The sequence below is a fragment of the Neokomagataea anthophila genome (genome assembly GCF_018122595.1).
Classification (GTDB): Bacteria; Pseudomonadota; Alphaproteobacteria; order Acetobacterales; family Acetobacteraceae; genus Gluconobacter; species Gluconobacter anthophilus.
Window position 1 is genome coordinate 1 of record NZ_JAGRQH010000004.1, and the last position, 115343, is coordinate 115343.

Annotated in this window: 98 protein-coding genes, 1 tRNA gene and 2 pseudogenes (1 of these 101 running past the window's edge); 47 read left to right on the forward strand and 54 right to left on the reverse strand. The window is 53.2% G+C overall.

Annotated elements, in window-relative coordinates; translation table 11 throughout:
- The coding region (locus KB213_RS07205) for a hypothetical protein (RefSeq protein WP_211681718.1) at positions 1 to 238 on the forward strand (238 nt) is incomplete at its 5' end.
- Positions 239 to 290: 52 nt separating this feature from the next.
- On the opposite strand, the gene clpB is transcribed toward KB213_RS07205, so the two are convergent.
- The gene (clpB, locus tag KB213_RS07210; protein WP_211681720.1) at positions 291 to 2888 is read right to left on the reverse strand and encodes an ATP-dependent chaperone ClpB; all 2598 of its coding nucleotides are present in this window, start codon (positions 2886 to 2888) and stop codon (positions 291 to 293) included.
- Between the two features lie 89 nt (positions 2889 to 2977).
- On the reverse strand, positions 2978 to 4057 hold the full coding sequence (locus tag KB213_RS07215; protein ID WP_211681722.1) for an aldo/keto reductase: 1080 nt from the start codon (positions 4055 to 4057) through the stop codon (positions 2978 to 2980).
- A 170-nt stretch (positions 4058 to 4227) separates the two neighbouring features.
- On the opposite strand from KB213_RS07215, the gene KB213_RS07220 reads away from it, so the two are divergent.
- Entirely contained in the window at positions 4228 to 5142 is a 915-nt protein-coding gene (locus KB213_RS07220) for a hypothetical protein (RefSeq protein ID WP_211681724.1), read from the forward strand.
- Positions 5143 to 5248: 106 nt separating this feature from the next.
- On the forward strand, positions 5249 to 6685 hold the full coding sequence (locus KB213_RS07225; protein ID WP_211681725.1) for a DUF2252 domain-containing protein: 1437 nt from the start codon (positions 5249 to 5251) through the stop codon (positions 6683 to 6685).
- Positions 6686 to 6765: 80 nt separating this feature from the next.
- Here KB213_RS07225 and KB213_RS07230 read toward each other — a convergent pair whose 3' ends face one another.
- The 5 genes from KB213_RS07230 to KB213_RS07250 form a co-directional block, all read right to left on the reverse strand.
- Positions 6766 to 8100, reverse strand: coding sequence for a histidine kinase dimerization/phospho-acceptor domain-containing protein (locus KB213_RS07230; protein WP_211681727.1), 1335 nt, complete (start codon positions 8098 to 8100; stop codon positions 6766 to 6768).
- Complete coding sequence (locus KB213_RS07235; RefSeq protein ID WP_211681729.1) at positions 8097 to 8768, reverse strand: response regulator; 672 nt, start codon at positions 8766 to 8768, stop codon at positions 8097 to 8099. Before KB213_RS07235 ends, KB213_RS07230 begins: the two co-directional genes overlap by 4 nt.
- 232 nt (positions 8769 to 9000) lie before the next feature.
- Positions 9001 to 12057, reverse strand: a complete 3057-nt coding sequence (locus tag KB213_RS07240; protein ID WP_211681730.1) for an efflux RND transporter permease subunit — start codon at positions 12055 to 12057, stop codon at positions 9001 to 9003.
- A gap of 2 nt (positions 12058 to 12059) precedes the next feature.
- Positions 12060 to 13232: an efflux RND transporter periplasmic adaptor subunit gene (locus KB213_RS07245; RefSeq protein WP_211681732.1), complete on the reverse strand. Its 1173-nt coding sequence runs from the start codon at positions 13230 to 13232 to the stop codon at positions 12060 to 12062.
- Complete coding sequence (locus KB213_RS07250) at positions 13229 to 14491, reverse strand: TolC family protein (RefSeq protein ID WP_211681734.1); 1263 nt, start codon at positions 14489 to 14491, stop codon at positions 13229 to 13231. Before KB213_RS07250 ends, KB213_RS07245 begins: the two co-directional genes overlap by 4 nt.
- 140 nt (positions 14492 to 14631) lie before the next feature.
- On the opposite strand from KB213_RS07250, the gene KB213_RS07255 reads away from it, so the two are divergent.
- The 10 genes from KB213_RS07255 to hflX all read left to right on the forward strand — a co-directional run bounded on the left by KB213_RS07255 (position 14632) and on the right by hflX (position 27622).
- Positions 14632 to 16365 carry a DUF885 domain-containing protein gene (locus KB213_RS07255; protein WP_211681735.1) on the forward strand — a complete coding sequence of 578 codons (1734 nt, stop codon included), beginning with the start codon at positions 14632 to 14634 and terminating at the stop codon, positions 16363 to 16365.
- 23 nt (positions 16366 to 16388) lie between these two features.
- Positions 16389 to 17729: an anthranilate synthase component I family protein gene (locus KB213_RS07260; RefSeq protein ID WP_346266682.1), complete on the forward strand. Its 1341-nt coding sequence runs from the start codon at positions 16389 to 16391 to the stop codon at positions 17727 to 17729.
- Positions 17726 to 18526 carry an aminotransferase class IV gene (locus KB213_RS07265; protein ID WP_211681737.1) on the forward strand — a complete coding sequence of 267 codons (801 nt, stop codon included), beginning with the start codon at positions 17726 to 17728 and terminating at the stop codon, positions 18524 to 18526. The genes KB213_RS07260 and KB213_RS07265 overlap by 4 nt, the downstream gene beginning before the upstream one ends.
- A 148-nt stretch (positions 18527 to 18674) precedes the next feature.
- A complete protein-coding gene (locus KB213_RS07270; protein ID WP_211681739.1) occupies positions 18675 to 20336 on the forward strand; it encodes an EAL domain-containing protein in 1662 nt (553 codons plus the stop codon).
- 41 nt (positions 20337 to 20377) lie between these two features.
- On the forward strand, positions 20378 to 21478 hold the full coding sequence (gene dusB / locus KB213_RS07275; RefSeq protein ID WP_211681742.1) for a tRNA dihydrouridine synthase DusB: 1101 nt from the start codon (positions 20378 to 20380) through the stop codon (positions 21476 to 21478).
- 31 nt (positions 21479 to 21509) lie between these two features.
- Positions 21510 to 22256, forward strand: coding sequence for a helix-turn-helix domain-containing protein (locus tag KB213_RS07280; RefSeq protein WP_346266683.1), 747 nt, complete (start codon positions 21510 to 21512; stop codon positions 22254 to 22256).
- On the forward strand, positions 22253 to 24637 hold the full coding sequence (locus KB213_RS07285; protein WP_346266684.1) for a sensor histidine kinase NtrY-like: 2385 nt from the start codon (positions 22253 to 22255) through the stop codon (positions 24635 to 24637). Before KB213_RS07280 ends, KB213_RS07285 begins: the two co-directional genes overlap by 4 nt.
- 9 nt (positions 24638 to 24646) lie before the next feature.
- Positions 24647 to 26047 carry a nitrogen assimilation response regulator NtrX gene (gene ntrX / locus KB213_RS07290; protein WP_211681744.1) on the forward strand — a complete coding sequence of 467 codons (1401 nt, stop codon included), beginning with the start codon at positions 24647 to 24649 and terminating at the stop codon, positions 26045 to 26047.
- A gap of 28 nt (positions 26048 to 26075) precedes the next feature.
- On the forward strand, positions 26076 to 26318 hold the full coding sequence (hfq, locus tag KB213_RS07295) for an RNA chaperone Hfq (protein WP_068171747.1): 243 nt from the start codon (positions 26076 to 26078) through the stop codon (positions 26316 to 26318).
- A complete protein-coding gene (gene hflX / locus KB213_RS07300; RefSeq protein WP_068171744.1) occupies positions 26315 to 27622 on the forward strand; it encodes a GTPase HflX in 1308 nt (435 codons plus the stop codon). Before hfq ends, hflX begins: the two co-directional genes overlap by 4 nt.
- Before the next feature lie 55 nt (positions 27623 to 27677).
- On the opposite strand, the gene KB213_RS07305 is transcribed toward hflX, so the two are convergent.
- On the reverse strand, positions 27678 to 27893 hold the full coding sequence (locus KB213_RS07305) for a helix-turn-helix domain-containing protein (protein ID WP_211681746.1): 216 nt from the start codon (positions 27891 to 27893) through the stop codon (positions 27678 to 27680).
- 125 nt (positions 27894 to 28018) lie between these two features.
- Here KB213_RS07305 and KB213_RS07310 point away from each other — a divergent pair, with 125 nt between their 5' ends.
- Positions 28019 to 29089 (forward strand): quinone-dependent dihydroorotate dehydrogenase, encoded by a 1071-nt coding sequence (locus KB213_RS07310; RefSeq protein WP_211681748.1) that lies wholly within the window; start codon positions 28019 to 28021, stop codon positions 29087 to 29089.
- Positions 29090 to 29144: 55 nt separating this feature from the next.
- Here the strand turns inward: KB213_RS07310 and KB213_RS07315 are convergent, their stop codons facing one another.
- Together KB213_RS07315 and KB213_RS07320 are read right to left on the reverse strand one after the other, a co-directional pair.
- Positions 29145 to 29372: a hypothetical protein gene (locus KB213_RS07315; RefSeq protein ID WP_211681749.1), complete on the reverse strand. Its 228-nt coding sequence runs from the start codon at positions 29370 to 29372 to the stop codon at positions 29145 to 29147.
- 6 nt (positions 29373 to 29378) lie between these two features.
- Complete coding sequence (locus KB213_RS07320; protein ID WP_211681751.1) at positions 29379 to 30077, reverse strand: histidine phosphatase family protein; 699 nt, start codon at positions 30075 to 30077, stop codon at positions 29379 to 29381.
- 294 nt (positions 30078 to 30371) lie between these two features.
- Between KB213_RS07320 and rfbB the strand changes: the two genes are divergently transcribed.
- The 6 genes from rfbB to KB213_RS07350 all read left to right on the forward strand — a co-directional run bounded on the left by rfbB (position 30372) and on the right by KB213_RS07350 (position 35175).
- A complete protein-coding gene (rfbB, locus tag KB213_RS07325; RefSeq protein ID WP_211681753.1) occupies positions 30372 to 31427 on the forward strand; it encodes a dTDP-glucose 4,6-dehydratase in 1056 nt (351 codons plus the stop codon).
- The gene (gene rfbA / locus KB213_RS07330; protein WP_211681755.1) at positions 31424 to 32320 is read left to right on the forward strand and encodes a glucose-1-phosphate thymidylyltransferase RfbA; all 897 of its coding nucleotides are present in this window, start codon (positions 31424 to 31426) and stop codon (positions 32318 to 32320) included. The genes rfbB and rfbA overlap by 4 nt, the downstream gene beginning before the upstream one ends.
- Positions 32321 to 32445: 125 nt before the next feature.
- A complete protein-coding gene (gene rfbC, locus KB213_RS07335) occupies positions 32446 to 33009 on the forward strand; it encodes a dTDP-4-dehydrorhamnose 3,5-epimerase (RefSeq protein WP_211682002.1) in 564 nt (187 codons plus the stop codon).
- A gap of 8 nt (positions 33010 to 33017) precedes the next feature.
- A complete protein-coding gene (rfbD, locus tag KB213_RS07340; RefSeq protein ID WP_211681757.1) occupies positions 33018 to 33902 on the forward strand; it encodes a dTDP-4-dehydrorhamnose reductase in 885 nt (294 codons plus the stop codon).
- A 60-nt stretch (positions 33903 to 33962) separates the two neighbouring features.
- The gene (locus KB213_RS07345) at positions 33963 to 34952 is read left to right on the forward strand and encodes a glycosyltransferase (RefSeq protein WP_211681758.1); all 990 of its coding nucleotides are present in this window, start codon (positions 33963 to 33965) and stop codon (positions 34950 to 34952) included.
- Positions 34953 to 35028: 76 nt separating this feature from the next.
- Positions 35029 to 35175 (forward strand): hypothetical protein, encoded by a 147-nt coding sequence (locus KB213_RS07350; protein ID WP_211681761.1) that lies wholly within the window; start codon positions 35029 to 35031, stop codon positions 35173 to 35175.
- Here the strand turns inward: KB213_RS07350 and KB213_RS07355 are convergent.
- The 4 genes from KB213_RS07355 to KB213_RS07370 all read right to left on the reverse strand — a co-directional run bounded on the left by KB213_RS07355 (position 35172) and on the right by KB213_RS07370 (position 38454).
- Complete coding sequence (locus KB213_RS07355; RefSeq protein ID WP_211681763.1) at positions 35172 to 36032, reverse strand: aminoglycoside phosphotransferase family protein; 861 nt, start codon at positions 36030 to 36032, stop codon at positions 35172 to 35174. The genes KB213_RS07350 and KB213_RS07355 overlap by 4 nt on opposite strands.
- A 128-nt stretch (positions 36033 to 36160) precedes the next feature.
- Positions 36161 to 36979 (reverse strand): metal ABC transporter permease, encoded by an 819-nt coding sequence (locus tag KB213_RS07360; protein ID WP_211681765.1) that lies wholly within the window; start codon positions 36977 to 36979, stop codon positions 36161 to 36163.
- Positions 36966 to 37682 carry a metal ABC transporter ATP-binding protein gene (locus KB213_RS07365; protein WP_211681767.1) on the reverse strand — a complete coding sequence of 239 codons (717 nt, stop codon included), beginning with the start codon at positions 37680 to 37682 and terminating at the stop codon, positions 36966 to 36968. The genes KB213_RS07360 and KB213_RS07365 overlap by 14 nt, the downstream gene beginning before the upstream one ends.
- Positions 37666 to 38454, reverse strand: a complete 789-nt coding sequence (locus KB213_RS07370; protein WP_211681769.1) for a metal ABC transporter solute-binding protein, Zn/Mn family — start codon at positions 38452 to 38454, stop codon at positions 37666 to 37668. Before KB213_RS07370 ends, KB213_RS07365 begins: the two co-directional genes overlap by 17 nt.
- 246 nt (positions 38455 to 38700) lie before the next feature.
- Here KB213_RS07370 and KB213_RS07375 point away from each other — a divergent pair, with 246 nt between their 5' ends.
- The gene (locus KB213_RS07375; RefSeq protein ID WP_211681771.1) at positions 38701 to 39186 is read left to right on the forward strand and encodes an aminoacyl-tRNA deacylase; all 486 of its coding nucleotides are present in this window, start codon (positions 38701 to 38703) and stop codon (positions 39184 to 39186) included.
- On the opposite strand, the gene KB213_RS07380 is transcribed toward KB213_RS07375, so the two are convergent.
- From KB213_RS07380 to tauD, 6 genes are all read right to left on the reverse strand, one after another.
- The gene (locus KB213_RS07380; protein ID WP_211681774.1) at positions 39183 to 39593 is read right to left on the reverse strand and encodes a MarR family winged helix-turn-helix transcriptional regulator; all 411 of its coding nucleotides are present in this window, start codon (positions 39591 to 39593) and stop codon (positions 39183 to 39185) included. The two genes, KB213_RS07375 and KB213_RS07380, sit on opposite strands and share 4 nt — an antisense overlap.
- Positions 39594 to 39645: 52 nt before the next feature.
- Entirely contained in the window at positions 39646 to 41196 is a 1551-nt protein-coding gene (locus tag KB213_RS07385) for a TolC family protein (protein WP_211681776.1), read from the reverse strand.
- A gap of 34 nt (positions 41197 to 41230) precedes the next feature.
- The gene (locus KB213_RS07390) at positions 41231 to 43444 is read right to left on the reverse strand and encodes an FUSC family protein (protein ID WP_211681777.1); all 2214 of its coding nucleotides are present in this window, start codon (positions 43442 to 43444) and stop codon (positions 41231 to 41233) included.
- Positions 43441 to 44466, reverse strand: a complete 1026-nt coding sequence (gene mdtN, locus KB213_RS07395; protein WP_211681779.1) for a multidrug transporter subunit MdtN — start codon at positions 44464 to 44466, stop codon at positions 43441 to 43443. Before mdtN ends, KB213_RS07390 begins: the two co-directional genes overlap by 4 nt.
- Before the next feature lie 8 nt (positions 44467 to 44474).
- Complete coding sequence (locus KB213_RS07400) at positions 44475 to 44768, reverse strand: YtcA family lipoprotein (RefSeq protein ID WP_211681781.1); 294 nt, start codon at positions 44766 to 44768, stop codon at positions 44475 to 44477.
- A 345-nt stretch (positions 44769 to 45113) separates the two neighbouring features.
- On the reverse strand, positions 45114 to 46046 hold the full coding sequence (gene tauD, locus KB213_RS07405; RefSeq protein ID WP_211681783.1) for a taurine dioxygenase: 933 nt from the start codon (positions 46044 to 46046) through the stop codon (positions 45114 to 45116).
- Between the two features lie 119 nt (positions 46047 to 46165).
- Here tauD and KB213_RS07410 point away from each other — a divergent pair, with 119 nt between their 5' ends.
- Together KB213_RS07410 and KB213_RS07415 are read left to right on the forward strand one after the other, a co-directional pair.
- Positions 46166 to 48595, forward strand: a complete 2430-nt coding sequence (locus tag KB213_RS07410) for a TonB-dependent receptor (RefSeq protein ID WP_211681785.1) — start codon at positions 46166 to 46168, stop codon at positions 48593 to 48595.
- A 176-nt stretch (positions 48596 to 48771) separates the two neighbouring features.
- Entirely contained in the window at positions 48772 to 51021 is a 2250-nt protein-coding gene (locus tag KB213_RS07415; protein ID WP_211681787.1) for a TonB-dependent receptor, read from the forward strand.
- Positions 51022 to 51306: 285 nt separating this feature from the next.
- Here the strand turns inward: KB213_RS07415 and KB213_RS07420 are convergent.
- The 5 genes from KB213_RS07420 to KB213_RS07440 all read right to left on the reverse strand — a co-directional run bounded on the left by KB213_RS07420 (position 51307) and on the right by KB213_RS07440 (position 55288).
- A tRNA-Ala gene (locus KB213_RS07420) sits at positions 51307 to 51382 on the reverse strand.
- Between the two features lie 112 nt (positions 51383 to 51494).
- Positions 51495 to 52097, reverse strand: coding sequence for a Maf family protein (locus KB213_RS07425; RefSeq protein ID WP_211681789.1), 603 nt, complete (start codon positions 52095 to 52097; stop codon positions 51495 to 51497).
- A 42-nt stretch (positions 52098 to 52139) separates the two neighbouring features.
- The gene (locus KB213_RS07430; RefSeq protein ID WP_211681791.1) at positions 52140 to 52595 is read right to left on the reverse strand and encodes a hypothetical protein; all 456 of its coding nucleotides are present in this window, start codon (positions 52593 to 52595) and stop codon (positions 52140 to 52142) included.
- On the reverse strand, positions 52592 to 53794 hold the full coding sequence (locus tag KB213_RS07435; RefSeq protein WP_211681793.1) for a nicotinate phosphoribosyltransferase: 1203 nt from the start codon (positions 53792 to 53794) through the stop codon (positions 52592 to 52594). The genes KB213_RS07430 and KB213_RS07435 overlap by 4 nt, the downstream gene beginning before the upstream one ends.
- A 111-nt stretch (positions 53795 to 53905) precedes the next feature.
- Positions 53906 to 55288: a class II 3-deoxy-7-phosphoheptulonate synthase gene (locus KB213_RS07440; protein WP_211681795.1), complete on the reverse strand. Its 1383-nt coding sequence runs from the start codon at positions 55286 to 55288 to the stop codon at positions 53906 to 53908.
- 438 nt (positions 55289 to 55726) lie between these two features.
- Between KB213_RS07440 and KB213_RS07445 the strand changes: the two genes are divergently transcribed.
- Complete coding sequence (locus KB213_RS07445; RefSeq protein ID WP_211681797.1) at positions 55727 to 56134, forward strand: hypothetical protein; 408 nt, start codon at positions 55727 to 55729, stop codon at positions 56132 to 56134.
- Between the two features lie 56 nt (positions 56135 to 56190).
- On the opposite strand, the gene KB213_RS07450 is transcribed toward KB213_RS07445, so the two are convergent.
- From KB213_RS07450 to KB213_RS07460, 3 genes are all read right to left on the reverse strand, one after another.
- Positions 56191 to 56799 carry a YceI family protein gene (locus KB213_RS07450; RefSeq protein ID WP_211681799.1) on the reverse strand — a complete coding sequence of 203 codons (609 nt, stop codon included), beginning with the start codon at positions 56797 to 56799 and terminating at the stop codon, positions 56191 to 56193.
- Between the two features lie 216 nt (positions 56800 to 57015).
- The gene (gene gorA, locus KB213_RS07455) at positions 57016 to 58407 is read right to left on the reverse strand and encodes a glutathione-disulfide reductase (protein ID WP_211681801.1); all 1392 of its coding nucleotides are present in this window, start codon (positions 58405 to 58407) and stop codon (positions 57016 to 57018) included.
- 70 nt (positions 58408 to 58477) lie between these two features.
- On the reverse strand, positions 58478 to 59365 hold the full coding sequence (locus KB213_RS07460) for a ferredoxin--NADP reductase (protein ID WP_068171673.1): 888 nt from the start codon (positions 59363 to 59365) through the stop codon (positions 58478 to 58480).
- A gap of 204 nt (positions 59366 to 59569) precedes the next feature.
- Here KB213_RS07460 and KB213_RS07465 point away from each other — a divergent pair, with 204 nt between their 5' ends.
- Positions 59570 to 62038: a helicase-related protein gene (locus KB213_RS07465; protein ID WP_249110353.1), complete on the forward strand. Its 2469-nt coding sequence runs from the start codon at positions 59570 to 59572 to the stop codon at positions 62036 to 62038.
- Between the two features lie 12 nt (positions 62039 to 62050).
- Entirely contained in the window at positions 62051 to 62245 is a 195-nt protein-coding gene (locus KB213_RS07470) for a DUF1737 domain-containing protein (protein ID WP_211681803.1), read from the forward strand.
- 31 nt (positions 62246 to 62276) lie between these two features.
- Here KB213_RS07470 and KB213_RS07475 read toward each other — a convergent pair whose 3' ends face one another.
- A complete protein-coding gene (locus tag KB213_RS07475; protein WP_211681805.1) occupies positions 62277 to 62669 on the reverse strand; it encodes a helix-turn-helix domain-containing protein in 393 nt (130 codons plus the stop codon).
- A 735-nt stretch (positions 62670 to 63404) separates the two neighbouring features.
- Between KB213_RS07475 and KB213_RS07480 the strand changes: the two are divergent.
- Together KB213_RS07480 and KB213_RS07485 are read left to right on the forward strand one after the other, a co-directional pair.
- Positions 63405 to 63933, forward strand: a pseudogene (locus KB213_RS07480) (IS6 family transposase); the annotation flags it as partial.
- A 60-nt stretch (positions 63934 to 63993) separates the two neighbouring features.
- Positions 63994 to 65150: pseudogene (locus KB213_RS07485) on the forward strand (IS3 family transposase).
- An 18-nt stretch (positions 65151 to 65168) separates the two neighbouring features.
- Here KB213_RS07485 and KB213_RS07490 read toward each other — a convergent pair.
- From KB213_RS07490 to tsaE, 10 genes are all read right to left on the reverse strand, one after another.
- Positions 65169 to 67274, reverse strand: a complete 2106-nt coding sequence (locus KB213_RS07490; protein WP_211681807.1) for a glycosyltransferase family 2 protein — start codon at positions 67272 to 67274, stop codon at positions 65169 to 65171.
- Positions 67261 to 67500: a hypothetical protein gene (locus KB213_RS07495; protein WP_211681809.1), complete on the reverse strand. Its 240-nt coding sequence runs from the start codon at positions 67498 to 67500 to the stop codon at positions 67261 to 67263. Before KB213_RS07495 ends, KB213_RS07490 begins: the two co-directional genes overlap by 14 nt.
- Before the next feature lie 28 nt (positions 67501 to 67528).
- Positions 67529 to 68629 carry a polysaccharide biosynthesis/export family protein gene (locus tag KB213_RS07500; protein WP_211681811.1) on the reverse strand — a complete coding sequence of 367 codons (1101 nt, stop codon included), beginning with the start codon at positions 68627 to 68629 and terminating at the stop codon, positions 67529 to 67531.
- Between the two features lie 21 nt (positions 68630 to 68650).
- Positions 68651 to 69691 carry a hypothetical protein gene (locus KB213_RS07505; protein ID WP_211681813.1) on the reverse strand — a complete coding sequence of 347 codons (1041 nt, stop codon included), beginning with the start codon at positions 69689 to 69691 and terminating at the stop codon, positions 68651 to 68653.
- Positions 69692 to 70098: 407 nt separating this feature from the next.
- Positions 70099 to 70791, reverse strand: coding sequence for a GcrA family cell cycle regulator (locus KB213_RS07510; protein WP_211681816.1), 693 nt, complete (start codon positions 70789 to 70791; stop codon positions 70099 to 70101).
- Positions 70792 to 70947: 156 nt separating this feature from the next.
- Positions 70948 to 72165 (reverse strand): ribonuclease D, encoded by a 1218-nt coding sequence (gene rnd / locus KB213_RS07515; RefSeq protein WP_211681817.1) that lies wholly within the window; start codon positions 72163 to 72165, stop codon positions 70948 to 70950.
- Between the two features lie 101 nt (positions 72166 to 72266).
- Positions 72267 to 72593 (reverse strand): thioredoxin TrxA, encoded by a 327-nt coding sequence (gene trxA / locus KB213_RS07520; RefSeq protein ID WP_068171654.1) that lies wholly within the window; start codon positions 72591 to 72593, stop codon positions 72267 to 72269.
- 63 nt (positions 72594 to 72656) lie between these two features.
- Positions 72657 to 76277 (reverse strand): double-strand break repair helicase AddA, encoded by a 3621-nt coding sequence (gene addA, locus KB213_RS07525; RefSeq protein WP_249110355.1) that lies wholly within the window; start codon positions 76275 to 76277, stop codon positions 72657 to 72659.
- Complete coding sequence (addB, locus tag KB213_RS07530; RefSeq protein ID WP_211681819.1) at positions 76274 to 79414, reverse strand: double-strand break repair protein AddB; 3141 nt, start codon at positions 79412 to 79414, stop codon at positions 76274 to 76276. The genes addA and addB overlap by 4 nt, the downstream gene beginning before the upstream one ends.
- Before the next feature lie 5 nt (positions 79415 to 79419).
- Positions 79420 to 79869 carry a tRNA (adenosine(37)-N6)-threonylcarbamoyltransferase complex ATPase subunit type 1 TsaE gene (gene tsaE, locus KB213_RS07535; RefSeq protein WP_211681821.1) on the reverse strand — a complete coding sequence of 150 codons (450 nt, stop codon included), beginning with the start codon at positions 79867 to 79869 and terminating at the stop codon, positions 79420 to 79422.
- Positions 79870 to 80028: 159 nt separating this feature from the next.
- Here tsaE and KB213_RS07540 point away from each other — a divergent pair, with 159 nt between their 5' ends.
- On the forward strand, positions 80029 to 80493 hold the full coding sequence (locus tag KB213_RS07540; RefSeq protein ID WP_068171644.1) for a DUF2147 domain-containing protein: 465 nt from the start codon (positions 80029 to 80031) through the stop codon (positions 80491 to 80493).
- 107 nt (positions 80494 to 80600) lie between these two features.
- Here the strand turns inward: KB213_RS07540 and KB213_RS07545 are convergent, their stop codons facing one another.
- Entirely contained in the window at positions 80601 to 81686 is a 1086-nt protein-coding gene (locus KB213_RS07545; RefSeq protein WP_211681823.1) for a glycosyltransferase family 4 protein, read from the reverse strand.
- 45 nt (positions 81687 to 81731) lie between these two features.
- Between KB213_RS07545 and KB213_RS07550 the strand changes: the two genes are divergently transcribed.
- Positions 81732 to 82754, forward strand: coding sequence for an NAD(P)/FAD-dependent oxidoreductase (locus KB213_RS07550; RefSeq protein ID WP_211682008.1), 1023 nt, complete (start codon positions 81732 to 81734; stop codon positions 82752 to 82754).
- A 204-nt stretch (positions 82755 to 82958) separates the two neighbouring features.
- Positions 82959 to 84212 (forward strand): D-amino acid dehydrogenase, encoded by a 1254-nt coding sequence (locus KB213_RS07555; protein ID WP_211681826.1) that lies wholly within the window; start codon positions 82959 to 82961, stop codon positions 84210 to 84212.
- Positions 84213 to 84257: 45 nt separating this feature from the next.
- On the opposite strand, the gene KB213_RS07560 is transcribed toward KB213_RS07555, so the two are convergent.
- The 5 genes from KB213_RS07560 to KB213_RS07580 form a co-directional block, all read right to left on the reverse strand.
- On the reverse strand, positions 84258 to 85148 hold the full coding sequence (locus tag KB213_RS07560) for a hypothetical protein (RefSeq protein WP_211681828.1): 891 nt from the start codon (positions 85146 to 85148) through the stop codon (positions 84258 to 84260).
- Between the two features lie 600 nt (positions 85149 to 85748).
- Positions 85749 to 86102 carry a DUF3147 family protein gene (locus tag KB213_RS07565; protein WP_211681830.1) on the reverse strand — a complete coding sequence of 118 codons (354 nt, stop codon included), beginning with the start codon at positions 86100 to 86102 and terminating at the stop codon, positions 85749 to 85751.
- A 102-nt stretch (positions 86103 to 86204) separates the two neighbouring features.
- Positions 86205 to 87845: a chaperonin GroEL gene (groL, locus tag KB213_RS07570; RefSeq protein ID WP_068171631.1), complete on the reverse strand. Its 1641-nt coding sequence runs from the start codon at positions 87843 to 87845 to the stop codon at positions 86205 to 86207.
- Positions 87846 to 87897: 52 nt separating this feature from the next.
- Entirely contained in the window at positions 87898 to 88188 is a 291-nt protein-coding gene (locus KB213_RS07575) for a co-chaperone GroES (protein WP_068171628.1), read from the reverse strand.
- Positions 88189 to 88316: 128 nt separating this feature from the next.
- A complete protein-coding gene (locus KB213_RS07580; protein ID WP_211681832.1) occupies positions 88317 to 88511 on the reverse strand; it encodes a DUF4169 family protein in 195 nt (64 codons plus the stop codon).
- Positions 88512 to 88617: 106 nt separating this feature from the next.
- On the opposite strand from KB213_RS07580, the gene KB213_RS07585 reads away from it, so the two are divergent.
- Positions 88618 to 89358: an SDR family oxidoreductase gene (locus tag KB213_RS07585; RefSeq protein WP_211681834.1), complete on the forward strand. Its 741-nt coding sequence runs from the start codon at positions 88618 to 88620 to the stop codon at positions 89356 to 89358.
- Positions 89359 to 89412: 54 nt separating this feature from the next.
- Here the strand turns inward: KB213_RS07585 and KB213_RS07590 are convergent, their stop codons facing one another.
- Positions 89413 to 90291 (reverse strand): S-methyl-5'-thioadenosine phosphorylase, encoded by an 879-nt coding sequence (locus tag KB213_RS07590; RefSeq protein ID WP_211681836.1) that lies wholly within the window; start codon positions 90289 to 90291, stop codon positions 89413 to 89415.
- Positions 90292 to 90550: 259 nt separating this feature from the next.
- On the opposite strand from KB213_RS07590, the gene hemF reads away from it, so the two are divergent.
- On the forward strand, positions 90551 to 91468 hold the full coding sequence (gene hemF / locus KB213_RS07595; protein WP_211681839.1) for an oxygen-dependent coproporphyrinogen oxidase: 918 nt from the start codon (positions 90551 to 90553) through the stop codon (positions 91466 to 91468).
- 17 nt (positions 91469 to 91485) lie between these two features.
- On the forward strand, positions 91486 to 92598 hold the full coding sequence (locus tag KB213_RS07600; RefSeq protein ID WP_211681841.1) for a hypothetical protein: 1113 nt from the start codon (positions 91486 to 91488) through the stop codon (positions 92596 to 92598).
- A gap of 140 nt (positions 92599 to 92738) precedes the next feature.
- Here KB213_RS07600 and KB213_RS07605 read toward each other — a convergent pair whose 3' ends face one another.
- From KB213_RS07605 to KB213_RS07625, 5 genes are all read right to left on the reverse strand, one after another.
- A complete protein-coding gene (locus KB213_RS07605) occupies positions 92739 to 93437 on the reverse strand; it encodes a Smr/MutS family protein (protein ID WP_249110356.1) in 699 nt (232 codons plus the stop codon).
- Positions 93438 to 93578: 141 nt separating this feature from the next.
- Positions 93579 to 95048: a cytochrome c peroxidase gene (locus tag KB213_RS07610; RefSeq protein WP_211681843.1), complete on the reverse strand. Its 1470-nt coding sequence runs from the start codon at positions 95046 to 95048 to the stop codon at positions 93579 to 93581.
- A 97-nt stretch (positions 95049 to 95145) separates the two neighbouring features.
- Positions 95146 to 96000 carry a DNA-methyltransferase gene (locus KB213_RS07615; RefSeq protein WP_211681845.1) on the reverse strand — a complete coding sequence of 285 codons (855 nt, stop codon included), beginning with the start codon at positions 95998 to 96000 and terminating at the stop codon, positions 95146 to 95148.
- Complete coding sequence (mltA, locus tag KB213_RS07620) at positions 95997 to 97223, reverse strand: murein transglycosylase A (RefSeq protein WP_249110371.1); 1227 nt, start codon at positions 97221 to 97223, stop codon at positions 95997 to 95999. Before mltA ends, KB213_RS07615 begins: the two co-directional genes overlap by 4 nt.
- Positions 97183 to 97932 (reverse strand): Tim44/TimA family putative adaptor protein, encoded by a 750-nt coding sequence (locus KB213_RS07625; RefSeq protein ID WP_211681847.1) that lies wholly within the window; start codon positions 97930 to 97932, stop codon positions 97183 to 97185. Before KB213_RS07625 ends, mltA begins: the two co-directional genes overlap by 41 nt.
- Before the next feature lie 202 nt (positions 97933 to 98134).
- On the opposite strand from KB213_RS07625, the gene secB reads away from it, so the two are divergent.
- Positions 98135 to 98662, forward strand: a complete 528-nt coding sequence (gene secB / locus KB213_RS07630; RefSeq protein WP_211681849.1) for a protein-export chaperone SecB — start codon at positions 98135 to 98137, stop codon at positions 98660 to 98662.
- Between the two features lie 18 nt (positions 98663 to 98680).
- Here the strand turns inward: secB and KB213_RS07635 are convergent, their stop codons facing one another.
- Together KB213_RS07635 and hemC are read right to left on the reverse strand one after the other, a co-directional pair.
- Complete coding sequence (locus KB213_RS07635; protein ID WP_346266688.1) at positions 98681 to 99370, reverse strand: uroporphyrinogen-III synthase; 690 nt, start codon at positions 99368 to 99370, stop codon at positions 98681 to 98683.
- 2 nt (positions 99371 to 99372) lie between these two features.
- Positions 99373 to 100422 (reverse strand): hydroxymethylbilane synthase, encoded by a 1050-nt coding sequence (gene hemC / locus KB213_RS07640; protein WP_211681853.1) that lies wholly within the window; start codon positions 100420 to 100422, stop codon positions 99373 to 99375.
- 65 nt (positions 100423 to 100487) lie between these two features.
- Between hemC and tsaD the strand changes: the two genes are divergently transcribed.
- The 7 genes from tsaD to KB213_RS07675 are packed head-to-tail and all read left to right on the forward strand — an operon-like array spanning position 100488 to position 107261.
- The gene (tsaD, locus tag KB213_RS07645; protein WP_249110357.1) at positions 100488 to 101579 is read left to right on the forward strand and encodes a tRNA (adenosine(37)-N6)-threonylcarbamoyltransferase complex transferase subunit TsaD; all 1092 of its coding nucleotides are present in this window, start codon (positions 100488 to 100490) and stop codon (positions 101577 to 101579) included.
- Positions 101572 to 103230, forward strand: a complete 1659-nt coding sequence (locus tag KB213_RS07650) for a right-handed parallel beta-helix repeat-containing protein (protein ID WP_211681855.1) — start codon at positions 101572 to 101574, stop codon at positions 103228 to 103230. The genes tsaD and KB213_RS07650 overlap by 8 nt, the downstream gene beginning before the upstream one ends.
- Before the next feature lie 48 nt (positions 103231 to 103278).
- Positions 103279 to 104103, forward strand: coding sequence for a 23S rRNA (adenine(2030)-N(6))-methyltransferase RlmJ (locus tag KB213_RS07655; protein ID WP_211681857.1), 825 nt, complete (start codon positions 103279 to 103281; stop codon positions 104101 to 104103).
- Between the two features lie 2 nt (positions 104104 to 104105).
- Positions 104106 to 105098 carry an NAD(P)H-dependent glycerol-3-phosphate dehydrogenase gene (locus KB213_RS07660; RefSeq protein ID WP_211681859.1) on the forward strand — a complete coding sequence of 331 codons (993 nt, stop codon included), beginning with the start codon at positions 104106 to 104108 and terminating at the stop codon, positions 105096 to 105098.
- Between the two features lie 54 nt (positions 105099 to 105152).
- The gene (locus KB213_RS07665) at positions 105153 to 105839 is read left to right on the forward strand and encodes a TylF/MycF/NovP-related O-methyltransferase (RefSeq protein ID WP_211681861.1); all 687 of its coding nucleotides are present in this window, start codon (positions 105153 to 105155) and stop codon (positions 105837 to 105839) included.
- A gap of 25 nt (positions 105840 to 105864) precedes the next feature.
- Complete coding sequence (locus KB213_RS07670; protein WP_211681863.1) at positions 105865 to 106290, forward strand: NUDIX hydrolase; 426 nt, start codon at positions 105865 to 105867, stop codon at positions 106288 to 106290.
- A gap of 56 nt (positions 106291 to 106346) precedes the next feature.
- Complete coding sequence (locus KB213_RS07675; protein WP_211681865.1) at positions 106347 to 107261, forward strand: dihydrodipicolinate synthase family protein; 915 nt, start codon at positions 106347 to 106349, stop codon at positions 107259 to 107261.
- A gap of 157 nt (positions 107262 to 107418) precedes the next feature.
- Here KB213_RS07675 and KB213_RS07680 read toward each other — a convergent pair whose 3' ends face one another.
- On the reverse strand, positions 107419 to 108642 hold the full coding sequence (locus KB213_RS07680; RefSeq protein ID WP_346266685.1) for a NupC/NupG family nucleoside CNT transporter: 1224 nt from the start codon (positions 108640 to 108642) through the stop codon (positions 107419 to 107421).
- Positions 108643 to 108765: 123 nt separating this feature from the next.
- Between KB213_RS07680 and KB213_RS07685 the strand changes: the two genes are divergently transcribed.
- From KB213_RS07685 to KB213_RS07705, 5 genes are all read left to right on the forward strand, one after another.
- Positions 108766 to 109272, forward strand: coding sequence for a glutathione peroxidase (locus tag KB213_RS07685; protein WP_211681867.1), 507 nt, complete (start codon positions 108766 to 108768; stop codon positions 109270 to 109272).
- 80 nt (positions 109273 to 109352) lie between these two features.
- Positions 109353 to 109601 carry a hypothetical protein gene (locus tag KB213_RS07690; RefSeq protein WP_211681869.1) on the forward strand — a complete coding sequence of 83 codons (249 nt, stop codon included), beginning with the start codon at positions 109353 to 109355 and terminating at the stop codon, positions 109599 to 109601.
- Positions 109602 to 109662: 61 nt separating this feature from the next.
- Positions 109663 to 111222, forward strand: coding sequence for a murein biosynthesis integral membrane protein MurJ (gene murJ / locus KB213_RS07695; protein ID WP_211681871.1), 1560 nt, complete (start codon positions 109663 to 109665; stop codon positions 111220 to 111222).
- Positions 111223 to 111351: 129 nt separating this feature from the next.
- Entirely contained in the window at positions 111352 to 113958 is a 2607-nt protein-coding gene (gene mutS / locus KB213_RS07700) for a DNA mismatch repair protein MutS (protein WP_211681873.1), read from the forward strand.
- Positions 113955 to 115343, forward strand: the 5' end (the start) of a protein-coding gene (locus KB213_RS07705) for a [protein-PII] uridylyltransferase (RefSeq protein ID WP_282958319.1). Its footprint extends 1527 nt past the window's final position; 1389 of the gene's 2916 nt are visible here — the first part of the coding sequence; the start codon lies at positions 113955 to 113957; its stop codon lies beyond the right edge, outside the window. Before mutS ends, KB213_RS07705 begins: the two co-directional genes overlap by 4 nt.

Sequence of the window (115343 nt, forward strand, 5' to 3'; positions counted from 1 at the left end):
AAACGCCGCCAACATATCCCTTCCAATTCATCAATCTTCAATTGTCAAAGAACTCATCTTTACCGCCGCTCAGCACCCCAAGAAAGGCACCACCGCGTCGGTGAAGGCGCTTATAAGCACATCACACATCACTGTCAAACAACCGTCACACAACACATACACACACCAAAAACCCAATCAAAACCTCAATACAAAAACTTTATCCCCAAAATACATTCGCAAAACGAAACAAAAATAACCAAAAAAAATACAAAAAAACCGGGCTTTGCCCGGTTCCTTTGCCTCACGGGTCAACCGCTAATGGAAACCCCATCAAGCGTCAGCCCCTTCTCATCCGCAGAAACGGCGAGAGTATCACCATCGTGAATTTTGCCTTCCAACAAAAGACCCGCCAATGGGTTCTGCAAACTACGCTGAATAACCCGCTTCAATGGCCGCGCACCATAAACAGGGTCATAACCAGCCTCAGCCAACCACTCCGTACCTTTCTCATCCAAAGTGAGATTAACCTTCCGATCTTCCAGTAGCTTCCGCAGTCGCTCCAACTGGATATCGACAATCCGGCCCATATCCACACGCTGCAAACGCGAGAACAGAATGATTTCATCCAAACGGTTCAAGAATTCCGGACGGAAATGCGCCCGCACAACCTGCATCACCTGATCTTGCACAGCTTCTGGTGTTTCACCATCCGACTGATTAGCCAAAACATCAGAGCCCAAATTGCTTGTCAGCACGATGATGGTATTACGGAAATCCACCACTCGCCCCTGACCATCCGTCAGACGCCCATCATCCAGCACTTGAAGTAGGATATTGAAAATATCCTCATGCGCCTTCTCAACCTCGTCAAACAGAATGACCTGATAAGGGCGACGGCGCACCGCTTCGGTCAGCACACCACCTTCATCATAACCAACATAGCCCGGAGGAGCACCGATCAAGCGTGATACAGCATGCTTCTCCATGAACTCACTCATGTCGATCCGCAGCAACGCACGCTCATCATCGAACAAGAACTGCGCCAAAGCCTTGGTCAATTCCGTCTTACCAACACCCGTAGGGCCTAAGAAGAGGAACGAACCAATAGGGCGGTTCGGGTCTTGCAAGCCTGCACGCGCGCGTCGCACAGCGTTAGAAACGGCCACCAAAGCCTGCTCTTGCCCGACAACACGATCACGCAACACGCTTTCCATGCGCAGCAGCTTCGCACGCTCGCCTTCAAGCATCCGGTCCACCGGCACACCCGTCCAGCGCGACACAACCGACGCAATACCCTGATCCGTCACGCTATCCGCAAAAAGCCCTTGCTTTGAAGCAACAGCTTCTTCCTGCTGCGCCTTCGCAATCTCAGCTTCCAGCTTAGGAATAGCGCTGTACATCAGTTCAGACGCACGGCCCAAATCCCCCTTACGCTGCGCAATCTCAACATCAGAACGTGCCACATCCAATTGCTCTTTAAGCTTCTGAATAGCGTTCACACGGTCTTTTTCCGCATGCCAAGACGCACTCATTGCGTCCGACCGCTCTTCCAGATCCGCCAATTCTGCTTCCAGAACCTCCAAGCGCTGCTTAGATGCCGCATCTTCTTCTTTACGGATCGCCTCACGCTCAATTTTCAGCTGGATAATCCGACGATCCAACTCATCCAAAGCTTCCGGCTTGCTATCAATCTGCATACGCAAACGGCTTGACGCCTCATCGATCAGATCAATCGCTTTATCCGGCAAGAAACGGTCCGTGATGTAGCGGTTCGACAATGTCGCGGCCGCAACCAGCGCATTATCCGTAATCCGCACACCATGGTGCAGCTCATACTTTTCTTTAATACCGCGCAGAATTGAGATCGTATCCGCCACCGTTGGTTCACCAACGAACACCGGCTGAAAACGACGGGCCAAAGCCGCATCTTTCTCAATATACTTACGATACTCATCCAGCGTTGTCGCACCCACGCAATGCAGCGTTCCACGCGCCAATTCTGGCTTAATCAAGTTCGACGCATCCATCGCACCGTCAGAGCGCCCAGCCCCAACCAGCGTATGCATCTCATCAATAAAGAGAATGATCTCTCCCTCAGCCGTCTCAATTTCTTTGAGCACCGCTTTCAGGCGTTCTTCAAACTCACCCCGATATTTAGCGCCCGCGACCAATGCGCCCATATCCAAAGACATGAGCTTCTTATTGCGCAAAGCTTCTGGCACATCGCCATTCACAATACGCTGCGCCAAACCTTCAACAATGGCCGTTTTACCAACACCCGGTTCACCAATCAGCACAGGGTTGTTCTTGCTACGCCGTGCCAAAACCTGAATAGCCCGACGAATTTCTTCATCACGCCCAATCACCGGGTCCAACTTGCCCGCTTGCGCAACAGCCGTCACATCACGCGCATATTTTTTCAGCGCATCAAACGTGCTTTCAGCAGAAGCACTATCAACCGTCCGGCCCTTCCGAATTTGCGCAACAGCACTTTCCAAAGCCTTCGCCGTAGCTTTCCCTTCGGCCAAAGCTTTACCTGCAGGCGTGGAGCTACCAGCAATCGCAACCAACAAACGGTCTTGTGCTACAAAACTATCGCCCGAAGCCGTCGCGGCTGACTGCGCGGTATCAAGCACACGCACGAGATCAGATGTCGTTTGCGGCTGACCTGCACCACCACCCTGCACCTTTGGCAACTTCGCCAAAGCAGCGTCATTGGCCGTCTGTACAACTTTCGGATCACCACCCGCAGCACGGATAAGTCCAGAAGCGGCCCCCTGCTCATCATCCAATAACGCCTTAAGCAAATGCTCCGGCGTTAATTGCTGATGGTAATCACGCAGCGCAATCGTTGACGCTGCCTGTAAAAAACCCTGACTACGTTCGGTAAATTTTTGAATATCCATGGTACTTAACCCTTTCATGCCCCTCTCAAAGGCGACATTCCGTATTCAACCGCCCCCGAAGGCAGCGGCTGTACAGAAGATGTAAGTGTTCACTTTGTCTTTTCAAGAGCCTGACGTGCACGTTGCGCCGGTCCATGCAGCACTAAATCCGCAGGTGATAAACGCTCAAACGCAGCGCGCTGCTGATGCCAATAGGGATAAATCAACGCTGGCGCACTCACACGCTCCAACGCCTCAACTTGCGCATCTGTCAAACGCAAATCAACAGCCGCCAAATTATCCAAAAGCTGGCTTTCTTTACGCGCCCCCAGAACCACCGACGTCACACCAGCACGCCCCAACAGCCACGCCAGCGCAACACGCGCAGCAGAAACACCATGCTCCTCCCCAACGCGCACCAAGACTTCAATCGTATCGTACAATTTTTCACTATCGCGCACTTCAGGCTCGCTCCAGCCTTCCACACGCCGCGTATCTTCTGGGGCAGCCTGATTACGGCGAAACTTCCCCGATAAAAGCCCACACGCCAACGGACTCCAAACCTGCACACCCAACCCTTGATCAACCGCCAAAGGCAGAAGTTCATATTCCGCATCCCGCGCTTCCAGCGAATAATAAACTTGCTGGCTCACGGGTGCGATCAAACGGTCCCGCTCTGCCACCGACAACAGCTTCATCGCTTGCCAGCCAGAGAAGTTGGAAATCCCCGCATAACGGATCTTCCCCTGCTGTCTGAGCGTCTGAAGCGCTTCTAGCGTCTCATCAACGGGCGTCAGCCCATCCCATTCATGCAAGTAATACAAATCAATATGATCTCGGCCCAAACGCCGTAAACTATCCTCACAGGCATTTAAGATATGATGCCGAGACAAGCCCTGCTCATTAGGCCCCTCCCCTGTCGGGAAGCGCACCTTACTCGTCACCAACAATTCGCGGCTGCGACCCTGTAAAGCTTTCCCCAAAATCTCTTCGGCCACACCCGCAGAATAGGCATCCGCCGTATCAAACATGTTCACACCATGCTCAACACATAGATCCACCATACGCGCGGCTGCGGAAACATCCGTGTTCCCCGTGGAAGCAAAGCCCCCCTGCCCCCCAAACGTCACAGATCCAAAATTAAAGGCTGAAACCCGCAACCCTGAACGTCCAAGCTGACGATACTGCATGACAAACGTACTCCCCTGTCACCGCGTGGCTCCTCTCACTACGCCACAAACACCTGACAAGTTCACGCCCAGATCTCTACACGCCGCATATTGTGAAGTTCCCTCCCCCCTTCGACAGATGCTGCACTCTGTTTTATGCTCACCATTCCTGCCATTGACCGGGGGCTTCAATGCGCCGCTTTTTACCTCTTCTGTTACCAATCGCACTCTCTGGCTGCTTTGACATACCACACCCATTTTCCAATCCGGGTGACCAAGCCAAATATCTTGCCGCAACAAACCTGCCCCCGTCCCGGTTAGATATTCCTGCCCCCAACCTTGCAGGTCTTACCAGCACCTCATCCACTATCCTTGCTCATGAGCTCGCCACAGCCATGGTCAGCCAATCAGTGCCTGCCATTGCTCAAACACCCCGCCCCGGTGACTGGTGGGTCCAAATCACGGCAATCCCACAAGGCGGTAATATCATTCCGCATTATACCCTCATGACACCAAAGGGAGAGGCGCGGGCGGAACGTGAGGGCACTCCCATCAGCGCCGCAAACTGGACGCAAAACGACCCCCTTCTGATGAAAACAATGGCAACTGAAGCCGCCCCCGCCATCACAGACCTGCTCACCGGCATCCAAGCCTCTCTCATGGCGCAAGATCCAAATAGCCTCATGCACCGCCCCGCCAAAACATGCTTTGAAGGCGTGCAGGGTGCACCTGGCGATGGGAACGTCGCCCTTGGGCGTGCCTTCTACTCCGCCTTCCCTAACAATACGGATACAATCCAAACAGATTGTTCAAAAGTCGATTTCATTATTCGCGGCGTTGCCAAACTCACCGCGCTCAAAGCACCACCATCAACAGAACAAATCGAAATCGCATGGCGCGTACGCACCCCTAAAGGCGAAGAACTCGGCGCTGCGACACAGCTCCATGCTGTTCCGGCTCATTCGCTTGATGGCGCTTGGGGCGACACTGCCATCGCTGCAGCATCAGAAGCGGCCGATGCCGTACATACCATCATCACAAACTACTCAGGCCGCACACACACACCGCTACCCAGCACCAATCCCCCCCCACCCAAGGGCTCATAAAGAACTTTTCTTAACACCAACCGCTTGTCATACATCGGCATCGCCTTCAGGCTACTCATAATAAGCCGATGTGTTTGGCTCCTTTTTTACTGCATGAGGTATCTCAATGTCCGAACAACCCCCTGTAAAAGACGCCACATCCTCCCTCAAAACCCGTACCGAAAGCCATAATAAGGGCGTCAATCTCCGCAAACGCCTCCCACGCTCCGCACAAGCCGAATGGCGCGCCCCCGAAGGCCGCCGCTCCGCTGTTGAGATCTTGGCTGAACAAGGCGAAAACCGCATCGCAGAACTCGTTCCCGTTCGCTACGAACGGATGCGCGTTTCTCCCTTCACCTTCTTGCGCGGCGCAGCAGCCGTCATGGCCGCAGACTTAGCCAACACCCCAAGCGCTGGCCCGCGCGTTCAGTCCTGTGGTGACTGCCACTTGGCCAATTTCGGCACCTATGCCTCGCCAGAAGGCGTGCCCGTTTTTGACATCAATGACTTTGACGAAACACTCGAAGCCCCCTTCGAATGGGACGTGAAACGCCTTGGCGCATCCCTGATCCTCGCCGGTGAAGATGGCGGCCTCTCCCCCAAAGCATCCCGTGCTCTCGCTGAAAACATGACGCTCAGCTATGCCCAGCACATGACGCGCTTGGCGGATAAAAGCCCGCTCGAAGTCTGGGCAGACCGCATTGATTTCCGGGACGCTATCGCTGACTTTGACGATAAAAAAGTTCGTGCCCGCGCAGAGAAGCTCTTGTCTCAACGCCTCAGTGCCGCCAAAGGCTATTTCGGCCTTATCCTCGGTGATGAAGGCGCGCCAAAGCTGAAAGAAAAACCCCCTCTGGTCATGCGCATTCCGGGCCGCGAAGACATTATTCGCAAAGCCTTTGACCGCTACCTGAAATCACAGCCACCAGAACGCGCCATCCTCCTGCGCCGCTACGCGCTGAAGGACGTCATGTTCAAAGTCGTCGGCGTCGGCAGTGTCGGGACGTTCTGCGCTATCGGCCTATTCGCAACGCCAGATGGCGAATACCTGCTGCTGCAAATTAAGGAAGCACAAACCTCCGTTCTCGCACCATTCGCTGGCGCATCCCCGTTCAAGAACCAAGGCGAACGCGTCGTCACCGGTCAGCGCGTCATGCAGGCCGTCACAGACGTCTTCTTGGGCTGGACACACACCAAGGCAGACCCAACAACAGACGCACCAGACCTCACCGGCAGCGGTCGCCAGTTCTATGTACGCCGCCTGAAAGATGGCCGCTTGGCCGATATCGGTGCCGATGTCGCACAAGAAGGCTTAGCCGATTACGCCAAACTCTGCGGCCGCACTCTCGCACGTGCCCATGCTCGCTCCGGCGATGTCAGCCAGATCGCAGGTTATCTCGGCAAGGGCAAAGCCTTCGCAGATGCCATTACAACCTTCTCTGAAGCATACGCGGCACAAACACACGCAGATTGGGAATTGTTCACCGCAGCACTCGATAGCGGCGCCCTCAAAGGCCCCGCCACCGACAGCACAGCAGCAGACGATAAACCAGCCAGCGCATAAACATTCTGGCCTTTTAAAACGTGATGGTGCCGCCACAGCGGCACCATCACACCACTGTTAAACATAACGATACACAACAATCAGCGCTGAAACTGCACACACACGCGCACTGGCTCCGCCGTATGCAGCGTGGGAGGGCGGAAATCCACCTCTGCATGCATCTGACGCGCTACTCCCATCACAATCGCCAGCCCGAGGCCACTCCCCTCGACATCACTCACACCACGTACAAAGGGCCGTGTGAGTTGCTCAAAGCATGGGATTTCTGCACCCTCATACGCATTTTCAACGGTCAATAAGGCCTGAATACCTACTCTAATCAGCACATCTGATCCGGTGGGACTATAATGCAGGGCATTTTCAAAAATATTGCGCACCAAAATACCAGCCGCATCAATATCCCCTTGCGCCATCACACGCTCAGGCACATCCCCCGCGAAGATCAACCTCTCACGCTCCGGCATTCCCATCCGAATTAATGACACTAGGGCAACGAGGTCAAACACCCCACTGCTAAACGCCACCCCAGATGAGACACGAGAGAACTGTAATAGCTTATCCGTTGTCCGGCCAATACGCCGCGCCTGCTGCACCAAACCCGCTACACTCTCCGCATGTTCCGTTCCCTCAACCCCCAACTGCAACAACTGCGCTTGCGCTAAAAGAGAGGCAATCGGGTTGCGCAATTCATGCGCTGCATTGGCAGCAAAAGCCCTTTCCGTCGCAAGAGCCATCGTCAAACGCTCCAATAACGAATTCACAGCACTATGAATAACGGCGAGTTCCGGCGGCAACGCCAAGGGACGTACAGGCGTCAAATTCCGCCCACCACGCGCGGCAATCTCACTTTGCAGCACAGCCATGGGACGCAATGAGCGCCGCACAATCAGCCGCACCATCAACCAAATCACCGGAAACAACACCAAAAGCGGCGCAATCGAAAAAGCCACCGCCCGCGCAACCGCTTCTGAACGATGAAACGCTGGCTCACCCACCAAAATCACATACCGCCCAGAGAGCGATAACGTCACATACACCCGAAACCCAGCGCTATCATACAGCCCATTAGACAATGCCACATCAAAACACGTCTCCGGCGCATTTTGTGAGCGCACCAAAACCCGCCGATCCAATGTCACAATCTGATAGGCTAAAGTACGTTGCCCTGCATGGGCCAACCACGCTACCTCAGGCGCTTTCCCCGTAGGCTTCCCACCAGCATGAACATCCAAACGCTCATAGGTTGAAACTACAAATTCGAGCCGCTCAGCCACTTCCTGCAAGGAATTATCCAGCCGTTCCGTCACCTCAAAATGAGTAAAAGACCCAAGCCATAACCCCAATAACAATAACCCAATGGACACACCGCCCATCACACCCGCAACAATACGCGAAGCTAAACGCCGCTGCTTCATACTGTTTTACCATCCATCGATAAAACATACCCACGCCCACGCACCGTACGAATGCGCTCCGCACCAATCTTTTTGCGTATACGACTCACATAAACTTCAATCGCATTGCTCTCTATCGCTTCACCCAACGTATAGAGCGCATCCTCTATCTGCTCACGTGAGCATACAGCCCCCGGCCGCCGCGCCATCAACTCCAAAACAGCCCATTCCCGCGCCGTCAAAACGACCTCTTCTGCACCACGCAGCACCTGAGAACGCCCTAAATCAATCTGGACCTCTCCCACGGCCAGCATCGTCTCCGGCAACGCCACATACCGGCGCGCTACCGCATCCACCCGGGCCATCAGTTCATCCAAATCAAACGGTTTGACAATGTAATCATCCGCCCCATCCGATAGCCCTGCAATACGATCACTCACCTGATCAAAGGCCGTTGTAATCAAAACAGCGGTCGGCCACCCCTGCGCCCGAATTTCGCGCAGGAGCTCTCGCCCATGGCCATCTCTCAGACCCAAATCCAATAAAACAAAATCATACCGCGCCACATGCAACGCCGCACGCGCATCCGCCAACGTGGTAAACCAATCGGTCACATGCCCCGCCCGTTGCACGCGCGCCTTCACGGCTGAGCCGAGCCCCTTCTCATCTTCCACGATCAGAATACGCACCGTCTCTTCCTTTACCCAGCATCACCGAAACACAGCGCACCATATTATCCCGGCGCACATGTTCATTAACATCCGAGGCACCAACCTCAACCGCCGTCAACACACGTAAAATGCCCCTCGAAACGCTCTATTAAGAGTGAGGAGCATATTCTTTCCAGCGTCTATACAACCCTTCATCCCAAGGGCCGTCAGCATACCAAGCCCCCAACCGCCAGAACGCCACCTCTCCGCGTCACTCTTTCCGCCCGAAGAACAGCGCATACACACTCGGCAAAACCAAAAGAGTCAGCAAAGTCGACGAAATCAATCCACCAATCACGACACTCGCCAAAGGCCGCTCAACTTCCGCGCCAGCCCCTCCCGAAAAGGCCATTGGGAAAAATCCTAGAGTCGCAACCAAGGCCGTCGCCATAACAGGGCGAAAGCGTGACCGTGCAGCGGCGAAAGCAGCCTCCGATGCCAGCATACCCGCCCGGCGATACACACCAATCTGACTAACCAGAACAACACCATTCAAAATGGCCACGCCAAACAAAGCAATAAACCCAATGCCTGCCGCAATACTAAACGGCAAACCCCGCAAGGCGAGCATAAGCACCCCACCCGTGGCTGCCGCCGGCAAATTTCCGAACACCAACGCCGCAGCCCCCGGAGATCCCAGCGCAACCACCAACAAAACATAAATCAACGCCAGTGCAATCGGCACCACCACACCCAGGCGATGCATGGCAGAGTCCAAATTCCGAAACTGCCCTGCCCAACTCACTCGGTAACCATGTGGCAGAACCACATCACGCCCCACCGCCTGCTGCGCGTCATGCACAAACGAAGCCACATCTCGTCCACGTACATTCGCTTGCACAATCACACGACGGCTCAACCCATCATGGTCAATCCGCGGCGGACCATCCACAGCTTGAATCTGCGCGACTTCACCCAGCAAGACCCAACCTTGCCCATCCGCGCGCCGCACCTGCAAACGAGCAATTTTTTCCGGCGTTTCCGTTGCACTACTCACAAACTGCGCCTGCGTAGGGATAATTGCCCCCCTCACAGTCACCGGCTTACCAATATGCCCACCAACAGCTTCGACCTCTGCCAAAATATCCGAAACAGCAACCCCAAGCCGAGACGCTGCATCCCGGTTCACATCAATACGCAGGAACGACACATCTCCATCCCCTTGCACCGCCACATCCGCGGCACCCGGTACATGCTTCAACACCCCCGCAGTCTGAGCAGCTAAACGCGCGATTACTGCCAAATCATCGCCATAAATCGAGATCGCTACTTGGCTCCGCACGCCAGCCAACAGATCATCCATCCGCATCTGAATAGGCTGAGACCATGAATAATCCGCATCCGGCAAATCATGCAGAAGCGCCGCATTCATAGCCCGTACCAAACCCTCTTGTGTTTGACCGGAACGCCACTGATCACGTGGTTTTAAGAAAATAAAACTATCCGTCTCAGAAGTCCCCATAGGGTCCGTCGGAATAGCGGATGTACCCGTATTACTCACGACCGTCTGTACTTCTGGAAAACGTCGAAAAATCTTTTCTTGCTGCGTCACACCTTGCAGCACCGTTGCTAAAGATGCACTCGGCAAACGCATAGACGTAACAATCAAAGCACCTTCTTCTAACTGCGGAACAAACTCACCACCCAGACGAGACGCCACCGCCGCCGAGAGCATCAACATGCCTAAAACTACAACCAATACGAACCGGACCCGCTGGCCACTCCAAACCAAAGCCCGTTCATAATAACGGCGTAGCACCGCAATCAGCCGCGTTTCACGTTCTTCCGGACTACGGCGCAGCATCAACGCCGCCACAACCGGCATCCCAATCAACCCGTACAATAAGGACACCACCAGCGCCATGATGACGGTCTGCGCCATCGGGCGAAACATTTTCCCTTCAATACCTTGCAGCGTCAGAATAGGCAGATACACCATAATAATAACGGTAATCGCAAAGATCACAGGCCGCGCAACAAGGCGTACCGTTTCAACGGCTAGCCCCGGCAGTGCTGCCGGGTCACGGTTCTCTTTCCGCTCCACCATCAGGTGCTCCACAATCACCAGAGCACCATCCACAATCATGCCAAAATCAATCGCCCCAAGGCTCAGCAAATTGGCCGAAACTCCAAAAAAGCGCATCCCCACCATTGCACAGACCAACGACACCGGAATAACGCTGACAATCGCCAGTGACGCCCGCCAATCCCCCAACACTACGAGCAGAACACCAAAAACCAAGGCCGCACCGAACGCCAAATTCTCTTTGATGGTTCCTAATGTCTGCCCCGTTAACGTAGCGCGACTATAAAATGGATCGAGTATTACACCCGGCGGCAAAGCCTGCTGTATGCCCGGCAGCGCCTCCCGAATAGCCGCCAAAGTCGCGTTCGAGCTGGCACCAATTTGCATCAGCACAACACCATTAACGATTTCACCTTTACCATCACGCGTTACGGCTCCCAGACGGGTCCGCGCTGCATTTGAAATCTCCCCAAGGTCACGCAAATGCACCACATGCCCAGCGCCCCCCATCTTCACAGGGATAGACCCAAACACATCAAGGCTCGTCACCAAAGCACGCCCTACCACCACTTGGCTCTCTGCTTGCCGAGCAATCCACCCACCACCAGACGCAGCATTATTCGCCTCTAGGGCCTGATCAACCTCCGCCACCGTGACATTAAACGCCCGCAAACGCTCAGGCCGCAACGCAATATTAAACGTCTCCTCCGCCCCGCCATTCACATTCACATCCGCCACACCCGGCACTAAACGCAGCATAGGCGCCACCGTCCACGTCATCATGCGGTTCAGTGCCATAGGGGAATATCCATCCCCTCTAATCTCGATTTGCATGATTTCACTCATGCCCGTCGCACGCGGACCAATATGAATTTCTGCCCCCGGCAACGTAATAGCCGAACGCAAACCAGACATACGCTCCACAACCCGCGCCCGGTCCAAATCAATATCCGTGCCATCCGCAAATTGCAGATAAACCGCACTCACCCCCGTGCGTGAGACAGACCGCACATCTTCCAAGCCCGGAATACCCGTGAATGCCGCTTCCACAGGTACGGTTACCAATGTCTCAATTTCTTCCGTCGCTAGGCCCGGCACCGTCACAGACACCATCACTTGCTGCGGTGAAATATCCGGCACAGGTTCCACCGGCAGCCCCGGTATCAACACCGTTCCCGCCACCAGAAGTGCAACGACAAAACCCAAAACCAAAAAACGATTTTTTTGTAAAATGCCCAACATATTTAGTTCTCACCACCGTCGGACATGGCCAAAAGCGCCTTCAATGCAAGACTTCCTTGCGCCATCACAGGCTCGCCAGCGGCCAGCGAACCCGTCACCACAGCACCATCTGCCGTTTGCAACGCCACATGCACCACACGCGGTTCAAACTGCTCCGCCCCACGCTGCACAAACACAATATCATGCCCGAATACATGCTGTATTGCCGCTAAAGGAACACGCAGCCCCGTTGCTTTACGCGTCGTATCTAATGCCGCGTCTAACATCAGGCCCGGCGGCATATTTTTCCCTTCGCCCGCAGGGAACTCCCCAATCACACGTACCAACCCCGTCTGGGGATCAGCCATCTGATCAATCGTGGTCAAACGCGCATCTATAAAACGCGCCTCTGGCCGTCCAGCAGGACGAACCCGCATACGACCACCAATAACCAACTGCTCCGCATCATCCGGCAGTACATCTGCCGTGACCCACGCAGATGATGTATCCACCAAATCAATGGCCACCGTGTTGGAATCAATATCCATCGCCGTTCCAACATGAACAGCCCGCACCACTGCATCCATTGGGGCAATCAGTACTGAGCTTTCCTCATGCTCAATCCGTTCAGAAACCGAGTTAAACTCTTCTTTCAAACGATGTTCCAACATCCCTAAAGACGCTTCCCGCGCTGTCACCAAATCACGCGCTTCAAACATCGCTGCCCGTCGCCGATCAACCTCTCCTTGCGCGAGAGCCGCTCCTGCCAACACCACACCACGCCGATAGGCCGCGCTCGCTTCCGCCAATGACGCCCGCGCAGCATCAAGCCCGACCTGAGCCTGCTTCAAATCTAACGACAAACCATGCAAGGAGTGGTCCACATAACGCAGCAAAATCTGCCCACGCTGCACACGCTGCCCCGGCGTCACCAACACAGCATCTACCTTACCCTCCCCCCTCGGGCGTAAGGCAGTCTCATGCGCCACATTCACATCCACACGCGCCAAAGCAGAGACACTCTCAACAAGGCTTCCTGCCGTCACAGGGACAAAGACAGCCCCTTCAGCCTGCTGAGCATCGCGTGACATGCTGAGCCTTTTCAACGCATCAGCCGCATCAATGCGGCCACCCAACATCACGCCCAAAGCCGCACAAACCGCCATAATAGAATATCCAAAAATACGACGGCTCATGGCGTTTCTCCACCTGAAATCATCAGGCGCACAATCGCGCCATGCCAAGAAATTTCTGCATTTTTCAAGGCCAAGCACGCACCCAACGCCCCTTGCCTTGCCCGCAAGACCTCAACCAGCGCACTTTCTCCAACGCGCCAAGCTCGCGTGATCTGCTCCGCACGGTCTGACTGCGCGGCACATTGCGCACGCGTTGTACTCACCACCGCTAAAGACGTCTGTAAGCGCGTCAACGTATGGGTGTATTCATCTTCCACAATACGCCGGGCCTGCTCATGATCACGCGCTGCATTCGCCTGCACTCGCACTTGTTGCATCAAACGCGGCGTGTATTGCGCTGAACTCGGCAATTGCACCGTCGCCTGCACACCAACCGAGGTATCCCACAACGCTTCAAATTGCTTCTGACGGATCACCTGCACGCCTGCCGTTGGCGTTGGCATCCAAGAATGCCGCACAACATCCAGCGCTGCCCCAGATGCTTTTTCTACCGCATCCGCATAAATCACGCGGGGATCACGCTCAACAATCAACTGGCTTTGTAGTCGCCCAAGCCGAGCAAGATCGCGCCCATCAATCTGTTCAATGTCTGGCACTTGGCGCGTCCCCGTTAAACGCAGCATATCCGCCTGATACCCGGTCAGATTTTCAGCGATTTCAGCTTGCTGCTGATGCAACTGCCCGACAAAACCAAGCAACGCATCATGCTCTGTGCGCGGCTCTTCACCCACGCGCAAACGCCGCGCCGATTGCTCTAACAGCGCCTCCGCCGCCTGCGCCTCCTCTTGCACAACGACCGCCTGCTTCTGGGCAATAGCGGCTCCAACCGTCACATCCAAAAGCTGCATAGCCTGCGCCATACGCTCCATATCGCTATTAGCCCGCGCCACGCCCGCATCCGCCAAAGCACGCCGCTCCGTTGCACGCCCTTGTCCCGGCAACCAAAAGGGCATGGAGAACTGCCCCTGATAGGTCGTATACCCTTGGCTGCTGCCGATAAAATGATCATCTGTATATTGCGCGTTCACCACCATCCCCGCAGGGAACCACGCATGTGCCGCATGTGCCTCTGATAAGGACGAACGCTCTGCCGTATGTAATGCTATCTGTGCAGGGTCCCGCTCCCAAGCAGACCGTACCGCATCATGAAAAGACCACTCCCCCGCCCAAGCCACGCCAGACTGAAACACCGCCAAAAGAACGACAGCACCAAACACCGTTTGTTTGGTACATCGGTTGATTAATTCATGCTTCAGCATCGCTCTGCCCTACATTACTGCATCACTTTAGAGAGGCCCTTTACGCCCCAAAGCTGACAGCAACCTGAACGTGCCAAAGACGAGTGCTCCTCATAGGATAAAAATTGCCGCCCGCCTCACCATGTCGTAACGTGTGCAATATGAAAAAAGCGACCTCATCCCTTCGCCACGCCCTCCTCTTCGGAGCCGCCATAACCTGCGGTGCCCTTGCTGCTTCTTCAGCGCATGCACAAGACGCAGAAACGCGCCTCAGCGCACTCGAAACAGCGCATTTCCACGCTGAATGGGCCGCCAGCCCAGTCGGTGCCACAGCCCTAGGCATCCACAGCGCCGATGGCGCCCTCGACGATATGTCGACCAAGGCCATCGCCGCGCAAACAGCACGCTTGCACCAAGAACAAACAGCACTTCAAACATTAGACGTTTCATCCCTGCCCCAACGCCGCCGCGATGACCGAGACATCCTACTCTCCAGCATCAGCGAAGAACTTCTCGCTAATGAGCGTATTCAAGGGTTCAAACATAACCCAGACACATATATTTCCTTCGCAACCGAAGCACTCTACAGCCTCATCGAACGGGACTTTGCTCCCGCCGAAGAGCGCATGAAAGATGCTATCTCCCGTGAACGGCAAATCCCCGCCATGCTCGCCACAGGGCAACAGCAACTCACAACCGTCCCCGCCATCTTCCTCGAAGTCTCCAAAGAAGACCTCGATGGCGCCATTAGCTTCGTCAAAGACACCATTCCTGACGCCTTTGCCTCCGTCAAAGATGCCGCACTACAAGCCCAACTCCGCACCACCACCGCGCAAACCCTGAAAGCGCTGAATGCTTTCAAAAAGACCCTCAACCACACCAAGCCCCACGGCAGCTTCGCTCTTGGCGCTGATACTTTCCGCGCCATGCTCGCCGCAGATATGGTGGATGAACCGATTGATCACATCATTGCCGCAGGCCGTGCACAATTGGCCAAAGATCAAACCGCCTTTGACGCAGTCGCCCACAGCATTGACCCTACACACCCCGAAAATGCCTTAGCCGAAAACCGGAAAGACCATGTCGGCGCAGACGGTCTGATCACCCTCATTCGTGATCAATTAAAAGACGCCCAAAGCTACGTCCTCACCCACCAACTAATCACGCTGCCATCCAACAGCCTACCACTTGTCACGGAAACACCTCCGTTCCAGCGTTCACTCATCACAGCCGCCACAGAATGGCCCGGCGCCTTTGAAACAAAAGCGACAACATCATTTTATTACATCACGCCAGTAGACCCAAAATGGAACGCCAAGCAGGTTCAAACCTTCTTGGAAGATTCCAACACGCCAACCATCCTCAATATCACCGTCCATGAAGCCATGCCGGGTCACTTCGTGCAGGGCCTCTATCTGCGCGCAAACCCACAATGGAGCCTGACACGTAAAGGCGCACAATCTTACGCGACAACCGAGGGCTGGGCACATTACACCGAGCAAATGATGGTAGAACAAGGCTTCCATCAACAAGACCAGCATCTACACCTCGCCCAACTCCAAGATGCTCTTTTGCGTGATTGCCGTCTTCTGGCCTCTTTTGGTATGCATACCCAAGGCATGACGCTGCAACAGGCAACAGACCTCATGGTCCATTCCTGCCACCAATCGCCTATGATGGGATATAAAGAAGCCCGCCGCGGCACAGCTGACCCAGGATATTACTCGTACCTCTTGGGTAAATTGATGATTTTACACCTGCGGGATGACCTCAAGACGGAACAAGGCCAAAATTTCTCTCTCCGTGCTTTCCACGATGCACTGCTAGGCTCCGGCCTTGTCCCCCTCAAGATTATTCGCCGGGAACTCACCGGCAAGGATGCGCCCCTCCTCTGACACAGTCCTCCTCTTTTCCAACCGTGGCCTCAGAGGCCACGGACCCACTCATTCAAGAACTCCCGTGGTGTGACCCCGCACAAGCACTCTCCCTCCTACAGGGAGAAACTTGGGGCACCATGCTCGATAGTGGTGGAGACGATACAAACGACCGTGCTCGCTGGTCATGGCTCTGCCTTTCCCCCAGTGACACACTGACCACAAACGGCATACAAACCGAACATAACGGGCGCATCGTCACTGACGATGTATGGACAATGCTCCATCACATGCAGCGTCCCCCCAGCCCTGCTGAACGCCTGCTGCAAGCCCAAACACATATACCCTTTACCGGTGGTACTATCGGTTTAGCATCCTATGATGCCGGCTTACGCCTTGAAGGCCTACGCAGCCGACACGAGCAGCGCGCTCCAGAAGTTATGGCCGCGCGCTATAATAATATCCTTGCATTTGACCGCCACACACAACGCTGCTGGTGGATTAGCCACAACAACACGGCTCCCCCCCACATTCCTACCGTAGCCGTCCAGCCCTCCTCACCCAATCTTACCTTCAGGGCTGATTTCAGCCGAGATGAATGGATAGAAGCCGTTCAAACGATGCGCCGCCATATCGGCCAAGGCGATATTTTTCAGGCAAATCTGACCACCCGATACACCGCGAACATCACATCATCTTTTGATGAAATCGGTGCTTATATCCATTTGCGCCAATTATCCCCCGCGCCTTTTGGGGCTTATTTCAAATCCCCTCCCTTGTCGCTGCTGAGCGCTTCAGTCGAACGCTTCTTATCCCTCTCAGCATCAGGGAAGGTCGAAACACGCCCCATCAAAGGCACCGCTCCAGCCACCGGCAATATCACTCACACGATAGAACAACTCAAAAATGATACGAAAGAGAATGCCGAAAACCTAATGATCACAGACCTCATGCGCCATGATCTTGGGCGCATCTGCACATTAGGCTCAATTGACGTCCCTCAACTTTGTAATGTCGAACGCTTTTCGCACGTCCTACACCTCGTCTCGAGCGTCACCGGACAACTGCCTCCCCATCACAGCGCCCTCGACCTCCTGCGTACCACACTCCCTCCCGGCTCTGTCACCGGCGCCCCGAAACATAAAGCCCTACAACTCATTGATCAGGTCGAGCGCTCCTCTCGTGGCGCCTATTGCGGTACACTCTTTCGCATCGGTCATGATGGCAGCATGGACAGCTCTGTTATCATCCGCAGCGCGGAGCGCAGTGCTGGCCAACTCACTATCGGTGCAGGCGGCGGCATCACATGGCCCTCTGACCCCGCTAAAGAATATGACGAAACCACCCTCAAAGCTGCGGCATTGCTGCGGAGCTTCAACGCATGAGTGATTATGTCTGGCTTAATGATGCACTAATCCGCACAGAAGACGCACATATTGCCCCAACAGATCGCGGCTTCCTCCTCGCAGATGGGCTCTTTGAAACCCTGCGCGTCACACGGGGTAGCCTACCACATTTTGACCTCCATATGCAGCGCTTCACCAATGGATGCCAGACACTTCGTCTCCCCATACCGGACCTCTTATTCTTAAGGCGAGCCTGCGCATGCGTGTTAGAAAGCAATCAACATCTTGAAGGCTCCCTTCGAATTACATTCACCCGAGGCCCCGGCCCCCGTGGCCTCGCACCGCCAAGCATACTGCACCCAACCCTACTCATCACCAGCGCACCGCGCCCTCAGACCTCTCCCACCGAAATCACCGTGCAAGTGAGTCGCTATACTCGCCCTCCTTGCTCTCCACTTTCCGCCGTGAAATCACTCTCTTATCTACCCGCTATTATGGCTCGTACTGAAGCTCAAGAAGCAGGCTACGATGATGCTCTCATGCGTTGCCCATACGGACAGCACTTAGCCTCCGGCACAGCCAGCACACTGGTAATCGCTCAGGACAACAAGCTATACACACCCCCGATTCATAGTGGCGCCCTACCAGGAACATCACGCGCTAGAATAATCAAAAGTGGAATCTGCGAAGAAAAAGATATCACCATTCAAAATTATAATAATTTTACCTCAGCGCACCTCATAACATGCCTAAATATAATAAATATTAATCAAATAAACTTTACAAATAACGATAAAATAAAACAAATTATTTATGATATTTTATTTGACCTATAATTTAACCGCAAATTAACGATCGATATTATTTTTACCAGAAAAGAGAATTTTATTCTCATATGAGAACTTGTATGGTAAAAAATAAAATTCAACACATCGATTGATAAAAGGCCATTATCTTTTGGGAACTAGTCATTTCACCCAGACTATGCTCACCCTCTTCGATACTGACTACGCTCAACTCATTTTGTGCGCGCTAGATCATACCGCTGGCGTAATCATTATAGACTCACATAAAAATACACTTCTATTCAACAATAAGTTCATTGAAATAAGTCAATACGATAAAAATAAAAAAAATGATCTTATCGATAATATAACGCAACTCATTAACAGTGACGAAATATGGCACGGAGAATTATGTTATAATAAAAACAGTGGCATCCCATCATGGGTAGACCTCACAATAGTTCCTCACTTTAATAAAGCAAAAAATACCACTTATTACATCAGTATCTGCTTTGATATCAGCACGCAGAAGATGACAGAAGAGCACCTTCGCGCCAATAAAAATATGCTACAAAAAGCCTTAACGATTGACCCCTTAACCGGCATATCAAATCGAATAGCATTTTCAAACCACGTTAAAAGCATACCTAAAAAAGAAAAAAGTAATCTTTTAGTATGTATCTACATGATAGATATAGATTCATTTAAGATCGCCAATGATACACTAGGCCATAAAGCTGGCGACAAACTCTTAAAAGAAATATCTCAAAAATTACATAATGCACAAAACGATCACACCCTCGTCGCCCGCATGGGGGGTGATGAATTTGCCATTATCACAACAGGATCATCCGAGAATTATTTTAAAGAAAAAGTAAATCGTACAATTCAATCACTTAATTTTTTATTTTCATTTAATGGAATAGTGCACCATACGACCGCAAGCATTGGCTACGCTATCTCCAACATAAATGACAAAGATATATACAACACCTTATACTCGGCCGATATCGCTCTATACCATGCAAAATCAATGGGCGGAAACTGTGCTTATGCTTATAATTCAGAGTTAAAGCATCAACATGACAATAAAATACGCCTTCGATCCGCTATATTAAATAATTTACAAAAAAATGAATTTCTCATACAATATCAACCGATAATCGAAATGAATTCGAATAATATTGTTTCCACGAGCACCAGTTTACAATGCCTGTCTCCTCACGGAGATTGGTCCATTGATAATTTAGATAATATTGTTGATAATATACACATTGACCGAGCATTGTCGCAAACATCATTCACTGAAATACTTAAAGAAATACAAAAAATACAAAAATACCCCATCAATTTCTCTCTAAAAATTCCAAGCAAAAATATCATTCATGCCCAATTATTATCAAATACCATTGAAAAAATAACAAAACACTCCATTCCACCTGAAAGAGTAATTTTAGAAATTGATAACAATATCATCAATAATACAAAAAATAACGCTATTCAGCGCGACCTTGCTGAACTTCGCAAAATGGGTATTAAAATTATTCTCAGCGGCTTTGGCAAAGAAAAGACCTACCTTATGCCGTTACGAGATATTGAGTATGACTATACTAAAATTGATTTCTCTCTCATCCAGACACTGCACTCTTCAACAATCAACCGCACAATCACCAAAAGCCTCATCGACATCACCCATGCCATGGGCAAAAAAACTATCGCAGAAGGCGTTGAAACAACTCAATGCGCCGATATTTTAACGCAATTAGGCTGTGATTTCGCACAAGGGCTGTTCTACTCTCCCCCCCTCACCCTCAAGCAGCTTGAAAAAAAATTGCAGACAAGCACATCTCCCTTTCGGTAACTGCATTTGCGTCCAACAGGCCCGAGCAGTAAATTACCCGAATGTCCGACCCAGTAGAATCCTTCTCACCCGCCCCACCAAACCGCGTTCTTGCGCCTATTGATCTAGGTTGCGGCGTAGTCATTGATGACCCCGTTATTCTCGCCCCACTTTCCGGCGTGACCGACCTCCCCTTCCGCCAACTCGCCCGTGAGTTAGGTGCAGGCCTTGTCGTCTCTGAAATGATCGCCTCATGGGCCATGATCCGTGAGAATGAAAACACCATGCGCATGGCACGCTCTGCATCCGGCGGCATCAACGCCGTGCAACTCGCTGGTTGCGAGCCCGACGCCATGGCTCAAGCCGCTAAAATTTCCGTTGATGGCGGCGCAAACCTCGTCGATATCAACTTCGGCTGCCCCGTTAAAAAGGTCGCCATCGGCCAAATGGCAGGCTCTGCGCTCATGCGTGATGAAGTCCAAGCTGGCCGCCTTCTTGAAGCAACCGTTAAAGCCGTCAATGTCCCCGTCACGCTCAAAATGCGTATGGGCTGGGACCACAGTAACCTTAATGCTCCGCGCCTTGCCAAAATCGCAGAAGAAAGCGGCATTAAAATGGTCACAGTCCACGGCCGAACCCGCCAAATGTTCTATAATGGTGAGGCCGATTGGCGCTTTGTTCAAACCGTAAAAGACGCTGTTTCTCTGCCCGTTATCGTAAATGGTGACGTCACCACCATTCGTAAAGCGCGTGAAGCTCTACATCAATCCGGCGCAGATGGGGTCATGATTGGCCGCGGCTGCTACGGACGCCCTTGGTTCATCGCGCAGGTCGCCGGCTCTCTCAAAACAGGCCAAGACATCCCTGACCCTGATTTAGCAACGGAAAAAACCATTGTGCTGAAACATTACCGCATGATGTTAGAGCATTTTGGAGAACGTCCAGGCCTACGCCTCGCGCGCAAACACGTCTCTTGGTACTCTGCCGGCCTCCCCGGTTCCGCCACGTTCCGCTCAACCATTAACCGTATCGATAATGCGCCTGAAGCCATTCAGCTTCTGGAAGACTTTTACAACCGTCACCTTGACGCGGGCATCACGCGTGACCGCGAATCTGGCCCAGCCGCAAGCCTCCCAGCGGATGCAGGCCATACAACCTGCTAATGCACCGTAAGACATTGTGACGAGATACATTGTGACGCAACCGTCTTTCAGAGCATCCGTGCTCACCGTTGAAGACCCAACCATGCGGCCGCTGTTTTTATACGGCGCCACTCGTCTTGACCGCCAAGACGTGGCGCGCCGTCTGCATAATGCGGGCCCTCGCGCAAAAGCCCCTTTTATTGTCGCCACACTAACCGCCACCCCCCGCGCACTCCGCCCCGCCGCATTATTTGGCAATGGAGAAGAACAAGCCGGGTGGATCAGAGAAGCACGCGGCGGCACCCTCCTGCTGGATGAAATTGACTGCCTCTGGCCCGATATTCAGCGCACCCTCATCCAACATCTCCAAGCCGAAAATGCGAGCTTTCGTCTCCTCATTGGCAGCCGCTATGACGCCACCTCTCTGCTGCGCCACGGCGGATTAGACGAACACTTCCACGCATGGCTCTCAGGCCTCAATACCGTGCAGAAACTCGGGCCCGAGCGTATCAGCGCCATATGCCGCCAAGTGGGCTCCGAACGCGCACAGCTTCGCGGTTTAGCCCGCGCACTTGAACGACCATTAAGCGAATTCTTTGAAACAGGTGCTGGGCATGATAGCGGCGACTTACACGCCTGTGTCGTCGCGGAAATCGAACGCCCCCTGATTGATAAGGTCCTACGCCGCACGGGCGGCAATCAAATCCGCGCAGCAGCCATTCTGGGGCTAAACCGGAACACCTTACGTAAAAAAATTCGTGAGTTGGACATCATTGTGACCAAAGGAAGCGACGATTGACTCAAAACCGGTCACGCACGGGGCGCAAGCGCTTTCGTGAGTATTTATCAAGCGCAAATGGCGTCGTCCTGCTTACGGTTATGGCGCTCATCCTTGCGTTTATGACCTTTGTTGTCCTCGCTGGCGGCCTCTCCATCACACATCGCCCGGTCATTCAGGCGATGATTTTCTTACTCGACTTCCTGATGCTGATGCTCATCAGCGCTGCCGCGGTCTCTCAGGTCGGGCGCATGCTCGCAGAGCGCCGTTTAGGGTTTGCAGGAGCCCGCCTTCATGCGCGCCTCATCACACTGTTCGGCATTGTTGCCGTCGCCCCCACGATTGTCGTAGGGGCCGTCGCAACACTTTTTTTCCATTACGGCGTAGAAATTTGGTTCTCCAACCGCGTCAATAATGCCCTGACAGAAGCCCGCTCCGTCGCCGCAGGCTACTTACAAGAACATAACGATAATATCCGCACCGCAGCGTATTCTTTAGCCAACACCCTTATCCTTGTTCAAAATGATGAGCTTTTTGCTCATGGGGTTGATCTCCTCCATAACCCCGAACGTCTACGCGAGCTCCTCGATGATGAAGTCTATGAACGCGGCCTCACCGATGCCGAAGTTTTTGACCCTCTCACAAACCGTATTTTAGCAACCGGTGGCGTGCTCGGCTCCGCCGATATGGCCCCGCCCCCCTTACCCCCCAAATCAGTCATCGAAATGGCCCGTACAGATGTCGCCATTTTAGACCGACCCGACCAACGCTTTATCCGCGCCGTTGTATCCCTTGGCGATAATTCAGGCTTGATGCTGGTCATCACTCGCCCTGTGGACCCGCAAGTCCTTGAGCATATGCACCGCACAGATGAATTGGTGCAGGACTACAAACGCATGCTCGCCAATCGCGGCAAGACACAAGTCACCTTCGTCATGATCTTCATGTTGATGGGCTTACTCGTTCTAGCCGTCGGCATGCTCACAGGGCTGGCCTTGGCAAACCGTATCGCCAATCCACTCGGCCTGCTCATTCTTGCCGCCACACGCATTTCTCAGGGCGATCTCGCTGTGCGTGTCCCCGTCCCAGACAACTCATCACGGCGCCCCATGTTCCGCGATGACGAAGTCACCGGTCTATCACGCGCCTTCAACCGCATGACCGACCAGCTTGAAGCCCAACGCTCCGAGCTAATGGTCGCTTATGATCAAATCAATGAACGCCGCCGCTTTACCGAAACCGTACTCTCCGGCGTGTCTGCCGGTGTCATTGGCCTCGACAAGCGGCAAGTCATTGAACTCCCCAATCGCGCAGCCTCCAACGTGCTGCAAAAAGATCTCATGCCGGCAGTCGGGCACAACCTTGTCGAAACCGTCCCTGAATTTGCCTCCCTCCTTACAGCTGCCCGCGAAGCACCCGAGCGGGTCCATACCGCTGAAATACAAGTCGATACTGATGGCGCCCAACGCCCCGGCGGCCCCGGTGATGGCGGCGGAGCTGGCGCTGGACGGACGCTCCTCGTGCGGATCGTCGCAGAATTGCGCGGCTCAGAGGTTGCTGGTTACGTCGTTACCTTCGATGACATAACGGCCCTCCAATCAGCTCAGCGTAAAGCAGCCTGGGCTGATGTTGCACGTCGCGTCGCCCATGAAATCAAAAACCCCCTCACCCCCATCCAACTCGCGTCAGAACGGTTAAAACGCCGATTCCTGAAAGAAATTCAGTCAGACCCAGAAACATACACACAACTGGTCGACACAATTGTGCGGCAGGTTAGTGATATCGGCCGTATGGTCGATGAGTTCTCGGCCTTTGCCCGCATGCCTCAACCCGTGATCCAAACGGAAGATTTCTCACGTTTATGCCGAGAAGCCCTCGTGCTTCAGAAAAACGCAAACCCCGATATTGTGTATGAGACACATAACCTACCACCCTCTGGCCCAACAGTACGGTGTGACCGGCGCTTAATTGGGCAAGCTCTTACCAATTTGCTCCAAAATGCCGCAGACGCTATTCATATGACCGAACGCGCCAAACAGCGTGAAACGGACGAAACAGGTGCTTTGTTGCCAATCGGCCATATTGTGATGGGGTTGCACATCCACGACGGTCATGCCCAATTAGTCATTGACGATGACGGGATCGGCCTCCCGCAGGGAGAACGCCACCGTTTGACGGAACCTTATGTGACCCATAAGGCTAAGGGAACGGGGCTTGGCCTCGCCATTGTCAAAAAGATTATGGAAGATCACGCTGGTGCATTAACACTCGCAGATCGTAAGCAGTCGGATAGTATCTGCGAGGCAGAAGGAGAGACCGGACACGTGCGTGGTACGCAAGTCACACTGGTGCTCCCCCTTGCAGAAGATGACGCCTCGCGTAACAAGGGGGGCGGCGTATGAGGATAACAGATGGAACATGAGATTCTGATCGTCGATGACGAGCCGGATATCCGGTTTCTCATCGAGGGCATACTCAACGATGAGGGCTACCGGACGCGCACAGCGTCTAGCGCGGAACAAGCGCTGGCAATGTTTCGTGCCACACGTCCGTCACTGGTCATTCTGGACATCTGGCTACAGGGCTCCAAAATGGACGGGATTGAGGTGCTCAAGCACATGCAATCTGAGGAACCCGGCTTACCAACATTGATGATTTCAGGGCACGGCACCATTGAAACGGCCGTAGCTAGCCTCAAACACGGGGCATATGACTTTATCGAAAAGCCCTTCCAGTCTGATCGCTTACTTGTCGTCGTTCAACGCGCACTTGAAGCAGCACGCCTCAAGCAAGAAAACGCAGAACTACGTTTGCGTGCCGGGAATGACACTACCCTTTTCGGGGAAGGCACTGCCATCGCAACGGTTCGCGGGCAAATTGAGCGTGTTGCACCGACAAACTCACGAGTACTGATCACCGGTCCTGCTGGGGCGGGCAAAGAAGTCGCTGCGCGCATGATCCATGCCCGCTCCCGCCGCCCAGAAGGCCCATTCATCGCTCTTAACTGCGCAGTACTCGCACCGAACCGGTTCGAAGAAGAACTGTTTGGTCTAGAAGGTACCGCGGAACATCCCATGCGACGCGGCGTACTCGAACGCGCCAACCGTGGCACCCTTCTTCTTGATGAAGTCGGGGATATGCCATTGGAGACGCAAGGCAAGATCGTCCGCGCCTTGCAGGATCAATCTTTTGAGCGTATCGGCGGCACAACCCGCGTCAAGGTTGATGTGCGCGTCATCGCCACCACTAACCGAGATCTGCAGGCCGAAATCGCCGCGCATCGCTTCCGGGAAGATCTATACTACCGCCTCGCGGTTGTACCTCTGCGCGTTCCCTCCCTGCGTGAACGCCGGGAAGATGTTCCTGCTCTTGCACGGCATTTCTTGGAACGGTGCGCGCTGTCTTCCGGCTTGCCCGTGCGTGAACTCTCTGTCGATGCCCTCGCCGCCCTGCAAACCTACGATTGGCCGGGCAATGCGCGTGAGCTGCGTAACCTCATGGAGCGCCTACTCATCATGATGCCTGGTGGTGGCAATGACCCCATCAGAGCCGATATGCTCCCCGCAAATATCAGCCAAGGCGCCCCTTCCATGACCCGGTTGAACGCTGGAGCGGATGTCATGAGCTTGCCACTCCGGGAAGCACGAGACCTTTTCGAAACACAATACCTACAGGTTCAGTTGACCCGGTTTGGCGGAAATATCAGCCGAACAGCCAATTTCGTCTGTATGGAGCGTAGTGCGTTGCACCGCAAACTCAAGCAGTTAGGCGTAACAATGCAAGACGACAAAGCTCCGAGCACTGCCTCGTGAGCGATAACCTCTTGGAGTCGATATTCGCGTGACGTCTTCTGCTTCGTTCCCTGCCATTCAGGAACGTTTTCTGGACCATATCAGCAAGACAGAAAGCCCGGTCACGGTCTTTCTCGTTAACGGTGTCAAACTACAGGGCGTTGTCACCCAGTTTGACCCAGAAACCCTCCTGCTGCGCCGTGATGGACACATTCAGCTTGTTTACAAACACGCTGTCAGCACCATCATGCCATCAGGCCCGATGCCCCATTTTTCGGATGAGACAATTTGAGCGGACACGATACGCGCAAACCCGCTACACGCGCTGCTGTTATTTTGCCGTGGGAGCGCTCAGCTGCCACGGATGATGTCCGGGCGGCTGATGCCCGGCTAGAGGAAGCCGTCGGTTTGGCTGCCTCCATCGGGCTCGTGATCGTACGGCAAGTGGCCTTCCTACTCCGTGCACGCCGCCCGGCAACACTCTTAGGCACAGGTCAGGTCGAGCAACTCGCCGATGCTGTCAAACAAGATGACGTCGATGTCGTCGTGGTGGATGCACGCCTTTCACCAGGCCAACAACGCAACTTGGAAAAGATTTTAGGCTGTAAGGTCGTCGACCGGACCGGCCTAATTCTTGATATTTTCGGTGCACGTGCCGCAACGCGTGAGGGCGTGCTTCAAGTAGAACTCGCTCACCTTGAGTATCAACGCTCACGCCTCGTCCGTCTCTGGACCCACTTGGAACGTCAGCGCGGTGGCTTCGGCTTCCTTGGCGGACCCGGCGAAACACAGATGGAAGCGGATCGTCGTATGCTCGCGGAGCGGATTAGCAAAATCCGTAAAGAGCTCGAACAAGTCCGCCGCACCCGCGGCCTGCACCGTGATGCCCGTAAACGCGTACCATTTCCGGTCGTCGCCCTTGTCGGCTATACAAATGCTGGCAAATCAACTCTCTTTAATGCCCTCACCGGCGCCACCGTACACGCACAAGATCAGCTTTTCGCGACCCTCGACCCGACAATGCGCGGCGTCACCCTTCCTTCCGGCCGGAAAGTCATTCTGTCGGATACAGTAGGCTTCATCAGTGAACTGCCGACAGAACTGATCGCGGCCTTCCGCGCCACTCTTGAAGAAGTCTCTCAAGCAGACGTTATTTTACACGTACGAGACATCGCCCACCCCGATTCAACAGCCCAACACGCCGATGTGCTGAATGTTCTTGATGGCATGGTGCGCGATGGAATGCTTGATTCAAGCTGGCCTGATCGGACAATCGAAGTTCTCAACAAAGCCGATCTTATGGGAGGCGTTGCCTCTGTTCCACGCCGGGACGGCGCTGTAGCGATCTCCGCCATCACAGGCGACGGCATCCCTGACCTGTTTGAAATTCTTGATCAACACATGACGCGCTCCATGCGCCATGCTCATGCTCATATCGCACCAGAAGATGGTGCTGCTCTGGCATGGCTCTACCAGCATGGTGAAGTTGTCGAACGTTTAGACCGGGAAGATGCCATCGTCGTAGACGTACGCCTTTTCCCCGCGGATGAAGAGCGCTTTGCTGAGGCCTTCCCAGGCCGCCTACGTCAAGACTAAAACACCAGCCGCACTCGAAAGATGTTCCTATTCTTTCGAGTGCTGAGCGCCTCACCTAACCAAGAGGACCAATTTCTGTCCGGTGCCGTTCCCGGCCACTTTCGGTTAGAATAAAGCGTCCATCTTCGCGGCGAACCACAAAGCCCATTGCCTCCAAACGTTCGAGGCAAGGCTGGTCTTTAAGACCATCAGGCCGCCCGACATCCCCGCACAGCAACAAGCGATGCAAGGTCGAGCGACAACACGTTTCAAGATAGGGTTCGTCCCACATGTCCTTGCTCCTATCCTGTCCCACGCATAAGGCCAACCCCTGCACAACACTGCCTTGCAAGAAATCGCATCAGAATCGTGCTAAAATTTCCCATACCCCTTATTTTTGGAGTACCCTTCCGGCTCATGATCGACATGGATAAAATCGCCACCGCGTTCCTGCATCGCTTTGATCCGGAACCCGCTCATGAACTTGCCATTACAGCAATGGCTCTCGGCCTTACGCCTAAAGCGCCCAAAGATGACCCGGCGCTTGCTGTAGAGTGCTTAGGTTTACGCTTCCCGAACCCGATTGGCCTCGCCGCAGGTTTTGACAAAAATGCCCGCGCTGCCCGCCCACTCACCCGTATGGGATTCGGACATGTTGAAGTCGGCACCGTAACGCCTCGCCCACAACCCGGTAACCCGCAACCTCGCCTTTTCCGTCTGCCAGAAGATGGCGCCATCATTAACCGTATGGGCTTTAATGGCTGCGGCATTGACCGTTTCTGCCGCAATCTAGCACGCTTACACCGCCCACAACCCAATGGTCGTCGCCGTGGGCCCATTGCTCCTCTCGGTGCAAATCTTGGCATTAACAAAACAGGATCAGACCCCCTGCGGGATTATCCTGAGCTTGTCGCCCGTGTACGGCCTTATGCCGATTATGTGACGATTAACCTCTCATCGCCCAACACCCCGGGCCTGCGCGACCTCCAATCCGCCGATATTTTGGCAAAGCTGCTTGCGGCCATCGCAACACGCAACCCTGAGCGCCCACCCCTCTTAGTCAAACTTGCTCCCGATATGAGCGATGATGCCTATGAACCCGTACTCAACGCCGCTCTTCAGGGTGGCGCCCAAGGCCTCATCCTCACCAACACCACCATTGCCCGCCCAGAGGGCCTTAGCAGCCCTCATGCACATGAAAGTGGCGGCCTCTCCGGTCGACCTTTGGCACCCCGTGCACGGGATGTCCTGCGCCATGTTGCACAACTCAACAAAGGCCGCCTCACCCTCATTTCTGCAGGCGGCATTGAAAGCGGACGAGATGTGCTGGACCGTATCCGCCTCGGTGCCAGCATGGTGCAACTCTATACATCCTTCATTCTGGAAGGCGCCTCTCTCCTCCCACGCATCAAAGCAGAGCTGCTCAACAGCATGCGAGAAGACGGTATCGCATCTTTACATGACGCTCACGGACTAGACTTAACGTAAAATACTCATGCGACCTGCCAAGAGACCAAGCAGGTCGCAGCTTATAGTTTTCAATCTATGATAAGCCTATGTGATACATAAAAACACAGGCCCAAAAAAATGCGATCACCAACATCCACCAATTAGTATGGATATGATTTTGTGCATCCATCGTGGTCGTAACGCAGGCAATACCCAGAAATACAAGAAATAAGGCAAAACCAGCCGTCATTCCCACAATACGAATAACCAATTTACGCTGACGGCGCTTATCCTCAGCATCCATCGCCATATTTTCAGACATGCAATGTCACCCCCCAAAATCAGGCAGTTCATTCACTTTAACGACCCGCCAAAGACCATCAATGCGCTCAATAATCGACAATGACAAATTTTGGATCGAAAAACGCAGTGCCGTCTCAGGATGAACCTGCAAAGCATGCGCAAGCGCCGCCCGAATAGCCCCACCATGGCTAACAATCACCGTATCCTGCCCCTCAGAAGCCGATGCTCGTTCTTCTAAAGCGCGACCAACACGCGCCCCAACATCCAGCATACTTTCACCAGAAGGAGGCGTTTCTGTCGCTGCTAAAGACCAAAAGGGATTGGGCGGCAATGACAACAAAGACGGAAATTCACCATGTGGCGTCCCATGCCAGTCACCAATAGACTGCTCAATAAAGCGCTCATCAATGTTTAACGTCCCTGCATCATGCCCAGAAGCCGCCATCAATGCTGCTGCAGTATCTTGCGCACGTTTTAAAGGCGAACTCACCCATGATGCTGCCCGCGGCAGTCGTTTCGCTAATGAACGATAGCCCGCTTTTTGTTTAGCCATTGTCTCAGCACAGAGCTCTACATCTAAAGCACCATACATTACCTTACGTGCTTCAGCCTCAACAACAGCATGACGGATTAACCAAAAACGCGTCACACCAGAGGGTAACTCTGGTTCATCCAAAAAATGTCCGTGTGTTTCATTTGGTGGTTGTTGTGCATCATCAGACATTTTCTTCTTCCATTCATGCTCTACCAGTTGTCATGATAATTACATAATTTTATGACTATTTTTACCTATGTTTTCGTGAATTTTTTATAGCCACATTCTCTCTTCGAATCGGTCTGTTTTGGCCTTTTTCCGGAATTACCTCCCTCTTTTCGAGGGCTTACAAACAATGCTTTTGCAAATATCCTCACATAAGAAGCACAATTTGCGCTTCTTGCGCGATACTGTAAGGTATGCTTTGCCTAGTGTGCTTTGATATTTCATGCTCGGGATGTCGACCATGACCAAGGGGAAAAGATGCGTATTCTATTAACTGGCGGTTGTGGATTTATCGGTTCAGCCGTCGTTCGGTATCTGATCAATAATACCGAACATCATGTGCTCAATATTGACTGCATGACCTATGCTGCCTCAGCAGATACAGTCGCTGACGTCGCTTCCAACCCGCGCTACCGCCACGCGGATGCCAATATTATCAATAGCGTTGAACTTCAACGCATCTTCGAAGAGTATAAGCCTGATGCCGTCATGCATCTGGCAGCCGAGAGCCATGTTGATCGCTCCATTGATGGCCCCGGTGTATTCATCCAGACAAATATTGTTGGCACCTACGCTCTACTTGAGGCGGCCCGCAAATATTGGACAGCGCTGGATTCTGAGCAAAAGAAAGCATTCCGTTTCCACCATATTTCAACGGATGAAGTCTTCGGTCACCTTGAACCGAATGACCCACCCTTTACGGAAACGACACCATACGACCCACGCAGCCCGTACTCGGCATCCAAAGCCGCTTCGGACCACTTGGTACGCGCATGGTTCCATACATATGGCTTACCAACGTTCGTTACGAACACGACCAATAATTACGGCATCTGGCATTTCCCAGAAAAGCTCATCCCGCTGGTCACCATCAATGCCATTGAAGGCAAAGAACTGCCTGTATACGGCAAAGGTGATAACGTGCGTGACTGGTTGTTCGTAGAAGATCACGCAGAAGCACTGGTCCGCGCAGTTGAACGTGGTGAACCGGGTGAAACCTACGCCATTGGTGCTCGTCAACCACGCCGCAACATTGACGTTGTCAAAGCTATCTGCGCCGTTCTTGATGAACTGATGCCAGACCCGGCAGGCCCACGTGAGCGCCTCATCCGCTACGTCACAGACCGCCCCGGCCATGATTTCCGCTACGAAATCGACCCTACCCACGCCGAAACAGCGCTGGACTGGAAAGCAAAGCACGATTTCGAAACCGGCATTCGTAAAACCGTCCAGTGGTACATTGATAATCGTGCATGGTGGGAAGGTATCCGCTCCAAGCGTTATACCGGACAGCGCCTGGGGAAAAGCTCATGACACAAGCTACGAACACACCCATGAAGGGCATTATCCTTGCAGGTGGGTCAGGCACACGCCTGCACCCAATGACGCTGGCATCTTCAAAGCAGTTGCTGCCAGTCTACGATAAGCCGATGATCTACTATCCTTTGTCCACGCTGATGCTGGCAGGGATCAAGGACATCATGATCATCACCACCCCACATGACTTGCCGCAGTTCAAGCGCCTGTTAGGGGATGGTTCACAATACGGCGTTTCGTTCACATATCGGGAACAACCCTCACCAGATGGTCTGGCACAGGCGTTCCTAATTGCAGAAGACTGGATCCAAGGCGCACCATGTGCCTTGGCTCTGGGCGATAATCTGATCTTCTCCGAACATCTTGGTGTCATGCTGCGCGCCGCAGCAAAACGCCCTGAAGGTGCAACGGTCTTTGCATATCAAGTCCGTGATCCCGAGCGTTATGGCGTTGTCTTGTTCGATGAAAACGGCAAAGCGCTAGAAGTCGAAGAAAAGCCGGTCGAGCCTAAGTCTCACTGGGCGATCACAGGTTTGTACTTCTATGATCACCGCGTTGTGGAATTTGCCAAAAAGGTAAAGCCAAGCGAACGTGGCGAACTCGAAATCACAGACCTGAACCGCATGTATCTTGAAGAAGGCACATTACAGGTTGATCGTCTGGGTCGCGGCTGTGCTTGGCTTGATGCGGGCGTTCCAGATAGCTTGATGCAAGCTGGAACATTTGTACAAACGATTCAGTCCCGTCAGGGTATGTTGGTCGGATCTCCTGCTGAAGTTGCCTTCCGCAACGGCTTCATCACCGCTGATCAACTACGCGAATACGCACAAAAAATGCGCAAAACAGAACTGGGCCGCCTGCTGCTCGAACTTGCTGAGCACGGCCACTAAAAAGCCTGAGTGGCGGCATGAACTCTCCGGAGCATGCCGCCTACAGCCTAAAATTAGAACGTCATGCCGTTCTTTTGCCATCAGCAGGCCTGACGTCCATACGCATCTGCCAGAAGGAAGACACCATGAAGGTCGAACGCCTCGCCATTCCAGACGTCATTTTGGTGACCCCACCGCGCTTCGGGGATAATCGCGGTTTCTTCTCAGAAACGTATAATTTTGACCGCATGACAGATGCCGGGATTGATCTGCCATTCGTGCAAGATAACCAAAGCCTATCACGCCAAAAAGGCGTCGTTCGCGGCCTGCACTGCCAGCTAGCCCCACATGCGCAAGGCAAGCTCGTTCGCGTGACCCGCGGCGCCATTTGGGATGTCGCAGTAGATGCTCGCACAGGCTCTCCCACATATGGCAAATGGGTTGGTGCAGAACTCTCGGCTGAAAATTGGTCACAACTTTGGGTTCCACCCGGTTTTCTACACGGCTTCGTTACGCTTGAAGAAGATACCGAAGTTCAATACAAATGCACCGGCCTGTACGACAAAGCGTCTGAACGTGCCGTCATCTGGAACTGCCCTGAACTAAAAATTGACTGGCCCGTCGCTGAGGCTGACGCTGTTTTGTCTGATAAAGACAAAATTGCACCGCACTTCTCAGAAGCCAAAGACTGGTTCCAGTACAATAAGTGAGCAGTATCATGACTGAAGCACAGACCATCCTCGTCACAGGCGGTAGCGGTCAACTCGCAACCTCTCTTGTTAACCTTGGTGGCGCACGTATTCACCGCGTCGGTCGCCCCGAGTTTGATTTTGATCGCCCTGAAGACATTGCTGAACTCGTCCGCAGCGTAAAGCCTGTAGCCGTTATTAACGGCGCGGCATGGACAGCAGTCGACCTCGCTGAAACCGAGGCGGAAGGTGCAAAACGCGGCAACCATACCGGCCCCGAAGCACTCGCCAAAACTTGCGCTGAAGCGGACATCCCCTTCATCCACGTCTCAACGGATTATGTCTTTTCAGGAGACAAAGGCGCTCCTTACCTAGAGACAGATCCCACCACGCCGCAAACCGTCTATGGCCGCACCAAAGCTGAAGGCGAACAAGCCGTACTGGCAGCCAACCCCAAAACCGTCATCCTACGTACGGCATGGGTCTATTCTGCACATGGTAAAAACTTCGTAAAAACCATGATCAATGCTGGCGCAAAAAACCCAGCACTGAAAGTCGTCGGTGACCAACGCGGCAACCCAACCAGTTCAGATGACCTTGCTGCCGCCATCTTGGCCATTATCGCCAAGATTGAAGCAACTGGCTGGCAAGCTGATTATGCTGGCATTTATCATGCTGCAGGCACAGGTGAGACGACTTGGCATGGCCTCGCCGTAACGGCCCTTGATGCCGCTTCTGAACATGGTCAAGCAAAGCCTGAAGTCTCTGCCATTCGTACAGAAGATTGGCCAACACCTGCAAAGCGCCCTCAAGACTCACGCCTTGATTGCTCTAAACTTGAACGTGTCTTTGGCGTCCGCCTTCCCGCTTGGGAAGACAGCGTCAAACAAACAGTAGCACGTCTTTTTGCTTAAACTTTGTATGCCCAGCTTATGCTGGGCATACTTTGTACCTCGTTTCGTCGCCAGGATCGCATGCCACCTTCCCCTTCCAGACCGGAGACCGTCTGGACACCCGAAGCCACCGATAGACATGCTCGCCCCACCGTCGCGATCCTCCTCTCCATATATAATGGTGAGGCATATTTAGCCGAACAACTCGCCAGCTTTTTAATCCAGTCACATACTGAATGGCACCTATACTGGCGCGATGATGGCTCTACAGATAATAGCCGCGCCATTATGGAAGCTTTCACGCGCACGGATGGAGCCGGTCGCTGCACCGAGATCATCTCCCCCTGCCAGCGCCTTGGAACTACAGCATCTTTTATGGCTTTACTCTGTACTGCCCCTGATGCTCCTTATTACGCGTTCGCTGATCAAGACGATGTCTGGCTACCACAAAAACTCTCATGGGCAGTCAAGACACTCGCTCGAACACCCCACAATGAAGCGCATCTTTATTGTGCTCGCCAGTTTCTCACGGACGAAAACCTCAATATTTTAGGGCAATCTGCTCACATCATCCGTCCACCAAGCCTACATAATGCCGTAACACAAAATATTGCCAGTGGAATGAGCATTGTTTTCAACAACACACTCCGCAAAACATTAGCTCAACTCGACAAAACCCCTCCCAATGCATTCCATGATTGGTGGGCCTTACTCGTGACATGTGCAACAGGTGGACATGTCACAGCTGACACACGCTGCACACTTTTATACCGACAGCATCGTAACAACTCGATCGGCGCAAGGACTTCTCTTAGAAAGCGGGCCTTTGCTGCAATCAAACGTGGCCCCTCAGCTTTTCTAGAAACATTCGAGACGAACATCGCCACACTACAACTTTATCCAGAACACCTGACACATGACAGCCGCAAGCTTATTCAAGAACTCTCACAAGCCTGCTCTTTCTCTAAGCGTCTCTCTCTCCTGCGCCGCTATCCAGCTTTGCGCCGACAAGCTTTTTTGGAAAACTTGATCTTTCGCTTATGGTATCTCTGCGGAAACCGGCACCACTAATCCACATTAAGAGCACTGGCATCTTAATGAATTTTTCTGTTATTGCTGAATAACTGCTACAGTTTGGAGTTGTATCATGGGCCTTCCTTTCGACGTAGACTTTGACAAACCACAGGACGCCAATGTCATCACCCTAAAGTGGCTCGTCATTCTGCATCTCGCACTCATCGCTTTTATTGTTTTAATTCATATTGCTCTCGTCCACATGCAAAGTTCTTTTTAAAAAGAACGTGCATCAGACAGAACATGAACCGCACGGCGTAAGAAATCTGCGCTCCGCGTCAGCGCATCCCGGTCATGCGCTGACTGGCATAGTACCCAATCTATCGCCGCTAGTGCATGTAAATGCGCGTAAAACATCACCTGCTCATAATATACCTGTCTATGAGCATAATCCTGCCAAGCTCCTATGAAGCACTTGAGCGCATCACTATCCTCAAGTGCCCCATTCACCCAAATTATTTTACCTAGGTCAAAGCGAGCATCCCCAATTAAGGCCGCTCCAAAATCAATCGCTTTCCACGATTTTTGCTCTATATCCCATAAAATATTTTGCTGCGTATAATCTCCATGTATCAACGATAGCTCGTAACCACGGGTCATCATATCAACCGAGCGTTCACACCTCCGGAGCGCCGCTTTCAACACAACATCCGGAATAACGGAAGAGAGTGTCGTAATATTTTTCTTCCACCCATCAATCTTATTGTTCAAAAAATCCGGCCATGACCATGATCGCTGAAAAAGCGTAAAGTTTGGAACACCCTGCTCGTCCAAATATGCCCGAGAATACGCTGCTATCCTTCCAAGCAATACCCCAGCATCTACACGATGTTGCGCCTGAACACCGAAGTCCAAAACACACTCTGAGACTTCAAGAGCTTCAATATCATTATAGGCAGAATCTGCATGCTCTTCACCAGAGCTACATAAGGCAGGGGTTAAGCCACTCCCGGCCATAATCATATATGCAAGCCGTTCCCGCTCTCTTTTATCAACGCTTAAGTAACGCTTACGGATTATCCCTCGTGAGCCATCTGTGCGTTTATAGTACGTGATATCCGCCCCACTCCAAGACATTATCACTCCTATCCAACAACAGATATCACTGCACTCTATACAACACCGGCAGAGCAGCCTGACGTAAAAACTCTAAACTCCCGAAGATTACCCCTTCATTATAAGGTAATACGATCACCACCCTCTTGTCATAAGGCCGCACCCCGCATACGCTGAAGCCGTATAAATCCCCCTGCGATCATGTAGAGCACTAAAGCACCCGCACCGATCCAGAATGGTACGGGGACATCCGTCTGCCATGAAAGTACTAGCCCTCCTAAAGAGAGCGTAAGCGCCATCATAACAGAGGCAACCATGCCCCATAATGGAGACAGACCGAGGCGAAGTGCAGTCGCCGCAGGGCCAACCATCAGGCTAAACGACAGCAAAGCCCCGGCAATTTCTGAGCACACAGCACAAGCTAAAGCCGAAACGAGCATCAACGCCAAAGAGAGCAGTCGCACCGGCACACCACGTGCCAAAGCCATTTCTGGGTTTAAACTCGCAAATAAAAGCGGACGCCCTATCACCGCCAACACCGCACAGCACACAGCCGTCACGCCAATCAAGGCTTGAAGTGATGCACGACTAAGCCCCAGAACATCGCCAAACAACAACGTCGTTACCATGCTGGACGCACCGTTTGATAAATGCAGGAACAACATTCCCAGTCCCAGACTGGCGGATAATACAAGCCCTGTCATACCGTCTCGGTTCAAAGGCTGCCGCCCCTGCGGGATTTCATAACCTAGGACACAACCCGCTAAGAGACTAAATACGCCCATCCCCATTAATGGGGAGAACCCCAACCAGACAGCGCCTGCCGCTCCGCTAAACCCCACATGCGTTAAACTATGCGCCGCAAAAGCCTGCCCCCGTAAGAGCAAAAACCACCCGACGAGCCCCGCAAGGAGCGATACCAACACGCACCCCATTGCCGCATGGCGCATAAACTCAAACGCAAACATGCAGCGTCTCTTCCATCAAGGTTACATTGCGGGACGTCATACCAACCAACCCAGCCATTTCATGAGATGTCAGCACGACAGCCGTACCCGAAGCCGTTAAGTCAGCCAATAATGCTAAAAGCGCATCGCGTCCCGGCGCATCCAACGCAGCCAACGGCTCATCCAAAAGGAGCACAGCCTGCTCCACATGACGCAAAGGTGCTAAAGCCTGAGCAAGAGCAACACGTTGCCGCTCTCCCCCGGATAACTGCCCTAAAGGCCGATGCACATAACTTTGCCGCCCATTGGGAATACCCACACGGGCCAAGAGGCTGTCTAAAGCTTCTTGCTCCTTCCGAAAGGACGGCCACATCCCCCAACGCTGGCCATAGAGCGCCGCTCGAATATGCGCCAAAGCCGGAATAGCCAGCGCGCCTTCTGTTCGGCCGGGCATTTCACTGCGCCCTTGCGGCATATACCCAAAACGCGCCTTCACCTGCTCAACAGGTGTGCCATCTAACAACAAATCCCCATGAACAGGCCGCACCACCCCCAAAAGAGCTTGTAAAAACGTTGACTTCCCAGCGCCATTACGGCCGCTCAGCAGCGTCATCCCAGAAAGAGGCACATCACAACTGCATGACCGCACAAGCACATGCGCCCCATGCGCAAGCGTCACATCCCGCAAGGACAGAACCGGCATAGTCTTAGAGGTGGGCTGCATTGAGCGCCTTATCCGTTTGATCCAAAATCTGCATCACCCATTCTTGCCACGATACACCCTGAGGCAATGTTTCGCCCACTTGGATCACGGGCACACCAGCTTCTTGTGCAAGAGCCTTCAAATGATCGATCTGCGGTGCCTGCACAGTCGGGTTTATCACCAAAAATGCAATCTTGTGCTCTTGCAGAGCGCGTTCCAATGCGGCTTCATCACGCGGTGAAGGTGCCGTGTGCTGCGCAATGGCTTGCGCATAGCGTACATCCACCAATTGTAAACCAGCTTGCGCAAATAATGCCGTACCTTGGGTTTCCGTCGCAGCATAGACCACACGATGATGGGTCATCCGCATCATAGCAAGGCGATGCTGCACCTGATCTACCGTCGATAAAAACTCTGCTAACCCGGCTGAAAAGACCGCTGCATTTTCAGGAGACACCGCCTGAAAACGTGCCGCTATTTTTTGCGAGACATCCCGCACAATCTGCGGATCCAAAAATAAATGAGCATCTGCCCCGGGAGCCCAGCCGGTTGCTTCCCCAACATTTAAACGCACCGGTGTCTGCGTCAAAAATGGTGTCGCCCAATCATCATATGTTGCGCCATTCATCAGCGCAAAGTCTGCTTGAGCGAGCAAGCGTGCCATAGCAGGAGTGGGACTAAACTCATGAGGATCTATACCGGGGGTCGTAATAATAGCATTCGTCTGCACATGGCCCCGACCAATCTGCGCGGCAATATTACACCAAGCAGACTCCACGCACACGACCCGCATAGGGCGTTCCGCCGCCTGCCCATAAGACCAGACGCCCCCCCATAACAACAGGGTACAAACTACAGCACATCGTGAAAAAATAGTCATAAGACCAGCAGAATAAAACAGAAGAGCGCCTGTTATAGTGTAACAGGACTTTTTTGGCTACGCATCTCTCCCCCGCGCGCACTGCAAGGGTCACTTGACTGGCGGCTTAAGACATTTCTTATCATAATAGAACACCTCATAGCCTCAAAGATACGCTCCATGACCGACCACCAAACCCCCGCAACATTATGGCTTGATGCCTTATCGATCCCTTATACTCTCCATGAATACGCATATGATTCATCTGTTGATCGCCTGGGCATCGCCGCAGCTCAAGCCTTACAAGCGAACCCCAAAGCCGTACTCAAAACGCTGATGGTCAAAGTTGATGGGAGCCCAGCCTGCGTCGTATTGCCGGTCGATTGTGAAATGAACTTCGCCCGCGTAGCGCAGGCCTTAAACGGCCGCAAAGCGAAAATGATGCAACGCCCTGACGCGGAAAGCCACACCGGGTACCAAATCGGCGGCGTCAGCCCCTTTGGACAAAAACGCCCCTGCCCTATTGTTTTTGACAAACATGCGCTTGATGAAAAACACCCTCAACTCATCATAAATGCCGGGGCGCGTGGCCTTCTCCTCAGCATCGCACCTGACGACGCACTTGCCGCCAGCAGCGCATTAGTCGCCGATTTAACGTCGCCTTAGCCGCCTGCCTTTTGATCAATTCGGTGCATAATCACCCCTAAAACCTTACGGGTAACACGCAGCTCTTCTGCGGTTACCCCCGCTAGTAATTCCTCTTCCATCTGGGCTGACAGGCGATAAATCTCACTCACACGCTGCCGCCCCTCAGCCGTCAAACTAACAGCCCGTGCCCGCCGATCCCGATTATCCGGTACGCGCTGCACTAAACCACGTTGCTCTAACGTGTTCAGAACACGCACAACGGCCGAATTATCCACTCCCAGAGACGCCGCAATGTCCTTTTGATGCATAGGCTCAACAGCCTTATCCAGTTCTAAAAGAGGCAACCATGTTGCGTCCGTCACGCCGTAAGGTTGCAAACGCGCATCAATCATTTGCCGCCAGCGGCGGGCAATGCGTCCAATCATGCGCCCCAGCGGAGGAACGTCTTGCTCATGCCCTTGCATACAACACCTAAACTTACGGGCTTACCGCATCATCACGAAATGCCGCGGTCATGGCAGACGAAGATACCAAGCGACCCGTAGCATGCGCCAACACAGCAGCATTCGTGAAAGCCTGCGCTTCACTCACTGCGAGGGAAGCCTGTGCCTGATAAAGCGCAGTCGCAGCGTTAGAAGCATCCGTTAATGTCCCAACACCCTGCGCATAAGCCGCTGAAGCCCCGCTAAACGCCGTTTGTGCGGCAGTACAAAGCACGCGTGCGGAGCGTAATTGTGCCAAAGTCGTGCTCAACTCGTCCTGCCCATCCGCCACCTCACGCTCGACCGCAATGCGATCTTGCGCGAGTGCCGCCTCCGCTTGTTGACGGCGCGATTCCGCCAAATGAATACTATTGGCCCGTGCACCACCTTGATAGAGTGGCCAGTTCATTTGCAAAAATGCACTTCCCTCTGGCTGCGCAATCGTCGCTGCAGGGGCTGATTGCTGCGTACCATAGGTTTTCAAGGCCCCCATATAGCCCTGCATAATACCTGCCACAGCAATCCGCGGCGCAAGACTGGCTTTAGCTGCAGCAACAGCAGCATCCGCCGCACGCAACTTCGCCAAATCTGCGAGAACATCTGGCCGTGCCTGTAATGCCTGAGTAATCAAACCCTGTACGTTGCTGGGCAAAGTATTGGGCAAATGCTGCCCATCCATTTTTTGAACCGTTAAATCCATTGTTGCAGGCAATCCCATCGCCGCCAGCAAAGCATGCTTTGCTTCATGCTCGCCATCTTGCGCCCGCTCATGATCAAACACAGCCTGCGCCGCATTACGCTGCGCTATTGCCACATCAACAACCGTCGCTTCACCATGCGCATGTCGCGCCTGTGCCGCCCGCAATAGTAACGCGGCATTTTTTTCTGCACTCTGTGCAGCCCGCACCATATTCTGCGCCGATTGATACGCATAATACGCTTTTGTAACGGTCAAAATCAGCGTCTGGTGAACCTGCGTAAAGCCATAATCTGCCGCGAGCGCCCCTTGCTGAGCTTCCTGAATCTGAGCGCGCGTCTGCCCAAAATCAAACAACAAATAATCCAGCTCTAACTTCGGATAAAATGCCTCTCCATTTGAGGTCAAATACCCACGCTGTGATAAATAACTCGGCAACGGAAACGCCATGCGCTGAAAGCCTCCCATCGCCGAAAATGTCAGTTGCGGCAATAAAGCCGCCCGAGACAAACCAACGCCAATCGCCGCCTGACGCGCAGACTCCCACGCCATGCGCGTCTGAGGATTGGTCCTCTCTGCCACATCAATCAACTCGACAAGGGATAGCGGCGCTCCACCACCATCAAAATGTTCCACATGCGCCTGCAAAAGAGCCGCACTTCCCACCTCACGCGGCGCAGAAAACCCCTGCTGTCCCGGCGGCATCACCAAACCATTATGCGCCATTACCGCCGCAGATGGCTGCCAAGGCTGGTCTGCCCGTTCTGGCGCAAGATCACGCGTGTCATTACACGCTGCCAAAGACAAACCCCACGCAGCGCATAACACGAGGGAACTCCGCTTCATCATATCTGTACTCTTCTTTACCATGCCCTGCCCTCGCTTATACTGACAGCACCGTGTGGTGGTGCTCACCCTGCGGCGCAGTGGCCGGCAAAAGTTCATCCAAAATCGCCCGAATACGTTCATCCAACACAGCGAACCAAAACCCACGCTCCGGATCATGCGGCAATTCAGGTGGAGCGGGCAAAGCATCCAGCAAAGATTCACCATCCTGCCCGTTCAGAACCCAGCGCCCAAAATGCTCCAGCCAACTCTTCATAGCTTCCGTATGCGCGCAAACATCCTCATTCGGCTCTTGGTGAGCGTCCGTAATAATCGCCACAGGAATGGCGAGCATCTGGATTTCCGTCACAATCCGCGCATCAACTTTTCGATGTCGGCGCCGCGTATTGACCCGCGCAGCTTCCAAGGGCTCATTAATAACGGAGCTCCGTACCGCCGCAATGGCCCGGCCAAAAGCCTCACGCAGCCGCTCTTGCCCGACCTCCACCAACGCATAACGGTCATGGCGGCGATACACAGCCAAGTCCCCTAAAACATGCAGCGCACTGACCACATGTTTACGAGCGATAGACGCTACACTCACAGGCCATAATGATGTGGAAATCACATACACAACGACATTGCCGATGAAGATACCCACCACACGATCACGTGCTGTCGCCATATCTAGCGTTGGGCCATATCCCTGCAAAACCGTTAAAAAATATGCCATGGAGGTTTGCACCCCGGCATAAGCAATCCGCTCACTGCCGCTCTTCACCCAACCGGCCAATAACGTCACGGGCAATACCACTAAGATGAGGTCCGTTATATCCGTCAGATACGGCATCACCCACAAAATCGTACCGATCCCTAACGCCGCGCCGACTAAAGCACCGACCAAACGCAACGTCATTTTATGGACTGTATCGCCAACCGTCCCCTGAGACACAAGGAAGCACGTCACCACGCATGTGCTAATGCTCGGCCATTGTGTAAAACGTGTAATCCCATAACAAATGACCACGGAAAGCGCGAGTTTGATCGCCGCCTGCACATAACCCGGATTACGAAACGCATCAGGCTTAAACCAGCCTTGTGTCTGCGCCGTAATATCATAAACAAAACCATGCGCCTGTGCATCGGGCTTCAGCAATAACGCACGGATAACCGTCAAAGTCCGCGCCAACTCAACGCCCAGCGGATAGCGCGCAGCATCGCCCTTCATTTTATCCGCTAACGCTTCAAGGTGTGTCGTATCAGCCTCTAACGCATCCTGCGCGCCGGGACGCTTTAACAAAACAGCCGCACAATGCTGTGCCATCCGGCCCGAAGCCTTTAACAGACCAGAGCCTCCATCCCCTTCCAAGCGTGTCCACGCAGCCGCGATCATCACCAAGCGCGTCATACTACGGATCATCGCAAGACCTGCACGATGCCTCGGCAATTCTGGATGCAATTGAGCAGCCAAATCATGGAAGCGGCGTAACCCAACCGTCCCTTGTTCCGCCAACGCGTACACTTTTCGGGCCTCTGGTGCTTCCGACAGGCAATCCATCTCAAACAGACTGGCTACCGCACACAAACGGTCCACCAGCCCTTTACGCAGCATAATAATCGGATCATGCCCCGCAATACGATTGGCAGCTACCATGGCAACCAACGCGATCACAAAAATCCCACCGGTCCACAACATGAGATGCAACAAGGACTCTTCAGGCGGTAAGAAATCAGCGTCCGGAAGAATGCTCTCCGTCGTATTACCGACAAAGGCCCCAATTCCATACCCGACCGTCTGAAGCGTATCTGCGTTCAGCATCATATAGACGGTCCAGAACAACAGAATATTCACAAATGGCCCAAGGGTCATCGCTTGAGCAAAGAACCCTGCACCAAGCGTCAACAGCAGCATAAAAGGCAAACGCAACCCCGGCTCAGACAGGGTAAACATCAAAAAAATGATCGTCAGCGCGGTACCAAGAAGAATAACCCCCCCGCCCATCACTGCGCTTTTAATGGTCGAGGCAGTGTCGTTCCCTGACAGGAAAAAACAAATAAACACCATGACTGCCAATTGAGGGATGCGAAACACCTCCCCAATGATGAGCATCACAATCACCTGCGCCGTTAGCAAAAGCGTATTACGCCACCGCCCAGGGACAGATGCCATCTCGCCCCACAACGCCCGCAACCCATTCGGTGGATCCCCCTCATCAATAAGAGGAGGCGCAAAGCGATGATCGTTTGGGCGTTTCAGGGCCGTCCAGCTCATCGCCTCACCACGACCACAGCGGTGCTACCAATGCGCATCAAAGATGATGGCGGGTTATGCAATAAGATACGCACCGGGAAACGCTGCGCAATGCGTACCCAGTTCAAAGAACGCGGCACCTTCGGCAAGCCGCCAGCACTCATACCTTCATCCGGTACAACACCAGCATTCAAACTCTCCACCACCCCTGAGATCGCCTGCTTAGGCTGCGCCATCGCATAAACCTGTACCGCTTGTCCCGGCTGCAAGGCTGCGAGTTGCGTCTCGCGGAAATTCGCAACAACCCACCAATGCTCATCGTCAATCACGGTAAAAACAGGCCGCCCAACACCCGCATACTCACCAGCAGCAACCGTTAGGTCGGTCACAATCCCGTCACACGGAGCACGGACACTCGTTAAGCGCAAATCACGCTGAGCCTCACGCAGAGCCGCCTGAGCTGCTGCCAAATCAGCCCGCAACGGTGCAACACTCCGTACAGCTTGTTTGGCTCCCAAGGCAGATTGCAGCGCTTGCTGCAACGCAACTTCAGCATTTTGTGTCGTTGTACGGGCCTGATCCAATGCTTCCCGCGTGACAAAGCCTTGTCTCGCCAGCGGCTCTAACCGCGCTTGCGTAGCCTGCGCTAACGCGAGACGTGCTCGTGCACCGCTTACACCTGTCGCGGCAGCACCAGCCTGAGACATTTGTGAACTGACCTGATTGGTCTGCACATCCAACTGCGCTTGCAAACCATCCACCTGTGCCTGCGCTTGCTGCACCCGGTACTCATAGGGCTCCGGGTCAATAATGAACAGGAGCTGCCCTCGATGCACATGCTGATTATCCCGCACCGGCAAGGACACAATGCGGCCACTTACTTCTGGCGCAAGATGCACGATGTCCGCCGTAATATAGGCGTCTTCTGTTCGTGGTTTTGTGTGCAGCCGATCCAGCACAGCAACCCCCAAAACCGCACAAGCAACCAACGATAAAACGAGTATGCTCAAACCGCCGATACGACGTGGCTCAACACTCATCATGACCCCACTCAATGCCCGAAAAACAACAGCCACACGGCGAATGTCACCGCTACAGTAAAGGCCAGATACGTCACAATCGGCGCCGGAACAGCCTGATCCAACCGGCACACGCCAAGCAGCACACGTAGCAAAGCAGCACATGCACTACCCGCCGTTAAACACAGCATCCATGACGGGAAGAAAGACCCCAGAACATCTTGCAAAGGCGCACGGGTACAGCCCCCCAAAACCAACGCCAAAGCCGGAGCACCACGTACAAGCTGCCCCCTTCTTCCCCGCAAGGATCGTAAATACTGCGTCATATCACCTGCTCTGTCATGAACGCCGAAAAACGGCGACAAAACGCCCTTAACGCATCTATAGTTGATATGTCATCTATTTTTTTAACATTTCTATAATCTGCTTTACAAAAGCAATCATCACACCCAGAAAACCTTATGCCTTTTATGTCTTAGTTCAGCAGCGGAAAGGAACTTTCCCCCGAAGTCCCAAAGGCAGAGACCTATGGCACATGGCCCTTTCAAAGGTTTATGGAGCACCTTGCGCAAACCGCATGTGCGAAAAACCTCGACCAATACAGGCCTCGATCTCCAACCTCATCATAGAGGTTGAAGATAAATCCCGACCCAAAAACCGTACATTTTGCCCTACGCGCTACGATCACCCGGCCCAAAAGGCCGATCACCCACGATTGTTACGCGGTGCATAATCCGGCGGTGCGGCCGATAATCATCAACCGCATAATGCTGCGTCGTACGATTATCCCAAAAAGCAACATCACCTTCCCGCCAAGACCAACGGATCTGAAACTCCGGCTTGGTAACATGACGGAACAAATAACCCAGCAAAGCGGCGCTCTCATCGCCTTCTAACCCGCAAATTTCCGTCGTAAAGCCTTCATTAACGAAAATAGCCCGACGCCCACTTTCCGGATGCACACGAATAACAGGATGCTCCACCGGAGGGTGCTGATCCCGCGCAGCCTTCCACCGCGCGACCGCTTCCGATGTTTTACCATAACGAGCCAAGGGAAAAGAGCGCGTAAAATCATGCAGCGCCGTCAGTCCCTCCAAATGCTCCTTCATCATCGGGGAAAGCGCCTCATATGCGGCAATCCCACTGGCCCATAACGTATCCCCACCGCAAGACGGCAAATGACGCGCTGCCAAAATTGCTCCCAAGGGGGGCGTTTCAGAAAACGTTACATCCGTATGCCACAACGCATTATCCTTTAGATCTTGCTGTTGCGTATCCAACACCATGACCTCCGGAATAGACGGTACTGATGGGAACACTGGGTGGATATGCAGCGTTCCAAACGCTGCCCCCAAAGCACGATGCTGCTGAGGCGACATGGTCTGACGCCGGAAAAACAGAACCTCATGCTTCAGCAGTAACTGACGAAGCGCCGTTAACGACACATCTGTCAGAGGGGCAGAAAGATCCACGCCATGAATGACAGCCCCCAACCCCGGAGACAAACGCTCTACCTGCCACCCTTCAGGCGTAGAAAGAGCAGAAGCCTGCACAGAGGCAGCTTCGACAACCTGAAGATCTTGATGACGGAGAGAATAAGCCATGAACGCACCATATTCCGATTTAAGAGCGTTGTTTTAGTCTTTTAATCATACATATCCTGATATAAAAGCGTTATAACTTTCTTCATTGGTTGTTTTCACTTCACTAAAGGTCACAAGCCATGCCGCCTTATCGTCGTACCTTTTTATTTACAGCCTCCAGCCTCGCCCTCACCGGAAGCGCCCTCGCCGCGCCCGCTCCCCTTACTGACCACAAATCCCATAAAACTGCCGCCACACACCACCAGCCCACCGCCATACGCTCTGAACAAGATGAGAGCATCTCCGTGAGCACACATCACCGCGCTCACGGGAACCAAGTCACACTTTCCCACCACCTTTTAGAACAACAGGTAGCGGGAACGAATCCACTCAAAACACTCGCACAAATGCCGGGCGTACAATTCCAGTCCGATGACCCGCAGGGTATCGACACATATTCCGTTCAGCTTTTCGTTCATGGATTTGTGCAAAATGAAATCGGCATGACGCTTGACGGCATCCCTTTGGGTGAGCCGACATTCCGTAATTATAACGGCTTAAACCCACTCCAAGCCGTTTCATCGGAGAACGTAGAACGCATCGATGTTACCCAAGGGGCCGGCGCAGAATCAGCTGCCAGCACCAACAACCTCGGTGGCTCTATCAATTACGTCGTATCCCGCCCACATGATCACACAGGCGGCACCATCGCCCAAACCTTTGGTAGCAACGCACTTTACCATTCCTTCTTCCGCTTTGATTCCGGCCGCCTCAACCCCACAGGCACACGGTTTTTCGTCTCCTACATGCGAAATCAAACCGGGAAATGGAAAGGCGGTGGGGACCAATTCATGCAGCAGGTCAATGCGCGCATTGTGCAACCTGTACGTTCCAGCAGTGAAATCAGCGCCTATTTCAACTGGGATGCGCTGAACATGGTCAATTACCAAGACTACACCCCCAATTGGCTCCAAAATAACGGCCCCAATCTGGACAATTTTTATGGCCTACCCAATGCATGGGCCAATGCCTACAACGCCTCCCGTGGCATTTTCCCGGCAGGCTACAACAACATCGCTGACCCAAAAGATATTTCTTATTACGAAAGTACAGCCTCTTCAGCTGATCTCTTTGGTGGCATCACCGCAGACTTAGCCCTGACGGACCGCCTGCGCTGGAAAACCACTTTTTACGGTCATGAAGAAACAGGCCATGGCACCTATGCCAGCCCTTATGCCTGCAAAGACCCCTCAGCCATACGCTGCCCTGCATCCGCCGATACACTACAACTCAATGGTGGTCGTATTTTTGAGCAGGTTCGTCGCCCTTACGTTGAGCGCTTCGGTGGAACCACCTCCCTCGAATACGCTCTAGACCATCATGCCCTTTCTGCGGGCCTCTGGTATGAAAATAATCGCTACGATACACGCGCCCTCGCATATCAAGAGCCCGTTTTAGGCGAAGGCGCCCCCATCAACCCATTCGGCAGCTACGCGGGCATTCCTTACCGTACCCTGTGGCACCAACAATATAACACCAATACCTTCACAGCCTATGTGCAGGATACTTACCATATCCGCCCATCACTCACGCTCCATGCGGGCTTTAAATCCCTTCTTAACACCACCCGCGTAGGCGATGCTTCCAACTGGGCGCTACGCTTCCCCACGCAAACCAGCGGTGAAAGCCTCACAACCGCCAGCGCTTTCTTGCCGCATCTCTCAGCCGACTGGAATTTTCTGCCACACCACGAACTCTTCGTGGATGTCTCAGAAAACATCCACGCCTACCCACAATCGGGTTATAATTCGAGCAACGCACCACTGGCTGTATCGCAAACAGCTTATAACAGTATCCGCGGAACACTCCGCCCCGAAACGGATTGGACCTTCGCTGGTGGATACCGCTATAATGGCTCTTGGGCACAAGCAAATGTTTACGGCTATCACACCAACTTCCGTAACCGCTTACAACAGATCCTCGCCAACCCAACCGGCGGCTCCCTACTCACCAACACAACCGCCACGGTCCAAAATGTCGGTGGTGTGACCATGAACGGCGTTGATGCAGGCCTTACCATCACCCCGCTACGTGGCCTCTCCTTCTTTAATAGCCTCAGCTATAATCATGCTGTTTATGACCAAAACATTCGTAGCAGCGGTACACTGTACCATACCAAAGGGCAGCAAGTCGTAGGCTATCCAAGCTTTATGTACAAAACACGCCTTGCCTATAACTGGAAGAACATCGAAACCTTTATTGACGCACAATATTACAGTGCCCGAAGCTTCGACTATGTTGGGGATTACAAGATCGCACCTTACTGGATGAGCGACCTGGGTGTTTCTTACACTCTCCATGACATAGCACTCGGCGGGAGCACTGCCCCTCACGTGAACCGTCTGGTCCTATCCTTCAATATTTATAACCTTGCCAATACAACCTATGTCTCAACCATGGGCCAAAACGGCTTCACCATGAACAACCAAGACGGCGCAGCCTTTAACAACCAATCCATCCTGATTGGGGCACCACGGCAATTCTTCGGCTCAGTACGCGCCGAATTCTAAAACCTTTTCCCTTCTCCCGCACAAAGCGGGAGAAGGCCAACCCCATCGCAATATTTTGTCATGTATTTTCCTATCCCATAAAAGGATCTTCTGCTTTCACCTACGCTTTATTGACGATATATGCCGCTCCATTTTCATGCTTTCAAAAGCACTTAATATTTTAAGGAGGGTGCCGGTTGGCCCGCTTTGTTTCTGTACGCACCCTGAGCCTCATCGGGACAACACTTCTTGGCAGCCATAGCGCCCTTCTCGCAGCGACACAGCCAACGACAGCGCCTGAAGACACCGCACTCGAACACATTACCGTCACGTCCGAACACCGTAAGCAAAATCCTCAAAAAATCGGCTCTTCCCTCAGTACAATTTCCGCGCACGAACTCACCGCACGAAACGTCAATAACGTTTTTGACCTGCAATATCTTACCCCATCCTTGCAGGTGACCCCTCAATTCGGCAGTGGACAACCAGATTTTGAAATTCGTGGTGTTGGGCACCAAGATTACGGCTCATCGAATGTCTCCCCCGTAGGGCTATACACCGACGGCGTTGCTACTCCCGTAACGTGGGCCAGTAATGGACAAATGTTTGATATCGACCGCGTCGAAGTTCTCCGCGGGCCTCAAGGCACATTATACGGCCGCAACACAACGGGCGGTGCCATTAATTACATTATCAATCAACCCACCGAAACGTTCAAAGCTGGCACTAATATTCAAGTGGGGTCATTCAGCGCTCAGAAATACGACGGCTACCTTTCTGGTAGTATTGCCAAAGGCATTTCCATGCGCCTCTCCGGCGAGAGCCAACAAGGTGGAGCATGGCAATATAACGATGCGGGAGCGCATCTCGGAAACGTCAACCGCACCTCTTTACGTCTGCTCACCACCATTTCACTCACACCGCACCTCACACTACATACTAACCTTCACGGCAGCCTTGATCACTCCGACAGTGCTGGCATGCACCTTTTCACACCATTAACCACCATTGCCACCTATCATCCTGGCGCATCCATCCAGCCCGCCGATACAAACCGCTTCATCACACATTGGGGAACCTCCCCGTCCTTTGCAAAACTCATTGGCATTACCCCCGATCAAAAGCCCTATCACCACATTAAAACTGGCGGCGGTAGCATCCGCGCAGATCAAGAATTCTCTTTTGCTACGCTGACGAATTTACTCAGCTATGACGTATCTAACCGCCGCGAATACGACAATTTTGATGCCTCTTCTCAACCTGTTGCCGATGTCGCATTCAATAGTCGCGCGAACGTCTTACAAAATGAGCTACGCCTAATTTCAAATGGCGATCATCGCTTCAACTGGATCACGGGCTTGTATTACGGAAACGAATACCTCGCCGATCAATATTTTTCAGGTTTTATGGCTGCTACGGGGGTAAATCGTAGCGTTATGTACAGCCAATCCGTCAATACTATCAGCGGCTTTGGGCAAGGCACCTATAAAATTACTCCGCACCTTCACCTCACTGGCGGCATACGCCTTGAGCATGAAAGCCGTGACCTCTCTAACTATCGGGCGTTTTCGTACAATGCCGCCCAAACAATCCTTAACCCGGATAATAGCGTTGCCAAACGCTCCCTGAACTACACGCTGCCGTCATGGAAAGCAGAAGTACAATATTTCATCTCATCCCATGACATGGCATATGCATCGGTTTCACGCGGCATTAACTCTGGCGGCTTCACGACATATAATACCATCAACGCCCGCGCTTCATCGAACCCATACCAACCCGAGAAGCTACTCGCCTACGAGATCGGTAATAAGTTAGACATCCCCACCGCGCATCTACGCCTTAATCTCTCAGCCTTCTATTACGACTACCGTGACCAACAGGTCCTCTCCGCTACGGTAGACCCACAAACAGGCCTCATCGGCGCGCTCGTGAATGCACCACGCTCACATCTGGCGGGCGGTGAATTTGAAGCTGATTGGAGCCCTCTACACGGCCTCCTCCTCACCCAGTCCGGCGGCTGGGCTGTTGGCCAGTTTGACCGCTTCCAATCCGTTTATACAACACAACGCATCAATGGCGTATTTTCACCCGTTTACGCCAATAAACGCGGCACAGCCCTTCCCGCCCCGAAAATCACTTTAAATGGCTCTGCCCTCTATCGCTGGTCCCTCGGAGATTACGACGCCAGCCTTTCGGTAAATTACAGCCTACGCTCTACCTACCACTCCCTCTTTGGCCGTCTTTACGACGTTTCTGGCTATACAATATGGGGAGCCAATGCTTCATTTGGACCACATAATGGTTTTTGGAGCATTACGGCCTTCGGCAACAATATTCTGAACAAACACTATGATGTAACGCGCAATTTCTTTCTGTCCGGCGATAATATAGCGCTTTCTGGCATGCCCAGTGTTTATGGTATCAACCTGCGCTTAATTCATTAAAAGCCCATACAGCCCGTCTGTACTCAAGGCAGCCGCACACACCACAACTGTTCGTCAAAACCAAAAACAACAATAGTGCAGGAATATTTTGCCTGAAGTGGCTAATGAATACGGCGTGCTATGACGCGGCGCCGCAAAAAATATCATTATTTCTACACGGAAGCCCAATCAGCAGGCCGCAAGATAAGAACGTATGATATGCTCTAGGCACATCAACATTATGTTTCTTTTTTAGGAAAAATCGCTTTTGAAGCGATATTTAAAATACCACACTCGATTATAGTATGGTGGAGCCAGACGGGATCGAACCGACGACCTCCTGAATGCCATCCAGGCGCTCTCCCAGCTGAGCTATGGCCCCTTACTGCAACGCACTGGTAACAGCGCTGCGGTGAAGACGGATATACTGTTATGTCCGAAAGATGACAACCCCCTAAAATGAAGAAAAATGCACTCACGCATTCTTTCTTCTTTTAGGGCAGCAAAACCCCTTCTTGCCGCAAAGCCTCCATCAACCCTAAGCGCGGCAAACCCAACACGGCATCATGCGCACCATCCAGTACCGCAAAGAGCTGCACACCCAGCCCTTCCAGCCGATACGCCCCAACACATGAGAACAGCGCGTCCCCTTCCTGCGCAATATACGCATCAAGAAAAGCATCGGAAAACGCACGCATGGTCAAACGAGGCGCGGCAACCTCATGCCACACACGCCGCCCATCTCGCATCAGCACAACGGCTGTTTGCAAAATATGTGTTTTTCCACGCAATCGCTCTAATTGCGTACGTACCTCTGAAAGAGAGGTCGGCTTCGCAAAAGCCTCCCCGTCCAGATCCAATATCTGATCAGCACCGATCACCAACGTACCTGCCGGAAGTTGTGCGCATGCTAAACGCGCCTTCTCTTCCGCCAACACCAACGCCGTTTCACGCAACGTCTCACCACGCGCTTGGCAAGCCAGACGCACACGCTCTTCATCCAACGCTACAGGATGGCAACGATGCGCCACCCCGCTCGCTTCCAGTAATGCACGCCGCGCAGAAGAACCACTCGCCAAGATTAAAGAAGACGCCATGATGCCTCTTTCAACGTTGTGCCATCATCACTCACTACACATTTAATGATGTGTAATAGGTGCCTCGTCCTCATCGTCCCAGTCATCATCTTCGTCTTCATCAGCATCATCTTCTGCCTCAGACGGCCCGGCAATCTCTTCATCATCAACAAGGCGCCGTGGATCGATAGAACGCCAATCACGCTCTAACTGCGACGCTGGATTTGCCGCAAAATCCTCAAGCTCAGTCGATGACTTCCAAGCATCTTCGCCCGCGTCTACCACTTCAGCGTTTTCACCAAAAGCGAACCAGCTCTCAAGCACTTCTTTACTGGTCGCCCCTGGCACACGACAACGCTCAATACTGTCCCGCACATATGCGCGCGCATACGCATTAGCATGGGCCAGATCCATAAAATCTTTTACTTCTTCAACCGTGTCCCCTTCTGAGGCCCCCGAATGATCAATAACGCGAACATTCCATCCCGTCGCGGCTGACTTCGTCTCTTCTTCGCTCATGTATTCTCCTTACCAGCCTGCACCTTCCCCAAAAGGAATTCACGGCCGATTTTCACGCGCAGATCACCATTATAGGCCACAATATCTGCCGTCGCGTATGTTTCTGACCAATGATTGGGAATAAAGGAACCCGTGCCCACAACGTCAATAGGAGCATGCGCTTCATGCATAGCCGTGCATTTATCAACGTTAAAACCGGATGACACGACAATCTTTACATTCGGGAATCCCGCCTCATTCAAGGCTTCACGCATACGCCAAATTGCCGCAGCAGACACACCCGTTCCAACCAAATCACGCAATTCACGGTCAGAGCGGTAACGACGGATCGTCCCCGGCGTATAACGCTCCAAAACCGCATATGAACTTTGCGGGTCTAACCCCTCAAGGAAACGCCCACCATGCGTATCCAACCGCACGCTTAAACGTCCTTGCGCAGCATGCTCTGGGAAACGACGACACACTTCCAAACTATCGGTAATTTCTTGCCCAAAATAATCCACCAACACCGTCAGCGGATCATTCGGGAAGACTTCAGCATACATCTCCGCTGCACGCAGGGTGGAGCCCGCATAGCCAATCAACGCATGCGGCATTGTTCCGAGACCATGCGCCTTATCGAAGAAGCCGGCTGTGGCATCATTGGCATTACCAATAAAACCACGAGCCCCTTCACGTTGCGCCGCCCGCGACCCAACACCTGCCGCATAACCCATCTGTTCTTGCATTTCATAGCCAGAACAATGACGCGCTTCCATCGCCAAAAATGGAACCTCTGGCAACGCCAGACACATCTGATAGGCATTATGCGCTGCCACACAGGCCGCACCCAATTTCTGCAAAAGCAACGTTTCTAACGGAGCAAGATGCGTGAAAGACCCTGTGAGATACAAAAGCGGTTCACCAGCCCCAACCCACTCACCTTCAGCATAAACTTCACGGCAATCCAGCGCAAAACCCTGCTCCTGCGCTACATTTTTCAGCCACGTTACAGCCAGCCCACAGGCCGCAATGACTGGACGACGAATAAACACCGCATAGGTGACATCACAATCACCAAAATGCTCCACGATCTGGCGCGTCCGTCCAAAATATGCATCCGCTCGACTAAGGATCGTGCCCTTATCCAACGGCCCCGTCACCCCATAAGCTTGCGCCAATGTTGCCGCCGCTGTGCTTGGCGTTTTGGTTGCAGTCATGAACGTCCGCCTCCTGATCGCGGTTAGAGCAGGACTGCCTTTCCCAACAATCCATGCCCTAAAATCATTATGCGCACCCCTCTTTTGCATGGCCAAAGAGGGGGCTGCGTTTTAGCCCTGACGCGCTGTCAGTTCATGCGCCAGCAAGAATGCCATTTCGAGCGATTGTTCAGCATTCAGGCGTGGATCACAGAAGGTTTCATAACGATCCCCCAAATCTGCTTCCGTCAAACACTGAGCGCCACCAATACATTCCGTGACATCCTGACCGGTCATTTCCAAATGGATACCACCGGGACGGCGCCCTGCTTGTGCGAATACATCAAAAAAGCCCAAAACTTCGCCCAGAATATTTTCAAAAGCGCGTGTCTTAATCTTATTGCTCGTCGTCGTCGTGTTGCCATGCATTGGGTCACACAACCACGTCACCGTACGACCTGTACGGTCCACAGCTTCCAGCAAAGGCGGCAGCAGATCACGCACCTTGTCTTTACCCATACGTGAAATCAGCGAGATACGCCCCGGCTCATCATTCGGGTTCAGAATATCAAGCAGACGCTCAAGGTCACTCACCGTCGTTGTCGGCCCAACCTTAATACCAATCGGGTTTTGAACGCCACGTAAGAACTCAACATGCGCACCATCTGGCTGGCGCGTCCGATCGCCAATCCACAGGAAATGCGCTGAGCAATCATAATAATCACCGCTCAGGCTATCAACGCGCGTCAACGCTTGCTCATACGGCAAGAGCAGTGCTTCATGAGACGTAAAGAACTCCGTCTCATCAATCTGCGCTGATGCACCGTCAATGCCACATGCACGCAAGAAAGACAGAGTCTCGTCTATACGCTGCGCAATATCCCGGTAACGCGCAGAAAGCGGTGAACGCTCCACAAAACCCAGATTCCAACGGTGCACTTCATGCAAATTCGCATAGCCGCCATGCGCAAATGCACGCAGCAGATTCATGACACCGGCAGATTGAAAATAGCCTGTTTCCATCCGGGTCGGGTCAGCATAGCGCGCCTCTGGCGTGAATGCTGGACCATTGATGATGTCCCCACGATAACATGGGAGTGTGACACCATCTTTCGTTTCCGTCGCCGAAGAGCGAGGCTTTGCATATTGCCCAGCCATACGCCCGATTTTTACAACCGGAACCTTAGCTGCGTAGGTCAGAACCACAGCCATTTGTAACAACACGCGGAACGTATCGCGCACGATATCTGCCGTGAACTCATCAAAGCTTTCAGCACATGCACCGCCCTGCAACACAAAGGCTTCACCGCGCGATGCTGCCGCCAAACGCTTCTTCAAGCGGCGTGCTTCACCAGCAAAGACCAAAGGTGGATATCGGTGCAGGCGTTCCTCAACAGCAGCAAGCGCAGCCCCATCCTCATAGGACGGTGCTTGGACGATCGGTTTTGAACGCCAGCTTGTAGGTGACCATAACGTCTTAGTGTCAGGCGTTGAGGTCGGTGTCGAGGGGTGCATGAAAAGCCCTCCCAATAGGAGTTAATGAATGAAACAGGCCGCGTTTATGAACGAAAAGTTTTCGTAACGATAGCATGAAAGGTAAGATTATAACGCAGATCACCCGTTAAAGGACGATATGCAGACCATAACAGCTTAATTCCGCAGTACGCCAAACGTGATCAAGCCCCCAGAGAACGGCATACTCACGCCCTCATTCAAGAGGCCGAACCCGACCTTATTTACTTACCCCACATATAAGAAGCATGCCCCCAAAGAACAACAAGACAAAAGGCGCCACCCCTCCCCGAGCATTCCCGTGTTCACAAAGCAGCAAAAAAGCCGTCCTGAACCCTCTCCACGGCAAAAAATACCTTTTATCACGTAATCGCCGCTTGAACCCAACGGCACTCACCCCGATTATGCATCTCAGACCCTATGGTGTGAGGAAAAACCATCATGACTCGCCTTTTCCGGTACGCTGCTACCGTTGCACTTTTCTCCGGCTTAGCAACCGGTCAGGTAATGGCACAGAGCACAAGCTTCAACGCCCCCTACACAGGCGCGCCAACGCAAACCCCAAAAGCACCGGCAGACCCGACGGACGATCACAAAATGCATGGTGGTGAGCACTTCCACGCACGTGGGCACCGCACACCACCTCCGGGTTATCAAGACACCCCATCCACAGACTTCCAGCACGGCCCAGACCCGGACCATGAAGCTGGCGTACAGCGTGACAGCGTAACAGGCGCTAATCTATCAAAATTCGGATCCGCTTATCAGAGCGGTAGCAATGTCCAGTCTGGACAACTTGGGGACGCCAGCGGCAATGGCTGGGTCGCCCCCAAGGGCAATGGCTGGTAAGCACAAGCCCCCCTCCGCCAGCACAACAAGCTGGCGGAGTCTACAATAAAAGTAACTCAGTCTTGCTTTTCAAAAGCACCGGCAATGTGTAGCTGCACGTCATCGCTGACATACGGCACATACATTTTTACACCAAAATCACTGCGCTTAATGGTGCCGGTTACGTCAAAACCAACCGTATATTTCTTATCCAGCGGGTTCACGCCAGCGCCAACGAAATGAACCTTCAGCGTTTCTGGCTTAGTCACGCCATGCAGGGTTAAGTCCCCTGTCACCACAGCATCGTTATGCCCAACGCGGCGTACTTGCTTAGAGACGAACGTAGCGTTCGCATATTGTGTCGCATCAAACCATTGCGGGCTTTTCAACTCATCCGTCAGCTTTGCACTGGTCGTCTGCACAGACGCGACAGGAATCGTCACAGACAACGTAGATGCAGATGGCGTCTTATCGTTCAAATCCAGCGTACCTGACACGCCAGAGAACGTACCCTGATACCGCGTAAAGCCAAAATGCAGCACCGAAAAACCAACCTGTGTATGCCCCGGTTCCACAGCATAATGACCAGCCTGCACCTTCCCCGCATCGGTAACGGCCTGAGCTTTCACAGCCGGAGCGGACAAAACCAACGCAACAGATGCGACGAGACCAAAAGTCTTGTTCATGACAACATGCCTTTCATTTTATCGGAAACATGGCGCTTCCTCACTGCGGCACGATGCACCGCCTTGCTCTCAACACGTTACGCACAGGCCCGCATCCAATAAAAGAACAACAATAGAAACGCTTTGTTTCCATTTCTGCACCATAAAACTATGGCCGCTCCTTCATAGGGAGCGGCCATGCCTCATCATGCTGCAATGATTTTAACGCTGGCAAACTTACCGCGCAGACGTACCCACTTGTCGGGTCGGCGCACGCATCGTCACGAATTCCTCCGCGCTTGTTGGGTGCAAGCCAATCGTCCGATCAACATCACGCTTGGTCAAACCAGCCGTAACCACGATCGCCAAGCCCTGAATAATCTCAGCAGCTTCAGGCCCTGCCATATGCGCCCCCAGCACAACCTGACTTTCAGCATCCACCACCAACTTCATGAATGCGCGCTCTTCACGCCCAGACAATGTCTGGCGCATCGGCCGGAAACGTGATGTGTAAATATCAACCTTATGATGTTGTGATGCTTCTTCTTCTGTCAGTCCAACAGACGCTAAAGGCTGAGAGAAGAACACGGCTTTAGGCGTTGTCGCAAAGGACCACTCACGCCCTTCTTGCCCGAACAAACGCTCCGCCAATAAATGGCCTTCTGCAATTGCCGTCGGCGTCAAATTATGGGCGGCTGTGACATCACCAATGGCATAAATACCAGGCACGTTCGTCGCAGAGTTTACAATCCGCGCAGGAATACATCCATCCCGTACAAACACACCTGCTTGCTCAAGGTTAAGCGTCTCAATGCGTGGATGCCTGCCCGTCGCGAAGAAAACACAATCTGTCTCGATCGTCTTCCCACCGCTTACATGCACCACATAACCCGTAGCCGTCTTTTCAATACGCTCCGGCGTGGTGCCCGCATGCGCCGTAATACCGAAATGAGGGAACTGCTCCGTCAAATGCGTGCGCAATTCTTCATCAAAACCACGCAGCGGCTGATCTTGACGGTAAATCAGATCAACCTTGGAGCCTAAACCTGCAAAAATCCCTGCAAATTCAACGCCAATATACCCACTGCCAATAATCGCCACACGCTGCGGGCGCTCCGCCAAATGAAACGCTTCATCGGACACAATGCCGTGTTCTGCGCCGGGAATATCTGGGCGCGTCGGGGTAGAGCCCGTCGCAATCACGATATTCTTAGCACGCACCACCCGCGTTTCTGCCGTTGGGTCCAACGGCGATGGCCCGATTTCCAGCGTTTCCGCATCTAAAAAGCGTGCATCCCCCGTATAAAGATCAACACCTGCTTTCTCGAGCAACGAGACATAAATCCCGTTCAATCGGCCAATTTCTTTATCTTTCGCTGCGATGAAAGAGGCCCAGTCATGCCCATGCTCCTGAGCATTCCACCCGTAATGGCGGGCATCCTCAATCGCGTGACCATACTCAGCCGCGTACACCATTAATTTCTTGGGCACACAGCCAAGGTTCACACAGGTTCCACCCCAATGGCGACGCTCAACAATACCAACCCGCGCACCATTCTGAGCCGCGATCCGCGCACAGCGCACACCGCCCGATCCACCACCAATGACGAAAAGATCGTATTCCTGCATGTTCCGGCCTCTCTTTTTGTCGGCCTCAAAACACCATGAGACCGACCATCACACCACTTTGTTTTAGGCCTTAGCGCTCTGCAAAGGCTTTTTCGACAACGTAAGAACCCTGACGATTCATATTGCCTTCTTCAAAACCGCGCTCTTCAAGAAGTTTCTCCGTATCAGCCAACATCTCTGGAGAACCACAAATCATCACACGATCGTGCTCTGGGTCTAGTTCATCAATGTTGAGATCACGGAAAATCTGACCGTTCTTGATCAGCGTCGTGATCCGATCCGTCACGGCATATTCTTCACGCGTCACTGCGGGGTAATAACGCAGCTTCCCGTCCAGCATTTCTCCCAAGAACTCATGCTTCGGCAGTTCATGGCGGATATGGTTTTCATAAGCCAGCTCACCCGAAATACGGACCGTATGGCTCAGAATCACATTCTCATAACGCTCATACGCTTCTGGGTCTTTAATCAGCGCCATGAACGGCGCAAGACCCGTACCCGTGGACAAGAAGTACAGGTTACGACCCGGCTTAAGGTTATCCAGCAACAGCGTACCCACTGGCTTACGGCCGATCAGTACCGTATCCCCGACCTTCACATGGCGCAGACGAGACGTCAGAGGGCCATCTTCCACAGCAATGGAGAGGAACTCCAAATTATCTTCGTAATTTGCAGACGCGATGGAATACGCACGCAACAGCGGCTTGCCTTCCACTTCGATCCCGATCATCGCGAACTGGCCATTCTCAAAGCGCAGCCCCGGATCACGCGTCGTCGTGAAGCTGAACAAACGATCCGTCCAGTGATGAACAGTCAGAACCTTCGCAGGGTACAGGTGCCCGTATTCCTTCGTTGGGTCCGCAAGGCGATACTGCCGTGGATGCCCTTCATACGGCACCAGACCCGTCAGGGCCTCATCAATTTCAGGCGTCGGTGCGGAAGGCAACGGCTGGGACATGAGGAAACTCCCTCTTCAGAAATTATAGCGCAAAAGACAGGCTCAACCTTCAACAGGTCAGCCTGATAGGGGCGAGTGTTGTAGCCTAAAGAATCATTATGAGAAAACCCCGCCCGCCATCGGGAATACGTTTTACAATCGTGAAAACACGAAGTGATGGGTTTGAGATTGAACGAAGGCCGGGAATGACGCACAAATCAACACATGACCGATGATATCATGCCCGACGCCCCGCTTTCTCCTGCTGAACGCGCTCTCGCCGCGGCTGAAGCCCTTTTTGGCGACTCGCTGGCGATCACTCCCAAAGAACGCCCCAACCTTTTAAGGCAGGCCTCCCGCCGCCTCGATGCCGAGAATAACCTCTCCGCAGACGCCCTATTAGAAGCGCTCTGCGTCGTGCGTCGCAAGAACTGGGCCTCCCAGTTGATGAATACGGCCCGCCGTGCCGGTGAAGTCTGGGTCACCAAAGCGGACACTCAAGATGCCGTCGCTGGCGTCACAGACCCACGCGCTGATGCCGATACACTCCGCCAAGCCCTGAACGACACGCTCATGGTCCGCTGGCAGGAAATGGGCGATACCCCCCGGCAGGTTTTGGAAGACGTCCGTGCAGACCTAACCGATACGGGCCTCATTCTCTCCGCACGGCAGTTTGACACCCTCTCCCGCTCCATCGCCCATGCTTTCGGCAGTGTTGACCTCGGCTTTGAAGACGATTTGCGTCTCGCGGAAGAACGCCGTGCCCGTGAACAAGCCGATATTGAGGCACGTGCGGAAGAGCGCCGCGCCCTCGAAATGTCTCGCCTACGGGCATGGGAAGAAAGCCTCGTCGGCTTTGACGAACTCCCCGCCATATTGCATTGCTCACGCCGCGAAGCTTTGCGCTGGGTGGCAGAAAACCGTCTGCCGATTGCCCGCCGTGAAACCCGCAATGATGGCATTGAACTCTTCTTCTTCGACCCTATCGAACTGAAGAAACTGCGCGGTAAACTGCCTGAATGGCGCGGCAAATCCACAGGCCGCCCCGAAGTACTGGATCTTGGTAATAAAGCAGGCAACGCCGCCATTGCCCGCGTTGCCGCGCTGGACCGTTTCGCCGGGCATTTCCGCACGGCACGTGCCCTCAAGCGCCGCATCACGCTCGTCACCGGCCCGACAAACTCCGGCAAGTCCTATACGGCGCTCAACGCCCTTGCTGCGGCTGAAAGCGGCCTCGCTCTGGCCCCCCTACGCTTGCTAGCCCATGAGTTCCGCGAAACCTTGCTCAATCGTGGCGTACCAGCATCCCTCGCCACGGGTGAAGAACGCATCGAAGTTCCCGGCGCGCGTCATCTCGCGGCCACGGTTGAAATGTGCCCCTTCCATAAGCCCGTCGATGTTGCTGTCATTGATGAAGCCCAAATGCTAGCAGACCCAGATCGTGGTGCTGCATGGACCGCCGCCATTATGGGCGTACCCGCACGACACGTCTTCATCCTCGGCGCACCAGACTGCATTCCCTTGGTTAAGCGCATCGCAGAATTATGCGATGACCCCGTGGATGAAATCCATCTCGAGCGTAAAAGCCCGCTCAAAACCGGCGCACCACTTGCCCTGTCTGAGCTTACCACGGGCGATGCACTCATTGCGTTCTCACGTCGTGAAGTGCTGGACCTGCGTGCTGAACTCATGGCCCAAGGCCGCCGCGTCGCCGTAGTCTATGGCGCATTAAGCCCAGAAGTCCGCCGCGCGGAAGCCGCCCGCTTCAACGAAGGCAAAGCAGATATTATCATTGCGACTGACGCTATTGGGATGGGCCTTAACCTCTCCATACGCCGCGTCATTTTCAGCGCTTTACGTAAGTTTGATGGCCGCCAAACCCGCGACCTGACCTCACAAGAGGTGAAGCAAATTGGCGGACGCGCCGGTCGATACGGCAAACATGAAGAAGGCTTTGTCTGCGTCCTCGCAGGAGCCGGAAGCCCCAATTTTGTCCGGCAAATGCTCGCCGCACCGCCGGAACCTGTCACAGAACTACGCCCCCTAGTCCAACCAGATTCAGACATTGTCCGCGTCGTTGCCGAGGAAATTGAGTCCGACAGCCTGTATGGCGTTCTCACACGCATTAAACGCGCCGTGCTTCGCCCAGATGACCCCAATTACCGCCTCGCAGATATGGAGCAATCACTGGAAATTGCTGCATCCCTCGAAGGCGTGGAAGGACTAGACCTGTCCTCACGCTGGACCTATGCGATGTGCCCGATTGATGAGCGCGATAACGGCATTCAACGCCTTACCGGCTGGGCCGCAGACCACGCTGCCGGTCGTCCCGTTCCTCCTCCTGGCACAGGTCGCCTACCGCACCCAGAACAAGCCAGCCGTGAAGAACTCGAGCGCGCCGAGAAACGGCATAAACGCCTCGTCGCATGGCGCTGGCTGGCTTTACGTTTCCCCGAAGCTTACCCCGCGCGTGAAAATGCAGAAATCAATACAGCCATTCTCAATGACTGGATTGAACAAGTTCTGCGTACACAAAGCCGTATGCGTGAGAGTCAAAAGCAGCAGCGTAACCGTGGCTTCTCACGAGCACCATCCCGCACGGAGGACAGCCCAAAGCATTACCCCTCCGCGAAAAAAGGGCGCAAAACCCTTTCCCTCGGGCAAAAACCTGCGAAACGCTCACGCCGGAAATAAAGGAACTTCACCATGGCTACTCTGCCGCCAGATGACAAACCAATCTATCGACTGATCACAGGCAAAGATGACGCCAATTTTTGCCGCCGCATTTCAGAGGCTCTCGCCTCTGGATACCGTCTGCACGGCTCTCCCTCCTGCACATTCAACGGCAAAGACGTCATTGTCGCACAGGCCGTTCTCTGGCCTTACACCAGCCAGACATAAAAAAGGCCGGGTTCCCCCGGCCTTTCCCCCTTCACATAGGGGGAAGATCAGATTTTTTAATTTCTTTCACCCGTCGCTCAATCCATTTCTGGGTTTGCAATTTAATCAACGGGTCCAGCTGACGATACATCTTCAACAACGTATCCTCATCCGGTGTCAGTACGGCTGGAATATCCTTCACTGCCATACCCGTCAGCAAAACTTCAGGCTCTACACCCAGCACTTTTGCCAATTGACCAAGATGTTTTCCAACATGACCAGCTCGGCCAGTTTCCCAAAACGCTACAGCAGAACGTGAAATGCCAACCTTCTGCGCCAACTGCAATTGGCTTAGCCCCGCCATTTCACGCAGCAACCGAATACGACGCCCCAAATCTAATCCTGGCGACAAAGCTTCGTTCTCAACTGATCGACCTTCACTCATAAAACGATCAGCCCCCCTGTAAGTAGCCACGATAGACGCCTATACGATCAAAATGATTCATACATGCGTACATATTATGTTAACGCCCTGTCATTCAACGTCATAATGACATGAAATCGCAACCAAAATTGTAACAGATCTTCCTTGCAACTCTTTGAAGAAAAAACATTTTTCTAATTTTCCTTTTCGGAACCTTTTCTCTGAACTTAACGTTGAATAAAGATGGACAAAATGTAATCCATTCATCTTATAAAATATTTTATATATTGAAACAATTGAGTTTTTCTCAAAAAATATGACCTCTTGTCAAATTTTCTAATATCTCTTAGAAAAAAGTGGCGTGTCTGCGTAGCTCAGTAGGATAGAGCACAGGATTCCTAGTATTAAATTGGGCGCCATGCTTGGAAACTACATGGTGGATTTGCTCAAATTCGGGGAACGCTCTGACCTTCTTTCAAGGGTCGTGCCAATCCCGAGCCAAGCTTCTCTTCTAGAGAAGAAGGTGTAGAGACTGTACGGGCAACACCTTGGCACTCCTAGCCATGGTGAAGAGACAGTCCAGACCACGAACAAGCACTTAAATACGTGCTTGGCGGCGAAAGCCGAAGTGGTATGAATCCTGGGGCCGAAGGTTCGAATCCTTCCGTGGACACCACTACTAGCCAGAATCCTCAAAAAATAGGTCCCTGTTGCAAAGTTGAGCATCCTGTTGGAAACCGCTGCTGGTAGTTAGATATGAGTGATTTCAAGGGGCGTCATTTTCGTGGTGAAGTGATCCTATGGGCTGTGCGTTGGTATTGCCGCTATGGAATCAGCTACCGGAATTTGGAAACCATGCTGGCCGAACGAACGGGGCGTGAGCGTTGATCATTCAACAATTTACCGCTGGGTCCAGCGCTATGCTCCCAAGATAGAAAAACGTTTACGCTGGTACTGGAAACGCCCGGGGGTTTCCAGCAACTGGCTAGTTGATGGGACCTACATTAAGGTCAAAGGAAAATGGACCTATCTGTACCGGGCTGTCGGCAAAGGCGGTGATACGATTGATTTCTTCCTCTCACCGATCCGGAACGCCAAGGCTGCCAAACGCTTTCTGGGCAAAGCCTTGCAGGGTCTGAGAGACCGGGAGAAGCCTGAGACAATCAACACAGATAAAGCCCCAACCTACAGCATAGCAATCAACGAACTCAAGAAGAACGGTTAGCTTCCCGACACGGTGAAACACCGCCAGGTCAAGTATCTCAACAACGTGATTGAGGCTGACGTGCCCCCCGGAAAAGTATCCATTTTAAAGTAGAGTCCGTTTTGAGAAGGAACCGGACCTATGAAGCGCAGTCGTTTTACGGAAGAACAGATTATCAAGATCCTGCACGAGCAGGAGGCGGGGCTGAAAGTGCTAGACCTCTGTCGCAAACACGGTATGAGTGACGCTACGTTTTACAAGTGGAAAACCCGTTATGGAGGCCTTGAGGTCTCAGAAGCGAAGAAGCTGCGTGCGTTGGAAGACGAGAATACCCGTCTGAAACGTCTCCTGGCGGATACGATTCTGGACAACGCGACTTTGAAGGAAGTCGTTGGAAAAAAGTGGTAACGCCTGCTGCGAAGCAGCAGGCTGTTGATCTTATACGTGATGTTTTCAGTGTGAGTGAACGCCATGCCTGCCGGGTTGTTGGTGTTGCTCGGCGCATCATTCGGTATGTTTCTGTGCGCCCAGAGGATACGACTTCACGACAACGCTTGCGGGAATTGGCAGCAGAACGGCGCCGCTTTGGCTATCGTCGTTTAGAGTATCTTCTGGCTCGTGAAGGGCATGTCGTGAACCATAAGAAACTCTTCCGCTTATATCAGGAGGAAGGGTTGAAGGTTCGTCATCGCGGTGGTCGCAAAAGGGCTTTGGGGACGCGTACGCCACTCACTCTACCTCAAGAACCAGGGCAACGCTGGAGTTTGGATTTCGTCTCTGACGCGCTGATCTGCGGACGGCGTATCCGGATATTAACAATCATTGATGATGTGAGCCGAGAAAACTTGGCGCTCATTGTTGATACGTCTTTATCCGGAGGGCGGGTTGCCCGGTAGTTGACTATGTTGGTGGAACGCCACGGGAAGCCGCTCATCATTGTGAGTGACAATGGGACAGAATTCACCTCCCATGCCATTTTGAAATGGGCCGAAGAGATGGGCGTGGAGTGGCATTACATCGCGCCCGGCAAACCACAGCAGAATGGCTTTATTGAAAGCTTTAACGGCAAACTGCGTGATGAATGCTTAAACGAGACGCTTTTCACCTCTCTACCCCATGCGCGGCATGTTCTGGCGCTGTTGCGTGAGGATTACAATACCGTACGCCCACACTCAAAACTGGGTGGTAGAACTCCCGCTCAGGTCGTTCAGCAATGGTCTTATGAGCATGCCCATAAGACCATTGCTATCCTATCAACCACACACCATAAAAGAGAAACCTCTACTTACCAGTGGTAATAGCTTGGGGGCACGCCATTATCGTGAATCTGCGTCCCAATAATGTACAGAGGCTCGGTACTGCTTAACAAAAAACATTTCCCACAGCTCACGACACCGAAAAACCGTCAATTTTTCGTGCCTTGTAAGGTCATTAATGTCTTTTCGCTCCAAAGATTCACGCCAGAATTTCGCTTTTTTAGGTCGAGACATAGCACCAGCCATATGCCGCATAGTGAACCACGGACTTGAAATTGCATCTTTGAAAGACATTTCCGAAGGAATTAAATCTCTCATTTCCTCTGTATATTGATACGTCTTCTTTACAACAGGATGTAAGTCCTCCCCATCATACGGCGTCTTAAGCCATTTCATTTTTTTGACGAACGGTATCTCTATGCTTGTTAGACGTACAAAAGCAGGAGAAAATAGGAAGACAAGCGCCGGAAAAATAAGAGAAAACTTAAATGCATCAATTCCCCCAGGACCCAATTGAATACCAAGAGTTCTAAACTGTTGAATATGCATATACGGAAATATATTAGCTCTTGAGTAGAGAATAATACCTCCCCCCAATAACGACAGAGGATAATAGTTTTTAATACACTCCATCCAACCAAGCTTTGTACCGTCCCGATCTTGGGATTCCCAAGTTAATTTTTTCCTTTTAATCCACTGCCATAAGAACATATTAATCAAAAACATTGCAATCAACATAATACATGATTGAAGGAATGCAAATAAAAAATACGAAAATACGAACTTTATTGTTCCGCCCATTTTGGGTATAAGATTCTTCCTCTTAAGAACAAAATAATATATTGATAACTGTGCTGTAGATGCAAGTAAAAGAACCAATGCTATATAGGTGAAATACTGCGTCATACCTGTAGTGAAATATAGATGATAATACTCCATTAACATACGCGTCTTCATAGGGTTATGAAAAATATAACTAAACCCATAGTACGATGTTAGAAAGGTTATGAACCCAATAGTCGCCGCATAGTAAAATATTGCACGCTGGAACATATTAATTTTTCCAAAGTGACTTAGACTTTTGGACATAAAAAACCTAAACCAGTCCTGCGCACCGACGAGCCAACGTCGCTCTCGTATATAAAAATTTGATAAATTATGAAGCTGCTGATCAAAAGAAATGATTTGCGGTAAAATCCATGTTTCATATCCCGCCCCAATCAAAAGCGCTCCTTCATAATAATCGTGCGAAATCATTTTCCCGCCTGGGAAAAAACTGGATGGGAGAGAAACCGGAAAATTACAATGTTCCATAAACGCGGAAGCGCGCACGATCGCATTATGACCCATGTAAAACCCACGACCAGGGTTAAAGTAATTATAATAATGCGTGTATAAGAAATTATCGATCAAAAACCGGAAATTACTTACAATACCAAACGTCGTATCTGAGGTAACCTCATAAAAACGAGATTGTATAAGTGCTGTATTATCACTACCCTCCATAGACCTGGCGAGAGTAATCATGGATTCTCCCGGCAAAATACTATCAGCATCAAGCATTATAACATATTTATAGCTTCTGCCCCAGCGGCGATAAAAATCAGATGTATTGCCCACTTTTGCAAAAGTATTTGATATTCTATGTCTGTACGTTATATTAAAGTGTGGAAACTGTTCCCGTAGAAGAAAAACAGCCATTTCTTCTTGAATAATAACGTCTTCATTACGGCTATCAGACAGCACAAACCAGTCAAAATGTTTTGCTTCACCATGAGGGGATAGTTCCTCCATCATGGCTTTTAATCCACCAGAAACCCGCGCCGGATCTTCATGGTAAATAGGCATGAGGATGGCGATCCGCGTATCCTCTTTAAGAGGCACAGCGTAATTAATTGGATTAAGCTTATCTGCCTCAACAGGCCTCAGTGCAGCATAGGCCCCAAAGACAAATAAAAGGAACATCGAGCCACCGAGTGACGTGACCAGCGCCCCCACACCGCATAACGGCACAAAAACAAATGGGCTAACACCATTGATATACATCTGTATCGACGTAAGCGTAAACAAGAGCGTAAACTGTAAAACGCCAAAACAAAATAGCACCCACCCTCTTTTTTTACGCTCTGCTACAAGTTGGCGCTTACGCATTTCAGAAGAAGACATGTTTGGTGATAAGCTTTTTCCAGCACTCATTTTTACCAATTACTTTCATAGAAAGAGCTTTATTGATGGGGGGCGTCCACGTTTTTTCTTTCAAATAGACAAAACAGTGATGTTTAATCTCCTCCCATGAAAGTTGCTCTTTTTCTTCTTTCTGCCTAAGGTGAGGAATCTCCGCCTCATCTAAAAAGGAAGCAGAGATTTTTTGTACCAACTTCGAATTAAACATAGTTTACCTTACCTAAAAAGATGACTTATCATTTCAGAGCAGCACCCATCGCTGCCGGGTAACCAACACTCATGATAATATTAACCACCTGCTGCAAGGTTACGCTACGTGAAGGTGGGATATAAACCATGTCTTTATTGTTCACTGGGAAAGTTTGTGCAGCACGCATCCCTTCAGGTTTATCGAAATTAATACGATAAATTACACGAGTATCATTCTTGAATATGAAGATTGCACGCCCTTGCGCACTGTTAAGATTCATATCTCCAGCACCAGACAAAACCTCAGAAAGGGTCGGCAGTTCATCAAATGGCACCGTCGTTGGACTTTTCCAACCAGCCCCTAAGCACAGAGCTTTCACGACCGGAGTATGCTGCAGAACGATACGATCTCCCGCTTGCAACGGAATCGCCTGTGACAATGCTGCCTTCATTGGCAACTGAAAGCTCTTTCCTTCACGAATAAGGAGTATGTTATTAACCGACAAATCACTACCTTGGCGGCTTGGATCAAAGACACGGAACCCTCCCGCCCGAGCAATGGCTTCACTAATGTCCATACCGCCTTCAGACCAATTTAAAACCGTCGGAGCATTCACTGCCCCCATCACGACAATATTTTGCGCTTTATTTTCGGCAATTTGTATGGTTGCTTCTGGCTGCGGGAACAACTCAGTCTTCCCAAAGCGCTCCGCTATTATCTTCTCAGCTTTTTGAGGAAGCATACCACGAACATAAACCTTACCCACATAAGGGAGGTTTACAGTCCCATCCATAGAAACTGTGTAATGCCCCATATCTCGTGGCTGCGGCACGTTCCCCAAGACAACGTCAGACTGACCTGCGGCAACCCATAATGTTAAGCTAAGGACATCACCTGTAGAGATCTTCAGCGGCACAACAGAAGAGTACTTTAAAGTACTCAACGTATCATCAAGTGCTTTCTTTTGCGTAAGTATCGTTTCCTGCCACAATTGTGAAGAAATGGCCTCGGTAACATCTACTACCGGCAAAGAGTTTTCTGTCTTGTCTAGCAGCAACGATGCATGAGGGCCCGCCGATGGCATAAACGCACAAGCGCCTAGTGCAATGGGAAGCATGGTGGATGCGAGAATTTTCAAACGTTTCACGTGCAACCTCAACATTTTGGGTTATTTAATAATGACGTAAAGCAGGAAGGAAAGAACAAGAATTGCAATTGACCAATAAACCGCACGCGGCATCATTGGATCTGTTGGTTTTACTGTATTTTCAACCACGTCAACATGATAAGAGCTGCGTGTTTCTAACTGTTCAATATCTTGAATATTCTGGTTATCCAACCGAACGACATTCATTCCTTCAGAAATATTTTGTTTCAAGCTAGAGTATTGCGTGTAAATAGGAGATAAAGTCTTGCTCACAGATTGGCTTTGAACCTCAATCTGATGGTCCAATGTTGCAATTTGTGCTTTCAGCATTGCCAGCTCTTGTGAGCGTTGCGCAAAATACTGGGCCGCAGAGGCACGGCTATCCAGAGTAACACGCGTTTCCTGATAATGATTTAAGAGCTCTAATGTCCGATTATAAACAACATCGTAATCGGCAATACCGTGTTCTTTCTGAAACTGTTGCATGTCTGCAAAGGCTGCCGCCAGCTTCAACCGATCACGACTAAGCTCGCCCTCAATCCGTGAACGCTCGTTTTCGTAAGCCAAGACACCAGCATCAGCAAGATGCTTACGTGCATACTCAATAACGGTCTTATTAAGATCAGACGAGAAGTCGGAATGATAACTATCCACGTTAACTTTAACGAGGCCACTTTCATCATCAATAGAAACGACCACATGTGAGCGATAATAAGCCCATAGTCGCATAGGGTTCTGCGAAAACAAGCTACTGATGCTTCCATAGCGCGTCAGAAAGTCACCTTTCTGCCACTCACCAGTAAGCTTTTTGAAGCTCAAATGAGAGAAACAATCCCATCCTGTAATTGTTTCTCTAAAAATGTATGCTCCTGGAGAAGCACTCCCGCCCAGAATACTACCACCGCCAGTGCCCGCGCCATTACCAAACCCATAGACACGAACAATAGACTCACTTTCATACCTAGGAGTTGCCAGAAAAAATAAATATATAATTGATATTATTGAGGGCCCTCCACAAATTATCCAAAATAATTTTCTCTTATAGAAAATTAAATTATCCACTCTGTCCTACCTTATAACACAGTCACATAATGTGACTGTTTCTTAATCAAAAATAAAGATAATGCAACATAGATGATTAAGGCCCCTGTTGCAAAGTTGAGCATCGACAAGTTGAAGGCTGATAATGCGGTTTTTCTGGAGGGGGTTTTTAGACCATCAATAGGTTTGACAAAATTTCCGCAAATCATTGATTTAATAGAAAATATCCAATCCTTCCGTGGACACCACTCACACCTCATAAAACTAAACGAACCACCCTTTCACTTCCCTAAGCATAACAATATGCCCTCTCCAAGCGTGAGACGTAATATAATGGTTCATAAAACAAAAACAGCGTTTAGCCCGCCTATAGCTCCACCAATACCGGAAGCCAAGCCGCACTAAACGCTGCATAAAAACTGCGTCTTTTAATCCCGACGATCTCGAATTTTTACATAAGCAATAGCGGCATGCTCAGCACAATAAGGCTTGCCGGACAGTGGTCGTGCACCACAGAAATGGAAACCCGGCGTCCCTGGATCACCAAAAGGCCAACAGCATGAAGGACCACGCCGTACAGGCCTATCAATGGCTGGCGCCATGCGCGGCGCACCTGAGTGCCCAACCACAGACGACAAAGCACGCTTAGGCTCTTCCGCTGACGTCGATGTTGTCGCCTTATCCTTTGGCACTCCACCTTGAGCACCAGATGATGCTGACGCCTCTATTTTTTTAGGCGTAGCACCCGCTGCTGGCGCCGGTCTTTTTTCCGCAGGCGGCGCTTTAGCGGCCTCAGAAGGCGCAGCAGCCTTCACTTCGACCTTAGCATCAGACTTCTTAGCAGCCTCCGGAAGAAGAGACCCCTGCTCCGCATTTGCGACCTTAGGCTTGGCCTTTGAGCGTGTCGGTGGCTTACGCTTAGGAACCTCTACCGTGCCATCCGCAGCAATAACCGTCTTCCGATTACGGATAGGTGATGGACGAGGTGGCAGACCAAGACGATGCGCTTTACCAACAACCGCATTCTTAGTGATTTCTAACTGGCGTCCGATCTCAGCCGTTGAAAGACCCTGATCCCACAATTCACGAAGTCTGGCGATCGTCTCGTCCGTCCAGTCCATAAATCGGCTTCCCCTGTCCCGAATTAACGCTTGTACTCCCGGCAAACCTTTCGCCGATTAAGCCAAGCATCTCCGCACACCATACTGATATCCCTAGCATAAACTTCACCAAAGGTCGAAGTCACTCCTAGCGATGCTCTCTACCCAACTCTATTCTTATACACCCTGTCCAGAGGCAAGCTCAGAAAAACTCTCACCTCCGACTGGACGAAGCACAACACGCCCCTCGACAACGGCCAACGCGATCTCTCCGTTAACCAAAGCCAGCGCATCAATCCCAAAAACTTCTTTACGCCACCCTTTTAATGGAGAAACCTCTTTCTCTCCAATGGCAATACGGTCCAAATCATCTGCTGTTGCAACAAGTTTAGGCGCAACACCATGCTCTTCACACTTGGCCGCCAGCAACACACGCAGCATCGCTACCAAAGCAGAAGATGGACGCGCCTTATCCGACTTAGACGACGGCTTAGGCAAATCTGTATCCGGCAAGTCCAGCCCAATGCGTACAGCATCAAGCAAACCTGCCCCCATGCGCCCTTCTGCAAAACCACGCGTCACACCACGCACACGGCTTAACGCATCCGTATCCGTCGGGCGGATTGCAGCGATCTCCAACAGGCTCTCATCACGGATCAAACGCTGCCGAGGAATATTAGCCTCTTGAGCCGCGCCTTCACGCCATGCAGCCACTTCACGCAGTACACCCAGCATACGACGATTACTGGTACGGGCTTTCAGCTTTTCCCATAAACGCCGCGGATCTGGACGAAATGTCTTTTCTTCTGTGAGAACCGCCTGCTCGGCATCAGCCCAGCGCAACCGCCCTTCTTTTTTCAACTGGCTGTGCAGGCTTTCGTACACAATACGCAAATACGTCACGTCGGCCGCAGCATATGCAATTTGTGCTGGCGTCAATGGCCGGGCAGACCAGTCACTGAAACGGTGCGCTTTATCAATCGCTTTACCGGTAATGGAGCCAACAAGGCTATCATAGCCCACTTGGTCACCAAACCCAGCCACCATCGCGGCTACCTGCGTATCAAACATGGAGCGTGGCAAACGATCAAACAAATGCAGGAAAATTTCCAGATCCTGCCGCGCCGCGTGAAAAACCTTAATACAATCCGGGGCGTCCAGAAGCTCTGACAACGGCGTCAAATCCAAGCCCGGCGCTAATGTATCAATTAAAACAACGTCTTCAATACCACCCAACTGCACAAGGCACAGCTCAGGCCAGTACGTTTTCTCGCGCACAAATTCTGTATCAATCGTGACATAAGGCTCTTGACGGAGCTTAGCACAAATCTGAGCGACATCATCAGTCGTCGTCAGCAGAACGGGGGCAGGAAATTCAAGCTTCTTTGCACACATGCCGCCATCTTACACAAAGCAAAGCCGCCTGACTACGCAACTCTGCTCATATCTTTCTGGCTCCTGATCCGTCGAGATCAAGAGCCAGACGATCTGACCAATTAGATAGATTTTTCAACCCATGCCTTCAGCTGGCTCTTCGGCATCGCACCGAGTTGCTGCGCTACCGGCTTACCATCTTTGAAGACAATCAATGTCGGGATGCTACGAACGCCAAATTGCGTCGGTGCTTCTGGGTTCGAGTCAATATTGACCTTAGCTACCTTCACACGCCCTTGGAATTCTGCACCAATTTCTTCCAGGGCAGGCGCAATCATTTTGCACGGACCACACCATTCCGCCCAAAAATCAACCAGAACGGGACCTTCTGCCTTCAATACGTCTTGCTCGAAGCTGCTATCGGTCACTGCTACCGTGTTCGCGCTCATGCTTTTCTTCCTTGTCCTAAGGCCATTTATTTTTACAGGACTGATATTGTCCTGTTCCAAACATCATGCAAGCCCCTCTTGCCAAACACTCTCCAACAAGGATTGGGGCAAAACATGAACCTGCGCCCCCTCCGTCCACACCAGAACACAGCGTATCGCAGCGTTAGGATAAAGCTGGGCTAAAACATCTCGATACGCCGCCATCTGCCTCACATACGCAATCGGCGTACGCTCAACCCGCAATGGCGGCATACGGTTTGTTTTGTAATCACATACCCAAACTTCATCAGGACCAACCCACAAACGGTCCACCTGCCCTAAAACAACACGCCCACGACTTACCCCTGATATAGGCTGTTCTGCACGGCTGCCATGCAGAAAAAGCGGCGCCAAACGAGCATCATCCAACACCGCCAAGACTTGCTGTACCACATGATCAATCTCACCGGCCTCCAACCCTAAAGCAGCCCGCCCCAACCACTGCGCAGCCACATCTGACCGTTCCACCGGGGCAACATCTGGCAAAAGCTGCAAAAGACGGTGGATCATCGTCCCCCGCCGCATAGCCTGACGCCGCACTTGCACAGCCTCACCAATACTCTGCACCGTTTTACGCCGCGCCAAATGCTCCAGAGGAGACCGTACTGCCACTTGCGGTCCATACTCTGCCCCATCAGGACGGCTTGGTGCTAAGGGGCGCGTCATAGCATCTTCACGCTCTGCTGGCGTTGCCACCCAATACGGCGCCCCTCCCATCCATGTCGGCACAACAGGCGCGCTCACCGGTTCATGTGACGGTGATACAGGCACTGCACGCTCAATAATGTCATCGCTCTGCTCATCCAGAACCCAGCGTTCACCACCCCATGGCAGATCGTCACAAGCTTCTTTCCGTGCACGCTCGCCCAAAGCTTCAAAGCCGGCCTCACACTGCCGATACCAACTCGTCTCCGGTATGCCCTTCTTAGGCATGGCTCCACACACGACCAGCCAGTCACTGGCCCGTGTCAGCGCCACATATAACAACCGATTACGCTCCGCCTGAGCCTTCGCCTTCTGCTCGTCTGCCAAAACGGACGATGCCCGCACCGCCGCATCCACCCGTGGCACCATCAGCGGCAACTCAACGCCCTCTGCCTCAGACCAATACAAATTTTCCGTTTTTTGCCCCGAAGCCACAGTATCCGGCATCACAACCAAGCGCGCCTGTAAGCCTTTAGAACCATGCACGGTCATCACGCGCACAGCATCGCCGCCACTTTCAGCCTCACGCTTGGATTCAATATTACTCGCCTCCAGCCAGTGCAAAAACCCCTGCAAAGACGGTGGATGCAAACCCTCATACCGTAACGCCGCACTAAGCAACTCATCCACTGGTTCGACCGCTTCTTCACCCAAACGCTGCAACAGCCGCGCCCGCCCGCTATACTGACCCAATGCTTCCGACAACAACCGATACGGCGTGGCATAATCCACGCGCGTATAAAGCCCTGACAACATACGCCATGCTGCCCGCCAGTCTTCACGCTCCTGATGCCGCTCCCGCAGGACCGTCCATAACGGCTGCCCTCCTTTGCCCAGCGCCGGGCCGCGTCCATCCTTGGTGGCCAAAGCCATCAAAGATTCATCCGTCAGGCCACCCAAAGGCGAGGTCAGAACGGAGGCCAGCGTCAAATCATCCTGCGGAAGCAATAATGCCGCACACAAGGTCATCAAATCACGGACCGCAACCGTCTCCGTCAGCCCAACGCGCACCATTGTAGCAACGGGAACATTCTTCCCTTTCAACGAACGAATAAGCGCCCGCAAAAATGACGAACGACGCGGCACCAAAATCAGGATTTCTCCGGCCTTCAGCGGCGCCTTCCCCGGCTGCGGTGAGCGGCCTATCTGCTGGGCAATCCATGCCCCCAAACTCTCAGCCAAACGCTGCTGTGCACTCCGCTGACCATAATTCCGAGATGGTGGCTCCCATGATGAGGGTGCCTCAACCTCTCCGTCACTCTCATCATCCACAGGGACCAAAGGCCATAACTCAACACGCCCCCCTTCCCCAGAGCGCGCAGAAATATGCGGAAGCAATGTGCTGTCTTCGCCTTCACGCAGCCCCTTCGCAGCATCTGGCAGCGAAAACACCGCATCCACAAAGTTCAGAACTGGCGCGACAGAGCGGAACGACACATTCAATTCCGGGTCCCGCCACAGCAATCCAGCAGCCTTCACCCGACGCGCAAATTCAGCCCGCCAATAATGGAACTGATCCGGGTCAGCCCCTTGGAAGCCATAAATCGACTGTTTGTAATCCCCCACGGCAAAGATCGTTCGCGGACGCAGCCCTGCATCTCGCGCGGCCTCCCCAGCAAAGAATTCAGACGTTAACGCCCCCGCAATCTCCCACTGAACGCCTGAATTATCTTGCACTTCATCCAGCAGAAGATGATCAATCCCGCCATCTAATTTATACAAAACCCACGCCGCACCGGGGTCATCAAGCAAATTCCGGGTCTCTCGGATCAGGTCCCCATAATCCACCAACCCACGCGCAGCCTTCCCATCCCGAAAACCCTGCAAAATGGGCGTAGCCAAAGCCATAATCGCCTGATTAATCGCTGAAAGGGCAACCGCACGCATCCGCTCATACAGCGCAACCAAACGCTGCGCTTCACGGTCCAAACGAGCTTCCAACTCCGGCGCAGAAAGCTTTACCTTTGCGCCCACCAAATGACTCCACTTCGCGCGGATCTCACCTTTTTGCGTTAGGAAATGCGTTTGCCAATCCGCCGTCGAGCGCTCTTCCAGATAACTCCCCAACCAACCCAAAGCATCGTTAAGCTTCTTCTTCGCCGCGTCAGAGGACGCATCATAAATCGTGTTAAATTCACGCCGAAACGCATCCGCCTCAGGCGGATCTTTAATCATCGTCTCCAGTTCTTCCACGCTCTCAGAACCTGCCCCGAGCGCGGCATTATAAAACTGCTTCAACCGCTCCGGCTGCGCCGCTAAGGCCACCAGCAAAGGTTCCAGACGGTTCCCCGCATTATTCAACGTTTGGAGCGTTTTGAAAAAAACTTCTAAACCAATATTCCCCGCCAACTCCGCCACACGCAAAGGAGAACGCGCCAACTCATCCTCCATCGCCGCACGCAACGCCATGAGCGTGTCCGTTTCTTCCATCAGATCAAAATGCGGATCAATGGAGGCTTCCAAAGGAAAACGCCGCAGCAAAGATTGGCAAAAGGCATGGATGGTCTCAATCCGTAACCCACCCGGCAGGTCGAGAACCTTTAGGAACAGCCCCCGCGCCGCCGCCCGCGTTTCCGGCAAATTCGGCACGGACAACCCCGCCAATTCCGCACCCAACGCATCGTCGGACAAAGACACCCACGCACCCAGCTTCGCCTGCAAACGATGCGCCATTTCCGCCGCAGCAGCCTTCGTATAGGTCAAGCACACAATACGCGACGGATTGGCGCCCTCCACCACGACAGGCATACCATCTGGCCCATCCACTTCCAACGGCAGCATCAAACGCAACAAACGGTCAATAAGCAGCTTTGTCTTACCAGACCCCGCAGAGGCCGACACAAACACAGATGCCATCGGGTCAGAGGCCAAACTTTGCGTTTTATTCGCCTGCGCTTTTGCTGCCGCAGCAGTATGGTGTTCTACCGTCATCCCGGTCATGCCTCGGCCCCCTCATCATCCTGTGAGGCCGCTTTCCACTCCGGCACCCGTGCCAATAAGGCATAATCCGTATAACGCATCTCCTTGCCCGCCCATGGCTCAGAACGATACGCTTGCTGCGGATCTTCATACTTCACAATCAAACTGCGCAATTGATCCATAACGTTAGAAATCAAATCCTGCGGCGTAACCTTACTCTTTGCACTCGGCACGCGGTTTTCTTCACCCGGCTTCGCATTACCGCTCAAATGCCAGTATAAAAGCGCCTTCGTCTCCGCAACCGGTACTTTAGAAAACGCCCCAGCCACTAATAATGCCCCTTCCAACACCAGCTGGATGGACCAACCTTCCTCAACACTTTTGCCCGATGGCGGTGTCCCAGTTTTATAGTCAAACACCGTCGCACCACTTTCCGCGTCAATATCGATCCGGTCCGCACGGCCTGTCACCGCAAAGGGCCCCTGCTCCGTCATCAACTGATACAGAGCATCAACCTCCACATAACGCGCCGCCGTCGGCTCCGCTAAACGGCGCTCCTTTTCCTGCTCTGACACCCACTCCGCAATACGCATCAGGCGCGGTCGCCACCAATTCGCCAAAGCAGGCCGAACAGCCGCCTTATCAAGCGCCGTCAGAAAAGCCTGCCGAACATGTGCTAGAGCATTTTCTGGCCAATTTTGCGGAAACTGCTTCAGCACGTCTTCCATGGCATCATGCACAATCATACCAAAATCCGCATGCTCCACCCCTTCTTCAAGCGGCGGCAAAGCCCGTAATTTCAAAATATGCTTGGCATAAATAGAATACGGATCCAGCTTTAAGGTCTCGATATCCGTAATACTCAGTTTGCGCGGCCTTAAAGCCACCGGCGGGCGCGGCATTGGCGGTGCCAAAAGCGTCACATACTCCGCAGGCTGGTGGTCCAACTCCGCTTGCCACCCCAGCGCATCATGCACAGGCAAAGTCTGACCGCGCCCTTTCAAAAACGCCTCCATCCGCACCAACCAGCGCGCAGGCGTACCGGGGGCCCCATCGCGCCGCACAGCATTGGAAAAGACAACCTCGCCCCCCGCCAAAACGGCAGAGACAAAATCATGCGCACTAATACCCGTTTGACGCTCAGGCGGAGCCAACCCAACCCGCGCACGCATCGGGCGACTCAACCACGGCCCAGAATCCGCTGCGGGCGGCCAAACCGTCTCATTCAACCCACCCAACACGACGACATCAAACGCCTGCAACCGCGCTTCCAAAACACCAAGGATAGACACTCGCGGATGCGCTAGCTCTTCGCCACCACGATACGCACGCGCGCCCGTCAATGTCTCCCCTGATAACGCCGTATTCAGAAAGGAATCCAAATGCCCCAGACGCTGCGGCGGCAACAGCGCCGTATGCTCCATCAACCCTGCCAAATGCTGCGCCAAAGCCTCGCCTTCTTCCCCCACCCACAGGCGAGAGGCCTCATCATCTGACGCTTCAATCTCAGCGCCCATATCAGGCGCTTCCACCGCGGCCAGCGCCTCCGCAGACTGGATCAACGCTCCCAAAAGCTCCGGCAATGGTACCGCACCTGCAACCGCCAAGAGTGGTGCCAAGCACTGCTCCAAACGCTCCACAAACCCGAGCGGCCCTTCTGCAACATCCGGCGCATCCGCACTCAAACCGGGATCACGCTCCAACCGCTCTTGGTCCAGCGCATGAAGAGCCGCACGCAAACCCGCAATCCCCGGCACGGGCGCAGGCCCACGCAACACCAAACGCTCCAGCCGCCGGGCCGATGCACGACACACACCGGGCGATTGCCCCATAGCGGCCAATGGATGCTTCACCATCGCCAATAGTGCCACCGGCGAAAGCTCCGCCTCCACCGCCTGCGCGATCAAACGTAGAAACACCGCTTGCGGCGCTTCCGCCAAACTCATACCCGCACTATCATCCGCCACCACGCCAAAACGCTGTAGCTCTGTCCCAACACGGCGCGCCAAGCTCCGATCCGGTGTAATCAAAGCCGCCGTTTTCCCCGGCACCTCCACCGCATCACGCAACACCAGCGCAATCGCCTGCGCCTCCTGCTGTTGATCCTGCGCGGGCAAACGATACAACCCCGTCACATCACGCGGCGTCAGATCCTGCCCCCACACAGCAATGCCACGCTCCGGCAGCATCACATCACGCATCACCGCTTCACGTACACGCTGCTGGGCACCACCTGCCGATCCGGCAAAATCCCATTCCTCAACATCACCACGCGCCACACCCAGCGTATCAATAATCTCTCTCAAACCCGCCTGTGGATGCGCCGGGGGCAACGCCTCCCACAATTCTTCGTCCAACGCCAAATCTACACCCGGCAACACCACACAGCCTTGCGGCATACGCGCCACCGCCGCCAACACATCCACAACTGCCGCAGAACCATCCGCAAACCCGACGGCCCAAACCGGCGTTTGTGGCGGTTGCTCATCCCATAATGCCGCCTGCGCCTTCAAACGCGCCACCTGCCGGGCTACCGGGTTCATCAATCCCGCTTCCTGCAACCATTGCGGCCAAACAGAAGTCACAATTTCCAAAAATTTAAGTGTTTGCTGCCAATGCTCAGAGAACTGCTCTTCCACAGCCTCCGGCAGAGAGGTCGCCAGATCAACGCCTGAACGCTCGGCCTCATCCATTAATTCCGCCAAAGCCTTGGCCAAAGGCCACGCCCGATCAATCCCCTTGGTGCGATCCATGCCAAGACTGACAATCGGCGTCTGCAAAATCAAATAAGACAACACCGCCAAACGCTGCTGCTTATCCACCGCAGGCGGTAACTCCGCCTCCACACCACCTGACAGCCCTAACCCGCTCTCATCCACGTCATTCATCGCCACAACACGCGGCAATAACGCAGCCTGACCATCCAAAACGCGCAAAAAAGCTTCCATGAGTGCACGCCCAGCACGGCGGCTTGGCACAAGAATCAGCCCCGGCCCAGCATCTCCCGCCACGCTATGCCCCGGCTGATCATGCCCTGACCGACCACACCTTGACTGAGCGTGGTGCCCTCCCCCTGAACCGCCAACATCCTGCGCGAGCCACTCCCGCACAACACGATCCAAAAAGGGCAAGCCCGGCGCCACACTCACAATTGTCACGATACTTAAACCCCCAGCCCCATCAAACGCGCATCAGGCCACCCAACAAGAGAGACCTCACGCTCATCATCAGTCCCCCCTTGCTCCAAGGTCAGATGAAGCGCGCCATCCGGCAATAGATCTTCAGCCCGCTCCGGCCACTCCACCAACATGATGCCTTCACATGCGGCATCCCAGTCGAGTTCATCCAGCGCATCAGGCCCTTCCAAACGCCATAAATCATAATGAAACACCGGACCACGCGGCGTGTCGTAAGTCAGCAAAATGGGAAAACTCGGGCTCGGCACATCCAACGCAGCATCCCCTGTCAACGCACGGAGAAACGCCCGGGCAAATGTACTTTTGCCCATGCCGTAAGACCCATTCAAAGCAATGCAATCTCCCGGCACGCACAAAGCCGCCAAAGAAATACCCAAAGCTTCCGTCTCGGACTGATTTTTGAGAAATAAGCGCATTCTCTACTTGTGCCGCCTCCAGATACTTTACGGCAAGGACCTTCTTTCAAACTATGTCATATTTCAAAGAAACACCGCCCTTATTTAATCTTTGTCACCCGCCCTATTCCGCTCTATCGCTATACGTCTATCGGCAACCCTTGAGAGGATACTCATCTCATGCTGAAGCGCTTCTTCACCCATTCATGCGCTGCTCTCGCTCTCTGCTGCGCCACTCTTTTCTATGCACCAGCATATGCTGCGGATGAAGGCTCCCCCGTAGGGTTCTGGCAATCCACGGATGAACACACCAATACACCGAAAGCCATCATCCAAATCTATAAGAACGCTGACGGCAGCCTCTCAGGGAAAATTGTTAAAAAACTCGTCCCAGCAGGCGGCGATACATGCGGCAACTGCAAAGGCCCCTTGCATAATGCCCCTTTCGTCGGCCTCCCTATTTTATCCGACATGAAAGCCGTTAAAAACACATGGGAGGGCGGCTCCATTATCGATCCCGCCAACGGCCAGACGTATCATTGCCATATGCAGCTTTTTCACGACAAAATGCTCGAAGTCCGCGGTTATGTCGGCATGCCTATGTTCGGCCGTAGCCAAATCTGGAAACGCGTTTCCGCGCCATAAATACCGCTCACACGGCTCAAGGCTATGCCACATGCACAAACAGGCATAGCCTCACTCAACGACAAGACACACCACTCCTAACGTGCTGACATCCACCACATACCAGACTAGCCGCGCTCTTTACCCCACGTGGCACCCAATAATGCCCCCCACCGCGCCATAATCGCTCCTTCTTGGAAAGCAAGCGCACGCTGCTTTACCGCCACAGCCATGTCGACACGCCGCTCCCCGTCACGCATCAACGCGGCCAAACTCTCCGCAAGCGCTGACACATCCTCCGGTGGAACCAACAACCCCGATACACCCTGCTCAACAATTTCCGCCGGCCCCGTCACACAATCAAACGACACAATCGGCACACCTGCAGCTGCCGCTTCAAGCAAAACCATCGGCAGCCCTTCATAGCGCGAAGAACACACATACAGCGCAGCCCGCGCATAATCCTGCGCAATCCCCTCCGTCGCGGGCGCTAGTACCACACGCGGTAGACCTTCCATTTGCTCCATCAGTGCTGCTTTGTCCGGCCCATCCCCTCGGATCAACAAAGACCACCCCGCCGCTTCTTCACGCTCAACCAACTGCGCCCATGCCTGCAACAAAAGATCATATCCCTTTTGCTCCGTCAGGCGACCAGCCGTCAGTATCATGCGAGATTCTGAATCATACTTATCCACTCGGACGGGCGGCGCCATATTCGGTACCACCGTCACACAAGCTTTAGGCGCGGCATGACACTGCCATAATGCGGCATCAGCCTCCGTCAAAACCACAACATCATCCGCCCAGCGCGCAGCAACCTTACGCCCCCACGCACGCTTCCGACGGTTCAATGTCACCGTATAATTAAAATGTTCCCACACCACGCAGCGCACACCCGCCAAACGCGCAGCCGCAACACCATAAAGAGCGTGAGTCGCCTCCACCACCACCAACGTTTCGATAGCGTTCTCACGTAAATACCGTGCCAAACGCCTAACGATACTAAACCATGAATTAAAAATTTTTACCGGATGATCAAACAAAGACGTCACCGCCACCGTAGGCTCCAACGGGTAAAATGATGCCCCACGCCCGACCAATTCGATCAAATGAACCACCTCACCCCGTCGGGCTAGACCATTCATCACGGCACAGGCTGAACGCTCTGTTCCACCAAGGGCACTAATATGCTGAATTACAAAGGCACAACGCATACCCCCATCTACCCCATCACGCGTAAAACGCCTATGACGGAAGACATGACGACAGCATCTCAAACCCTCCATACCGACGTCGCCATCGTCGGCGCAGGCCCCACGGCCCTGTTCGCCGCTTTCGAATGCGGCATGCTGAAACTGCAAAGCGTACTGATCGACGCCCTCGATAGCGTCGGTGGCCAATGCGCAGCGCTCTATCCGGAAAAGCCGATTTATGACATCCCGGCTCACCCCGCGATCGAAGGTGGCGCGTTAATTGAAGCGCTTGAGCAACAAATTGCGCCCTTCAACGTGCCACGCCTCCTTGGCTCACGCGTTGAATCCCTCACCGGCACACGCGGGGACTTCACGCTTAAAACAGGTCGTGGCGATACCATTCACGCCAAAGCCGTGATCATCGCAGCAGGTGCAGGCGCGTTCGGTCCCAACCGCCCACCCTTGGCCGATCTTGAGGCATTTGAGCGCACAGGCTCCGTCCAGTATTACGTCAAAAAGCGTGCCGATTTCGCAGGCAAGCGCATCGTCGTCGCAGGTGGTGGTGACTCTGCTCTCGACTGGGCCTTGTCCCTCTCAGACATCGCAGAACACGTCTATCTCCTTCACCGTCGTGACCGCTTCCGTGGCGCACCAGAAACCCTCTCACGCATCGAAGCACAAATCAGCGCCGGTAAGATCGAAAAAGTCGTGCCTTACCAACTCCATGCCCTGCATGGTGATAATGGCCAACTGAGCGCCGTTGAAGTCTCCACCATGTCTGGAGACACACGCAAGCTAGAAGCCGATACGCTCCTACCATTTTATGGCCTGTCCACCGATCTCGGCCCCGTCGCCCTTTGGGGGATCGACACGCAGCGCAACACAATTCCCGTTGCACCAGCATCGCTTGAGACCAGCACACCCGGCATTTTTGCCATCGGGGACGTTGCCACCTATCCCGGCAAGCTGAAACTTATTCTCCAAGGCTTCTCGGAAGGCGCGATGGCAGCACACGCCATCCACCCCATCGTGCACCCGGAAACAGCCCTGCACTTTGAATACTCCACCAGCAAGGGCACCCCTGGCTGATCAATTTTTTTAGCATTTAGTCAGAAAACGAGCCCGGCCAACTCTTGTTGTGCCGGGCTTTTTTATCACACACCGTACCCAAACACGCTTTGACACAGGGACTAGACAACCCACCCTCATGGTGCTGATCTTCACGACATCAAAACGAGTCGATATAACCGGGCCACATTTTAGTTCGGTTTCGGATCGATTAGAGAGGCAGACATGAAGATCATCATTCTGGGCGCAGGTGTTATCGGCGTCACCACCGCATGGTATTTGGCCCAAGAAGGCCATGAGGTCGAAGTGATTGACCGTCAACCAGGCGTCGGTTTGGAAACATCCTTCGCGAATGCTGGCCAGATTTCTCCGGGCTACTCCACGCCGTGGGCCATGCCGGGCCTGCCCCTCAAAGCGGCCAAGTGGATGATGAGCCGCCACAGCCCACTCGTCGTCCGCCCTCGTATCGACACGGACATGTTCCGCTTCATGGGCGAACTTCTCGCCAACTGCACGGAAAAAGCCTACGATATCAATAAAGGCCGCATGCTGCGCATCGCAGAATACGCACGTGACCGGATGGACACCCTGCGTGCCGAAACCGGCATCACCTATGACGGTGAGCAAAAAGGCCTGATCCAGCTTTTCCGTACGGCAGCACAGGTTGAGCACGCCGCCGAAGACATGCGTCTGCTTGCAGAAAGCGGCATTGACCATAAACTCTTAAACGTCGATGAAATCATCGCACGTGAACCCGGCTTGGCCCATGCCCGCCAACGCCTCCAAGGCGGCCTCTACCTCCCCGGCGATCAAACCGGTGATGCCCACCTCTTCACCCGTCGCCTCGCCGCAATGGCCGCCGAAAAAGGCGTCAAATTCCGCCTCTCCACACGCATTGAGGCCATTGAAGCCGCAGATGACAGCATCTTCGGCATCCGCACAAGCGCTGGCCGCCTCACCGCTGACCGCTACATCCTCGCGCTAGGCAGCTATTCCGCACGCTTCCTCAAACCACTCGAACTGCGCCTGCCCATCTACCCGGTGAAGGGCTACTCCCTCACCATGCCCATCACGGATGAAAGCCGCGCCCCCACCTCCACCGTGAATGACGAAACCTATAAAGTCGCCATCACGCGCCTCGGGGACCGCATCCGCATCGGCGGCACAGCCGAACTCACAGGATACCGTTTGCGCCTCAGCCCAGACCGCCGCGAAACGCTGGAGCTGTCCTTTAACGAAATGTATGGCGGCGGTGACCTCTCCTCCGCGCAATACTGGACCGGCCTGCGCCCCTGCACCCCCGATGGCACCCCCATCGTCGGCCGTGCACCGCGCTATAAAAACCTATGGCTTAACACCGGCCACGGCACCCTCGGCTGGACCATGGCCGCAGGCTCCGGCAAAATCGTCTCCGACCAAATTTCGGGCCGCGAGACCGAAATCCCATCTCTGGATCTCTCGCTAGATCGTTATAAATAAACACTCATGGTTTGCTTATGAAGCCCTCGTAAGCAAACCACTCCATTACGGACTACGCGGGTGAATATTCTCCAAAACTTTATCCGCCATATAACTCACCGCCTCACGCGCATCCGTAGCACCATCCGTATTATATAACGCCGCTAACAAAGCCTTATCATACGGCGTCATATACCCTGTCGGGCCTTGTAAAACGGGGCCATTATTCACCCCCAACAACGTCATATCATCATAATGTGCAGACAGGTTCGGCCCCATATACGCAACGAGAGCGATAAGGTCAGACAGCATACCCCACGGCTCATCTTTAATCCGATTAATATCCACGATAATGATCGAGAGCGTAAAATCCCGCCGTGCCGTATCATGCAACATGGAAGGATCATCTTCCTGCACAGCCTGTATCGGACCCAAAGGGGTCGATATCGTTAAAGGCGGCATATTATCATGACTTCTCAAAGTCGTAGACGTCAACCAGCGCACCGCCCGACTTTTTAAAAACGCATTTTTCTCATCATCTGTCGGTTCATCCAGCGTCTCCTTAAATTGCGGATCTGCATCGTACCCCCTAAACATCGAAGGGTTTTGCTGCTCTATCTGACGTGCCACGTCATCAGACTGATCAGTAAACAGTATCAAAACATTCCCGACAGAACAGGTATCACTCACATTCAGCGATAAATCCTGCCCGACACTCTTCATTTTGTGAATAATAGAATCTTTAAACGTATCATTAAGACCAAAAACATTCAGGCAAACATGGCTGCTCCACTTAGGGATATGCCCAACCCGCTGAACATAAATTTCTTTCGTGATATTCTTCTCAAGAACAGTCGAGTTCACACCATGCACGACTATATTTTCTTGCCCACCAGCCCAACACAGGGTCGGGAAAAGCCCTAAAATAATGCCTATCTTTCGAAGAAATTTTTTCATATCAAACACTACCCCAAAAGGCGAAATAAGCCTGAAATTAAGTCGTATCTTTCAATTAATTGACAGCGAATAAAATAGAAAAATAAATTCATAGTACATTATAATTATCTGCACATTTATTCGGAGAGAATTATGCCATTACACTCCAAAACATATCTCGAACTCACATGCTCAAACTGCAATCACAGGCGTTTCAGCACCCAATACGGAGATGTCTATAAGTTTTCAAAAACGTGCACATCATGCAAATCACGCGACATCACGACCAAAACCGTTAGCCGCTCTTATATTCTCATAAAAAATCCGAGCTTTTTTATCTTCCCACAAAAACCGTTTTAAACTCTTTCTCTCCCTATAATGACCCACACAAACAGGCCATGCCCTTTTATGAAGCAAGAACACTTCATCTCACCATGAGCATCACTGACAGTGCATCATAAGTAGGCGGCTTACATAACACCACGCGGGCCCCATTATAACCGCACGCCAATACCCACTACGCGCCTTTAATCTCACAGTGCCGAACCATCTGGGATCCCCTTCACACGCTGACCAAAAGCATACCCCGCCGCAATGCTCACGAAGCCATGCATGACATCCTTATAAACGCACACCAAAGCGCGGCCCCAACCACGTAACACCCGTATAAAGCACCACGGTCAGCGCGCAGCCCAGAAACAGCGACAACCAGAACCCGACACCACTGCGCAGTAAAAATGGAATAACCAAAAACATCGGCAAAGACGGCAACACATACCAAAATGTCGCCCCCGCATGAGCCGCCATATTGTCTACATCTGGCTTTTCAACCCAAAGCCAAATCATGCCCATAACCGACACCAGCGGCAAAGAAGCCACCAACGCCCCCACCCCAGGATAACGCTTCGCCAACGTTGACGCAGCCGCAATCATCAGGCCCGACACTGCCGCCTTAAGAAAAAATTGAACGCTCATCACCATCCCCCAAAACAAAACCGCCCCACGGGAAGCCCATGGAGCGGTTTCGTCAACTCATTAAAACAGGCCCGGCTCCGAAAGGAGCCGGCGTTCCATGGATTAGAAATCCATGTCACCCATGCCGCCCATGCCACCAGCAGGAGCCGCAGGAGCCTTCTTTTCTGGGCGCTCAGCAACCATAGCTTCCGTCGTAATCAACAGACCACCAACAGATGCTGCAGCTTCCAGAGCCGTACGAACAACCTTGGTCGGGTCGATAATACCCGTAGCAACAAGGTCCTTGTACTCAGCGTTCTGAGCGTCAAAGCCGAAGTGATACGTATCGTTCTCAAGAACCTTACCAGCAATGACCGCACCGTCTTCACCAGCGTTCTCAGCGATCTGACGCAGAGGAGCTTGCAGAGCACGACGAACAATCTCACCGCCAATGCGCTGATCATCGTTCGCGAACTCAAGACCCTTCAGAGCCAGAGATGCACGTGCCAGAGCCGTACCACCGCCCGGAACGATACCTTCTTCAACTGCTGCACGCGTTGCATGCAGTGCATCGTCCACGCGGTCCTTACGTTCCTTCACCTCAACCTCGGTGCTACCACCGACGCGGATAACGGCAACGCCACCAGCCAGCTTAGCAAGACGCTCTTGCAGCTTTTCACGGTCGTAGTCCGAAGTTGTTTCTTCGATCTGCGCACGGATCTGGTTGCAACGGCCCTTGATGTCGTCAGCTGCGCCAACACCCTCAACGATCGTGGTGTTTTCCTTCTCGATGTGAACCTTCTTAGCGCGGCCCAGCATGTCGAGGGTAACAGATTCCAGCTTAATGCCGATATCTTCAGAGATAACTTGGCCACCCGTCAGGATCGCGATGTCTTCCAGCATCGCCTTACGACGATCACCAAAGCCCGGAGCCTTAACAGCAGCAATCTTCAGACCGCCACGCAGCTTGTTCACAACCAGCGTTGCCAGTGCTTCGCCGTCAACGTCTTCAGCGATGATCATCAGCGGACGACCGGACTGAACAACGCTTTCCAGCAGTGGCAGCATTGGCTGCAGTGAGGACAGCTTCTTTTCGTGGATCAGGATGAAAGGCTCATCCAGATCAGCCGTCATCTTTTCAGAGTTCGTCACGAAGTATGGTGAGATATAACCGCGATCGAACTGCATGCCCTCAACAACGTCGAGTTCCGTGTGCAGGCCCTTCGCTTCTTCAACCGTGATCACGCCTTCTGAGCCGACCTTCTGCATCGCAGAAGAAATCATCTCACCGACTTCCGTCTCACCATTTGCAGAGATCGTGCCAACTTGCGCGATTTCAGCAGGGGACGTCATCTTACGCGTGTTGCTTTGCAGTTCAGCAACAACCACACCAACAGCCTTGTCGATGCCGCGCTTCAGGTCCATCGGGTTCATGCCCGCTGCAACAGCCTTCACACCTTCACGGATGATCGCCTGCGCCAGAACCGTTGACGTCGTCGTGCCGTCACCAGCCTTGTCGTTCGTCTTGGAAGCAACTTCACGCACCATCTGTGCGCCCATGTTCTCGAACTTGTCAGCCAGTTCGATTTCCTTGGCGACAGAAACACCGTCCTTCGTGATGCGCGGTGCGCCGAAGCTCTTGTCGAGAACAACGTTACGACCCTTCGGGCCCAGCGTTACCTTGACAGCGTTTGCAAGAATATCAACGCCACGCAGCATGCGGTCACGTGCATCGGCACCGAACTTTACGTCCTTAGCAGCCATTTAACTTACTCCAATATGAGGTTTTATATGAAAGCAAAAATGGGGACGGCAATTAGCCGATCACACCCATGATGTCGCTTTCCTTCATGATCAACAGGTCTTCACCGTCGATCTTCACCTCAGTGCCGGACCACTTGCCGAACAGCACCTTGTCACCAGCCTTAACATCCAGAGCCACAATTTGACCCTGTTCGTTACGTGCACCCGGGCCAGCAGAAACGACTTCACCTTCGGTTGGCTTGTCTTGTGCGGTGTCCGGAATGATGATGCCACCAACGGTCTTTTCTGCGCTGGTCAGGCGACGAACCACAACACGGTCGTGCAGGGGACGAAATGTCGTCATGGATCTCTCCAGTTTAAGCCACGCCCTAAAAAAGAAGCGACGTGACAGGTTACGCGCTCAATAATAGCAGCGCTGTTAGCACTCCCCATTGAGGAGTGCCAAAGAGGTAGTATTTCCCCCCTAAAAAGTCAAGATGACGCCCCCTCAGAGTCGTCTCGCTTTTTGCCATCCATCATCTTAGAAAAACGTTCTTTTTCTAAGGCAGACTGCTGTTTTTCACCTCGACTACGCCCATAAAATAAACGATTGGCGTCAGCTTTTTTCACATCTTCTTCACGTAAACGCCGCTTCCGCTCCCGGCGCAGATTCACCACATTTGTCATAGCCTCAATCCATTTACCTTACCGCCCCAGCTTGCAGGTTCCACTCACCCGCACCACCTACCTTACTGGAACCCACATAAGCCTTATCAGAAAGAGTGTATTCACCATGGATAATATTGCTGGAAAAGTCGTCCTCATCACCGGCGGCAGCAGCGGCCTTGGCGAAGCGACCGCCCGTCACCTTGCACAGCTTGGCGCACGCGTCGCTCTCGCAGCACGCCGCCGCGACAAGCTGGATGCCATTGTCAGTGACCTCACGGCACAAGGCTTTGACGCACGCGCATATACTCTAGACGTCACAAGCCGCGAAGCCGTGCAAACGACAGTCGATAGCGTCGTTGCAGACTTCGGAAAATTAGATGTTATCATCAATAATGCTGGCCTCATGGCCATTGCCCCTATGGCCAACACATTGGTCGATGAATGGGACCGCATGATTGATATTAATATCAAAGGCGTTCTCTACGGCATCGCTGCAGCATTACCGATCTTCACCAAGCAGCAGAGCGGTCACATCATCAACCTCTCATCCGTTGCTGGCATCAAAGTCTTTGCACCCGGCGGCACAGTCTATTCTGGTACAAAATTCGCCGTACGCGCTATCAGTGATGGTCTACGCCAAGAATCTGGCGGCGCCTTCCGCGTCACATCCATCGAACCGGGCGCTGTAGACTCAGAACTCAAATCCGGCAGTGGTGACGCTGAAAGCCGCAAGAACGTCGAAGCGTTCTATCAAATTGCCATCCCATCCGATTCAGTAGCGCGCGCCATTGCATACGCCATTGCGCAACCTGATGACGTGGACATCAACGAAATCGTTCTGCGCCCAACCAAACAAGAGTTCTAATGCTCTTTTAAACACTGTCTTTGGGCGGCATCACACCGCCCAAAGACACACCCATTACTTCTTCAAAACACGCCCTGCCACAGCATCCAGCTTCGCCACCAGAGCCGGGTCACGCTTTTCAGGTGCCGTAATCAACGCAAAATCCAACGCACGCTCTGCTGTCAGATCAACTGGGCGCTTTTTACCCAATTCAGGAATAACAGCCTTCACCAAGCGGCGTGCATTCGCAGCATTACCCTGCATCACCTTCACAACCGCTTCCACAGTGACGCTATCATGATCCGTGTGCCAGCAGTCAAAATCGGTCACCATCGCAACCGTCGCGTAGTTCATCTCCGCTTCACGGGCGAGCTTCGCTTCCGGCATATTGGTCATACCAACCACCGAACAACCCCATGAACGGTATAGCTCACTCTCTGCACGTGTTGAGAATTGCGGCCCCTCCATCACGATATACGTGCCGCCACGCGTCACCGGAATAGAGAGATCTGTTGCAGCCTTCTCCAGCGCATCCAGCAAACGATGTGAAACTGGGTCAGCCATGCCCACATGCGCAACACAGCCCGTTTCAAAGAAACTCTTTTCACGCGCAAAGCTACGGTCAATAAACTGGTCAACCAGCACAAAACGCCCCGGCTCCAGTTCCTCTTTCAAAGAACCAACAGCCGAAAGTGACAAAATATCCGTCACACCCGCACGCTTCAGCGCATCAATATTCGCGCGGAAGTTCAAACGTGATGGCGGGATTGGATGACCACGACCATGACGCGGCAAGAAAACGCACTGAACGCCATCTAACGTCCCGAACAAAAGCTCATCAGACGTCTCACCCCAAGGGCTTTCAACCCGACGCCACTCTTTATTCTCCAACCCGTCGATATCATACAGGCCAGAACCACCAATCACGCCGATTACCGGCTGAACTTCAGACATCCCATTATCCTTCAGCTACAAAAATATCCGTATTGAGGACCACAGCATCAACTGTTCCGCAAGCCTTGATTGATATTCATCAACTCTCGAAAAGATGCTTAACACCATGTTAGCACACACAGCGCCATGCTTTTGCCGTAGAGAGTAGAGACTATACCTCCGCTCCATCGGTGCAGCGCACGCTATTCGTCGCCCGTTCATTCTGCTAGGACGTCTCGGGTCAAGGTCATCTCATCCCACGGGGATAGGGAAACGGAACATGGATCAGACTACCGCCGCTTTCAGCCCATCACAGCGCGCCGATGTGCCACATGATGCACTTAAAGACCAAGCACGTGCATGGTTCGAAACCCTACGTGATCGGATTTGCGCCTCCTACGAAGCACTCGAAGACGAAGCCGCCGCGGGAGACACACAAATCCTCAAAAATGCCAGCGCCCCCGGTCGCTTCACCCGCACCGCTTGGACGCGTGAAGAAGGTGGTGGCGGTGTGATGTCCGTCATGCGCGGTCGCGTTTTTGAAAAAGTCGGCGTAAATGTCTCCACCGTATGGGGCGAATTTTCTCCCGAGTTCCGCAAAAATATCCCCGGTGCCTCAGAAGACCCACGTTTCTTTGCCACTGGCGTTTCTCTCGTTGCCCATCCATGCAACCCCCATGTAAGCGCCGCACACTTTAACACCCGTATGATCGTCACGACGAAAGGCTGGTTCGGCGGTGGCGGGGACATCACCCCCATGTTCCCACAAAGCCAAACCGCACGCAGCGACGCGGATTATTTCCACAAAATGTTCCAAACCGCGTGTGACAAACACGACCCCGAATATTATCCGAAATTCAAAGAATGGTGTGACCGCTACTTCCACCTTCCCCACCGCAACGAACCACGCGGCTTAGGCGGTATTTTCTACGACCAACACTCGACAGGTAACCTCGACGCAGACTTCCGCTTTACACAAGAGGTCGGCATGGCCTTTCACGATGCCTACCCCGCCATTGTACGCCGCCGTATGTATACACGCTGGAATGACGCAGATCGTGAAGCACAACTCATCCGCCGTGGCCGCTACGTAGAGTTCAACCTCCTGCATGATCGTGGTACATTATTCGGCATCAAAACAGGCGGAAACACAGAGGCTATTCTGATGAGCATGCCGCCGGAAGTACGCTGGCCGTGATAAAAAACGCCGCGCCCATGTTGCCAAAGACACAGCCCCTTCAAGGGCACCGTCCGTTCTCACGCCGTCGTTTTATCACTTCGGCCTTAGCGGGCTTGAGCTGTACCCCACAGTTACTACGCGCGGCACCGTCTACCGCCCTTCCAAACGCACAATTGCTGATTGGCGGCACATTACACTCTATCCCCGGACAATTTGGCGAACTCGCCACCAATGCCCTTAGCCACGGGTTAGGCCTTAACCTCCCAATCCAACTCTCTCCCGATATCGGCTTGGATGGCGTCAAAGTCGCAAATGAGTTTGACAGTAACGTCGCGGCAGATGGTCAAACTGCCCTCGTTGTCCCCGGAAGTGCTTTTATCGCTGCACAAACCGGCGACCCACGCACGCATTATGATTTCACACGCTGGATTCCGCTCCTCGTGGCTCACACAGCTTCCGTCGTCGTAACGCGGACAGATACCCACCAAAATTTTGCACATCGTCTGCGGAGCTTTTTCCACGGCCGCTCCCTCAAACTCGCGGTCTCACACCCCACAGGCAATGAATTAAGCGCACTGCTCGGCCTCACATTGCTGGATTTGCACCCTACACCCGTACCCGGCTTCGCCACAGCACAAGATGCTCTCCAAGCGCTCCATAATGGCCTTGTTGACGCCGTGCAGATCCTACCAACACGTGGTGATGCACCACTATTGGAAACACTCAAGAACCTCCCCGAAGGTGTCGCCCCCCTCTATCATACCGGTGACCTCTCCGGCACACCGCTCAACGATATTCCCAATTTCCTCGAAATCAGCGAGCAAATGCGCCGCCGCCCTCCTGAGGGGCAACTATTTTCCGCTTGGCAAGCGGTCTCTGCCGGGGTTTGCACACCTTTTGCCGTTGCCCTCCCCATGCTCACTCCACCCCCACTGGTAGAACGTTGGAAAAATGCCTGCGCGGATGCCTCGGATGATGACAGCATCCGCCACTGGGCTGAAACCTATCACTTTAGCTTGGAGACAGAAGACAACGCTGCGCCCTTCTTCTCACGCATTCGTCCAACGCCTGAATCTCAACTCGCCCTACGCCGCTGGATCGCTATGAACACGCCACGCTGGCGCCTTGGGCAAGAGACACGTCTCTAAGCTGCTTTTTCCCCCGACCATACAACAGGCTAACTGTGTGGTCCCCGCCAGTGCATAGCAATTCAATGATTTTGTCCCCTACAATAGAGGGCACTCCTTCATGATAATACGCACATACTGCACAACAGCCTGAAGCGTTCTTAACGACGCGTCTTCAAAAGAATACGGACAGCACCTTGGTTTGCCTTATGCGTATGCACGACAGCCAAAATCATGCCGCGTATATCTGCCCGCTGTAGCCACAATGGTAACTCCCGGCGGATAGCACCACTTTGCTCTCCGCTACCCAGCCCCGTCACCACTTCAATACACTTTAAATTCTGTGTCCGAGCGCGCTGCAAAAAATCAAGCAAACGCTCAAAAGCATCCTGCACAATATAACCATGCAAATCTAACTTTGCCTCTACGCGCAACGTACCCCGCGTCAGGCGCTTCCAGCTTGTATTATCCAAACCCGGGGCCCGAACACCAACCTTCAAAGCACCAACTTTCGGCAAACGCCGGATCGAACGTGCCATCATGTCTGCAAAGCTGGGCTCCGGTACGTCCACCCGATAAGCCGCTTGTTCTGACGAAACAGCCGGCACCGGCACAGACGTCGGACTTGGTGCCACAACAACCCGACGCTTCACCTTCGTTTTCACACGTGTTTTTTGAACCGGTGCCACGGCCTTTTGCGGCTCCGTGGGGGGGGCGGCACCGTCCTGTTCTGTCTCATGCTCCGTACGTGATGCATCAGAATGCAAGGGCACAACATCGCGCATGACCAAACGCCACAACGTTGCCTCCTCTTCCCGCACATTCCGTCGCTTCGCCATACGCTCCACAATCCTCAACATCGCCCACCCTCACAGCACCGCACCATGAAGATGCCTCACTGTTAAAAGCAGAGCACAGATCAAACAACGCCCGAAATACAAAAATGGCCTTGAGAGAACCCTCCCAAGACCATTTTCCGTCTCTAAACGCGCAAGGTGTCGTTAATTCGCAGCTTGCCCTGCGGGTTTCAGCTCCGGCTGCTCCGGAACCTGATCCAGCGGAACGCCCTGATACTTACCGGTCAACGTCTTCAAGAAGGCAGTAATATCATTCACATCCTGATCAGAAATATCATGATCTGGCGTTTGATACTTCGCCATCATCCGCACAGCATCTTCCAGCGTCTTAGCCGAGCCATCATGGAACCACGGGCCAGTCAACGCGACGTTACGCAGGTTCGGAACCTTAAAACGATGTTCGTCGTTCGGGTTCTTCGTCACCCCAATACGCCCATCATCGGCAGCCGTCAGTGCCGTATGACGATCCGCAAAGTATGGCCCTTCAAGGCCCATCACTTCATACGCATCACCACCCATGGCCACACCACTATGGCACCCTGAGCAACCGATTTCCTTAAAGCGCTCATAACCACGCTTTTCTTGCGCCGTAATCGCGCCAGAAGCACCCTTCAGATATTGATCAAAACGACTATCGGGCGTGATCAACGTCTTTTCGTATTCCGCGATCGCATCCGTCACAGTGTCTTTGCTGATCGTGCTATCCGGCCCATACACAGCATTAAACTGTTCGGCCATGCCCGGTTCATCACGAACATGTGCCGCCGCCTCATCCCAGTTATGCGCCCCCATTTCCTTCGGGTTCGTCACAGGGCCAGCAGCCTGTCCAGCCAGATCCTTCGCACGGCCATCCCAGAACTGCGCCATGTTAAACGTCGCATCATAAACAGACGGCGCGTTGATCGGTCCCTTCTGCCCATGAATACCAGTAGACGTCACAAGATTATCAACACCACCCTTGTTCAAGCCATGGCAGCTTGCACAATTCAGCGTGCCATCACCCGACAAATGCTTATCAAAATACAGCGTCCGGCCAAGCGCTGCTTTCTTCCAATCTACCGAAGCAACCTCTGGAATCGGCTGCACCACTTCCCCACGGAAAGCCGGTGCCACATCCGCGCTCGCATAATAGCGTGCACGCTGCTCACGCACCCATGTCAGAATATCGTTACGTTGCTTTTCATCCAGATATGCGTGCGGGTGCATCGTCAGATACACTTTTGGCGGCATCCGGTTTTGAGAAATCACTTCCTCAATACGTGAAAGCTGCTCAATGGTCGGCGGCTTACCTTGCTGGAAATCTGCAATAATCGGCGCAAAATTGAAGTGCAATTGCCCTTCCGTCAAATCATGGCTCATGATCTGATTAGCCAAAGGCAATTTGAAGTAGAACGGCAGATCCGCCCCCTTCGTATGGCAATAATCACAGCGTACTTCTTGGAACGCTGAGAATGCTGCCATAGAAACAGGATCGTGCAGCGTCAGACTTCCTGCTGGCAGCTTTGGTGCCCCAGCATGGTCAAAATGCTCAAGATACGTGACAGTTCCACCCCAAGTGGCAACACCAAGGGCTGCGAGGGCTGCAATGCCTCGTATAATTGTGCTTTGCCGCACTGCACTCACTCCATGTAGCGGTAGATAGGCTCAAAATGAGCAAGACAGTCACAAATGTCCAAGCGATTGAACCTGTCAGAAAAACAGGCCCTGCCGATCAAACGTGATCAGCCTCACTCAGTTCCGAAACGACTTCATCAATTGAGCCATCATCTAAAAACGCGCGCAGGCGTTTTCGGGCCAGATTCACATAACGTGTATCCATATCAATCCCGATCCCCTGCAAGCCCTGCCGCTCCGCTGCAATCAAGCTCGTGCCAACCCCCATAAACGGGTCTAAAAGCACATCCCCCTCTCCCGCACCATGCAGACGCAAACATGCCTCAGGCAATGCAACGGGAAATGTACCCGGGTGGCTAAATTTTTCTTTCTGACTGCGGACCGTCTCATACGGGATGAACCACGTATCCCCTCGGCAACGCCGATCAACCGCATGCCGACGGCGATGAATATTACTTTTATCTGTAAACGGCACCCCCGCCGCCAAACGCGAGACCGGCACATCCCCCGTTTTTGTTAAATGAAAAACATGCTCATGATTACGGTTCACGAAACGATGGGAATTCAGAGGCTTAAAATGCCCGTGCGTTTTCTCCCCGACAGAAACCGATTTAATCCACGTAATATGATTTTGCAGTACAAATAATTCACGTAGCCTCACCAACAGCTCAAACGGCAACCACGGCTGTGATGATGAACCCGACATGTTCAGAAAGAACGACCCGCCATCCTTCAAAACGCGCTTCAAACTCGCGCAAATTTCGATCATCCACTCCAGATAACACTCTTCCGGCAAGCGGTCCTGATAACTGCGGTAATCAATACCCAAATTATACGGCGGCGATGTTACAATAACATCAACACTTTGCGCAGGCATACGTCGCAGCACAGTCGTGCAATCACCACGAATCAACGTATGCGTCCCCAGACGCTCCCTACGGCTTCGTATCATTGAGCTGCCCCCCCAGCCGGAACAGAACGCGGCAATAAAACCGTCACCCGACCAACCGCATGCAAATGCCCCGCCACATAAGCGGCTTGCTCACCCGAACCCGCAAAGAGATCCAACCGCCCTACCCCGCGAATATCCGTGCCTACATCTTGAGCAAAAACCAAATGCTGCCATTTCTCTGACATGCTATTTGCAAGTGGCAAGGTCGTCTGTACCCAAAGCGGCACCCCAAACGGCACCACAGAACGGTCCACAGCAACAGAGCGCCACGGCATCAAAGGCACCCCAAATGCCCCTTTAGGCCCCACCGCGCTGGCCTCACCATCCAAATGAAAAAAGACATAATTTGGGTTACGCTCCATCAGCGCAGATGCTTGCGCAGGGTGTGTCTCCAGCCACGCACGAATACTTTCCATGCTGACCGTGCCACTCGCTAAAAGGCCATCACGCACCATTTCCCGCCCAAGCGGAACATAGGGTTGCCCATTACGTCCATCATACCCCACAGCCACGCGCCGCCCATCCGGCAGCACCAGCACCCCTGAGCCTTGAACCTGCAAGAAAAAACGATCCACCGGGCTTTTCAGCCATGCCACTTCCAAACCACGCCCATTCAAAGCGCCATGATCAATCTGCGCCCGATCATAATACGGCACCACACGCCCATCTTGCCAGCGGCCAGAGATCGGTGCGCCATCTGTACCGGACACACTCACCAAGTCAGAAGGATGTGCATAAAGCGGCGTCCTATAAACGCCCCCCGGCTGTAACGATGCTTCAAAAACAGGCTGGAAATACCCCGTAATCTCACCTTGCTCTGTCAACAGATAAGGCCGGAACCACGCTTCCACAAAATGCCGCGCCACAGCGGGGCTCGTCACCGCAATATTTTGCAAGGCCGCGCACGCAGCTCCCCAGTCTCCAGCATAGCGCCCAGCCGGGAGCTTCGCTGCGCCCCCCAAAAGAGTTTCAGGCGGCAATTGCCCAATGCGCCGACACTCCGCCCGCAAAACCGGCAAAACTACCGAAACCGTCTCCGAGCGCCAGCCAGGAAGAGCCGTATAATGCGCAGCATGCAGTGGTTTTGCCCAAGCGAGACCCTGCACAAACCCCGCAAACATAGAGGCCGCAACCCCCAGCGCTACGGCCCGTGCCATCCCCCCCCGCATCATGCGGCGCATATTATGCAGGACGAGAAGCCGCGAGACGCCAGCGCGTATCATCACTGCCCAAATGCGTCTCAAACAGCCATAGATCATGAAATTCCGTCACCGCTTCCGTACCGACAACTGGCTGCCCATCTGCCCCCAGCAGAGCATTAATCTGCCGTGAGACAATACCAACTTCAATCCGCGCTACAGGCACATTCTCAACGCTCACGATAGCCGCGTCCTGAATAGACAACACATCCACACCACGCACTTCGCTGCGCTGCGTCTGCTGCGCTGCTTCACGAGCCGCAATAGCGCCATCAAAAACCTGCGCCACCTCATCTGTCATCACCGCAGCTAATGCCGTGCGATCACCTTGAGCATAGGCCAACACCACCTTACGAAAGCTCGCTTCAACCCCTTGCAAAAACTCCTGTGGGTTAAAGCCCGAACGCGCCTTCACAATATCTACTAGAACGCCACCCACCCGCGTCGCAGGTGCTGGAATATCCTGACGCGCGCGCACAGGCTGCGCCCCACTTCCGGCACTCGCCCCTTCAGGCAAAGGCGGCGGGACCGCGCGTTCAGCCCCTGCCGACGCAGCCACAGGCCTAGGCATCGCTTGCTTTACACCCTGCAGCCCCACACGCCGCCCCAAAATACGATAGAGGCGAAAAGCCAACGCCGCGGCAATCACAGCAAGAACAATGACATCCCAAGGAAGAGAATAGCCACCTTGGCTCGTCAGAAAACTCGGAAAATGAAAAGTGTCAGAAGACATGCAGGCTTAAGCTTCACAAATGAACGGGATCACAAAAAAACTTCCCATTAGATAGGTTGAGACGGTCCACAACTCAACCATTTGTCATAGAACCCGTGACGTTTCCGTGGAACGGCTTGGCGATAGGAGCACATCATGCTACCGCCATGAGGTCGCAATTATTTCATTGATTGTTGCCCATGGGCAGCACCGGAGATCATTTATGTCCGAAAATTCGACTGCTAATACCAACACCCAAAACGCAGAAGGTACACCAGCACCTCTGCCATTGGCCGTTAACCTGCAATACACGAAAGACCTGTCTTTCGAAGTTCCAGCAGGCGCTGCAATTTTTGCATCTTTGCGCAGCGCACCACAAATCGGTGTAAACATTGACGTTCAGGTTAACCGCCTGGAAGAAGAACAACCTGTTTTCGAAGTCGCTCTCGCTGTTCGCGCAGAAGCAACAGAAGCTCCGGAAAAAGAAGGCGACAAGCCAGGCCGCACTGTTTTCATTGCAGAGCTGACCTACGCAGCCATCGTCACCCTCGGCAATGTTCAGCAAGAAGTTGTTGAGCCACTGTTGCTGGTTGAAGTGCCGCGCCTGATCTTCCCATACGCACGCAGCATCATCAGCGATGTCACCCGTGACGGTGGTTTCCCACCAGTTGTTCTGCAACCGATCGACTTTGTTGCTCTGTGGCAAGCAAAGCGCGCGCAGCAGTTCCCAGAACCAGCTGGCGAAGCCTAAGCTTCCCCTCGGGAGGGCCTACCCTCCCGAGACCACCCGTTTGCCCAATAGGGCCAGCGGGTCTCCATATTCGACTGTTTTCCAATCTTCTGCCGGCACACGTTCCGCAATAGCCTGAGAAAAACATAAAGCTCTTACGCCTTTTAAGCGCGCGTATAATGCGTCCGGCATAGCCCGACAAAATGCTTCCACAGTGCGTCCTGAATAAAATAATACCGCCTCAGCACAGTCCGCCTGAAGAACCTGAACCGTACCCGGCGTTATAGCGTCAACAAGCTGCACATCATAAACCTCACGCCGCACCGCACCGAGAGATTGCGCCAGAGCCACACCATAACCGCGCCCCGTAACCAGCACGATATCGGTGCCCATTAGCCCGTTCCCCCGGCAATAATGCTCTAACGAGTCAGCATCCCCCCCGGCCTCAGCAACATCCTCAAAGCCCATAGCGCGCGCGCGTAAAGCCGTCTTTTCACCCACTGCAAGTATTGCTTGCGTACGCGGCCATTCGGATAAAGCCGGCAAAGCCTGTCCGCTTGTCACTAATAATGCCCGCGCTTTTTCAACCGGCAGCACCCCCATCCCCTGAATATTCAGCATGGGAGAGGCCACGGCACGCCAATTGCGTTTCTCAACCGCCTGAACCGTTTCACTTAAACCCGGTTCAGGCCGCGTCACAACAACAGCAGAGCGATACCGTCGTATCACGCTCAATCGCGCGTCATTTCAGCAAAAATATCCGCAGGCGTGTCTCTCTTCAACATTGCACCCACTTCACGGCCAATCGCGGCGGCGTCATGTGGTGCGCCACGCAACTCACGATGCAAAATGAAAGAGCCGTCTTCGCTGGCAACCAAACCGCGCAAATACAATTCATTGTTCTCGATCCGCGCATACCCACCAATCGGCGTCCGGCATGAGCCATCCAACACATCCAAAAGCGCACGCTCCGCCGTGGACACCCAACGCGCTTCGAGGTCCTCAATCGCACCAAGCAATTCACGCAGTTCTTCATCACTGCGCCGCACCGTCACGCCAACAATTCCTTGGCCCGATGCCGGCAGCATATGCTCTGGCTCCAAAATAATATCAGCCCGATCTTCCAAACCAAGGCGCCGCAACCCCGCCAAGGCCAGCAAAGTCGCATCGCACGCACCATCCGCAAGCTTCGCCAAACGAGTCTGAACATTCCCACGGAGCAGACAGAATCGGAGATCAGGCCGCCGTGCCAGCATCTGCGCTTGCCGCCGCACAGACGCACAGCCGACTACAGCCCCTTCAGGCAGAGCTGCAAATGGATCATTCGGATCAACCTCTACCGAACGATCACGCCGAATAATCACGTCCCGCGCATCTTCACGTGTCATGGTACACGCCAACACCAAATCATCCGGAAGATGTGTCTCCAAATCCTTCAAACTATGCACGGCAAAATCAATATGCCCTGCCTGCAACGCCTCATGAATTTCTTTGGCGAACAAGCCTTTTCCGCCAATTTCTGCCAAACGTTGCGTTAAATTCCGATCTCCCTCGGTACTAATTTGGTGCTCCTGAAAAGCCTCCAAATCACGCAAGACCGGACAAAAATGACTCAACCGATTCAAAAAGTGCCGCGTTTGCACCAAAGCCAATGGAGAAGCACGCGTCCCCACACGAAGAGGGAGCGTACGACGAGAGGACCCACTAAGGCCATGGGAGCGACGAGCAGCTTCAGCCGCAACCCGGAGCAGTGCATCGGAAGGAAGGAGCGTGACATTCATGACAAGCAGCCATAAACGATCCTGACGACACTGTCATGATGACTGTATTTAGCATAGTAAAAGGTATGACCGATCAATCCCACCTCGTAGCACCACTCCTTGCTATTGAATCCTCTTGTGATGATACCGCTTGCGCGATCCTTGCCCCCAATGGGGACATCCTCGCTGAGAGCGTACTGTCACAAATGGACCACGCGGCACTTGGTGGCGTCGTGCCGGAAATCGCAGCCCGTGCACATTTAGATGCCCTGCCCGGCATCGTGCAGATCACTCTCCAAAAAGCGGGGCTAACCTTGCATGATATTGGCGCCTTTGCTGCGTCAACGGGGCCCGGTTTGATTGGCGGATTGATCGTCGGCAGTTCTTACGCAAAAGGCCTCGCCATGGCCTTGAAGCGCCCTTTCATCGCGGTCAATCATATCGAAGCACACATTCTTACCGCACGTCTTCCATCCCTCCCCACACCACCCGCCTTCCCTTATTTGACCCTTCTTGTCTCCGGCGGGCACTGCCAATGCGTGGCCGTTCATGGTGTCGGGCATTACGAGAAACTCGGCGGCACGATTGATGATGCAGCAGGAGAAGCCTTCGATAAGGTCGCCAAAATGCTAGGCCTGGGCTGGCCGGGCGGCCCCGCGCTTGAGCGCCTCGCCCTAGAAGGCAACGATAAAGCCTATGCCCTACCGCGTCCCCTCATGGGCCGTGACGGCTGTGACTTCTCCTTTTCTGGCCTCAAAACAGCCGTCAGCCGCCTGATTGCCCCTCATGGGCAAGGTGCCCTCCCTCGACAAATCGCTGCCGATATTGCGGCAAGCTTCCAACGTGCTGTTGCTGATGTCATGGCAGACCGTACCCGCCATGCTATCCAAGCCTTACCAAACGCTACCGCCATCGTGGTTGCCGGCGGCGTTGCCGCAAACACCCTGCTGCGTAGTACCCTCGAAAATATTGCTGCAGATCATGACCTGCCCTTCTTAGCGCCACCTCTACGCCTCTGCACTGATAACGCCACCATGGTTGGATGGGCCGCGCTCGAACGCCTCAATGCCGGTGAGCGCCCGGACGACATCACCCTCGCCGCCCGCCCACGCTGGCCATTATCCGAACGCGCCGCTTCATCACACCAAAACAACATCGAGAGAGCTTCTCATGCTTAAATATTTTCTTTTGACGCCTTCGCTTATTGCAACCCTCATCAGCGCAAACGCAGTAGCAAACGACACGCCTCTCCACTCACCACTTTATAATGAAGTTACTACTGCCGCGCTCCCACCGCTAAAAACAGCGCCCAACACCCCCACGCACAGCATAACCAAAAAAACACAAGTCATTCAGCGTGCTAATAAATTAAATATCAATCTTGAAAGCACACTAAAACTCGCCGACAAAAATTACACCGATATTAGCGAAACACTCCCCACTCCAATCAAAAAACAGGTCATTTTTAAAGGAACAAAATCATCCGAAATTAATAAGTTAATAACTGAAAATACACACATAATCATTGAGTCAAAAAATATATTATTAGACGAAAGTATAATAATAAAAACAAACAATCTTGATCTGACGTTCGACAAAACTCACATTGACGGTTCAGCCCCAAAAAACACTCCCGCCATTATTATAAGTGGTAAAAACATTCATGTTGGCGGTGGATATTTCATAGAATCAGATGGAATTAAAATAAATAATTCAAATAGCGTATCACTTGAAAATATAAATTTTCAAAAAATTGACGGATATTCTATACTAATTAACAATAAAAATACCGGAATTTCTATTATTAACAATACCATTTCAGAATCACATGCATCAGGCATAGCTGTATTAAGTGGTAATTCTAATATTTTAATTTCAGGAAACTCCGTTTCTAATGGCACTGGTGGATCAAACCAGCAGGCTGGCATCCTCGTCACCGCACGCACACGCTATGAAAATATTGACGGACCCAACTTTCTACTAACGCCAATTACACTCAATAATGGCCATACTCTTTATCAATTCGCACCCGATGCATCGGTATTATCTTTCAACAACCCTTCAAATAACGTATTTATTATAAACAACTCAATAAATCATAATAAAGCAAACGGCATATATCTTGACGGAGCCACAAATACATACATTTATAATAATAAAGTTACCAACAACGCCAAAGAAGGTATATGTTTAGATAATGGTTCAATTGGAAATATTATCTACCAAAATGACATTCATCGAAATGGGCAGCGTTGGGGGCAAAGCGACGATGAATTATCATTAGATTTTGTCGCACAATTTGGACGTATGGATGACTTATCGGCACGCGCAAAATTACCTGGCATTTCAATTGACAATGCAGCCTTCAATATTGTTGCCAACAATAATGTTTTAGAAAATTACGGCAGCGGCATAAAAATGGTCCGGACATCTTATTATAATCTTCTTGGAAGAAATATCATTTCCGATAATAACAAAGGAGAGAATGACAAATTTTTCTTTTTCGGTATTGAGGTTGGAGGTGCCGAAGGAGATACCAAATCAGATGCGCTCGACTTTACTCCCAGCGTCGGCAACATCATTTTTCAAAATGTCATAGCTGGAAAGCATCACAGCGGCATACAGTTCTGTGCTTCCTGCGCCTTTAATGACGTGTTTGACAACGTCATTATCCGCCCTGAAGTCTTCTCTATTGAGCAGACAACACCTTATAATTTAAACAGCTACATGAATAACCTTTCCACCACCAATGCCCGCAATGCCAGTCTCAATGGCGTTAATGGCCGCATCATCATTAATGGTGAAGGAATTTATGATAACAGGCCATAATTCATAAAATAGAATACCGTAAAACTCTTAGATACTGCTGGATATACCGTGAACTACCGCCACGCCTACCATGCCGGAAACTTCGCCGACTGCATGAAGCACGCCCTGCTCCTGTCTTTGCTGCGCGCCTTAGGCAAGAAGCAAACCGGGTTCTGCGTCCTCGATACCCATGCGGGCCTCGGTCATTACGACCTCCAAGGCATTGAAGCCGAAAAAACTGGGGAATGGCATGACGGTATAGCGCGCCTCCTCGGACAAGACATTCCCGCCCTGGCCGAATATCAAAGCGCGGTCGAAGCTCTCGGCCTCTACCCCGGTTCCCCCGCCTTCACGCAGCATGTTTTGCGCCCGCAAGACCACCTCATGGCCTGCGAACTCCACCCGGAAGACGTCAAACCCCTACGCCGCCGCTTTCGGGGCCTGCCAAATGTCTCCGTCCATCACCGCGATGGTTACGAGGCCCTCCGCGCACTCTTACCGCCCAAAGATGTCCGCCGTGGCTTGGTCCTGATTGACCCACCCTTTGAAAAGCCGGATGATTTCACACGCTGCGCCGAGGCGATCTCTTATGTCCGCAACCACTTCCGTGCAGGCATTGTCGCTGTGTGGTTCCCTATCAAACACCGCACGCCTATCCACGCTTTTTACAACAGCTTAAAAGACGCCAAAATCCCCGATCTCATCACCTGTGAGTTCCTGCTGCGCCCACCTCTTGACCCATCACAACTGAATGGCTGTGGCTTCCTCGTGGCGAATGCGCCATATGGGTTTGAGGCTGAAGCACGCACCATTCTTGATGCACTCGCCCAACACCTCACCACAGCGGGTAACCCCGCTATTGATGTCCGGATCGAACGGCTGACGGAGGAATAATCATGACCGCGCCAAACGCAACGCACACCCGCCCACATATCGCCGTCATAGGTGCTGGGGCATGGGGCATCGCGCTTGCCTGTGCAGCTGCTCGCAATGATGCCGACGTCACCCTCTGGATGCGCGGCCCCGTCCCAAAAGACACGCGCAACCTTCCCCGCCTGCCGGATATTTCCGTTCCAGACAACATTACCCTCACGAACGACTTCCCGCACACGGCAGATGTCGTGCTGCTCGTCACACCCGTTCAAGCCAGCCGCCATATCTCAGAAAAGCTGGAAAAAGTACTCGCCCCCGGCATTCCCGTCATCACATGCTGCAAGGGTATGGAAGCCACCACAGGCCTCCTCCCCCTTGATGTTTTGGCGCAAACCATGCCGAGCCGCCCAAGCGGCGTCCTATCAGGGCCAAATTTCGCCATCGAAGTCGCACAGGACCTCCCCGCAGCCGCTACCTTAGCCTGCGCAGACTTCACACTCGCCCAAAACCTCGTCGCCCTGCTAAGCACCCCGACCTTCCGCCTCTATGCCAGTGATGATGTCACCGGCGTGCAACTCGCTGGAGCCACCAAAAACGTCATTGCCATTGGTGCCGGCATTACCATCGGCGCAGGCTTAGGCGAAAATGCCCGCGCGGCCCTCATCACACGCGCCGTCGTCGAAATTGGTCGCTTGGCTGAAGCTATGGGCGGGCGCGCTTCAACGCTGACCGGCCTTTCTGGCATGGGAGACCTCATCCTCACCTGCACCGGGCGCGGCTCTCGTAACTATTCCCTCGGGCTAGAACTTGGCACAGGCTTTAAGCTCTCACGCATCCTCGCCGCCCGCACCACCGTTGCAGAAGGCGTGCTCACCGCCCCCACACTGCGCGAGCAAGCCGCAAAGCTGGGCGTAGCAACGCCTATTATTGATACCGTAGCCCAACTACTCTCCGGCGAGATCACACCGGATCAAGCCCGCACGCTCCTACTAGACCGCCCGCCCACTGTCGAATAACCTAACTTTGAAATAGCCGAAGGTCTTTTACGCATGTGGATGAGAAACGAAACAATGCGTCGCTTCTTGGGTGGAAACCGCATCGCCCGCGCTCTGACCTTCGGCGTACAAAACCGCCTCCAAATGGCCCTGCTCAAAGGCCATAAATCCCCCCGCACCCTCAAGCGCCTCGCCCAATGCGCCCGCACAGCACATTCTTTGCTCAGTACGGACGAAGCCTTTACCCTGCATGAAATCGCGCACGCCCAAACCGCACTACCCGGTGATTTCGCAGAATTCGGCGTGTATCGTGGCGCCTCCGCCGCCCTAATCGCCAGCGTAAAAAAGAACAAACATCTCCATCTTTTTGATACGTTTGAAGGCCTCCCCGAAGGCACGCATGCCGCAGAACGTAAGGTCTTCCAAGAAGGTCAGTTCACAGGCTCACTCCCCGCCGTACAACACGCGCTGCGCCACTATAACGGCCTCTCATTCCACAAAGGCTTTTTCCCCAGCACAATAGCAGGGTTAGAAGATCATCGCTTCGCCTTCGTCCATCTCGACGTTGATTTGCATGACGCCACCCGCGATGCCCTCGCCTTTTTCTACCCGCGCATGGTCTCAGGTGGCATCATTCTCACACATGATTATTCCATCATCCCCGGCGTTGCGAAGGCATTTCAAGACTTCTTCGCAGAACGTCCGGAACACATCATCGAACTGACCACCACACAGGCGATGGTTGTCATTCATCCGCGCTAACACCCCATACCCAAAGCACACGCACATGAGCCTTCCAGAAAAACGGATACTCCACATCGCATCCGCCATCTTAGACGATGGTAATGGGCGCCTGCTTCTCGTCCGCAAAACTGGAACACCATGGTTCATGCAAGCTGGTGGGAAAATTGAACCGTCAGAGAGTGCCGTGCAAGCACTCTGCCGGGAGTTAAACGAGGAATTAGGGCTAAACATCTCTGAAACTCAGCCGGAACCTCTCGGCACTTTTACCGCCATCGCCGCGAATGAGGCAGAAACAATCATTGAGGCCGCACTCTTTTTTCTACGCATCCCGGCATCCGTAACCGTCGCCGCGGAAATTGATACTGCACTTTGGCTCACACCGGATGAAGCCGAGGCTTTCCCCCTCGCACCACTCACGCGCGACCACGTCCTACCCATCGCGCGCGAAAGATGCCGTCCACACACATAAAAACATAAAATCGGCTCTTATGAGCGCAGCATTTTGATCAAAATATAGGGTTTACCATGTCTATTTTTAACGGCCTCTCAGCCTTTCCCATCACACCAACCAACGAACAGGGCATTGTCGATACTGATGGCGTTTCACGCCTCTCAGCCCACCTTTCCTCTCACGGCGTCCACTCCATCGGGTTACTCGGCAGTACCGGAGGCTACGCTTATTTAAACCGAACAGAGCGCCGCCGCGCCGTACATGCTGCCGCCACAATACTAAAAGGTAGAACGCCTCTCATCGTCGGGATCGGCGCCTTACGCACCGATGATGCACAGAATCTTGCGCGTGATGCCGCCGAAGAAGGCGCTGATGGCCTATTATTGGCCCCAATGTCTTACGCCCCTCTGACTGAAGAGGAAGTGTACCAACACTATGCCGCTGTTGCTAAAACGACATCTCTACCGCTTTGCGTTTACAACAACCCCGGCACAACACATTTCACGTTCCAGCACACCCTTCTAGAGCGCCTCGCCGATATCCCCACTATCGCAGCGCTCAAAATGCCCACCCCTACAAAAGAAAACATCGCTCAGGAACTCGCGCATCTAAAACAGAACGCTACGGGACGACTTACCATCGGATACAGCCGCGACTGGCTCGCTCCCGAAGCTTTACTTGCCGGTGCCGATGGCTGGTTCAGCGTTTTAGGCGGTTTTCTACCGCACATCGCCTTAGCGCTGACAACTACCGCTCAGGCTGGAAACACCCGCAATGTAGAGCAATACCAACGCTATCTCGCCCCCATCTGGGCGTTATTTCAAGAGCATGGCAGCCTGAAAGTCGCGTATGCTGCCGCCAATATTTTGGGCTTCACAAATGCCCAGCCGCCTTTACCTATTCTGCCACTACCCCAACAAGACCGACAAAATTTAACTTATGCCCTCCAGAACACGGCGACTTTCCACGATTCCAGCAGTAAAGCGTAAAGACAAATGGAAGGGGCCACGTCTTCTGCTCCCCCTTCCGCAAATCGCTATCCAAGGTCAGTAACAATATATTCAATCAAATACGCCACAATCAATCTATTACCTTAATTTATATAATATACTTAATATATCAACACTTAAGAATAACCACCCCACATCACACCAATAACCCCGCAATTACAGCACTCATAGCGTTCGACAGCGTACCCGCAATCACAGCACGCCCAGCCAATACAGCAACATCACTCCGTCGCTCTGGCGCAGCACTGCCAAACGCCCCAATCAAAATACCAATCGTCGATAAATTCGCAAAACCACAGAGCGCAAACGACAAAATCGTTACCGTATGCGTCGAGAGCGCATGCGCATGGATCATCGGGGAAAGGCTCGCATAAGCGACAAACTCATTGAACACGATCTTCTGACCAAACAGCCCGCCCGCCGTCACGGCCTCATGCCAAGGAACCCCCATCAACCAAACAACCGGCGCTAAAACCACACCAAGTATCCGCGTCAATGTCAGGCCCATACTCCCCAAAAGACCATCCACCAGCGCAATCAAGCCCACAAAGGCGACCAGCACAGCCCCCACCGCCACAGCAATCCGCACGCCATTCATCGCGCCATCCGCCAAAGCCTCGAAGACCGTACCATGACGGCGCACCATATGCTCCAAAGCCGCCGCATCCTCCCGCTCACCGGGGAACAAAATGCGTGAGAACAGCAGCCCACCCGGAATAGCCATCACAGATGCCGCCAAGAGGTCCGTCATCGGCACCCCTAATGAGGCATAGCCGGCCAAAACAGACCCCGCGACAGACGCCGTCCCACTACACAGCACCGTCGCCAAAACACGGCGCGGCAAACGGTCCAGCGTATGCTGCAACGCCACAGGCATCTCGGTCTGGCCCAAAAAAATGGTCAAAACCGCAGAGAAACCTTCCATCGCGGTCGTACCCAGAATTTTTGAAACAACACCACCAATCCCACGAGCAAGGAGGCGCAAAACGCCATAATGCTCCAACAGCGCCAGTAATGCCGCAACATAGACAATCTGCGGCAACACACGCAGAGCAAAAACAAACGCTCCCCCGCCGAAAAGATCATCCATCTTTGGTCCAACGAGGCCGCCAAACAAGAAGGCACTCCCCGCCCCCCCAAAGGACAGAATCCACCCCACCGCATCCGATAAATGACGTAAAAAGGCCGCTCCCGGCGGGCTCCAAAGGATCAAAAAGCCCAAAATCGCCTGCATGATCAACGCCTTAATCACAAAACGCCAATCAATCGCCCGCCGGTTGGTGGAGCATAAAACTCCCACGACTAACAGCGCGACAATCGCCACCACAGCGCGAAGGCAAGACACAAGGGCTTCTGACACAGCGGGGACTTCCCTTTCACATTCAAAACATGGCGAAACTGTTCGCAGACGCGCCAGATGTCCAGCCCTCTCGTCATCTCCGCTCGAGAAGACTACACTCAGCCCATAATCTGAGGAGGAACCATGCCCAGCATTTATGACTTCAGCATTCCCGCTCTCGAAGGCGGCATGATTGATTTATCCGCTTATCGCGGCCGCCCTCTTCTCATCGTCAACACGGCCTCGAAATGTGGCTTCACTCCACAATATGAAGGCTTACAACATCTATGGTCCCTCTACGGGCGAGACCGCGATAACGGACTGGCCATTATCGGCATCCCCTCTAACCAATTTGGCAACCAAGAACCCGGCTCGTCCGAAGAGATTGGTGCGTTCTGCCACCGCAATTATGGCGTAAGCTTTCCTATGGCTGCGAAAGCTGATGTGCGTGGCCCAGAAGCGATTCCCCTTTTCCAATGGCTCCGCAGTGAGGGTGGCGTGCTGTCTATTCCGCGCTGGAATTTTTACAAATATCTAATCACCCCCCAAGGGCATCTGTACAAATGGTACACCCCCCTCACCAAACCCGAAGGACAGCGCGTTGAAAATGCCGTACAGCGCCTTTTACTCTCATGTACCAGCGGCACATAAAGCCTCCAAAACGCTTTTTCCTTGACGGATCGTATCGAAACACGCCAGCTTCATGACAGTTGAATGACATGGAGCACCCCATGACCGCCCCTTCGCAGAGCGCTACGCTCAAACCCCTCCTCCCCCTGCTGCTCGTCGCAGCGCTCGGAGCGCTCTGCCCGGTCGTGGCCCACAATGTTGACCACTTTCTCTCAGCATCCGGCACATTCTGGGCCAGTGTCATGAGCATAGCGCAAGTCGCACTCTTGGTTGTTAGCCTCGGCACGCTTTCGTCCATGCGCCTCGCGCCACAACAGCGCGTGCACCGCCCCCAGTACACACGCCACTAATCCAAACTTCACCCGATTCCCTCGGTATCGTCTGACCGCTTGTTAAGCTAAAGACGATTCCATGATTCGTAATTTTCTGACTGTCGGCGGCTGGACCATGCTTTCGCGGGTTCTCGGCCTCATCCGTGACCAGCTGCTGTATAATTTCTTGGGCGCAGGCCCGGCGCTTGATGCATATTTGGTGGCTCTGCGCCTGCCCAATATGTTCCGCCGCCTCTTCGGTGAAGGCGCGCTCAACGCCGCGTTCGTGCCCATGTTTACGGGAAAATACGAAACAGAAGGCCATGACAAAGCCCTACGCTTTGCAAGTCAGGCCCTTTCAGCGCTGGTCGCATGGCTCGTTATTCTGACGGTGATCTGTGAAATCTTCACCCCCATCGTCATCTCCCTCACATCCGATTTTCAACCCGGCGGAGATCGCTTCTCCCTCGCGGTCGCTCTGACACGCATCACCTTCCCCTACATGGTGCTCATCTGCGCCGCCGCACTCGTCGCCGGGATTTTGAACGGGCGCGGCTATTACAGTGCAGCTTCAGCAGCCTATCTGGCCTTTAACGTTATCGGCATTGCCTCAACCTATATTGGCTATTGGGGCTGGCATGATGTGGTCTTCGCCTCAGCATGGGGCGTCACCATTTCAGGGGCCGTGCAACTTGGCGCCTTACTCTGGGCGACCAAACGTGCCGGTATTCTACCGTTCCTTTTACGCCCAACACTCTCCCCCGATATTCGCCAAATGCTCCGGCGCATGGGACCGGGATTACTCGGCTCCGGCGTGACGCAAATCAACCTCACGGTCGATACCATCATCGCCACGAAACTCCCCGTCGGGGGCGTATCCATTCTGTACGCGGCTGATCGACTAAACCAACTGCCGCTCGGCGTTTTGGGAGCTGCGGCAGCCACAACACTCATGCCGGTCCTCTCCAAACACGCCGCCACGAACGACGCAGCAGGTGGGCGCGCCAGCTTAAACCGCGCCCTCAATTACGCATTATTGCTTACACTTCCTGCCACCGCAGGGCTTATCGCCCTCGCCCCGATCCTCATGACCGGGCTCTTCGCTTATGGGCACTTCTCCACGCAAGATGCCCTCCTCGCTGCCGAATGTCTGCGCGCTTATGCTGCGGGCCTGCCAGCTTTTATTCTCATTAAGGTCCTATCCCCCGGCTTTTTCGCCCATGGCGATACGAAAACCCCCGTCCGCATTGGCTTCTTCACACTAGCCTTAAATCTGGGGCTAAACCTCGCACTGTTCCACCCGCTCGGGTATCTTGGGCCACCACTCGCCAGCACCCTCGCTGCCATTGTTAACGTGCTCTGCTTGGCCTTCATCCTCCACCGGCGTGAAGTCTTCCAGCCAGATGCTGCCCTCATCAAACACGCAACCCGAACCTTTGGGGCGGCGCTTCTCATGGCTCTCTGGGTTGCCGCAGGACAAAAACTTCTCGCCCCGTATGTCATCTACCAACACGGCCTCTTACGCGTGATCGTAATGGCGTTCCTCGTCGTACTCGGAGCCGCCATTTATGGCGGTGCACTGGATGCACTCGGTATTGTCAAAATCAAAGATGCCGTAGCAGCGTTGCAAAAACGCATCGCCCGGCGGCGTAGTCGCTAAAACATCCATGACAACCGGTTCACACCTCTCACGGGAAACGGTATTGAGGCCCTTTTTTATGCTCAACCGGAGATAGGACCCATCGGTTCCCTCAAGCCCCCGTCATCCGCCGCCAAGGCCACTCCGGCCATGGCACAGTGGTTCGCCCTTAAAGAACAGGAGCCAGAAGCGCTCCTGTTCTTCCGTATGGGTGATTTCTATGAGCTTTTCTTTGCTGACGCACAGGCTGCCGCCCATGCGCTCGACATTGCGCTCACCACGCGCGGCTCCCACGCGGGCGACCCTATCCCCATGTGCGGTGTCCCCGTTTCGGCCGCTCCGGCTTATCTCGCACGCTTAATCCGCCGGGGCTTTCGTGTCGCGGTTGCTGAACAAACACAAGCACCACAAAAGGGTCAAAAAGGCCCCCTGCCACGCGCCATTGTCCGCGTTGTCTCCCCCGGCACGTTGACCGAGGACGAACTTCTCGAAGCAGGCCGCGCGAACCTCCTCTTCGCGGTTGCCCCCTCGCCCATGCGTGGTCAAAGCCAGACACTAGGCGCAGCATGGATCGATATTTCCACAGGCGCATTTGAAACGGCGACGACCTCCCAAGACGCCCTGCCCGAACTGCTGGCCCGGCTTGACCCAACCGAAATCCTCTCTATCCCGGATCTCCTGCCGCCCGAACACGCGCAGCGCCTCGCCCCCGTTCCCAGCATTCCCTCACTCGACAGCGCACGCACACAAATCTCGCGCGCCTTTAACGTCGCTCAGATTGAAGCGCTCGGGGATTTCGCACCAGAACACATCATCGCTTGTGCCATGGTGCTCGGTTATGTCCAGCGCAGCCAAGCCGGTGCGCTACCGCGCATTTCACGCCCAACCACACAAGGGCTCGACGGCGTACTCGGCATTGATCCCGCAACCCGCCATAGCCTCGACATTTTGCGCACACGTGACGGCGAAACCAAATACAGCCTGTTCGGCACCGTCTCCCGCACCACCACTGCGGCAGGCTCGCGCCTTCTTGCCGAGTGGCTATCCTCACCTCTCACAGATGCCGCCGCTATCACCGCCCGCCAACAGGCATGGCTCTGGCTCAATGAGCAATCCGGCCTCAATGATGGCCTCGCCACTATTTTACGCCGTACCCCCGATGTCGCACGCGCCCTTGGCCGCCTGTCTGCCCAACGTGGCCAACCACGTGACCTCGCCGCCCTACGTGATGCGCTCATTGCAGCGGATGACACCACAGCACTCCTTCAGCCTCTCTGCACGGATGCCACACCACACCACGTCCGCACTCTTTTCGCCGCGCTCTATGGCCGTGCAGAAGGCTTACTCGCGCGCTTACAATCTGCTCTAGCAGAAGAACTCCCCGCACGGTTGGATGATGGCGGCGTCATCGCCAAAGGCTATGATGAAGAACTCGACCACCACCGCAGCCTGCGCGATAATAGCCGCCGCGTTATTGCTGGCATGCAAGGTGACCTCAGCGCGCGCTTCGGCATCAATAGCCTGAAAATCAAACACCACGCACAACTCGGTTACGTCATTGAAGTCCCCGCCACACATGGCACCAAACTGCGTGACAACCCCGAACTCTCCTTCCGCCAAGGCACAGCCAGCCTCGCACGTTTCACGACAGAAGAACTCGCAACCTTAGACCAAGCCATACTCGAAGCCGCCGACAAAGCCTCCCGCCGGGAACGGGCGCTCTTTGACGGCCTCTGCACGCAAGCCCTCGCAACACCCGCGCTCGAAGACGTCGCCCAAGCACTCGCAACACTGGACGTCCTGCGCGCCTGTGCGCTCTTGGCACAAGGCGGCACTTGGTGCTGCCCACAGATCACCAATGGTACAGACTTCACGCTCACCGCCTGTCGTCACCCCGTCGTTGAAGCGGCCATTGCTGAATCTGGCTCTGCGGATGCACGCTTCATCCCTAATAATTGCTCGCTAGAGCCTGACCGGCGCGTGATGCTCCTCACAGGGCCGAACATGGCTGGTAAATCCACCTTCCTACGGCAAACAGCTCTTGCGGTTATTCTGGCACAATCTGGCCTACCCATACCGGCAAAAAGCGCGACAATCGGCGTAGTAGACCGCCTTTTCTCCCGCGTAGGTGGCGCAGATGACCTCGCACGCGGCCGTTCCACCTTTATGGTGGAAATGACCGAAGCTGCGGCCATTCTGAACCAAGCAGGACCACGCTCTTTGGTCGTCGTTGATGAAATCGGGCGCGGCACTTCAACGCTAGATGGCCTCGCCATTGCATGGGCCACACTTGAGGCCCTTCACGGCCATCTCGGCGCTCGCACCATCTTCGCCACACATTTCCACGAACTCAATGCCCTGACCGATGCTCTGCCACGCCTGCAAGCCTGCACCATGGCCGTGCGGGAATGGCGCGATAAAGTCGTCTTCCAGCATGAAGTGCGTCCCGGCGCTGCGCGCAAAAGCTGGGGCCTACACGTCGCACGCCTCGCGGGCGTTCCTGCTACTGTTATTGACCGCGCCTCACGCCTACTGGCCACGTTAGAACAACAACACGCCCAAAGCCGCCCGTCTTTGCCATTATTTGATGCAGCCTTAGAGGCTCCCGCACCCGATAACCCACCCGCGGCCCCCTCCGAGCCTGATACGCTGCGTGAAACCTTGAAGACCTTCGACCCAGATTCCATGTCTCCTAGGGAGGCCTTATCAGCCCTCTATGCGCTTAAAGAACTCGTCACGACCGGAGAGAACACTTGAAAAACGTGACACAATCGGGCGAAGATCAGATTCTTCCCGCTGCTAAGCTTACGGAAAAAACCCTGTCCGACTCGCGCTCTCATCGCCTCGCTGGCGACACTCAGCCCCTCTCCCCGCTCCATGCCTTGCTGGAGCAGCTTGACGCGCCGCAGCAGACTGCCACCGCCCCCCACTCCGGTGGTGAGATCCCGCGTGACGAGATTTTGATGGCTTTGCGCCGTCACCTCGGTGCTGGACAGGCTGAAATCCGTGAACATTTCGAAAAACGTCGCCTCAGTGGCGTTGCCGCGGCCCATGCCCTTGCTGCCCTGACGGATGAAGCCATCCGCGCCCTTGTGCTATTTTCCAAGGCCCGCATAAATACAGCCGATAGTTCAGGACAAAGCCGCCTTTGCCTTTGTGCAACAGGCGGTTACGGTGCAGGGCTTCTCGCTCCTTTCAGCGATATTGATGTCCTTTTCCTCACGGATGAAACACCTTCTCCCGCAGCAACCGCACGTATTGAGTTTATTCTCTACGCTCTGTGGGACTTAGGCTTACGCGTTGGCCATGCCACACGCTCTCTCTCCGACTGTATTCATGACGTCGCCACTGACATCACCATTCGCACAGCTTTACTCGACCTGCGTCCCATTTGCGGTGACCTTGCTCTCGCCGCACATCTGCGCGGCCGACTGAGCGAAGACTTACAAGAGCGAACACTCGCCAACTTTATTGACGGTAAAATCCAAGAGCGCGGTCGCCGCCATAAACGCCTGGGCGATACGCTCTCCATGGTCGAGCCCAACCTTAAAGAAGGCCGCGGCGGCTTACGTGACCTCCAAACGCTGAACTGGCTAGGACGCGCCGCCCTCGGCTGCCCCGTACCCCTCACAGGCACGGAAGAAGAGACAACATCACAAGCCGCACATGGCCCGTCTTTCGTTTCTCTTGGCTTCCTGACAGACCGGGAAGCCCACCGCGCACGCCGCGCATGGAACTTCTTTTGGACCGTACGACTGCATCTACACTACATCACAGGCCGTGCTGAAGAACGCTTAACCTTTGATGTCCAACCCATCATTGGGGGCCGCATGGGTTACGCTACCCATGGCCGCCAGCGTGGGGTTGAGCGCTTTATGCGCCATTACTTCCTCACCGCACGCGATGTCCTGCGCCTTACCTATCTGCTTGAGCCAATTGTGCTCACACATCTCGAAACACGCCAATCTGGCACTACTGCCCTCACAGCCCCCGGCCCGGAAGGCTTCCAAATGATTGCAGGGAAACTCTTTCCCGGCCATCATATGGACTTTGCCGATAATCCGCGCCTCATGTTCCAAATGCTGGACTGCGCACGCCGCCATGAATGTGAAATTCATCCCTTGGCGCTGCAACAACTCATC

Bases quoted from the DNA above. Each gene is read 5' to 3' on its own strand.
- KB213_RS07625 (WP_211681847.1), bottom strand. From the start codon at position 97,932: ATGTCTTCTGACACTTTTCATTTTCCGAGTTTTCTGACGAGCCAAGGT.
- rfbB (WP_211681753.1), top strand. From the start codon at position 30,372: ATGCGTATTCTATTAACTGGCGGTTGTGGATTTATCGGTTCAGCCGTC.
- KB213_RS07390 (WP_211681777.1), bottom strand. From the start codon at position 43,444: ATGAGCTGGACGGCCCTGAAACGCCCAAACGATCATCGCTTTGCGCCT.
- KB213_RS07370 (WP_211681769.1), bottom strand. From the start codon at position 38,454: ATGCGGGTCGTGTGCGTGGAGTCTGCTTGGTGTAATATTGCCGCGCAG.
- KB213_RS07475 (WP_211681805.1), bottom strand. From the start codon at position 62,669: ATGAGTGAAGGTCGATCAGTTGAGAACGAAGCTTTGTCGCCAGGATTA.
- KB213_RS07555 (WP_211681826.1), top strand. From the start codon at position 82,959: ATGAAGATCATCATTCTGGGCGCAGGTGTTATCGGCGTCACCACCGCA.
- KB213_RS07255 (WP_211681735.1), top strand. From the start codon at position 14,632: ATGAAAAAAGCGACCTCATCCCTTCGCCACGCCCTCCTCTTCGGAGCC.
- KB213_RS07490 (WP_211681807.1), bottom strand. From the start codon at position 67,274: ATGTCTTCTTCTGAAATGCGTAAGCGCCAACTTGTAGCAGAGCGTAAA.
- mutS (WP_211681873.1), top strand. From the start codon at position 111,352: ATGGCACAGTGGTTCGCCCTTAAAGAACAGGAGCCAGAAGCGCTCCTG.
- KB213_RS07270 (WP_211681739.1), top strand. From the start codon at position 18,675: ATGCTCACCCTCTTCGATACTGACTACGCTCAACTCATTTTGTGCGCG.
- tsaE (WP_211681821.1), bottom strand. From the start codon at position 79,869: ATGCGCTTATTTCTCAAAAATCAGTCCGAGACGGAAGCTTTGGGTATT.
- KB213_RS07430 (WP_211681791.1), bottom strand. From the start codon at position 52,595: ATGAGCGAAGAAGAGACGAAGTCAGCCGCGACGGGATGGAATGTTCGC.
- KB213_RS07690 (WP_211681869.1), top strand. From the start codon at position 109,353: ATGACCGCCCCTTCGCAGAGCGCTACGCTCAAACCCCTCCTCCCCCTG.
- rnd (WP_211681817.1), bottom strand. From the start codon at position 72,165: ATGTGTGCAAAGAAGCTTGAATTTCCTGCCCCCGTTCTGCTGACGACG.
- groL (WP_068171631.1), bottom strand. From the start codon at position 87,845: ATGGCTGCTAAGGACGTAAAGTTCGGTGCCGATGCACGTGACCGCATG.
- KB213_RS07240 (WP_211681730.1), bottom strand. From the start codon at position 12,057: ATGTTGGGCATTTTACAAAAAAATCGTTTTTTGGTTTTGGGTTTTGTC.
- gorA (WP_211681801.1), bottom strand. From the start codon at position 58,407: ATGCAGGAATACGATCTTTTCGTCATTGGTGGTGGATCGGGCGGTGTG.
- KB213_RS07660 (WP_211681859.1), top strand. From the start codon at position 104,106: ATGACCGCGCCAAACGCAACGCACACCCGCCCACATATCGCCGTCATA.
- KB213_RS07550 (WP_211682008.1), top strand. From the start codon at position 81,732: ATGACGACAGCATCTCAAACCCTCCATACCGACGTCGCCATCGTCGGC.
- KB213_RS07685 (WP_211681867.1), top strand. From the start codon at position 108,766: ATGCCCAGCATTTATGACTTCAGCATTCCCGCTCTCGAAGGCGGCATG.
- KB213_RS07320 (WP_211681751.1), bottom strand. From the start codon at position 30,077: ATGTCTGATGATGCACAACAACCACCAAATGAAACACACGGACATTTT.
- KB213_RS07345 (WP_211681758.1), top strand. From the start codon at position 33,963: ATGCCACCTTCCCCTTCCAGACCGGAGACCGTCTGGACACCCGAAGCC.
- KB213_RS07470 (WP_211681803.1), top strand. From the start codon at position 62,051: ATGGCTACTCTGCCGCCAGATGACAAACCAATCTATCGACTGATCACA.
- murJ (WP_211681871.1), top strand. From the start codon at position 109,663: ATGATTCGTAATTTTCTGACTGTCGGCGGCTGGACCATGCTTTCGCGG.
- KB213_RS07250 (WP_211681734.1), bottom strand. From the start codon at position 14,491: ATGCTGAAGCATGAATTAATCAACCGATGTACCAAACAAACGGTGTTT.
- KB213_RS07580 (WP_211681832.1), bottom strand. From the start codon at position 88,511: ATGACAAATGTGGTGAATCTGCGCCGGGAGCGGAAGCGGCGTTTACGT.
- hemC (WP_211681853.1), bottom strand. From the start codon at position 100,422: ATGAATGTCACGCTCCTTCCTTCCGATGCACTGCTCCGGGTTGCGGCT.
- KB213_RS07665 (WP_211681861.1), top strand. From the start codon at position 105,153: ATGCGTCGCTTCTTGGGTGGAAACCGCATCGCCCGCGCTCTGACCTTC.
- KB213_RS07315 (WP_211681749.1), bottom strand. From the start codon at position 29,372: ATGTCTGAAAATATGGCGATGGATGCTGAGGATAAGCGCCGTCAGCGT.
- KB213_RS07450 (WP_211681799.1), bottom strand. From the start codon at position 56,799: ATGAACAAGACTTTTGGTCTCGTCGCATCTGTTGCGTTGGTTTTGTCC.
- KB213_RS07605 (WP_249110356.1), bottom strand. From the start codon at position 93,437: ATGTTGAGGATTGTGGAGCGTATGGCGAAGCGACGGAATGTGCGGGAA.
- KB213_RS07510 (WP_211681816.1), bottom strand. From the start codon at position 70,791: ATGGACTGGACGGACGAGACGATCGCCAGACTTCGTGAATTGTGGGAT.
- KB213_RS07230 (WP_211681727.1), bottom strand. From the start codon at position 8,100: ATGAAGCAGCGGCGTTTAGCTTCGCGTATTGTTGCGGGTGTGATGGGC.
- KB213_RS07350 (WP_211681761.1), top strand. From the start codon at position 35,029: ATGGGCCTTCCTTTCGACGTAGACTTTGACAAACCACAGGACGCCAAT.
- KB213_RS07400 (WP_211681781.1), bottom strand. From the start codon at position 44,768: ATGACGCAGTATTTACGATCCTTGCGGGGAAGAAGGGGGCAGCTTGTA.
- KB213_RS07675 (WP_211681865.1), top strand. From the start codon at position 106,347: ATGTCTATTTTTAACGGCCTCTCAGCCTTTCCCATCACACCAACCAAC.
- KB213_RS07360 (WP_211681765.1), bottom strand. From the start codon at position 36,979: ATGTTTGCGTTTGAGTTTATGCGCCATGCGGCAATGGGGTGCGTGTTG.
- addA (WP_249110355.1), bottom strand. From the start codon at position 76,277: ATGACCGGGATGACGGTAGAACACCATACTGCTGCGGCAGCAAAAGCG.
- KB213_RS07545 (WP_211681823.1), bottom strand. From the start codon at position 81,686: ATGCGTTGTGCCTTTGTAATTCAGCATATTAGTGCCCTTGGTGGAACA.
- clpB (WP_211681720.1), bottom strand. From the start codon at position 2,888: ATGGATATTCAAAAATTTACCGAACGTAGTCAGGGTTTTTTACAGGCA.
- mltA (WP_249110371.1), bottom strand. From the start codon at position 97,223: ATGATACGCGCTGGCGTCTCGCGGCTTCTCGTCCTGCATAATATGCGC.
- rfbC (WP_211682002.1), top strand. From the start codon at position 32,446: ATGAAGGTCGAACGCCTCGCCATTCCAGACGTCATTTTGGTGACCCCA.
- KB213_RS07245 (WP_211681732.1), bottom strand. From the start codon at position 13,232: ATGAGCCGTCGTATTTTTGGATATTCTATTATGGCGGTTTGTGCGGCT.
- KB213_RS07305 (WP_211681746.1), bottom strand. From the start codon at position 27,893: ATGTGGGACGAACCCTATCTTGAAACGTGTTGTCGCTCGACCTTGCAT.
- KB213_RS07560 (WP_211681828.1), bottom strand. From the start codon at position 85,148: ATGAAAAAATTTCTTCGAAAGATAGGCATTATTTTAGGGCTTTTCCCG.
- KB213_RS07310 (WP_211681748.1), top strand. From the start codon at position 28,019: ATGATCGACATGGATAAAATCGCCACCGCGTTCCTGCATCGCTTTGAT.
- KB213_RS07440 (WP_211681795.1), bottom strand. From the start codon at position 55,288: ATGCACCCCTCGACACCGACCTCAACGCCTGACACTAAGACGTTATGG.
- dusB (WP_211681742.1), top strand. From the start codon at position 20,378: ATGTCCGACCCAGTAGAATCCTTCTCACCCGCCCCACCAAACCGCGTT.
- KB213_RS07585 (WP_211681834.1), top strand. From the start codon at position 88,618: ATGGATAATATTGCTGGAAAAGTCGTCCTCATCACCGGCGGCAGCAGC.
- hemF (WP_211681839.1), top strand. From the start codon at position 90,551: ATGGATCAGACTACCGCCGCTTTCAGCCCATCACAGCGCGCCGATGTG.
- KB213_RS07650 (WP_211681855.1), top strand. From the start codon at position 101,572: ATGCTTAAATATTTTCTTTTGACGCCTTCGCTTATTGCAACCCTCATC.
- KB213_RS07465 (WP_249110353.1), top strand. From the start codon at position 59,570: ATGACCGATGATATCATGCCCGACGCCCCGCTTTCTCCTGCTGAACGC.
- KB213_RS07435 (WP_211681793.1), bottom strand. From the start codon at position 53,794: ATGACTGCAACCAAAACGCCAAGCACAGCGGCGGCAACATTGGCGCAA.
- KB213_RS07445 (WP_211681797.1), top strand. From the start codon at position 55,727: ATGACTCGCCTTTTCCGGTACGCTGCTACCGTTGCACTTTTCTCCGGC.
- mdtN (WP_211681779.1), bottom strand. From the start codon at position 44,466: ATGATGAGTGTTGAGCCACGTCGTATCGGCGGTTTGAGCATACTCGTT.
- KB213_RS07540 (WP_068171644.1), top strand. From the start codon at position 80,029: ATGCTGAAGCGCTTCTTCACCCATTCATGCGCTGCTCTCGCTCTCTGC.
- ntrX (WP_211681744.1), top strand. From the start codon at position 24,647: ATGGAACATGAGATTCTGATCGTCGATGACGAGCCGGATATCCGGTTT.
- KB213_RS07225 (WP_211681725.1), top strand. From the start codon at position 5,249: ATGTCCGAACAACCCCCTGTAAAAGACGCCACATCCTCCCTCAAAACC.
- KB213_RS07215 (WP_211681722.1), bottom strand. From the start codon at position 4,057: ATGCAGTATCGTCAGCTTGGACGTTCAGGGTTGCGGGTTTCAGCCTTT.
- KB213_RS07380 (WP_211681774.1), bottom strand. From the start codon at position 39,593: ATGATTGGACGCATTGCCCGCCGCTGGCGGCAAATGATTGATGCGCGT.
- KB213_RS07460 (WP_068171673.1), bottom strand. From the start codon at position 59,365: ATGTCCCAGCCGTTGCCTTCCGCACCGACGCCTGAAATTGATGAGGCC.
- KB213_RS07670 (WP_211681863.1), top strand. From the start codon at position 105,865: ATGAGCCTTCCAGAAAAACGGATACTCCACATCGCATCCGCCATCTTA.
- KB213_RS07600 (WP_211681841.1), top strand. From the start codon at position 91,486: ATGTTGCCAAAGACACAGCCCCTTCAAGGGCACCGTCCGTTCTCACGC.
- KB213_RS07385 (WP_211681776.1), bottom strand. From the start codon at position 41,196: ATGATGAAGCGGAGTTCCCTCGTGTTATGCGCTGCGTGGGGTTTGTCT.
- KB213_RS07410 (WP_211681785.1), top strand. From the start codon at position 46,166: ATGCCGCCTTATCGTCGTACCTTTTTATTTACAGCCTCCAGCCTCGCC.
- secB (WP_211681849.1), top strand. From the start codon at position 98,135: ATGTCCGAAAATTCGACTGCTAATACCAACACCCAAAACGCAGAAGGT.
- KB213_RS07220 (WP_211681724.1), top strand. From the start codon at position 4,228: ATGCGCCGCTTTTTACCTCTTCTGTTACCAATCGCACTCTCTGGCTGC.
- rfbD (WP_211681757.1), top strand. From the start codon at position 33,018: ATGACTGAAGCACAGACCATCCTCGTCACAGGCGGTAGCGGTCAACTC.
- tsaD (WP_249110357.1), top strand. From the start codon at position 100,488: ATGACCGATCAATCCCACCTCGTAGCACCACTCCTTGCTATTGAATCC.
- tauD (WP_211681783.1), bottom strand. From the start codon at position 46,046: ATGGCTTATTCTCTCCGTCATCAAGATCTTCAGGTTGTCGAAGCTGCC.
- KB213_RS07615 (WP_211681845.1), bottom strand. From the start codon at position 96,000: ATGATACGAAGCCGTAGGGAGCGTCTGGGGACGCATACGTTGATTCGT.
- KB213_RS07265 (WP_211681737.1), top strand. From the start codon at position 17,726: ATGAGTGATTATGTCTGGCTTAATGATGCACTAATCCGCACAGAAGAC.
- KB213_RS07590 (WP_211681836.1), bottom strand. From the start codon at position 90,291: ATGTCTGAAGTTCAGCCGGTAATCGGCGTGATTGGTGGTTCTGGCCTG.
- KB213_RS07565 (WP_211681830.1), bottom strand. From the start codon at position 86,102: ATGAGCGTTCAATTTTTTCTTAAGGCGGCAGTGTCGGGCCTGATGATT.
- KB213_RS07365 (WP_211681767.1), bottom strand. From the start codon at position 37,682: ATGCAGCCCACCTCTAAGACTATGCCGGTTCTGTCCTTGCGGGATGTG.
- trxA (WP_068171654.1), bottom strand. From the start codon at position 72,593: ATGAGCGCGAACACGGTAGCAGTGACCGATAGCAGCTTCGAGCAAGAC.
- KB213_RS07425 (WP_211681789.1), bottom strand. From the start codon at position 52,097: ATGGCGTCTTCTTTAATCTTGGCGAGTGGTTCTTCTGCGCGGCGTGCA.
- KB213_RS07575 (WP_068171628.1), bottom strand. From the start codon at position 88,188: ATGACGACATTTCGTCCCCTGCACGACCGTGTTGTGGTTCGTCGCCTG.
- KB213_RS07495 (WP_211681809.1), bottom strand. From the start codon at position 67,500: ATGTTTAATTCGAAGTTGGTACAAAAAATCTCTGCTTCCTTTTTAGAT.
- KB213_RS07375 (WP_211681771.1), top strand. From the start codon at position 38,701: ATGACCGACCACCAAACCCCCGCAACATTATGGCTTGATGCCTTATCG.
- KB213_RS07355 (WP_211681763.1), bottom strand. From the start codon at position 36,032: ATGTCTTGGAGTGGGGCGGATATCACGTACTATAAACGCACAGATGGC.
- rfbA (WP_211681755.1), top strand. From the start codon at position 31,424: ATGACACAAGCTACGAACACACCCATGAAGGGCATTATCCTTGCAGGT.